This is a genomic window from Nocardia sp. CA-135953, assembly GCF_050955735.1.
Taxonomy (GTDB): domain Bacteria; phylum Actinomycetota; class Actinomycetes; order Mycobacteriales; family Mycobacteriaceae; genus Nocardia.
The window spans coordinates 4,059,997-4,173,983 of sequence record NZ_CP192082.1; the positions used below are offsets into that span (position 1 = coordinate 4,059,997).

Here is a 113,987-nt window from a genome sequence, read left to right on the forward strand (position 1 = left end):
GATTTCCGCGGCGTCGGCGGCCGAATGCGGACGGTACACGATGGCGATGCGCTTGCGCGGCACTTCGGGATTCGGCGCCAGCAGCCGCTGGAGCACTCGCTCGTCCACCGCGCCCTCGGGTGCCGCGTCCATCTCCCAGGTGACCGAACGGCCACCGTCGTGCACCAGATGATCCCACTTCTCGTCGTGCGAGACCGGTCCGGCATCGGCCCAATCCAGGCCGTGCCCTTCGGGTTCGCCCGCGGCGACCTCGAGATCGGCCTGCGAGGCAGGATCGTAGCTGCGCCGGATGAACGAAATGACCTCATCGGCCGACATCGGCTGAGCGCGCACACCCGCCTCGGCCAGCGCGGCACAGATTCCGGGGAGCCTGCGCCCGATCTCGACGGCCTCCTCGGCCGGATTCTTGCGGCGCTCGGCAGTGGTCGCCTTGAAGGTGATCGCAACGCGCGGCAGCAGCTGCACCCGCTCCTGCGGCAACTCGGTGGCAAGTTCGTACATCACCTGCTGCGCCAGCTCCGGCGCTTCCGGACGGGTGATGGTGGATACCTCGGTGAGCAGCCGGTTACCCGTCTCGGGCACGGTATCGATCACCGGGACGACGGCGACGATGTCACTGGTCTGGCCGACCGAGGCGAGAAACGTACCCCAGGCCGAGACCCAGCGATCGATGACCGGCTGGTCCACGGCCTCGTGCCCCTGCGGCCAAGCCCGCAAAACCACTGTGTACTGGGCGAATTGCGGTAGGTGGATCATGCCGAAGCTGTAGCCGCCCGCGTCGATGCCCTCGTAGAGCTTCGAGGGCGCGAGCAGACCGGGTAGCCGCGTGACACCGCCCGGAATCCGCGAGAACCGGCCGCCGCGATACACGTGCTCACCGCGGTTGCGGGAGCGCATCCAGTTGAACATCATCAATCCGTTCTCGTATCCGGAGCGGCCCCCTGTCCGCCACACCAGTGGAACCATCACGACAACGCCGGTGCCGCCCACGATCAGACCCCATTTGAAGCCACCGACCATGGCACAGATCAGGGCCGTGATCACGACGACGAAGCCGATGACGGTCTCTTCCCAGCGCAGACCGAAAAGGCCTGCGCTGCGCGGCTTCTGCCACAGTCCGTACGAGCGGCGCTCGTAGGTATCGCTCGTCGTCATCGTCATCGCGGAATGGTGCTCCTCCCGAGATCGGGCGAACGGTTCGCCCAGCGGTCGCCCGCCACATCACCCATGGCTTCATCGGCTCGGTTCAGCGGCGCGGTCGCCGCGCGGGCCACGCCGATCGCACCCGCCGCCCTCGACGCACCGGACGGTACTCCCGCCCCGCCCTGCGGGACGGAGGCGCGCGGAGGTGCTCCGCCGCCGCCACCACCACCGCGTGGCGGCGCCGGGCGCGGCGCGCCACCACCACCGCGCGGGCCGCCCGCACCACCCGGTGGACGCGGACCGGTGGAGGTACCGCTGACATAACCCGCCGAACCCGGTGCGGCGCTTTTCGTCGCGACGGCCTTGGTGCCCATCGCACCCAAAGCGCCCACCGCGAGCAAGGTTCCGCCGGTGGCGGTGAGACCGGAACCACCACTACCAACGATCGCGACAGCCGGCGTGACCAACCGCATCAGCGCGGGCAGCACGAACGCGACACTGCACAGCAGCACGATGGCGACCAACATCCGTTGTGCCTGTTCACCTTCGGGCAGCCCGCCGGTATCGGTCAGCGAATCCACATGGCCCGCGGTGGTGAACGCGATCATGTAGACGATGGCGGCCACCGGCTTCCAGAGCATGAACGCGATGATCCAGCCGATCAGCTTCTGATACGACTGTTTGCCGATATTCATCCCGGATGCGGCCGCGGCCAATGGCAGCACACCGGCCGCGATGATCAGCAGACCCTGACGCACGATGGCGAGCACGATCTGTGCCAGCGCGCCGAGCAGTCCGACGATCGCGATGATCAACACCAGACCCGGCGAAAATGCCTGCAGCTTACTGGTTTTCACCATCAGCTCGGCCAGGTCCTTGGCATTGCCATTGGTCGAATCATTGATGATCCACTCGGAGAAGCGATCCGAGGCCTGGGTGCCCGCGACGATGACGGCGCCGAGCATCCAGGAACTGAAAACCACCCGCGTGAACATGCGGAACGATTCGGCCGCCTCATTCATGACGGCGCCGCGTCTGGCCTCGGCCAATCTGGCGCCGGACAATATCACCGAGGCGATGAGCAGCAATATCTGCGCCTGATAGGTGTAGTCGTTGATCTTGACGAACAACGAACCCGAATCGCTGGCCGCCTCGTTGGGGACCTTCATCCAGAAGGTCAACGCGAGGATGATGGCCTCACCGAGACCGTTCATCAGCGAATCGACGACCTTGCCGAAGGTCGAATCCCACGCCTTGTCCTTGACCGCGTTCGCGGCGCTGCCCGGGTGCGAGGCGGCATTGCCCGCCTTGCACGCGGCCGACGCGGCGTCACCGAGGGAAACGCCCGGCAGCCCGACATTGTCGAGGGTGTCGTGCAGTTCGTTGCACGTATCGTCGAAGCCGTACGTCTGGCCGTAGGCCACCGTCGGCGTCGCGATCATCACCGTGAAGACGACCGCGAATATCGTGAGTACACGCCTCACCATTGTGTCCACCCCTCGATGCTTCGCAGGGAATCGATTTGGACTTGCTGCTGTCCGCTCAGCGCCGTGAGCTTCCAATCGCCGTCGCGCCATATGACTGCTAGGCGCATGCCGACCCATGTTGGTTGGCCATCAGCTGTTTCTCGGGCCTTTCTCGCAAACTGGATGATCGCGGAATCTTCGGTATAGCTTTCGATTCGGAACGCATCCGAAGCGAACAGCAAGGGTCTCAACTTGTCCGGCAGTCGATCCGAGACCTTGCCCTCGGCCACGAGCCGGTCGTAGTCGGCCAGGTATTGCGGAGTGACCTCGACCAGCCGCAGCAGCAGATCGCGATCACGCGGATTGGCGTTGGTGCGCCAGTAGATCTGTTCGGCAGCCAGGGCCGCGCCCTGCGGGGTGTGAGCGAATCCGACAGCTGCCTTACCGTCGATGCGCGCCGGGCCGTCGGACGTGGAGAACCGCACTACGGGTCCGCCGAATACCCGCTGCCACACGCCTTGTCCGCTCGCGGGATGCGGTGCGGCGGTCAGCCAAGTCGGTGCGCCCGGCTGCTGCGGCAAGGCCGGATTCTGTTCCAGCGCAACACCGATGCCGTTGTCGGGTACATCCACGCGGCGACCGAACATATCGACTTCCGGATTCCCGAACCCTGACGCTGCGGTGCCAGGCACATTCTCCGAGCTCGTTCCCGTCTTCGATACTTGGTCACCGCTGACGGCGTTGTCCCGCATGGCAGTCACGGTTACCAGCACCGCGACGACCACCGCGAGCAGCGCGCCGACACCGAGCATCGCCAGCGGCGAACGCTTCTGCGCCGGACCCGATCCGGGCCCCGAACTCACCATTTCGTCCACCCGTTCAGGGATTCGACGTACTCGGTCTGCGTGTTGCTCGTGGTGGCGGGCTTGAGCCGCCAGTCCCCGGCATCCCACACCATTACCAATCGCAGCGCCGCCCACAGCTGCTTGCCATCGACCACCTGGCCACGGGTGGCCAGCTGGATGATCGCCAGATCATCCGCATAGTTCTCGACCTTGAACGCGTCCGAGGCGACGAAATACTTGGTCACCTTCTCCGGCTGCTGCTGTGGGAGTTTGTCCTGGGACAGGGCCTTGTCGTAGGCGGCGATCTGCTGGGCCGAGACGCGGACCTGGCGGACGTAGAGGTCGCGGTCGGCGGGGCGGGCGTTGAGGCGGTAGGTGATCTGGGCGGCCGCGAGCACCGCTCCCTGCGGGGTGTGCGAATACCCGACGGCCAGACCGTCTTCGATGTGGGTCGGTCCATCCGAGGTGGAGAACGGGACCGATGCGCCGTAGACCCGCTGCCAACCGTGCGTTGCGGTGGTGCCCTCGGGTGCCGCGGTCAGCCAGTCCGCGTCCGACGACCTGCGCTGCCGGGTCGGATCCTGCGGAAGCGGTTGTCCGGCAGGGTTGTTCGGGATATCGACGCGCCTGCCGAGAATATCCACCTCGGGAGTCGCGAAGCCCTCACCGCCGAAATTGGCTGCGGTGGAGGCCTTGTCGCCACCGGAACCCGAATCGTCCCGGCTCACGTACACGAATACGCCGACGACCACGATGAGCACCAGCGCGGCGGCGGACGCGATGGCACCGAAGGAGACGCGATCGCGCGCGTACGACTCCTTCTCACTCACTTCGGCGCCTCCAATTTCACTATGTCCGTGGGCAATTCATCGACCGCCTCGATGGGCCGGGCGGTCGCGTCGAGATCCGGCAGTCGTAATCTCCAGTCGTTGCCGAACCATTCGACAGTGGTGTGGTTCACCGCCTTCGAGTTGTCCGAATATCGGGTGTAGACGTCGACCGCGGAAGCTGCATCGGTGTAGCCGGTGATCTTGTATCCGAGCACTCTCGGCGCATATTCGGGCGCGGCCGGACCGGTGATCGAGAGCTGCACCCGGTTGACCGCCCACTCGTCTCTGGCCTTGTTCGGTACCACCTCTTGGCGCACGATATCGGCCCATTGACTGTCGGCGGCCACCGACAATCGCACCGTGTGCATGATCGCCGCCAACGCGGCACCGGTCGGCGAATGCTCGAAACCCGTTGCGGCGCCTTCGGATATCTGTTCGGGCCCCTGGTCGGCACTCGGGAGTGCCACGCCTTGGAACGGCTGCCAACGCACCTGGGTCGGTGCGGCCGTCAGGTTCGGGCCGGCATCGCCGTCACCGCCACCGCAGCCGACCGCCGCAAGGAGCAGGGCAGCACCGAACGCACCTGCGGCCGGGTTGCGAATGCCGCGCCGCCACACGCCGGGTTGCTCCCGCACAACTGTGGAAATCATCCCAGGGCCGTCCCCATCCCGTTCACGTCGGCAGGAACGCCAACGCGATCCCCGAGGCCGTGCTCGCCACAGCCGCCCCGAGCAGACTCATCAATACGCCGTGCGAGGCGTCGTTCATCGCCAGGTCGCTCCGGAACGCGATCCACAGGCGACCGGCGGATACGATCATCCACGCCAGGCACACCAGCAGTACGAACCAGAGCAGCCAGTTCAGCAGCTGCATCAGCGGTTGCAGCACTTCGGCGGGCATCTGCTTGTAGGCAAGCAGTTCCGCCGCCGACATTCGCACGGTAGCCATCGCCGACATCAGGTTCCGATGACGGCGTTCATGATGGTGCCCGCGCTGGTCGCGACGACGCCGCCGATCATGGCTCCGGCCACCATCTTCGGCGATTCGAGCCCACCACCGGTCCACTTCTCCCACGCGAATTTGCCACCCGCGTAGGTGATTCCGCAAATACCGGAGAGCAACACGAACCAGGTGAGATAACGCACCAGCTGCAGGATCTTCTCCGAGCCAGGAGGCGCTTCCGGGGTCGGGTTACCGACCTGAGCCAGGACAGTGCCGTACGTGTCCTGCACGGCAAGGAGAATCATGCTCATCGGCTGCCTTTCTTGGTAGTGGCGGTCAACGGTGGCCCTCGTCGAAAGATGCACTGCTGTCCAGGTTTTCACGCACGACCGCAACGATATCGGCCCCGAGCTCCCGGATCTCGAGCGGAACTTCCTCGAGCGGGTCGATCCTTTTCTTCTTCTGCGGTATCTCGTCGCCCGGGGTCCAGATCGGCAGGCTCTCCGGTTCGACGAGGGTCCATTCCTCGTACCACGGGACCTGCCAGACCTGACCGGCCAGGGAGCCGACCACATCGCGGTAGCGGCGGATTTCGGCGGGCATGCGCCCGGGACGAGCCGCGACCGTGATCAGACCGAGGACCTCACAGGAGCCCGCGAAACCCGAATGATGTTGGCGCAGCAGATCATGCGCACGCGTGAGTCCGGCAATGGTCTCGCGAGCCACCAGGACGACGAAGGGCGATTCGCGGTCGAAGACGCCGGGCCAGCGGCGGCCCGAATCCGCCGCGGGCGCAAGCACTCGCGCGAGGCTACTGGCTCCGGCACCGCCGTGCACACCTAGCAGCCACCACAGCGGCGCCCGGCCGACGCCGGGTACGGGACGGTCCCAAATGGGCGCGCGACGGGACTCCGGTGGGGCGACCACACCGGCCTGGGCGGCTTCGGACTGGCGACGAAGTTTCATGGCGGCCGTCATGATGCCACTCCGGCGAGCAGCCGCCCATAAGCCCGGCGCGTCTCCGAAGCCAGCGATGCGTGGCGAACGAGTTCACCACGCGCCAGATGTGGATCGTAGGGAATCTCCCTGATATCACGAACCCAGCCGGAAAGGTGCTCGCGCAAATGGTCGGCAACATGCGAGTCCGCACCGGGGAGTTGGTGTGAGACAACGATTGTGGTGTCGCCGACGATGCCGCCGCCCTGCCCCTCGGCCGAAGCGCCGAACTGGTCATCGAGCCATTCCAAAGTCACCCGCAGCCGGTTCGCGGCATCTGCGCGCGCCGGAATGGCAAGTACCAGAGCAACATCCGCGTCATCCAGTAATGGCCGCAGCTGCCGTCCGGCAATCGGGTTGCCGCCGTCATAGACAGCGGTGTACCCGGCGTCATAGATCGCGCGCGCAACTGTGAGATATGTGGCACGCCGACGCAGTGGCGCGGCGTCGCGCCAGAGCAGTCCGATACCCGAACTCGCCTGCGACAGACACTCCTTCAACGGCGCGGGCTCATCGTTGCCGCGCCCGTACAACCACGATTGCAGGCTGATCGGATGCAGGTGCTCATCGGCGCCGCGCAGTGCCAGATCACTGCCCGCCGCCGTGGCGTCCACCGCTACCGTCGAGGTGCCCGTCGTGCCGAGTTCACCGGCCAAGCCCAAGGCCGTGGTCGTGGTTCCCGCACCACCACAGCCACCGACCACCAGAATCGAACGCGGCGCCGGTTCCGCGGATTCGTTGTCTCCGCCCTTACGCCGCAGACGCACCACCGGAGCCTTCGAAGGCGCATGCCGGTCCGACGGATCACCCGCATCGGGCGCCTCGTCGAGCCAGCGGCTCCAGTCGTCTCCCATCGCTATCAGCTCTCCCTAATTCATCCGGCCTCGACGCCCGTGATGAGCGTGCGGCCGTCGACCACCACCGTGGTGACGGTCTGCTTGTTGTACGTGGCGGGCGCGCCGCCGGGTCGGTACTCGGTGACCTCGACCGAATACCGGTCATCGGTAATCGTCTGGATCCGCACGCAATGCGTGGTGCCCAGCGGAATGGTGTCGATGCCGTGCTGGATCACCGTGGCCGAGGAGATATTCGAATCCGGGGCGACCACCGCCCGGACCCGCTCGCCGGAGCGTTCCACGTAGTAGGCGTATTGGAACGCCAGGATCGCATCCGGTCCGGAGTCGGTGCCGCCGGGTTCGGCACTGCGCACGATGCGGTCGCCGTGTTCGGTCGGACAGTCGGCGATACCACGGGATTCGACACTGCCCGCGGTGAATTGCATCGAAGGCACGACCGGCGCGGCGGCGCGATCGCCGGACGAGCGCACGAGCAATACCGCGCCCGCGGCGGCCGCGGCCAACAGCAGCACGGCCACGACGAGCACCGCGATCACCCGGGCCCGGCGCGTGGCCGGATGATCGCGCGCCTCCTGGCGCAGTGCGCGCGTCACGCGAGTCGACCGTTCGCGCGGAACGTGGTCGTCGTCGTCGTCCTCCGGCCACGGGAACTGTACAAGTTCGCCATCGCGCGGACCGACGTAGTCGTCGTCGGGACCGGGGGCGCGTCCGGCCACCCAATCCGACCACCCACCGGTGAATTCGCTGCGACTGGAGGCAAGATCGGCGGGCACCTCGTTGCGTGCGCGCACCTCGTCGGGATCCTCCTCGCGAATGTAGTGCGGAAACCGGGGCGCACCGTCCTCGTCACCGGGATCCCGCAATCCCGGCTCGTCGGGGTTCGGGACCGCTATCCCCGTCTCCGGCTCCAGCGCGCCGTACCAGCGCGACAGCTGTTTGTACGACTTCAACATTCCCCCATTCCCGCAGAGCGAGGCACATGCATAATCGGACCCTCTCTGCGATCAGTTCGTGGAGAACGGGTAGGTGTTGTCTACGGTGCCGGGTACTACGGTGGGCGGAGTCGACGTCGCGCCGCCGGATGAGGTGCCGTCGGCTCCTGTCCCGAACGGAAATTGTCCCGTACCGGACGAATTCGGCGTAGTCGACGCGCCGGAACTTTCCCCGAAGAATCCGGTCGTCGATTTCCTGCTGCCGCCGATAGGCACAGATCCGCTGCCATATTTATCGGCCAGATCATGTGCCGCTGCGGCGAACCAGTCCGCGACGAATCGGGTGGGCGCATCACCGGTCGCGGTGACCGCCGCCGTATTGTAGGCGCCGTGGCGCTGCACGGTATCCCAATAGCGCACCCAGGTGGTCACATTGAGCAGTTCGCTGTTATCGGTGATGTTCTGTACAACCGCGTCGAAGGCCTGAGTTACCAGTCGGGCACCGGTTGTCGGCGGCACCAACTGTGGAATCGCGCCCAGCAATTTCGTGCCGAACAGCAGGATTCCGGAGACCGGATCGGTCAGACCCGCGGTGGCCAGCTGCCTGATATCGGCCGAGTTGATGACCGACTTGACCACCGTCACGACCGCGTTCAGTCCGATCATGCCGACGTTCAGCAATGCCCGCAGCGCCGCAGGGATATTCAGCGGTGTGCGCGGATCGGCGGCATCGGCCAAGCGCTGCGAAATCGACTTCTGTGGTGAAATCGACAAATTCGCCAGCGAGTTGCCTTGGACATCCTCATTGAGGACTTTCGTGGCGGTTTTGATCGACGTGTATGCCAGCGCCTGGGAAATCGACACCAGTGATGCGATCGGGTCGCCACCACTCAACTCGGACTGGCCCGCAATAGACGCCACTGCCTTCAGAATCGGCGCGCCCTCCGGTGCGTCGCATGCGAGATCGCCTGCGGCACAGAAACTCGCGACACGTCCGGTGAGCGCGGCGAAATCGGGTGCCTTATCGCGCTCCGGCCCGATTCCGCCGCCACTGGCGGGCTCCTGCGACAGTGCCGCGATGGATGCGATGCGGTCCCCTGATGTGCCCGGTGCCGGATCCGGCGTCGCCTTGCCCGGTGAGCCGGGAAATAGCGGCGCACCGGGATTGCGGGTCGGATCGGCGAACAAGGCCACCGCAGCGACCTTCTCGGGCGGGATCACGCCATGGCTTTGGCCGACCTCCTTGGCGAACATCGAGGCCACGTGCGCGCCTTGCGAATAGCCCACGATCGCGAAGCGGGTCTCGGTGCAGCGGGCCGCGACATCCTGGGCCATCGAGCGCAGCCGGAGCAGTCCGCCGATCACCGACTCCGCATACGACACCGTGCCACCGGCGGTCGCGCCGCCGAAACCGGATTCGTATGGGACATAGGCACGGTCGACCAGACTGGGGTCGGCCTTGGCCAGCATCGGCAGGAAGACCGTGGAGAGCATGCCGGTATCGGTGGTCGGCGCGGCATCGGGTGACGATTCGCCTGTGCCCTGAATTCCCAAGGCGTACAGTGCCGGACACGTACCGATGGCGATGTTCGTCGACGGGCCCGCGGAATCGGACGGTTCCGCTACGGCGGTTCCTGCGGTCGCCACAGCAACGGCGAATGCGATCAGCATTCCCGAGATCCGTGCCGTGTAGTTCATCATAGCGATCCGCAATCAATTCGTGTTGCCGCAGCTAACCTAAACGCCATGAAACGCAATAGACCGTAACAGATTCCGGCTCTTGCTGCGGCTTCGACGAAAAGTTTGCGCGAACCGCCGAGTGCCGCACGGCAGTTCACGGCGTGCCACTCTGGATTATCCGACAAGTTTCCGAGGGCGGAGGCCGCCCCGCAACCGGTCGGCGACCCGCCGGGGATTCGAATCATCAACCTGGACTTCGCATTCCAGCGAACGCCGAACCACACCGGGAGGCAACCGCAACTTTCCATGCGGGTACGCCGGCTACGTCCAGCGAGGTTGACGGGTGGGCTCTAGGTGGCCGAGGTCACTCGGTAGACGTCGTAGACGCCCTCCACATTGCGAACCACATTCAGCAAGTGGCCGAGGTGTTTCGGATCGCCCATCTCGAAGGTGAACTTGCTGATCGCGACCCGGTCACCGTGTGTGGCGACCGATGCGGACAGGATGTTCACCTTCTCATCGGCGAGCACCTTGGTCACATCCGAGAGCAGTCGGGTGCGGTCGAGTGCCTCGATCTGGATGGCGACCAGGAAGACCGAGGACGGCGAAGGCGCCCACTCCACATCGATGATGCGCTCGGCCTGATCGCGCAGCGAACCGGCATTGGTGCAGTCGGTACGGTGCACGCTCACCGCGCCACCGCGGGTCACGAAGCCCATGATCTCGTCACCGGGGACCGGAGTGCAGCATTTGGCCAGCTTCGCCACCGTGCCCGACGCGCCGGGAATCAGCACCCCAGCGTCACCGGTCACGCGCTGTCGGCTCGGCGTCGTCGACGGAGTGGAGCGCTCGGCGAGCTCGTTCTCGACATCGCCGATACCACCGAGTTGCGCCATCAACCGCTGCACGACGTGGTGCGCGGACACCTGATGCTCACCGACGGCGGTGTAGAGGGTGGAGATGTCGGTGTAGTGCAGTTCGTGCGCGACGGCGGTCATCGCGTCCACGCTCATCAACCGCTGCAGCGGCAGCCCGACGCGGCGGACCTCCTTGGAGATCTGCTCTTTACCGCTTTCCAGAGCCTCTTCGCGGCGTTCCTTGGCGAACCACTGCCGGATCTTGGCCTTGGCGCGCGGAGAGACCACGAAGTTCTGCCAGTCGCGGCTGGGTCCTGCGTTCTGCGCCTTCGAGGTGAATACCTCGACGACCTCGCCATTTTCGAGCTGACGTTCCAGTGCGACCAACCGGCCGTTGACCCGCGCGCCGATGCAGCGGTGCCCGACCTCGGTATGCACGGCGTACGCGAAATCGACCGGAGTCGACTTCTGCGGCAACGTGATCACATCACCCTTCGGGGTGAACACGAAGATCTCGGGTGACTTCAGGTCGAAGCGCAACGACTCCAGGAATTCGGCCGGATCAGCGGCCTCTCGCTGCCAATCGAGCAGTTGACGCATCCACGCCATGTCGTCGACTTCGGTGGAGTCGTTGGAATGCTTGCCGCGGGTCTCTTTGTAGCGCCAGTGCGCGGCGATGCCGAATTCGGCGGTGCGGTGCATGTCCTGGGTGCGGATCTGCACTTCCAGTGGCTTACCGTCGGGACCGACGACCGTGGTGTGCAGCGACTGATAGACGCCATAGCGCGGCTGGGCGATGTAGTCCTTGAACCGGCCCGCCATCGGCTGCCACAGCGAATGCACGACACCGACCGCCGCATAGCAGTCGCGCACCTCGTCGCACAGGATGCGGATGCCGACCAGGTCGTGGATGTCGTCGAAGTCCTTACCCTTGACGATCATCTTCTGGTAGATCGACCAGTAGTGCTTGGGGCGACCCTCGACGATCGCGTTGATCCGCGATGCCGCAAGCGTATTCACGATTTCCGCGCGCACCCGCGCCAGGTAGGTATCGCGCGACGGCGCGCGATCGGCGACCAGGCGCACGATCTCGTCGTACTTCTTCGGGTGCAGAATCGCGAACGCGAGGTCCTCGAGCTCCCATTTGACCGTCGCCATACCGAGGCGGTGTGCCAGCGGGGCGATCACCTCGAGGGTCTCCTTGGCCTTCTTCGCCTGCTTCTCCGGCGGCAGGAAGCGCATGGTGCGCATGTTGTGCAGGCGGTCGGCCACCTTGATCACCAGCACGCGCGGGTCGCGCGCCATCGCGATGATCATCTTGCGGATCGTCTCGGCCTCGGCGGCGGCGCCCAGGTTGACCTTGTCGAGTTTGGTGACGCCGTCGACCAGATGGGCGACCTCTGCGCCGAAGTCCTCGGTCAGCTGCTCGAGCGAGTAGCCGGTGTCCTCCACGGTGTCGTGCAGCAGCGCCGCGACCAGCGTAGTGGTGTCCATGCCGAGTTCGGCGAGGATATTGGCGACCGCGAGCGGGTGGGTGATGTAGGGATCACCGGACTTGCGGAACTGGTGGGCGTGACGCTCGTCGGCGACGTCGAAGGCACGCTGCAGCAGCGTGAGATTCGCCTTCGGATACAGCTCGCGGTGCACGCTGGCCAGGGGTTCGAGCACCGGTTTGACCGCAGCGATACCGCGCTGGCCGGTCATGCGCCGGGCCAGTCGGGCGCGCACCCGCCGCGAGGCGGAGGTCGGGACCGCGGCCGTCGTACCGGGCTGACGCGCCGGTGCGGCACCGTCGCTCATCTGCGGTTTCGGCATGGTCACATCCGAGGCGGCCGCACCATTCGACTGCGGGGCACCTGCCGATTGCTCGACATTCGCCTCGCCCAGATGCTGAGTCATGCCACCACCTCTCCACGCCGCGATCGGACCACAGTATCCGACCGCTGCAACCGCCCAGACCACAACTTTAGTCCGCGCGCAGGTCACCTGCCCGATCCGAGGTTGCCGAGTCGGATATGCCCCGGTTATGCGGGTGAATTACGGCGCAGGCGATCGTATGCGGCGACAACGAACCGAGCGTGCGAAGGGTGCCCTATCGGCTGGTAAAAGGTTCAACGGGCTGGCGGATGCGCGATTGTCCGTCGAAGTCCGGGTCGAGCGGGGCGTGGAAAATGTCCAGCACGGTGGGCGTGATATCGACCAGCGAGAAGCTGGAACTGGTCGCACCGGCGAGGAAGTTCGGGCCGCGGGCGATGACGAAACTGCTTGTCTCGTCGGGAGTTTGGCCGCCGTGGCCGCCCTTGGGCCGGTGGCCGTGGTCGGTGGTGACCAGGACGGTCCAGCGTTCGGCGGGGTTGGCGCGAGCGCGAGTGTCCACGGCGGCGAGGATGCGGCCGACGAGGGCGTCGATGCGGGTGACGGCGTCGCGGTATTCGCTGGATGCGCCGCCGTGCTGGTGGCCGGCGCGGTCGACTTGGTCGAGGTGGGTGAAGAGGAAGTCGGGGGCGTATTTGGTGATGGCGGTGACGACGCTGTCGGTGGTGGCGGCGTCGGTGGCGCTTTCGTTGTCGTCGTCGGGGATGAGCGGGGTGGAGATGACGACGTCGGCGCGCGGATCGCCGCTGGCCGTCATCGTCGCGATCTGATCCCAGGTGGCGATGGACTGGGTTTTGAGGGTCGGATCGTGGCGTTCGAGGCGAGTGAAGATCGTCGGATATTTCGCGAACGGGGTGGCGTCGAAGTTGTTGTCGGTGATGCCGTGTTTGCTGCCCCAGACGCCGGTGAGCACGGTGGCCCAGGACGGGCCGGAGATGGAGATATGCGGGGCGATGGAGCCACGGCCGAGGGTGCCTTCGGCACTGAGCCGCAACAGGTTCGGCGCCCGCACCTCCTCGATCTTGCGGTACATCGTGCCGTCGAGTCCGATGAGGACGACCTTGTCGGCTCGGGGGGCGGCCTGCGCACGCCCAGCGGCGAAGACGGTGGAAACGGTCGCGACGGCAACGGCGCCGGAGAAAAGTCGCCTGCGTGCGAGGGACGTGGTGGCTACGGTTCGCGCGCTCATATCCCGAACGATCCGGTACGACAGTGCCTTTCGGTAGCGCACCGAGTGAGTGTTCATGGACGTTTCATCGGTCTCGCCATCGCCGGTCGCCTTGCTGAACAACCATTGAACTAGCGATAGCCAATAGCTATTCATGCTGCTCACGGGTGCGTATCGGTGAGGTGAACAGCAGAAGCCGGTTGACACGCTGGTGGGTGAACCGCCGAAGATCTACCCGGGGCTCGGCTGTCACGATCTAAGTGCGGCCGTGGACGCGGGCGGTGCGGTGCTGGCTATTCGTGGACACGCGCACGCAGGCACGGAATCCGGACGCACTGCGGGTGGGGTACCGGTGCGGAATGTGTCCTATCCGGTGCTCGGACGCACATACGCGGTTTACGAGGTGTAGAGCGCTCGCCGTGGACCCGGCTCGTCAAGAGCCCACCGACGATGACCAAGATCATCGATCCAGCGGGATCGGCTCAGGCGTCCTGCCACTCGCGCTTGCGCGCCTCACGCGCCAGTGCCCGGTCGCGCTGCTCCTCGAACTTGAGCACATCCTTGCCGAGCTGCTCGAGGAATACGCCGAGCTCCTCACGCGCCTGTTCGCCGCGGGGGCCGAAGTCGTTGCGCTCGAAGACATCCCACTTGCGCAGCACCGGCGTAACGACCTCCTCGAGGTGCTGGCGCAGATCGTAGATGCCATGTTTGGCCATCAGCACGCTGTTGCGACGCCAGTTCGGCATGCCGGCACCCGGCATCTGGAAGTTGCGGATGATCGCGGAGATCGCTACCAGCGCTTGGTCGGGAGCCAGATCTATGGCAGCACCGCAGAGATTGCGGTAGAAGACCATGTGCAGGTTCTCGTCGGTGGAAATGCGCTGCAGCATCCGGTCGGCGATCGCGTCGTTGCAGACCCGGCCGGTATTGCGATGACTGACTCTGGTCGCCAGTTCCTGGAAGGTCACGTAGGCGACGCCGGGTAGGAATCCGTTGTCGTCCACCCCGGTCGGGTGCTGCACCCCGGCTGTCATGCAGACCATCCGCGCATGTTCCAGCGCTACCGGGTCGACTCCGCGGGTGACGACGAGATAGTCACGCATGACGGTCCCGTGCCGGTTCTCCTCGGCGGTCCACCGCCCCACCCAGGTGCCCCAGGCGCCGTCCTGGGAGAAGGATTCGGCGATCAGTCGGTGATAGGACGGCAGATTGTCTTCGGTCAGCAGATTGGTGACCATCGCGGCTTTGGCCAGTTCACTCAACTGGGACTGCGCTGGTTCCCAATCGATTCCGCCCATCTCGGCGAAATTGCGGCCTTGGTCCCACGGCACGTAGTCGTGCGGGTGCCAGTTCTTGGCCATCGATAGATGACGGTTGAGATTTTGTTCGGCAACGGGTTCGAGTTCGGTCAGCAACTCCAGCTGTGTCAAGGTACGTGTCACGATCGGATTCCTGTCATCGGATCAGGGGCTCTCTTCCAGAGTGCCCCGATTACCGCGCCGCCGAAATCCCCTGCGGCGAATTCGTTTCGCCAGAGACACAAACGGCTCACTAATGGTTATCGCGAAGACCGTCCGACACGGTATCGCCACAGCGGCAAGTCGTCATCGCCCGTGACCTGACCCCTGCAGGCTGAACCTCGGCTTCCCAGCGTGGCGGCACCCGCAACCAGGTCGTATTCCCCACAGATTCGCGAGGAAGAACACGCCGACGACGGTATCGACGACAGTTGCCAAGGGAGCCTCCTGTTCGAGTCGGAAGGCCAGCATGCTCGACCGGCGCGGGCACCCGCTTCCACAAACGTGTGTTCAGTCACCGTTGTACTGCAGCGAGCGCCAGGCCTCGATCGCCCAATCCAGTTGCGTCCCGGGAACACTGATCGTGACAAGGAGCAATTCACCATTGCGACGACTGGCGATCCCTTGCACGCCGACCTCCGCACCGTCCTCCGAGGGCAACCACCATCCGTCACCGGGACCGCCACTGACCGGTTCGCCGCGATGGCCCGCGGTCGCGTTGGCACCGTATTGCAGCATCGCGGCCGGTGGCGGCCCGGTTTTCGGGTCGCCGACGCGCAGGATGGTGATCTCGATCTGGCGGGTGCCGTCCCAGGCCCACCACCGATCGCCATCCCAGCCGTAGGTGAAATCGCCGGGAATGCGCAGGCTCCACCCCGATACCGGTGTGGTGTGCACCGGGCGGCGACGGTAGCCGAGCGACACCTGGTCCGCAGCGGCGGCCCGTTCGGACAGATCGGCGGGCGCACCCGGCGCGGTGGCGGCCGAATCCCCGAGCAGCAGCCGTAATTCGTGCCACGCCGACCACGGTAGTTCCAGCGCCGCGTCGAGCCGGTGCGCCTCGGCGAGCAATGCATCGGCCTGGTGCAGTGCGGGCGTGTCATCGGCGTCCGATGGCGCCCGCCAACGCACGTCGTTCCACATGATGCCCATCGCGGTATTGCGAATCGTCGGCGCGGTCCAACCGTCCTCCCACCACGGGAAGAACGCGCGCGCGGCCACCTCGTCGCCGTCGCGGACGGCCTGGAACCAGTCGCGGTCGCGCGGCCCCAACCAGCTCGCGGCAAGCCCGTCGTAGTCGAAACGGTCACTGCCGAGCGACAATCCGATCGAAACCCAGGCGCCCTCGGCAGGCACTTCGGTCAGGACCGTATCCGCGAGACTGCGGATCCACACCAGATAGTCGCGTTCGACCTCGGCGCGGTCATCGCCCAATCCGAGCGGATCCTCGGTCCCCTCGTCCCACACGATGTCGAATCGCCGACCCATTTCGTGCAGCACCGCCGCGACGTGCCGGTGATAGCCCGGCCCGGCAGACGCACAACCCGCGCTCACCACGACCTGCCCGTGTGCCGCACGAAGATCGACCGGCTCGGCCGCCGGATGCAGCACTGCCAGCAGGCGATCTCCGGAGACGTCCACCGGTTTCCGCAGTGGCGCGGACGTGGCGGTCCAGCCGACCCGCGCTCCGGCGGGGCCGGTCAGCAGCCACTCCCCCACCCGATCGAGGAAGTCCGCGGTGGGCGCGCGGCATACCCCCGCCGCGTGCAACTCGATTCCCATGGATACATCCTCGTGTCCGCGTTCGGGCGGCGAAAGTCAGGACCCTACACCTGGTCTGTGGACGTGGGACCGAGCGGTTACTGCTCGACCAGCCGACGACAGCCGTCCCGCCCGCCGGGCAGGCCCGCGGTATCGAGCCAGCGTTCGAGTTGACCGAGCTGCCACAGATCATCGATCTCCACCAGTACCGCGAGGAACGACAGCTGGGCGGCGGACAGTTCCGATCCGCCGCGGACGGCATCCGGAAAGGCTCTGTGCAGGAAGGAAATACAGTCGGCGTGCACGGTGCTCGGATTCGCGGCCCAGGCCGCTTCGATCGCGGCAGGCAGCAGTGTCTCGAAATCATCGACCCGGCTGACGAGTTCGCGGATGACATCGTGGCGCAGCCAGCCGTCCTGTCCGGGCAGATGGCGATCGAACCACCGGTCGATGACCTCAGGATGCTCCAGCGCGGCAAGCAGTTCGTCGGTGGCACGCTGTTCGGCGGCGAATGCGGGCGCGAGGGCTGCGCAGGTGCGCACACCTGGATGGGCATCGGCGAGCAGTTGCTCAGGACGGCCGCCATTGAGGCCGGAAATCCGTGCGGCAGTGGCGCGTTCGACCGGGTCCGACATGGTCGGCCCGATTTCGTCCAGCCGCTGCAGCAGCGCGGCCCGCTTCTCGGCACATGCCGGATGCGCGGTGAGTTCGACCAGCGCCCGCAGCGCGGCCATGCGCACCGTCGGATCCGGATCGTCGACCAGGGGCTCGACCGCCGCGATCACGCCGGGAACAACTGCGCGACAAGCGATCTCGTCCCTGGCTCGCATCGCCGCGCGGAATTCGTGGTCATCGATGGCGGCCAGCAATCCCGGTGGCGTCGGAACATGTTCCACCAGAAGGGCATTGGCTGGGTCGGGCCCCAATTCGAGTAGCCCGGCGCGCCGATTCGCCTTGACGCGCTGCAGATCCTCTTCGGTACGGCCGGATGGATAGGCCTCGGCATACAGCTGGTCATCGGAGATCCCCGAACAACACCCCTGTGCGAAGACCTCGAGATACTCCAGTAGCGCGACGCGCAACGATCGCGGACCCGGATCCCACGGCAGTATGTCCTCGACCTTCATCTCGGTATGCGAGCGCGCCAGCAGTTCGGCCACGATCGCGACGAACGGCGCGGTCGCGGAGTACACACTGCCCTGATGCAGTAGCGCGGCGTCGAGATAGCCGACCGCGTCGACGCAGGACTCGGCATCACCGTCCATCAGGGCCCGTAGGTGGGCCGGAGCATCCGCTGCCGGGCCGTAAGCATGTTCCAGCTCGGCCCAATCGACATCGGCTATCGCCCGCAACACCGGATCCATCGGATTGATCATGCTGCAGCCGGGCACGTCGATCAACTCGAGCGAAACACTTGCGTTACCCGACGGACCTAGGGCGCCGGTTCGAGATGATCGCCGATCAGCATGGTTCCCGGTCCGCGCCGCGCGCCGGGACCATGCCGCCAGTCCACATTGTCGGCGGTGGGCGGCCCGCCGCACATCGGCGAGGGTGTGCGCCGGGTTCTGCTCGCCGAGGCCGCCGTCGGACCGTTCCGGATGACCGAGGCGATGATCCTCGAATTGGCCGCCGACGGCCGCATCCGCCGCCTCGAACCGCACCTGCGGCCCTGGCTCCCGCTGCCCCTGCTCGCGGTGAAGCTGGCGCCGCGCCTACTTCGTCATCCGGGCGTCATACGGCGCGCGCTATCACGTTTCGACCAGCCCCGCACCGGTTAGCTCGAGTCGTCTGGTCACTCCGATATCGTCGAGGAAACGGGGGTCGTGGCTGACGACGACCAGTGCGCCCTCGTAGTTGGCCAGGGCCTGGGTGAGATGGTCGAGGCTGGGCAGGTCGAGGTTATTGGTGGGCTCGTCGAGCAGCAGCAGCTTCGGGGCCGGATCGGCGAGCAGGAGCATGGCCAGGGCCGCGCGCAGGCGTTCACCGCCGGACAGGGCCGCCACCGCGACGTCGGCGTCGGCGCCGCGGAACAGGAAGCGGGCCAGTTGGGCTCGGATCTGTTCGGCGCCGGCATGCGGTGCGGTCGCGGCGATATTCTCGAAGACCGTCCGCTGTTCGTCGAAGATGTCGAGGCGCTGCGGCAGTATGCGCCACGGCACCTGCGGCGGTTCGGCGGCGATGCGGTGCAGCAGTGTGGTTTTGCCCGCGCCGTTGCGACCGGTCAGTGCGATCCGCTCCGGCCCGCAGATCCGCAGTGTCACGGTCGGACCGCATGCCAATTCCACCTCCTCGAGATCGATGATGTCCTGGCCCGGGTAGAGCTGAGTGCCCGGCAGGTCGATCCGGATCTGTCGGGCGTCGCGCAACAGGTCCTCGGCCTGCCGCAGCTGCTCCTTCGCGGTGTCCAGCTTTTCGATGTGGTTATTGCGCAGCTTGCCCGCCGACACCTGCGCTGCGCGTTTGCGTGCGCCCATGACGATCTTCGGCTCACGTTTGTTCTCGAACATCTTCTGCCCGTAGCGGGCTCGGCGATCGAGTTTGATCCGAGTTTCGACCAGTTCGCGTGCCTGTTTGCGAACATCGCCGCGTGCGTCACGGATTGTCGCGCGCGCCACCTCCTGCTCAGCTTCGACGATGCGCTCGTATTCGCTGAAATTGCCGCCGAACAAACGCAATTCACCTTGACGCAGTTCGGCGATGGTGGACATCCGCTCCAGCAGCTCGCGGTCGTGGCTGACCGTGAGGACGGTGCCCGAGAATTGGGCGACGACCTCGTAGAGACGTTGGCGGGCAACGTGATCCAGGTTGTTGGTCGGCTCGTCGAGCAACAGCACATCCGGATCGCGCAGCAGCTCGGCGACCATCCCGAGTAGCACCGTCTCGCCGCCGGAAAGGGTTTCGAGGCGGCGGTCCAGTTGTTCGGTCGAGTCGGCGAGATAGTGCAGGCCCAGTCGGCCGAGCAGCGCGACGGCGCTCTCCTCGACGTCCCACTGCGCACCGACGATATCGAAGTCGGACTCGTCGCCGATGCCGGATTCGATGCGGTGCAGTGCCTTTCGCGTCTCGGCGATGCCCAGTACCGCGTCGACGCGCTGACCGTCGCCGAGTCCGAGATCCTGGCGCAGGTAGCCAAGCCGCCCGGTGAGCGAGATCGAACCGCGCGCCGGGGCCAGCTCACCCGCGATCAGCCGCAGCAGAGTGGACTTGCCCGCACCGTTGCCGCCGACCAGGCCGAGGTGGCCCGGTCCGAGCACTGCGTCCAGACCGTCGAAGACGGGGGTGCCATCGGGCCAGGAGAAAGTGAGATCGGAAAGAGACAGATTGGTCATGTGGACCCCAGAGGTTGCGGCGGGAATGCGGCGCACAGGATGCGAGCCGCCCGAGTGGCTACCTCATGAGAGCAACGACATGACTCCGATCAACGGGGATAAGGCCCGTCTAGATTAAACACATCCGCGGATGTTGTGCCAGTGATATTCGGATCACATTCTGTGTTCAGAACGCCGCGGCGGCGAAATCGGCACCCGAGCCCTCAACGCCAGCCTCGTCGACGAAGTCGCCCTCGCCCTGGTCCCCGAGTTGTTCGGCGACATATCCCCTCCTCCCGGAAACCCCCGAATCGTCCAGGGCGACCGAGTAGCCCCACCTCGACTACCCGGTCCGCCCGCACTGAACGCCGAACTACCCGCCGGTGCCGATCACCGCCGAGATCTTCGCCGACAGCGGATACAGTCGCTCGACCGGAAGGGCATCACCAGCTGCGGACAACCGCCCGGCGATCGCCAGCTCGTGGATTTGCCGCGCCTGATCGGTTACCTAGACCCGAACCACCGAGGTCAACGGGTAATCGCCTTGGCGATCCCGGCCATTGAGGAAACTCAACTCCAGAACCACTGCGGCCGCGATGATTTCGGCACCGGCGGTCTGGAACAGATCCGCGGCGGCAGCCAATGTGCCACCCGTGGCCAGCACATCGTCGAGCAGCAGAATGCGCCGCCCCTTCAGCTCGACACCGTCGGCCGGAATCTCGAGCGATGCGGTGCCGTACTCGAGGCTGTACTCACGCGAGATGACCGGCGGCGGCAACTTACCGGCCTTTCGCACCGCCATGACACCGGTTCCCAGCGTCGCGGCAACGCCGGCACCGATGATGAATCCGCGCGCGTCTACGCCCGCAACCAGGTCGGCATCGGGCGCGCACGCCCCGAGGCAGTCGATGACGGCCCGGAAACCCTCCGGATCTGCAAAGACCGGCGTGAGATCGGCGAAGCGAATGCCGGGAGAGGGGAAATCGTCGCGCCAGCGGGTGAGGCGTTCGACGAGTTCGGCCGCCTTACCTGTCCGCTCGGCTAGGACGTCGTCCGATTCCACCGCCGCATGCTTGCTCATCGACACCTCTCCATGGTTACTCACCCACCAACACCTGTCACCGCTTCAGCACCCAGCGGTCCATATTCCAGCCGGTGCCCTCCTGGGTGGGTCCGGCTACGCCGTTCTGCAGACCGTTGCCGAACGCGATGGTGCGAGGCGTGACGAACAACGGAATGCTCGGCATCTCCGCCCACAGCAGGTTCTCGGCCTCGGTGCGCAGATTCAGCGTTGTGGTCGAGTTGTCGTCGCCCGCAAGCTGATCGGTGATCGAATCGTAGCGGCCGTTACCGAAGCGACCGAAATTGAGCCCGCTACCGGTGCGCAACGCGCTGGTAGCGGCCACACCCGCCTCGGATCCGGCCGGACCCGGGGCCGATGCGGTGCTGCCGAGGACGGCGTCGACTTTGCCCTCGGTGAGCTGAGACGGCGTGAAATCGGCGGATCCAGCATCCACCACATTGATACCGGCCGGTTTGCACGCGTCGGCGATCATCTGCACGGTCTGCGCGCGCCGATCGTCCGGCTTCACATATCCGATCCGGATGGTCGGTTTGGCCGCACCGGCGCTCGCGGCCGCCGCTGTCGCATCACCACCGCGGTACTTGTCGGCCGCGCCGATCACGTTCGGGTAATACAGCGAATCCTGCTGTGTGATACGAGAATTCAGCACCGCCGTGCCGAGTCCGGTCTTCGGCGCATCCTTGGCCTTGCCGAGCTTGTCGAACAGGTCCTGGCGCGGCACACAAAACGCGAAACCGCGCCGCGCGTCGGCCGAGGCGAACACTCCCGAAGTAGCGAGTACCAACTGCTCGGCGCCGCGCCCGGGCACGGTCCGTACCGAAAACCCGTCCAGATTGATGTCTTTCACCGATCCGGCGCCGATATCGATGACCCCGACCGCATTGTCGCCGACCTTCGCCTTCAGATCGGCGGTCTTCGGATACACCATGATCCGCCCGGTCTCGGGCTTATTGCCCCACCAGCGCTCGTTCGCGACCAGCACCAGACCGTCCTTGGCGGAGTAGGAATCGATCCGATACGGCCCCGACGACGGGAACCGCGACAGATCCACCTTGTCCGCGCCGATCGTCCACCCGTTGTTCCAGAAGTCGGCGATCCGCTGCAAGGCGGCCTGATCACCGGACTGCACGGCGATCACCACATTCGGCACATTCGCCACCCGAGCGGCAACATGCGCGGGCATCAACTCACCTGCGGTGAACAGGTTGCGCCACGGCAGGTAGTGGTGGTCGGCGCGGAACACGACGGTGGCGTCCTTGGATCCCGGCTGACATTCCACCCGTTCGATATCGGCGTATCCGGCAGTGCTCCCGGCATCGAAGAGCGGAACTTGGCCACGGTCACCGGGTTTGGTGTAGCGGCCGCTGCGCGCGGCCCAGGCGAGCACCAGATCGTCACATGACGTCGGCACCCCGTCGGAGTACACCCCGTCCGCATTGAGCCGATACTGCACCGTCTGCGCCTCGCCCGGCACCTCTTTCGCGGTGCCGACATCGGTGTCCGCGACCTGCTGACCGTCCGGTCCGGTGTAGAAGAACCCGGTCAGCACCCGCGCGAACACCGCATCCGAGCCGGTGCTCGCACCGAGCGCGGTACCGCCGTTGTAGGTGGCGATCACCGCGTCGACGGCATAGCCGATGGAGGGCACCTGATTCTGGCTGGAACACCCGGCCATCACCGTGGCTGCCACGGTGCCCGCAGCCACCGCTCCGATCAGACGTGCCCCTAGCGACTGCTTCATAAATGCAAACCCCTGCCGTCGGCTGTCAGTGCCTGCGCTTGCTCCGCTTTCCGCTCGGCCGTGCACCCGGACGCGGAGCCTGTCCGGGTTCCCGCACGGGACGCGCACCCAGCTCCCGGCCGGTCGCCGCGACAGCGCGCCGCTCCGCCTCGGCTCCGGCACGCGCCGATGCAAGTCCGGCCCGCTTGTTGAGCACCTTCTTGGTGTGCGCCGCGACCGGACCCCACCGCTCCTTGATCGACACCAGCAGCGGCACCGCGAAGAAGATCGACGAATACGCGCCGACGATCATGCCGACCAGCTGCACCAGCGCCAGATCCTTCAGCGTGCCGACACCGAGCAGCCACACCGCGATCACCAGCATGCCGACAATCGGCAGGATGCCGATGATCGTGGTGTTGATCGACCGCATCAAGGTCTGGTTCGCCGCGAGGTTCGCCTGCTCGGCATAGGTGCGCCGGGTCGTATTGACCACACCGCGGGTGTTCTCCTCGACCTTGTCGAAGACGACGACATTGTCGTAGAGCACGTAGCCCAGGATGGTCAACAGACCGATCACCGCGGCGGGTGTCACCTCGAAGCCGACCAGCGAGTAGATGCCCGCCGTGACGATCATGTTGAAGAACAGCGAGGCGATCGCCGCGATCGACATATCCCGTTCGAAGCGGATCGCGATATAGACCATGGTGAGCCCGATGAACACGACCAGCGCGATCAAGGCCTTCTTGGTGATCTGGCTACCCCAGGTCTCGCTGATCTCGGCGATGCTGATCGCATTGCGCGAAACGTTGCCGTCCTTGTCGACCGGCTGGAAGGCGTTGAACAGTGCGGTCTGCAGCGCGTCGGTCTGGGTGGCGCTCAACGTGTCCGAGCGGACCTGGATGGTCTCCGCCGAGCCGGATCCCACCTTCTGCACCGTCACCGGGGCGTGGCCGATGGTCTGGGAGTAGATATCCTCGACCTTCTGCGTGGTGGCCGTGCCCGCCGCAGGCAACTGGATGCGCGACCCGCCCGCGAAATCGATGCCGAGGGTGAATCCGCGAATTCCGATGCTCAGCAACGAGATCAGCACGAAGGCCGCGGTCAGCGCGTAGTAGAAACGCCGCCGACTGACGATCTTGAATCCGCCGGTACCCGTGTAGAGGCGCTCGAAGATGCTGTGCTTGGGCGCCTCGATATCGTTCACCTCGTCGGCGAACGGCTCCAGGGTCGAGTTCGTCATCGTGCCGTCTCCTTAACCAGCGCCTCGCCGGCCCTACGCTCCCTGGCCACTTCCTGAATCGCACCGAGCCCGTTGACCGACGGCCTCGCCCAGAACGACGAGCGCGAGGCAAGCATCATCAGCGGCGCGGTCACCAGGTACAGCACGATCACGTCGAGGACGGTGGTGATACCGAGGGTGAACGCGAAGCCCTTCACCTGACCCGCGGCCAGGATGTAGAGCACCACCGAGGCGATGAGGCTGACGGTCTTACCGGAGAGGTTGGTGCGCTGGGCCCGCTGCCAACCGCGCGGCACCGCCGAACGGAAGCTGCGACCCTCGCGCATTTCATCCTTGATGCGTTCGAAGAACACCACGAAGGAGTCGGCGGTCAGACCGATACCGATGATCAAACCGGCGATACCGGCCAGGTCCAGCGTGAATCCGATCCACCGGCCGAGCAGCACGATAATGCCGTATACCGCCACACCCGAGGCGATCAGCGAGAATCCGGCGAGGAAGCCGAGCATCCGGTAGTAGAGCAGGCAGTACAGCAGCACCACCGCGAGACCGATCGCACCCGCGAGCAGACCCGCGCGCAGCGAGGACAGACCCAGCGTCGCCGAAACCGTCTCGGCCTCGGAGGTCTGGAACGACAGCGGCAGCGAACCGTACTTCAGGGTGTTCGCGAGCTCCTTGGCACTGGCCGCGGTGAAGCTGCCGGAGATGGTGGTACGACCGCCCTGCTGCGGACCCGACTGCACGACCGGCGCGCTGACCACCTTCGAGTCGAGTACGAATGCGACACGCTTGTTGATGTATTCACCGGTCAACGCGGCCCACGCATCACTACCACCGGATTTGAATTCGAGGTTCACCTCGTGGCGCGCCTGCTGCTGGTTGAGTCCGGAAGTGGCGTCCTTGATCTCCTGGCCGTCGATGCGGCTCTTGTCCAGCAGCAAGATTTCCTTGCCGTCGGTGGAGCAGGCGACCAGCGGCAGATTCGGATCGTCGTTACCGGCCAGCGGGTCGGACTTGGTGCAATCCATCGCGGCCAGCGCGGCCTGCTGCACGGTGGGATCGGTGCTCTGCCTGGTCGCCTTGGCGTCCGCGATTTCCTTCTTCGCCTGCTCCTGCGGCGTCAGGCCGCCGGGCGGGGCCGGCGGCGAGGTCGGGGCCTGCGCGGGAAAGACGCGTGGCTGCGGGGTCGACTCCGCCGCGGGCGCGGACTCTGTGGTCGGCGCCGCCTCGGTGGTGGGTGCGGGCTGGGTCGGTACGGTGCCATCGGGGTTGAGCTGGGTGGTATCCGGCACAGTGCCCGGCGTTGCCGCCCCCGGCGTCCCAGCCGTACCCGCCGTACCCGTCTGCGGCGTGGCCTTGCCGCCGACCGCGGGCACCGCCGACAGCACCGGACGGATGTAGAGCTTGGCGGTCGTCGCCAGCGCCTTGGCCTGGCCACCATCGTCACCCGGAACCGTGATCACCAGGTTGTCGCCGTCGATGACGACCTCGGAGCCCGAAACACCGAGACCGTTGACGCGGTTCTCGATGATCGTCTGCGCCCGGCGCAGGCTGTCCTGGTTGGGCTTGCTGCCGTCGGGCGTGCGCGCGGTCAATGTGACGCGAGTACCGCCCTGCAGGTCGATGCCGAGCTTGGGGGTCGGGGAATGGTCACCGGCGAAAAACACCAGCGCATAGATCACGGCCAGCAGCACGGCGTAGACGCCGAGCAACCGGAGCGGATGCGCCGATCCCTGAGAAGGTGGCACAGTTCGTCATCTCCTAGGCGGAAGTCGAGGGTGGAACAGGCGGGCGCGCACGGCCGGGCACCCGGACGGATGGCCCGCGGCGATCTGCAGCACGCGGGCACATCAGCAAACCGATCAGTCCTTGGTCAGCCGGGTCTCGGTCTGCTCCGCGGACTCCTCGACGGGACCGGCCTCGGTCTCATCGGTCACGGTCTCATCCGTGGTCTCGTCCTCGGTGCGCACATCGCGGATGGCCTGACGCAACCACGTGGTGACGACGTCCTCGGCGATCTCGAGATCGACCGTGGTGTCGTCGAGATCGACCACGGTTCCGTACAGACCCGACGTGGTGGTGACCTGATCGCCGACCTTCAGGGTTTCCTGCATGGACGTGACCTTCTCGGCCTCGCGCTTCTGGCGGCGCACACCGAGGAACATGGGCACGAGCAGGGCTACCAGTAGGAGCGGAAACAGAAGTTCCATCGTCGAAGTCAGTCCCTAGTCTGTGGGTGGAAATGGGCTATTACCCCAACAGTCTGCCAGCTCATGTCCTCACCACCACACCGGCACACCCTCGAGCCCCGGAATCCGGATCTCGGGCCGCTCCGGGACAGCACGAGCCCGCGACCGAACGAAGGTCGCGGGGCTGCGCAACGGGGCGTTCTAGGCGGTCTTGCCGTAGGTGTAGTCGTCGAGCGGAAAGCTGACCGCCTCGCGGTGGGCATTGACCGTGCTGGTCGGACGCAGTAGCGCGGCCTCGCCGTGCTGGTTGAAGTAGTAGCTGCGCGCGGTCGCGCAGTCACCGCCGTAGAAGACCGAGGAACCCAACTTCTCGGTGACGCGGTCCAGGAACCGGGTGTTGGCCTGCTCGGTCACCTCGAAGGTGGTCTCCCCGCGCCGGAACATCTCACCGAGCAACCGGCCCATGTGCTTCATCTGGGCCTCGATGGTGGTGAAGTAGGACAGACCGCTGTAGGAGTACGGGCTGTTGAGGCTGAGGAAGTTCGGGAACTTCGGCACGGTGATGCCCTCATAGGCCTGGAAACGGTTGTCGCGCCAGAACTTTCCGAGGTCGGCGCCGTCGCGTCCGATGATCTCGATGGCCGGGAAATTAACATCCCACAGGTTGAAGCCGGTGGCCAGGATCAGGGTATCGATCTGGGTCTTGTGTCCGTCGGCGGTGACGATGCCGTCGGCCTCGATGTGATCGATCGAATTGGTCTCCAACCGCACATTGGGCTGGTTGAACGTCTTGAAGTACTGGTTGGAGAAGGTGGGGCGCTTGCAGCCGAAATCGTAGTGCGGGGTGAGCTGCTTGCGAATCTCCTTGTCGCGCACCTGGGCACGCAGATGCGCCTTGGCGAGTACGCCCGCGGCCATATTCAGCGGCTTGGCCTGCTTGAAGTGCAGGACGCCGACCACCATGAGCGCCTCGAGCATGCTGGTGTTGACCAGGCGCGCGGCCTTCTGAGTGGCGGGCACGCGCGCGAACAGCTTCTGCACCGGCGCGGGAATCGCGGTGTCGATCTTCGGCACGACCCAGATCGGGGTGCGCTGGAACACGGTGAGTTCCTCGGTCTTCTTCGCGGCCTCGGGAATCAGCTGCACGGCGGTGGCGCCGGTGCCGATAATGGCGGCCTTGCGACCCGAGAGGTCGAAATCGTCCTCCCACGCGGTGGTGTGGATGATCTTGCCCGCGAAGGAATCGATGCCGGGAAACGGCGGCGTGTAGGGCTGGGACAGGAAGCCGGTGGCGGTGAGAAGGTAACGGCCGGTGACGGTTTCACCGCCCGCGATGGACACGACCCAGTGCTGGTGGTCCTCGTCCCAGCGGGCGCCGTCCACCACGGTGCGGAAACGCATCTTGCGGCGCAGGCCGTACTTGTCGGCGACGTGCGCGGCGTACTTCTTGAGCTCCCCGCCCGGCGCGAACAAGCGCGTCCAATACGGGTTGGGCTCGAAGGAATACGAGTAGGTCACCGAGGCGATATCGACCGCGAGACCCGGGTAGTGATTGACATGCCAGGTGCCGCCGAGGTCGTCCTCCCGCTCCAGAATGACGAAATTGCTCAGACCCAGCCGGTCGAGTTCGATACCCGCTCCCATGCCGCCGAATCCCGCACCGATCACGACCGCGTCGTATTGAGGCGCCACGTCGAACCTCCTGCTTGAACATTCCATCGGGAATGTAGGAACCATTCCTCACGGAATGACACATCATTCCGTTTGTGAACACCGTATCATCGGACAGGTGACGAAGCCATCCACGCGTGCGCCCCGCCCAGCGGCCGGAAATGCGATCCAGCGACGCAAGGCCGAACTGCGGCAGGAGATCATCGACACCGCCTTCGTCTGCTTCGCCGAGAAGGGCTATCACGCCACCGGTATCGCCGATATCGCCAATGAATTGGGCATCGGCCACGGCACCTTCTACCGGTACTTCAGCAACAAGCGCGAGATCATCGACGTGGTCATCGACGATCTGGCCGCCCGGATCATCGAGGCGCTCGGCACCGACAACGCACCCGACGCCGCCACCTCCCTTGACGAATATCGCGCCCAGATCGACCGCATCGGCGCCGCGCTCACCCGGATCCTCGTGGACGACCGCCGCGTGGCCCAACTGCTGCTGTTCCATGCCACCGGCATCGATGACGAACTCACCGCCCGGCTCTACGGTCTGCTCGATATGGCCGACGCGCTCACCGCGGGCTACCTGTCGCACGGTGTCGAACTCGGTTATCTGCGTGCGGATCTCGACACCAAGTACACCGCGAAAGCGGTGACCGGCATGCTGCTCGCAGGCATCGTGCACGGGCTGCGCAATCCGGACGAGGCCGCGGTGCAGGAGTTGAACGAGGCGATCCGGCGGCTGCTGATCGACGGCGTGCGCAAGGACTGAAACCCGGCAAATCTCCAGCGGCTAGGTGAGCCGATTCCGGCTAGGGTGGACCCGGATCGACCGGCCAACAGGGGCAACACGTGTTCGGCAGAGACCGCCTGGTTCGAAAAAACCGCATTCGACGCGAGCAGGGCAGCGCCCCTGGAACAATGTCGCGGGTGACCCCCGACGACGTGAGCCGAATCCACTTCGCCATGCCACCATTGGGGCACCGCGGCTACCACGCCGATGAGGTCGACGCGTTCCTGGAACTGGTCTCGGCGACACTGGCCGGTCAAGGTGTGCTGACCGCTGACGATATCCGGCACGTCGCCTTCGACGCCCCCCGCTTGGGTGGCCGCGGCTATCAGGCCGATCAGGTCGACGAATTCCTGGACCGGGTCCGCATCGAACTGGAATTCCGGCAGCGCGGTTCCCGTCCGGTCCCCGCCGGAAGCAATGGTTCCGGCCCCGCCGCACTGCTCACCCCTGACGATGTGCACCGCATGCAGTTCACCCCGGCCGCGGTCGGCCGCCGTGGCTACGGCACCGAAGAAGTAGACGCCTTCATGGACCTCGTCGCCGCCACCCTCGCCCACGGCGGCCCCGGCAGCCTGACTGTCACCGACGTCCGTGCCGTCCGCTTCACCGAGGCCCGCCTGGGCACCCGCGGCTACGCCCGCGACGAGGTCGACGCCTTCCTCGATCTCGTCGTCACCGCCCTCGAAAACAACCACCGCTAGCTCCACAGCGCACGACGCGAGATCAGGTGGACTCCATGGCGGCACCGACCAAGCGAGTAGCCACGGTCGCCAGTTCCACCCGATCTCGAGCGAGTGCCCGCGGGTCAGTCGAAGAGGTCGAGGGTGGGGTGGGGTTCGCGACCGCGGACTTCGATGGAGCCGAAGACGAGATCGGGCGGTGGCACGAGGCCGAGATGTTCCCAGGCGGCGGCGGTGGCGACGCGGCCGCGCGGGGTGCGGGCCACCATGCCGGCCCGGACGAGGAACGGCTCGCAGACCTCTTCGACGGTCGCGGCCTCCTCTCCCACGGCGACCGCGAGGGTCGAAACACCAACGGGCCCACCGCCGAAGCTGCGGACCAGCGCGCCGAGAACGGCGCGGTCGAGGCGGTCGAGGCCGAGGACATCCACGTCGTAAACCTCGAGGGCGGCCTGCGCGATGGGACGTGTGATCACTCCGTCGGCGCGAACCTCGGCATAGTCGCGGACGCGGCGCAGCAGACGGTTTGCGATGCGGGGGGTGCCGCGGGAGCGGCCCGCGATCTCGGCGGCGGCATCGCGGTCGATGGTGACACCGAGAATATGGGCCGAGCGCTGCAGAATGCGCAGGAGTTCTTCGGGATCGTAGAAGTCCATATGGCCGGTGAAGCCGAAACGGTCGCGCAGCGGGCCGGTCAGCGCGCCGGAGCGGGTGGTCGCGCCGACCAGGGTGAACGGTGCGATATCCAGCGGAATCGATGTTGCCCCAGGACCTTTCCCGACGACCACGTCGACGCGGAAATCCTCCATGGCGAGGTAGAGCATCTCCTCGGCGGCCCGGGCGATCCGGTGGATCTCATCGATGAACAGCACATCGCCCTCGACCAGATTGCTCAGCATCGCGGCGAGATCGCCCGCGCGTTCCAGCGCCGGACCGGAGGTAATGCGCAGTGCCGTACCGAGTTCGGCGGCGATGATCATCGCCATGCTGGTCTTGCCGAGTCCGGGCGGACCGGACAGCAGCACGTGGTCCGGGGTGCCGCCGCGCTGTTTCGCGCCGCGCAGCACCAGCGCGAGCTGTTCACGGACGCGCGACTGGCCGATGAAATCGTCCAGGGAATTCGGGCGCAAACTGGCCTCGATATCACCATCGGACTTGAGATAGCTTGCGCTGACCTGGGATTCGGCGTCCGGTTCGGGATCGTGATCCATGACGACTTACCGATTCTTCCCCAGCGAGCCGAGCGCCGCCCGCAGCGCCTTCGACGTATCGGCGGTGGGATCTTCGGCGAGTACCGCATCGACCGCGGGTTCGGCCTGTTTGACCGGGAATCCGAGTCCGACCAGCGCCTCGACAACCTGCTCGCGCACCGGTGTGAGCACCGGCGTCGGCGTACTGCCGGGCGGACCCGCCTGCACCGGAACAAGATTCACCTTGTCGCGCAACTCGACAACCATTCGCTCCGCCCCGCGCTTACCGATGCCGGGCACCCGGGTCAGCGCCGCGACATTGCTCTCCGCCAGCGCCTTGCGCAGCGACTCGGGCTCGAGCACCGCGAGCACCGCCATGGCCAGCCGGGGTCCGACTCCGGAGACGGTCTGCAAAAGGCCGAACAGGTCACGGGATTCGGTATCGGCGAATCCGAACAGCGTCATCGAATCCTCGCGCACGATCATCGCCGTGAAAAGCCGGGATTCCTCGCCGCGGGTCAGGGTGGACAGCGTCACCGGGGTGACATTGAGCCGGTAGCCCACGCCCGCCGCCTCGATCACCACATGATCGAGCGCTATCTCGAGCACCTCACCGCGTACCGACGCGATCACCCGCGCACCACCTTCCGTTGTTCGGCAAGCCGCTGTGTATACCGCCGTTGTGCCTCGGCGGCGCGCGCCTCGGCCTCGGCCATCCGCGCCATCAGCGGCGCCCGCCAACAATGACAGATCGCCAGGGCCAGCGCATCGGCCGCATCTGCCGGTTTCGGCGCGACCCGGAGGCCGAGAATACGCGTCACCATCGCGGTCACCTGCGCCTTGTCCGCCGTGCCGTTGCCGGTGACGGCGGCCTTCACCTCACTCGGGGTATGGAAGGCCACGGGTATCCCCCGGCGCGCGGCGGCCAGTGCGATCACGCCGCCCGCCTGGGCGGTGCCCATCGCGGTGCGCACATTGTGCTGCGCGAAAACCCGCTCGATCGCGACCGCGTCGGGCTTGTGCGTATCCATCCAGTGTTCGGCGACGTCGGCGACGCCCATCAGCCGGTGTGCCAGGTCCATATCCGCGGGGGTGCGCACCACGTCGACATCGAGCGCCGTGACCTTCCGCCCCAGCCCGCCCTCGACGATGCTGAGGCCGCACCGGGTGAGTCCCGGGTCGACGCCCATCACCCGCACACGATCCCCTCTCGAAGGCACGAACAACTGTTCGAGAGTCTAGTGGACGGCGCGGGCGCCCTTCACCAACGACACGGCGCCCGTCCGGGATTCGGCTAGTCGAAGGAGTGGTAGCAGCTCACATACGCGTAGGTACCGGAGTCCGAATCCTCGACGACCACCTTGCCGTCCTGCAGGATGCGGCAGGTCACCGTGCCGCCGCTGGATCCGCTGACGGTCGCCGACACCCGGCCCGTGCGGACATATCCGGTCACGGTCACGGCCTTGGTCCACGGCAGCGGTGCATCATTGGCATTGGTGGTATCGAAATCGCCAGTGTTGTAGGAGATATCAGCGGTGCCCGAGCCCGAGACCTCGTAGGTGATCGAGGTTTCCTTCTTCGATTCCTTGTCGAGCCGATAGGCGATGGATCCGAATACCGCGACGCAGCCGCCGACGGTGAGCACGATCGCCAGGAAGACGCCGCCGAGTACCCACGGCCACACCGGCTTGCCCTTGGGCGGCTGCGGCGGATATCCCGGGTAGCCCGGATACCCCTGCCCTGGATAGCCCTGCCCCGGATAACCCGGGTACTGCGGCGGTGGTTGATAAGTCATGTGCACCCCTCCTGAATCCTGCACGACCAGCTACTGGACTTTACCGGACAAGAGGTTCGGAGCCCGGATTCACCTGTGCGGTTATCGACATGCGATCGACCGGCGTTTCAGGGTCGCCCAGGTTCATCGGAGCGAATTCACAGACTTTCTCGAGGAACGGTCTCGACAATGCCGTAGGTGCCCGTAGTCCGTGCCCCGCTCGCCGCACCCGCGACCCCCGTGACACCGCCGCCACCACCGCGGCTGCCTTCGGCGAATCTGAATCCGAACTATCAGAACGGCTTTCATCACGGCATATCGCTGCTGCACGGCTGGTTGCCGGTGACCGTCGAACTGGTCGCGGTGGCCGCGTTGATCCTGGCGATCGGCTGGCGGACCCGGCGCTGGCGGCTGGTGCTGCTGCCGGTCTGCGTGGTCCTCGGTGCGGCGGGCGCGGTGGGCGCGTGGGCGTATGTGAACGATCAGGGGCTGGCCTCGGACCCGGCACCGGTCGAGTTGTGGGCCTGTGTCGGCGTCGCGGTCGCCGCGATCGCGGTCGCCGCGCTCGGTTGGCGCAGTGCCAGGTGGTGGCGGCGTGGTGTCTCGGTGCTCGCCATACCGCTGGCAGTGTTGAGCACCGGCATCGTGCTCGATCAGTGGGTGGGCTACTACCCCACCGTGCAGTCCGCGTGGAGTGCGCTCACCGCGGGTCCGCTGCCGAATCAGACCGATATCGATGCGCTGCCCGGACTGCGCAATACCGATGTCAGCACCGGCAAGATCGTGCCGGTGCAGATTCCGGACGCGGGCAGCGGATTTCCGCATCGAACCGAATACGTGTACTTGCCACCGGCCTGGTTCGCCGGTCCGACGCCGCCGACACTGCCGGTCGTCATGATGATCGGCGGCGAATTCAATACGCCCGCCGATTGGATCCGCAGCGGTCAGATCATGCCCGAGGTGGACAAGTTCACCGCCGCCAACGGCGGCCGCGCCCCGATCCTCGTCTTCGTCGATTCCAGCGGCAGTTTCAACAATGACACCGAGTGCGTGAACGGTCCGCGCGGCGATGCCGCCGACCATCTGACCCGAGATGTGCCCAGCTATCTGGAATCTCGCTTCGGCGCTTCGGCGGATCCGGCGAACTGGGCGGTAGTCGGCTGGTCCATGGGCGGCACCTGTGCGGTCGATCTGACGGTCATGCACCCGGAATTGGTGCACACCTTCGTCGATATCGCGGGCGATCTCGGCCCGGCCTCGGGCAATAAGGAACAAACGATCCGACGGCTTTTCGGCGGCGACGCCGACCGCTGGGCCGCGTTCGATCCGCTCACCGTTATGGCCGCGCACGGTCCGTATACGGGTATGGCGGGTCTGTTCGACGATCTCACCCCGCCCAAATCCGGTCCGGGATCCCGTGGTGCACGTCAACAATCCGCAGCCGCCGACGACGACAACGTGGGTATGGGGGGTCATGACGGAGTCTTCGACACCGGTGAGGTCGGCGCCGCCGAAAAGCTGTGCGACGCAGGCCACGAGGTCGGCATCGATTGCACCATTCACACCACCCAGGGCGGCCACACCTGGCAATTCGCCTCGGCCGCGTTCACCTCGTCGTTTCCCTGGATCGTTGCCCGCGTCGGTCTCCCCGTACCCGACGCGACCTGAAACCGATTGCGCGGTAGATGAATCGAGCCGCGCTCAGCCCAGGACTTCCCGCGTCGCCGCCGACGGCAGGCTGAACGACACCACCATGCGCGCGATTAGCCAAGACCTGATCGGCGGCCCCGAGGTCCTGATCGAAGCGAACCGCCCGTCCCGACACCCGGCCCCGGCGAAATCCTGGTCCGGTCGAACTCCCTCGGGTGCGGCATCGAAATTCCCCCAGGACAACCTGCGCCCTTCGGCCGCGTTTATGGCATGCATCACATCCGAGACCTACCATCCGAAGGATGAGCAATGTTGTGAAGGCTGTCCTAGAAGGTGGGCCCAAAGACTTGCCCGCTCGCATCGTTCCGATCACACCGCCCGGCGTCGAACTCAAAGTCGAATACCGCGGCGGATACGAGCACTTCAAGGTCACCAATCGGGAGGCCGATACGCCCGAGGGGCGGCTGCGGGTCTACGAATGGTCCGATCGGACACGAATCGCGGAATAACCGGTCACGCCTGGCTCGAAACGCACTCGGGGCGGTCCCGCATATTTGCGAACCGCCCCGAGGCGCTCGTCGATGACGAGCCGTGTCAGTCCTGTTCCAACTGGGAGCCGACCTCGTCGGAGATGTCCACGTTCGTGTAAACGTTCTGTACGTCGTCGCTGTCCTCGAGCGCGTCGACCAACTTGAACACCTTGCGCGCGCCGTCGACGTCGACGCCGACCGACACCGACGGCTGGAAGCCGGATTCGGCGGAGTCGTAATCGATTCCGGCGTCCTGCAGCGCCTTGCGTACCGGGATCAGATCCGACGGTTCGCTGATGACCTCGAAGGAATCACCGAGGTCGTTGACTTCCTCAGCGCCTGCGTCGAGCACGGCGAGCAGTACATCGTCCTCGGACAGCCCGTTCTTCTCCAGGGTCACGATGCCCTTGCGGTGGAACAGGTAGGAAACCGAACCCGGATCGGCCATATTGCCGCCGTTGCGGGTCATCGCAACGCGGACCTCGCCCGCGGCGCGGTTGCGGTTGTCGGTGAGGCATTCGATCAGCACCGCGACACCATTGGGGCCGTAACCCTCGTACATGATGGTCTGCCAGTCGGCGCCGCCGGCCTCTTCACCGCCGCCGCGCTTGCGGGCACGCTCGATGTTGTCATTCGGAACCGACGACTTCTTCGCCTTCTGGATGGCGTCGTACAACGTCGGATTGCCCGTCGGGTCACTGCCACCAGTGCGGGCCGCCACCTCGATGTTCTTGATCAACTTGGCGAAGAGCTTGCCGCGCTTCGCGTCGATCCCCGCCTTCTTGTGCTTGGTGGTGGCCCATTTGGAGTGGCCGCTCATTCCCTACTTCCTCCAGTCGACAGCACGTCTGATCGTGCGCACGGTACCCGCACCGGCCGGGTAGACAACTCTCTCAGCCTACTCGTCCGGTGACGGCCAGTTCCTGTGGGCGACTACTCGGCGGCCCGAACCAGATCGACGAACATCCGATGCACCCGCAAATCGCCGGTGACCTCGGGATGGAACGACGTCGCGACCACCTTGCCCTGCCGCACCGCGACAATGCGCCCGGCGGCCGGGCCACTGGGAACCGTGGCCAGCACCTCGACCCCCGCGCCGACCCGCTCCACCCACGGCGCCCGGATGAACACCGCGCGCACCGGACCGTCGGTCAGGCCCGCGAAGTCCAGATCGGTCTCGAACGAATCGACCTGACGGCCGAAAGCATTGCGCCGCACCGTCATATCGATACCGGACAGATGCTCGGCGTCGGGGCGAGTGTCGAGCACCTCAGACGCGAGCAGGATCATTCCGGCGCAGGAACCGAAGGCGGGCATACCTTCCCGCAGCCGCGCGCGCACCGGATCGAGGAGTTCGAAGACCTCCAGCAGCTTGCTGATGGTGGTCGATTCACCGCCGGGCAGCACCAGCGCATCCACCGCGGCGAGTTCGGACGCGCGGCGCACCAGCACCGGTCGCGCACCGCATTCCGCGAGTGCCGCGACATGTTCGCGCACGTCACCCTGCAGGGCCAGCACACCGATGGTGGGCCGGTCGGGACTGCGCTGCGCGCCCGTTGCGGGCGAGGCGACCGATGCGTTCACGCCATGAGCTTACGAGGCGCCGAGCTGTGGCCCTGCTCACGGTGGCCGTCAACGTTGCCTCGAGACCGGGTTCATTCGCTCGAATGCGGTCGACACTCACAGATGTGATTACGGTGTTACCACGCAAGGCGCCCGGGCGCTGGCGGCTCGCGCTCAACGGCTTCGGCGCACTGCTCACCGGCGTCGCCGCCATCGTCACCACAGCGATGAAATTCACCGACGGTGCGTGGGTGATCATGCTGGTACTGCCCGCCCTGGTACTCGGTATGGAGCGGATTCGCGGCGCCTACACCAGAATCGGCGGCCGCCGCGGCAATGGCGTGATTCCGGACCAGCCACAAGCCACCGGCACGGCGATCGTGGTGCCGATCTCCGAGGTCTCCGAACTCGGCCGCGAAGCGCTCTCGGCCACCATGTCGATCGGTAAAGACGTTGTCGCGGTGCATGTTTGCCTGCCGGGTGAATCGGTCCAGGCGTTCACCAAGCCGGGGAGGCATGGCATCCCGAGGTCAGGCTGATTCTGCTGGAGGACAGCGACGCCACCGTCGGCGGGCCCGTCGCACGCTATGTCCGCGAGAACTTCGCCGGACGACGCAAGGTCGTCGTCGTCATCGCCGATATCGATCCGCCGACCGGCTGGGACCGGGTACTGCCAAGTCACCGCAGCGACGAACTCGAGCGCGAGCTACATCGGATGACCGACACGGTGGTGTGCCACCTGCGCGTCCAGTCATACGGTCAGCGTTTGGGCGCTCACTCCTCGCGTAGGGTGCGAATCAAGCCTTCTTGCACGACCGCCGCAACCAACTCGCCCGCAAGGTTGAAAATCTTGCCGCCGGTCAGTGCCCGACCGAAACCCGCAGACGGGGAGGACTGGTCGTAGAGCAGCCACTCGTCGGCACGGAACGGGCGCAGGAACCACATGGCGTGATCGAGCGAGGCGTTCTGTGTCGGCTCATCGGGGTGGGTGACCTTCGCAGAACCGAGCAGGGTGATATCGCTCATGTAGGCGAGGGTGCAGACGTGCACGACCGGGTCGTCGGGCAGCGGATGCCGGTAGCGGAACCACACCTGCTGTGGGGAGACGACGCCGTCGCGGCGGGCTACTACATCCTGCGGCACGGTGCGAATATCCCAGTGCTCCCATTCGCGCATGGCCCACAGGCGCTCGGGGCTCATCGTGGTGCTGGCGTCCGGCAGCTCATCCGGACCCTGCACCGGCGGTATCTCGTCCTGATGTTCCGGACCCGAGTCACCGACGTGGAACGACGCCGACATCGTGAATATCGCGGCGCCGTCCTGCACACCGGTGACCCTGCGGGTGCAGAAGGATCGGCCGTCACGGATGCGCTCCACGAGATACACGGTCCGCTCTTCCGGGTTGCCCGGCCGCAGGAAGTACCCGTGCAGCGAATGCACCTGGAACCGCGGCTCCACCGTCCGTACCGCCGATACCAGCGCCTGGCCGGCAACCTGTCCGCCGAATGTGCGCACGAGCTGGGTCTTGGTGGACGCGCCACGGAAGATGTTCTGCTCGAGCCGCTCGATCTCCAGCGCCTCTTCGATTGTCGCCATGAGGGCGAGATTATCCCGAACGCCACCGCGACTTCTCGGTGACCTCTGAGCAACGGCCACGTCCGCCGCCCAGAACAGGGTTCCGCGGCACGGTTTGATGGAATGGATCGGTGCCGCATTTCGATCCGATCACCCGGGACGGTCTCGTCGAACTCATCACCAACCGCATCCTCGAGTTCGACGGGCGGATGCTGACCGCCGTAGACGGAGCCGACGCGGCCGAGCCCGTTGCGATCGCCGACCGCGTCGCCACCGCACTGCGTGACACCGGACGCGCCGCCGAGGTCGTCTCTCTGCACGACTACATCCGCCCGGCATCGCTTCGCTTGGAATTCGGACGCACCGACGAAATGTCTTATCGCACCGCATGGTTCGACTTCGCCGCACTCGACCGTGAAGTCATCCGCGCACTACGCCACGACGCCCGCTGGCTCCCCGCGCTCTGGGACGAGGACCGCGACCGCTCGGCGCGATCCCCCATCCGCGCCGCCGCACCCGACACGGTCCTGCTCGTGGCGGGTCCCATGCTATTGGGCCGCGGTCTCGACTTCGATCTGACCGTCCACCTCGACATGTCCGAACGGGCCCTGCACCGCCGCACGCCACCCGACGACCAGTGGACCATCCCGGCCCTGCTCCGTCACGACCGCGACAACCCCAGCAACCCAGCCCTTTTCATCCGCTGGGATCACCCCGATCGTCCGGCGCTCCGCATCGACGACACCGCTCGACGGTAGCCGTACCCCGTCCGAGACACCGGCTGCCCATCCTTTGCAATTTATTGAGACACAGACAGTTCCGCACTCGAGCGCAAAGCGACAATTCATAGTTAAATGCGCATATCAGCGTATCATAATGCGTAATGAGTGCTCCGTTGGACACCGCAACTTCTCGTGATCCGTACGGCGGTACACAACGAACGCGACTCCCCAGGAAGGAAGTGCGGATATCCGCGATATGAGACGCAGCGGGGCGACGAGCACAATGCTCGCCGCCCCGAATCACCCACTCCCCCGGCCGAACCCACCGCGGCCGGGATCAAGGACTAGCCGCAGGCCGTTGACTGCTGACCGAGATTGGTCAACATGGTGCAGGCCCAACTCTTTTCGACCTTCCACTTGCCGTCCTCAGCGACGAAGGGCACATCGACGATGTTCTCTTGACTGTTGATGGTGAACTTCGCCTTGGCGTTGAGTGCGTCGCCGAAGGCACTCACCTCGGTGACCTCGGATTTGGCGCCCGCTTGCTGGTATGCCTGCGCGAGACGGTTCGGCAGTTCCTGATCGGCCTGCGCGCCTTGCACCAGGTCCAGCTTCTCCGAACTCGGCACCGACGGGTCCAGCGCGCGGAGCAACTGGGCGTTGAGGTCGGCGACACTCGGGGTCGGCGGCAGGCTCGCATTCGACTTCGTGACGCTGGTCGAGGTCTTGGTCGGTGTGGTCGCGGTCTTCGAGTCATCGCTGCCACATGCCGACAGGCTGAGGGCGGCCACGGCGGCCAGACCCGCGATCGCGACACGTCCGGTATTACGAAGCTTCAACTGATCATCCTTTGCCGTTCGGACAGGTCCGTGACCCCGACGGTGCCGCGCCAACTGCCCGCGCGGCCGCCGACGTGCACCGAATTCCGAAGCTAGCCACCAACTCTGTGGCAGACATAAGACGACTGTGAGGGCCGCGACAGCTTCTCCCGCGCACCCAGGACGAGCAACGCCCGCGGCAGTGGATCAAGCAATCCCGTGCCACGGGCGTCGATTCGATTCAGCGGTAGTGCCGAATCACCAACCGCGCTCGGCCAGCCGGTGATCGACCGGCAGCTCCTCGACATTGATGCCGACCATGGCCTCGCCCAGACCGCGCGAAACCTTGGCGAGCACATCCGGGTCGTCGTAGAACGTAGTCGCCTTGACGATGGCGGCGGCGCGCTCGGCCGGATTGCCGGATTTGAAGATGCCCGAACCGACGAAGACTCCCTCGGCGCCGAGCTGCATCATCATCGCTGCGTCGGCGGGGGTGGCGATACCGCCCGCGGTGAACAGCACGACCGGCAGCTTGCCGGTCTGCGCGACCTCGCGCACCAGCTCGTACGGCGCCTGCAATTCCTTGGCGGCGACGAACAGCTCGTCCTCGGGCAGCGACGACAGCTTGCGAATCTCGCCGCGAATCTTGCGCATGTGGGTGGTGGCGTTGGAGACGTCACCGGTGCCCGCCTCACCCTTGGAGCGAATCATGGCCGCCCCCTCGGTGATCCGGCGCAGCGCCTCGCCCAGGTTGGTGGCACCGCACACGAACGGCACGGTGAAGTTCCACTTGTCGATGTGGTTGGCGTAGTCGGCGGGGGTCAGCACCTCGGATTCATCGATGTAGTCGACGCCGAGGCTCTGCAGGATCTGCGCCTCCACGAAGTGGCCGATACGCGCCTTGGCCATTACCGGAATCGAGACGGCGGAGATGATGCCGTCGATCATGTCCGGATCGCTCATCCGGGAGACGCCGCCCTGTGCTCGGATATCGGCCGGAACACGCTCCAGGGCCATCACCGCGACCGCGCCGGCGTCCTCGGCGATCTTGGCCTGCTCGGGGGTGACGACATCCATGATCACCCCGCCCTTGAGCATCTCGGCCATCCCGCGCTTCACGCGGGCGGTGCCGATGGTGTTGGTGGTCTCGGGCGTGGTCACGGCAAACTCCTGAGTCATGTGCGCCAATCGGGTCGCTTGGAACTAACGCCACCGATTCTAGGCGGGCCGATCAGGCCACTTGATAGCCAGTTGGCCACCACTGGCCTTGCCCCGACCAGCGGGTCCGGGTCCGGGCGTAAACCACTGGACCGGTCGCGAGACGGATCCGTCGGGGCCGACGCAAGTCTCGCGCCGTCCCGACGAACACCCGACAGGAATTACAGCGGGCCGACTACCAGCAACTGGGCCCAATACCCTGCGGCATCGGAACCCAACAACGGCAATAGGAAATCGAACAACAGGTAGGACATGTACTGCTTACCTTCCACACGCCAACGGACCATCTCACTGCAGTGGAAGTACCACCAGAACTCCCGGTAGCGCTCCCCCACCAGCACTACCCAGGCGGCAGCAATCCAGTCGCGACGCTATCACGATCGTGAAACACATCACAGCCGAAAGATCCAGGCGCGCACGCTGTTCACGCTCGAGGCGATCCACCGATCACCGGATAGACCGCACCTCGGGATCGGCGTCACCCGACGCCGCTTTGGCAGCTTCGGGAAGCAGTTGGTCCAGGTGGTAGGGGTAAACAGCCTCGCCGGTGTGGTCCAGGGCGACGATGTCCGCCCCGGTGCACCACTTGTTGTCGGTGATGCTGCGGCGCTCGACCGCTGTGAGATTGCCCGGCTCGGGGTCGAAGGCCGGGACGCGCAGGGCGAAGAACAGCTCCTCGGCCCGGATGAGTTCACCGTCGAAGGGGAATACCGCGACCCGCCGCCAGATGGGACCACGCAGGGCAGTCGGATCCGCGGTGTGCCCCGTCTCCTCCCAGAGTTCCCGCACCGCCGCGCTGCGCAGGGTCTCCCCAGGTTCCACGCCGCCGCCGATGGTGAACCAGAAGGAGACGTCAGGGGTCTTGGGGTCATTGCCGCGCATGAGCAGCACGCGATCCTGTTCGTCGAGCAGCACCACGCGCGCCGAAGTGCGGACCGTATCGACGACCAGGCCGGTCGAGGCGGCCGGGGTGGCGCGCTCGCTGATCTCGAAATATGTCGGCAGCGGCGCGGTACCGCCCAGGTGCAGGATGCGGACCGGGCGGCGGGTACGCAGGGCGAGGGTGTCGCGCACCGCGTCGTTGTGGAAGCGACGCGCGATCAGCACTCGGGCCTCGGCATCGGCGAGTTCGGCGACCTGCTGCGGGCGCAACTGGGCGATATCGATCACGGAAAGCGCTGCGGAGAGCTGATTTTCGATGGTTTCACGGTCGGCGCGACCCGCCCGTTCGGCCCGATCGGCGAGCATGGTGAGCCGTTTGGCCTGCTCGACCAGCGCGGAATCGGCAGTCGGGCCCGCGATGGCCACAGCGACCGACCTGGCCACCACCGCCCGTCGTGCCAGCGCACCGTCGAGGGCCTGCCAGGACTGATCCGACCGCACATGCAATCGGTCGAGCCGGTTTGCCGTCGAAGCCGCCCACAGAGCGATCGCGACGACCACCGCGGCGATGAGCGCGAGTACGAGAACCGTTGTGGCGGAGAACGTAATCATCCAGCAGCCCTCATGGTGCCATCGATCATCCGGCGGCCCGCACGCGCGTATCCCCCACCGTGACGGTTTCGTAGACCCGCAGGATCTGTTCGGCGACCACCGGCCAGTCGTATTCGCCGACCACCTGATCGGCGATGTGGATCAGGGCTTCGCGGCGCACATCGTCGGTGAGCAGGGTGTCCAGCGCCGCGGCGAGTCGAACCGAATCACCCACCGGGACGAGCATTCCCGCCGTGCCATCGCGCAATACCCGACGGAATGCGTCCAATTCGCTTGCCACCACGGCGGTTCCAGCCGCCATCGCCTCGATCAGGATGATGCCGAAGCTCTCCCCACCGAGATTCGGCGCGACGTACACATCCGCGCTGCGCATCGCCGAGGCCTTCTCCTCGTCCGACACCTGACCGAGGAAACGCAGATGCCGGGCGAGCGGCCCGGCCTCGCGGCGCAGCCGCTCCTCGTCACCGCGACCGACGATGAGGATCTCGACATCGGGATGTCTGCGCACCAGTTCGGGCAGCGCACCGAGCAGGACTTCCATCCCCTTGCGCGGTTCGTCGTAGCGACCGAGGAACAGCACCGTGCCGCCCGCGCGCGGATATCCGGGCAGCATCGGGGCCCGCGCGAAGGCTGGCACGGCGACGCCGTTGGGGATCTCGACCGCGTCCGAACCGAGTGCCTCCACCTGCCAGCGCCGCGCCAATTCGGAGACCGCGATCCGGCCGCTGATCTTCTCGTGATAGGGCCGCAGCACACCCTGAAAGGTGCTCAGCACCAACGATTTCGTGGTCGAGGTGTGGAAGGTGGCCACGATCGGTCCCTCGGCGATCTTCAGCGCGAGCATGGACAGGCTCGGCGCATTCGGTTCGTGGATGTGCAGCACATCGAAGTCGTTGCCGTCGATCCAGCGCCGAATCCTGGTATATGCCATGGGTCCGAAGGACAATCGGGCGACCGAACCATTGTACGGAATCGCCACCGCGCGACCAGCCGAAACCACGAAATCCGGCAGCGGCGTGTCCTCCGATGCGGGCGCGAGCACGCTCACCTTGTGGCCGCGTTCGATGAATACCCGCGCCAATTCCACGACATGGGCCTGCACACCACCGGGGACATCGAACGAATAGGGGCAGACCATGCCGATTTTCATGGTGTCTTCTCCCCATTGGCGCTGTCCGACCCGGCCTGCGCCGCGGCGATCCTGGCTCGCCGCTCCGCCGAAAGGTCCTGCTCCCATTGTGGCTGCAACATATGCCAATCGGCGGGATGCTCGGCGATATTGGCCGCGAACCGGTCGGCCAGCGCCTGGGTGACCGCCGCGACACAGTTCGAAACATCCAGCGGCGCTTCGGTCTTCATCCCCCAACCCTCGCGACCATCGGCATCTACGGTGAACCAGACGTGCACCGGAATAAGAGCCGCACCGGTCTCGATGGCCAGCTTCGCCGCGCCAGCGGGCAGCCAGGTGCGCTCGCCGTACATGGTCACCGGGACACCTTTACCGGTCAGGTCCCGCTCGCCCATCAGGCATACGACATTGTTCGCGCGCAGGCGGGCGGCCAGCGCGGTGAACGGCGGCTGCTCACCACCGGTCAGCGGGAATACCTCGAAACCCAGGCTCTCCCGGTAGGCGACGAACCGCTCGAAGAGCGATTCCGGCTTCAACCGTTCGGCCACGGTCGCCAACGTGCCGCTGTGGCCGACCAACCAGACCCCGGCCGCATCCCAGTTCCCGGAATGCGGCAGCGCAAGCACCACACCGCGTCCCCGCGCCAGGGCGGCGTCCAGATTCTCCACGCCCTCCACGAGCGAACCGGTCAGCGCCGAGTGATCCATCGTCGGCAGTCGGAAAGCTTCGCGCCAGTAGCGGGCGTAGGAGCGCATGCTCGCGCGGATCAGTTGGTCGGGGACCTCGGCCGGAGTCACACCGAGCACGCGAGCGAGATTGCGCCGCAACTGATTCGGTTCCCCACCGGCACGGAAGGCGCGATTCGCCTTGTCCGCGACCTGGTTACCGCCCCAATCGAAGGCCCGCCGCGCCGTCGATTCGGGCAGCGCGCGCACAACCCGCCAACCCGCCGCATAGGCCCAATCCGTCAGTCCGGACTTGATCCGCGAGCCGACGGTTTCGGACTGGGAACTCACGACTGCGCCTCGCCGGCGCTCGGCTCCGTCGTGCGTTCCGCACGCTGGGACGTGGTTCCCTCGCTTCGCTCGCTCACGACCGCGCCTCGCTGGCGCTCGGCTCCGTCGTGCGCGAAGGCGCACTGCGCTGATGGTTCACTCGCTGACGCTCGCTCACGACCGCGCCTCGCTGACGCTCGGCTCCGTCGTGCGCGAAGGCGCACTGCGCTGATGGTTCACTCGCTGACGCTCGCTCACGACCGCGCCTCGCTGACGCTCGGCTCCGTCGTGCGCGAAGGCGCACTGCGCTGATGGTTCACTCGCTGACGCTCGCTCACGAGGGCAACTCCGTCGCGTCCGCGGGATTCTGCGGCGGCGCGGGCGGAATCACGTCCCGAGCGCCCGGTGAATTCCGGACCGCCAGCACCCGCTGGAACACCGTGATAATGCTCAACACCGCCAGAATCCACATCGCCACGTGCACGGCCCAGGTCAGCCATTCGATCCCCCAATACCCGCCGATACCGGTGAATCCGGCACCGACCAACACAATTATCAGCCGATCCGGCCGCTCGATGAGTCCACCGTCCGCGGAAAGGCCACTGGCCTCGGCGCGCGCCTTCGCATACGAAATCACCTGGGAGGTAATCAGAACCACCAGGGTTGCGAAGAACAGCAGCCTACTGTTCTCGTGATACACCGCCCACCAGGCCAACCCGCCGAAAATGGCGCCGTCGGCGACGCGGTCGCACGTGGCATCGAGCACCGCACCATACTTCGTGCCGCCGCCGCGCGCTCTCGCCATGGCGCCGTCGAGCATGTCGAACATGACGAACAGCCAGATCACCATGGTTCCCCAGAACAGATGTCCGGTGGGGAACAAGGTGACCGCGGCCGCGATCGAGGCGACGGTGCCGATCACCGTCACCGCGTTGGGGGTGAGTCCGGTACTGACGAGCGCTCTGCCCAGCGGCGCAGTCGCTTTGGAGAACGTCTCGCGGCCGAAGAAGCTGAGCACCCTACTCGACTTCCTTCCACGCCGCCGAAAGCAGCGCCCGAGTTTCCCGCAGCAACTGCGGCATGACCTTCACACCGCCGACGATGGTGATGAAGTTGGCATCCCCGCCCCAGCGCGGCACGATGTGCTGATGCAGGTGGTCGGCAAGTGAACCACCTGCCACTCCGCCGAGATTCAGGCCGACATTGAAACCGTGCGGCCGCGAGACCCGCTTCATCACCCGAATCGCCTGCTGGGTGAACGACATCAGTTCGGCGCTCTCCTCGAGCGTCAGATCCTCGAGGTTGGCCACCTTGCGGTAGGGCACCACCATCGTGTGCCCCGGGTTGTACGGATACAGATTCAGTACCGCGTAGACGTGCTCGCCACGGGCGATGACCAGCCCGTCCTCATCCGACATCTTGGGAATATCGGTAAACGGATGGCCCGTGGTGTCTTTCGGATCGGCGGTCGCGGCCTCAGCGATGTAGGACATCCGGTACGGAGTCCACAGCCGCTGCAACCGATCCGGCTCACCGGCACCGGTATCCACGATGCTCCCCTGTTCGTCCGAGTCCGCGTTCAACTCCACGAGCCCGTCCGGCACCGTGCGCTCAGTCATGGTCTATCCGATCTGGTATGTGCGGGGCCCTCCGTGGTACGCCCGCTGCCTCCTCCAGGCACTGACTGCTCATTCCGGGCCCTTCACCACAAAACCCTCGGCGGTCGGCGAGGCGTTCTCCCGGTTCGCGATCCACTCCACGATCGTGGCCACCGCGGCGGCGACCGGCACGCCGTTGACCTGGGTGCCGTCGCGGAAGCGGAAGCTGATCGCGCCCGCGTTCACATCACGCTCACCGGCGAGCAGCATGAACGGGATCTTCTGCGCGGTGTTGTTGAAGATCTTCTTCTGCATCCGGTCGTCACTGCGATCGACCTGCGCGCGGATACCCGCGTCCTGCAGCTGCTCGATGACCGAATCCAGATGCGGCGCAAAGGTTTCCGCGACCGGGATGCCGACGACCTGGACCGGCGAGAGCCAGGCCGGGAAAGCGCCTGCGTAATGTTCGGTGAGCACGCCGAAGAAGCGTTCGATGGAACCGAATAGTGCGCGGTGGATCATTACCGGCCGCTGCTTGGTGCCGTCGGAGGCGGTGTATTCCAGGTTGAAGCGCTCGGGCAGGTTGAAGTCGAGCTGGATGGTCGACATCTGCCAGGTGCGCCCGAGCGCATCCTTGGCCTGTACCGAGATCTTCGGGCCGTAGAAGGCGGCGCCGCCCGGATCCGGGACGAGCTCCAGTCCGGAGTCGGTGGCCACCTTGCGCAGAGTCTCGGTGGCCTCCTCCCACATCTCCTCGGAGCCGACGAACTTCTTCGGATCCTTGGTGGAAAGCTCGAGGTAGAAGTCGTCGAGGCCGTAGTCGGCGAGCAGCCCGAGCACGAATTGCAGCGTGCTGGTCAGCTCGGCGTGCATCTGCTCCTTCGTGCAGTAGATGTGCGCATCGTCCTGGGTCATGCCGCGCACCCTGGTCAGTCCGTGCACGACACCGGACTTCTCATAACGGTAGACCGAGCCGAATTCGAACATCCGCAGCGGCAGCTCCCGATAGGACCGGCCGCGCGAGCGGAAGATCAGGTTGTGCATCGGGCAGTTCATCGGCTTGACGTAGTAGTCCTGGCCGGGCTTGCGAACGGTGCCGTCCTCGTTGAGTTCGGCGTCCAGGTGCATGGCCGGGAACATGCCGTCCTTGTACCAGTCCAGGTGACCGGAGACCTCGAATAGATGCCCCTTGGTGATGTGCGGCGTATTGACGAACTCATAGCCCGCGGCGACGTGGCGGCGGCGCGAGTACTCCTCGAGCTCCTTGCGGATGATGCCGCCCTTGGGATGGAAGACCGGCAGACCGGAGCCGAGTTCGTCCGGGAAGCTGAACAGGTCCAGCTCCAGACCGAGTTTGCGGTGGTCGCGCCGCTCGGCCTCCTCGAGCAGGTGCAGATGCTCGTCCAGTGACTCCTGCGATTCCCAGGCTGTGCCGTAGACGCGCTGCAGATCCTCGCGGTTCTGGTCGCCGCGCCAGTAGGCGGCGGAGCTGCGGGTCAGCTTGAAAGCGGGGATGAATTTGGTGGTCGGGATGTGCGGACCGCGGCACAGATCGCCCCAGACCCTTTCACCGGTGCGCGGGTCCAGGTTGTCGTAGATGGTCAGCTCTTTGCCGCCGACCTCCATGACCTCCGGATCGTCGATACCGGACTTATCGCTGATCAGCTCGAGCTTGAACGGCTCCTTCGCCAGTTCGACACGCGCGTCGTCGACCTCGACCACTCGACGCGAAAACCGCTGCGCGCCTTTGACGATCTTCTTCATCCGAGATTCCAGCTTGGCCAGATCCTCTGGGGTGAACGGCCGGTCGACCTGGAAGTCGTAGTAGAAGCCGTCCTTGATGGGCGGGCCGATGCCGAGCTTGGCCTCCGGGAACTCCTGTTGCACGGCCTGGGCCAGCACATGCGCGGCCGAATGCCGGATCACGCTGCGGCCGTCCTCGGTATTGGCGGCGACCGGCTCGACCTCGACATCGGTGTCCGGGGTCCAGGACAGATCCTTGAGCCCCTCCGCATCGCGCACCACGACGATGGTGTCCGGCCCCTTCGTCGGCAGCCCCGCCTCGCGCACCGCGGCACCCGCCGTCGTCCCGGCCGGCACCCGAACGAGGGCGACTGGGCTGATTGGTGCTGAGGTGGTCACGGCGAGAGACTCCTTGGCGTTCGCTGGCGGGCGTGTTCCCGCGCTGGTGCGGGCGGTTGCCCACGGGTCATCGTCGGAGGCGAATTGCTCCGGCGCGACCATGCTATCGGCACCCGGGAGGCCCCGCGTCGATGGACTCGGATCGCCACGTCGCGGGTGGACCGGTGCCGTTGTGCGAGACCAGAACGTGACATCCGGCAGCCGGTTCGGTCATGCGACTGCCGCCGGTTCGATGCGGTGCGCCCGTCGGCGCCACGAACCGCCGCGTTGGGAACCGGCGTCGGGTTCGACGGATTGCGCCGAGTGTGCTCTGCTCGGGCGCGCACAGCCCAACGCGCACGTTCAGGTACCTCGCGTGGACGCCGAATACCTTGCGGGCGATCAGCTTTCGGCGGCGATCCGAGCCAGCAGCGCCGTGCGTTCGGCGGCCGGCCGCTTCGGGCAACTGGTGCACATTTCGCAGCCGGGCACCTCGAAGACCAGGCAGCACGAGATCCGGCGGACAAAGGTCCGCCCGCCGACATCCACGAACCGCGGAACCGGCAGCCTCCCACCGACCTCGCCCGCGAGCCGCGCCCCGGCCTCGGCATTCCCCGCATCGAGTGCCCGGTTCCCGATGGCATCGGCGGCAATCGCCCAGAGTGACGGTACTCCCGCACCGGAGACCGCCGCTACGGGGCCGATCACGGCCGCCAAAGTCTCCCGCAACGCCTTCGCGCAGGCGTGACCGAGCGCGGCGGACTCGTGCGGTGTACCGCTGTCACCGTCGAGACCATGTCCTGCGCCCGCACCCGCGACGGGGTGGATGTGGACTCGTTCTATGCCGCCGTCCGGGCGGACCTCGCAGTCGAGGTGGTCCAGGAATGGCTCCGGCGCGGGTTCCTCGTTCGCGTAGGCGCGTGCGAGTTGTTCGACCAGTGCCGATGCGACCATGCACCACCAGAGCGTGCCGGAGACGCGCGGTTCGGCGGTGCCCCAGGAGCGGCCCATTTCCGCGATGCGTGCCGACAGCCAGTCCGGTTCGGTCAGGGTGCGGCCGGGGACGATGTTCACCGTTCCAGCGGACTGTGCAACCACTGCCATTCGACTCCGATCCAGCCGCCGACCAACCCGAATGTTCCCAATACCCATAGTGTCGCGAGGACCAGCGCAAAGGTCGCCATCGCCGCGCACACCCGCATGGCCGGGCCTCGTGCGGAGTACCACGCCATACCCTGCCGGTACTTGTCACGCAGCCAGCCGAGCGCCCGGCGCGCCCAGGCGAATTCGGTGGCGAGGATGCCAAGTCCGGCGAATACGATCGCCCAGCCGGGTCCGGGATAGGGAATCGCCAGGATTCCGACGACCAGCACCGCGATGCCGATCACCGCGACCCCGATCCGGTAGGCGAGGTTCAGCGTAGGCCGCGCGGCCAGCCGGGCGCGGAAGGCGCGCCATCCGGTGCGCGTGGGTTCGGATTCCAACTCGACGGTCATCTCCATCAGCCTACGAGCGACGTGCGTGGACCCGCCCGAGCCAGGTCGGACGGGTCCAGCTGTCGTCGGCTCAGACGAGTTCCGGAGTGACCCGCGCGCCGGTGTCGTCGATATGGGCAAGGCCGTCCACGGTCACCTCGATGACGCGTGCGCTGGCGATATCGAAGAACAGCCCCGATACCGTCACGCCACGCTCGGCCGTCGCCGCACGCACCGCAGGATGCCGGTGCAGCGTTTCCAACTGCACGGCCACATTGACCATGCTCAGCTGGTCGATCTCACCGAATCCGGCGGACGCGGCCGCCTGCGCCACCGGGTGCCCGAGCCGGAACCGCTTCAGGCTCGGATGGGCATGGGCGAGCCACGGTCCGATTCCCGGTCCATCATCGGTGCCGGAATGCAGTGCCTTCATGGCGCCACAGGAGGAATGCCCGCACACCACGATGGATCGGACATTCAGCTCGTTGAGCGCGAAGACCAGCGCGGCCTCCACCGACGCGTCACCGCTGTCGGGCACCAAATTGCCCACATTGCGCACCGTGAACATGTCACCGGGACCGCTGTTGGTGATGACGTTCGGAACGACTCGGGAGTCCGCGCAGGTCAGGAAGAAGGTATCGGGATCCTGACGGTCACGCAGTTCGTCCAGGTGCGGCCGCACCACATGGGCGTGGCTGCGGTGGTAGGCGGCCACACCCGAGGTCACTCGGTCGGTATTCGCGTCGTCGCCGCGCCACGGGCCGAGAATCTCGTCGAGCACAGCGCGCCCGAATCCGCGGGCCGGCGGCCCCGCGGTCGCGTGCGCCATCCGCGCACTGCCGATTTCCACGAAATCAACTGCGCCGCCGCTGCTTTCGTGCTGCCGCACCCAATCCTCGATGGCTTCGAAGGCGGCATGGTCGAGAAAGTCGACCGTCATCTCGACGGTGACGTCGACGCCTGCCGGCACTTTCGCGAATTCCGCGGACAGCTTCGGTAGCGCGAGGAAAGTGCAGGAACCATCAATGGTGAGCAGCCAGCGCGGCGAACCGGGAATCTGCTGGGCCGCCACGGCAACTCGAACGACGCGCCACAGCAGCAGCCCGAAAGCCAGTGCCAGACCGATGATCACGCCTTCCAGCAAATTCAGGAAGACCACGCCGAGGATGGTAACGGCATAGATGAGCAGATCGCCGGTGCGCCTGGCCATCTTGATGTGGGCCAGCTTCACCAGCTGGATACCGATGACGATCAGCAGGCCGGCGAGCGCGGACTTCGGAATCTGTTGCACCACCCCGGCCAGGACGACCGAGAACAGCAGAATCCAGCAGCCGTGCAGCACGGCCGAAGCACGACTGCGCGCACCCGCCTGCACGTTGGTGGCGCTGCGCACGATCACGCCGGTGACCGGCAGGCCGCCCAGTAGACCCGAGAGCACATTGGCCGAGCCCTGACCGATCAGCTCGCGGTCGAAATTGGTGCGCTTACCGGTGTGCATCTTGTCCACGGCCACCGCAGATAGCAGACTCTCGACGCTGGCGATCAGCGCGACGGTCAGAATCATCAGCGCCACCGCGGACCAGTTGCCGCTGGGGATCTGCGGCAGTCCGATAGCGTCGAACAGCGAGCCGTTCAACACGATTCGCTCGGCCTCGAAGGGCAGCACCAGTGACAACACCGTGCCGACCAAGACCGCCACCAGCGGTCCCGGCACTACCCGCACTTTGGCGGGGACCCGGCGCCAGCCGAGCATGATCGCGATGACCACCGCGCCGATGATGGCGTCATCGCCGTGCAGCGACAGCAGTTGCGACGGCAACTGGGTGATGTTGTGCCAGGCGGAACTGTGCGAGGACCCACCGAGCAGCACGTGAACTTGTTGCAGCGCAATGGTTATGCCGATGCCCGCTAGCATCGCGTGCACCACCACTGGTGCGACGGCCAACGCGGCCCGCGCAATCCGGCTGAGCCCGAATAGGATTTGCAGCACACCGGCGGCGACGACAATGAACGTGGTTGTCCGCCAACCGAATTGGTTGATGGACTCGGCGACGACCACGGTCAGACCCGCAGCGGGCCCGCTGACCTGCAGTATCGAACCGCCGAGCGTGCCCGCGACAACGCCACCGATGACGGCGGCGATGAGTCCGGCGGCCACCGGCGCGCCGGAGGCGACCGCGATGCCGAGGGACAGCGGCAACGCGACCAGGAAGACCACGATAGAGGACGGCAGATCGTGGCGCAGGATCGATGTCAATCGATCGGATAGAGGTTCGGAACTGCGATGGCCCTCGCCCTGTTCAGCGGGCGGTAACGGTGGTGCGGCTACAGCGCTATCAATAGCCATTGACTTCTCCTTCGCCGACTCGGCGCGAACGCCGAGGTCGGTTGACGATCAAAATGTCCAGCAGGGCACAGACCGCGAACCGGCATCTCGCGGTGAAGCAGTTCCCGACACAGCGATGGGTCGAGATGTAAACCGCATCAAGGCTATTAGTAAAGACTTAGCAAAGCCTGAGAACTCGCCGCCAAGTGCTCGAATCCATACCTCCGAATCGGTGTGAAACGCAACACATACGTGCCGAGTTCGCCTGTCGGGCCGCATCATTCGACCCGATACTCGGCGACTAGACGGGTTCGGCCGCCACGCCGGGCACATCGGCCAACTCATCGAATGCTTCGACCGTCAACTCGTCGTCGAACTCGGCGATACCGTCCATGGTCACCTCGATCACCCGGGCGGTCGTGAGATCGAAGAACAGTCCGGATACCGCCACTCCCCGCTCCTGCATCCCGCGACGGACCACTGGATGGGCGTGCAACCGCTCCAGTTGCACTGCCACATTCACCATGCCGAGCTGGTCGACCGGGCCGAATCCGGCGAATGCCGCGGCAGCGGCGACCGGATGCCCGAGCCGGAACCGGTCCAGGCTTGGCCGCGCGTACTCGAGCCAGTCGCCCAGCCCCGGCCCCGCGCGAACCTCCCGATGCAGTGCGTCCATCGCCCCGCAACCAGAGTGCCCGCAGACCACCACCGCGCGCACGTCCAGCTTCTCCAGCGCATAGACCAGCGCGGCTTCCACCGACACATCGCTGCCACCGGACGGGACCAGATTGCCCACGTTGCGAACGGTGAACAGATCCCCCGGCCCGCTATTGGTGATGACATTCGGCACGATGCGGGCATCGGCACAGGTCAGGAAGAAAGTGTCGGCGTCGGGCCGGTTGCGCAATCCGTGGAGATGGGGGCGCATCAGATGGGCGTGGCCGCGATGATAGGCGGCGATGCCCGCGGCGATCGGATCCTCCCGATTACCCGTCCGCCGCCACGGCCCGATGACCTCATCGATGACCTGACGCGAGCGCCCACGTTCGGGCGGGCCCGCCACCGCGGTCGCCATCCGCGCGCTGCCGATTTCCACGAAATCGACTGTGCCACCGGCGGCCTCACGCAAACCGGCCCAGTCGGTGATCAGCTCATAGGAGGCGTGGTCGAGGAAGTCGACCGTCATCTCGATGGTCACGTCCACGGCGGCGGGTACCTTCGCCAGTTCCGCGGTCAGCTTGGGCAGCGCGAGGAAGGTGCAGGTGCCATCGATGGTGATCAGCCAGCGGCGAGCATCGGCCACCGGCTCGGCGTGGATACTCACCCGCACCACCCGCCACAGCAGCAGGGCAAAGGAGAGTACGAGCCCGATCACCATGCCTTGCAACAGGTTCAGGAATACCACGCCCAGTACCGTTGCCACGTAGACGAACAAATCGCCGTTGCGCCGAGCCAACCGGATATGGGCCAGCCTCACCAATTGTACGCCGACGAGGATGAGCAGCCCCGCTAGTGCCGCCTTCGGAATCTGCTGCACCAACCCGGCCAGCGCGACCGCGAACAGCAGGATCCACACGCCGTGCAGCACCGTCGCAACCCTGGTCCGCGCCCCAGCATGGGCATTGGTAACGCTTCGGACGATCACGGCCGCGATCGGCAGACCACCGAGCAGACCCGACACCACATTCGCCGAGCCCTGCCCGATCAGCTCGCGATCGAAATTGGTTCGATGGTCAGGGCGCGTCTTGTCCACGGCGACCGCCGAGAGCAGGCTCTCTATGCTGGCGATCAGCGCGATCGTCACCATGGCCGTCGCGACGGCGAACCAACTGCCGGACGGTATCGCGGGCAAACCGATCGAATCGAGTAGCGAACCGCTCAGCACGACGCGCTCGACATCGGTCGGCAGTATCAGCGACAGGATTGTCGCGACCACCACGGCAACGAGTGGCCCCGGCACGACGCGGATCGTGGGTGGGACGAATTTCCAGCCGATCAGAATGATGATCACCACCAGGCCGACGAACAGATCGCCACGGTGCACCGACATCAACTGATGCGGCAGTTGGGTGACGCTGGCGTACGACGAACTCAGCGAGTTGCCGCCGAGCAGAATATGGACCTGTTGCAGCGCGATGATGACGCCGATACCGGCGAGCATCGCATGGACCACCACCGGTGCGATGGCGAGCGCGCCGCGCGCAACGCGACTGAGCCCGAACATAATCTGCAATAGGCCCGCACCTACGGTGATGAAACAGGTAGCGGCCCAACCGAACTGGTGCACGCTCTCGGCAACGACAACGGTGAGACTGGCCGTCGGCCCGCTGACCTGCACGGCCGAGCCACCTAGTAGCCCGGCGACGACACCGCCGACGACAGCGGCGATCAGTCCAGCGGCAACCGGCGCGCCCGAGGCGACCGCGATGCCCAGTGAAAGTGGTAGTGCGACAAGGAAAACCACAACCGAAGCGGGGAGGTCATGGCGGCCGACGGCGGCGAGACTTGCTGGAAGAATTGCGGGAAGCGGCGACGTCCGGGGTACGGGATCGGTGTCGGTGGACATTATTCTCCTTCGCCGAAACGGCACGGAGCCGATCGGTTCATCGGTCGAACATGTACTGGCATCGAAAGCGAGCGGCGGGCGAGCTTTCCGAGAACGCTAGGTGCTACATCTGCTCTCCATGGAGTGGCTTCGTGAAGCAGTGACCCATGACGCGAAGGCCAGGCGCAATAGTAAAGACTTCGCAAAGCGCATGGAAAGGCCTGCGTTACAAATGGGGTTAACTGCTATCAAAATGTGACCTAAGTCACGGCACGAGTAGGGGTGTCCCGGTTCGGGATCGATCGGAGATGTGGCGGACACTGCGCCGATACGAAAGAAGGCCGGGCACTCGCAGTGCACCGACCTTGTTCAATGTGTGGTCCCAGCTGGTTTCGAACCAGCGACCTTCCGCGTGTGAGGCGGAAGTACTCGCGATTCAGGCACTGGTCACTCCCTTCATTTCCCCTGGTAGATAGGCTATTTAACGTCTGAATCAGTCTGGATCAATTGATTGCAGGCTACAGTTATAGGCCACACTTGGTCAAGACAAGTGGCATCGAGCCGAGGGATGGAAATGGAACTACGAGACGGCCAGTGGATCGCGTCGGTCGAGGTGACCGCCGAGACCAAAGCGGATCTCATCAAGCGCGTTGCTGCGGTCAAGCGCACCCTCAAACAGATCGACAAGGAACGCGACCGCGCACGCCGTGCGAAGGGCGAGGGCGGGCTGTATCAGCGCAAGGATGATCAGATGTGGACCGGGCGTGTCGAGCTTCCTCCCGGCCCGGACGGGAAACGCCGGCGGAGCAAGCCTGTCTACTCCAAGGATCACGCAACCGCAGTCAACAAGTTGAACAAGCTGCGCGAGGAGATCGCGAAGGGCATGGATCAGCTGGACAAGACGCTCACCGTGGAGGCGTGGTTGCTGCGGTGGATCGACGAGATCGCCAAGCCGCGGATGAAACCGCACGCGTGGAAGTCGTACAGGTCCGCGATCAACACCAGGATCATCCCCGCCATCGGGACACGTAAGCTCGCGCAGCTGAAGCCGGAGCATGTGCGCTTCCTCCACAAACACATCCTCGGATCCACCTACACAGGCCGCGATCCGGAGACCGGCGAGAAGAAGCAAATCCCGTACAGCACACGGTCGGTCGAGGAGGCGCACAACGTTCTCAGTGCCGCACTCAGCGACGCGGTTTCCGAAGGCATGATTCACCGCAACGTCGCCGAACTGGTGACGAAACCGCAGGTGCTTTCCGAGTCACACGGTGCCCTGACTTCCGCCGAAGCCCGCGCCGTACTGCTGGCAGCGATGCGCGACGGCGACAGCCTGGTCACACGATGGGCGGCAGGTCTGATGCTTGGGGGACGCCAAGGAGAGGTTCTAGGAATGCGTTGGAGTGCAGTCGATTTGGAGAATGGAACACTCGATTTGGCGTGGCAATTGGAGTGGTTGCCGCTCAAACCTGGCGCAGATTCCGACGATCCGGATCGGTTCGATGTGCGCGCAGGGTTCGAGCACATCCCGCTCTGGAAGGGCGCCGCGCTTACCCGCCCGAAGACAAGCACTTCTCGACGGCTCGTACCCCTGCCCGCTCCCCTGGCAGCAATCTTGAAGGTCTACCGAGACAAGTGGGTTCCGAACGCGCATGACTTAATCTGGGCATCCGATCGCGGCACGCCGATCTCGGATGCTGCCGACCGCAAAGGCTGGAAGGCAGCGCAGAAGGCGGCGAAGATCGCCAAACCTGTTGACGTCCACGCGATGCGCGGAACCACCGCGACGCTGCTACTGGAGGCAGGCGTCGACGCGAAGGTCATTCAGGCGATTTTGGGGCACGCGAGCGTGGTCACGACCCGCGGCTATCAACAAGTCGACCTCACTCTTGCGCGGCAGGCGCTCGGCAACTTGGACGCATTGCTGGCTATAGAAGATTGAAGGCAGACCGTTCTGGAACGAGGACCACACCACGGTCATGTACGCAGAGAAGAAGGTCGTGACGAGAAGGCGCTGAAGAAGAAGGCTTGCACCTTCTGCAAGCAGAACGGCTCGGAGAGTTCTGCCCGGAATTCTCCTGCAACCTGCACGAGCAGAACGCTGCCGCGCGCACGCGGTCTACGGAGTCAGGGTGCATGACCGAGGAGTTCAAGTATTGCAACAACCCCGACACGCTTCTACTTCCGTACCCCCAGCGACAACGTGAAGGTCAAGGACGCCGAATTCTCCCAGAGCCTGACAGCCCGATCAAGACGGTCGCCGAATTCGTCGCCTACAACGTGATCCCGGAAGATCGCGGCCCTACGACAGGCCAACGGTCTGATCATCCGCATGCCGTTACAAAACGAGGGGCGTGCTTGACACCGAGCTGCTGAAGGTGCACGTCAAGACGGTCGGCAAGCACAACGTCGTGATGCACCTGCGCCCCAGCCCTTATCGATGGCCGCCAACGCAGGCTACTACGACGATATCGTCGCAGAGAAGGCGATCCTCAAAGTCCATTCTCCCTGGCTAACTGCCGAAAGTACTCTCGGCTACGGCCAGTTCGACGCACCAGCTCAGCCTGTACGCCACGCTCGCCAGAGGCGAGCATCCGCAGGAAGACATCGCGAAGCTGCTTCTCGGCGCGGGTTAGTTCGGCTAACGCCTGGTCGAGCGCGTCGCCCCCCGCCGCCTGTTCTGTCACGCCACCATTGTAGGCCAAAACTCTTGGCCAAACCACTTGCGCTTATGCCAACTGTCTTGGCATACTTACGGCATCGGCACAGCAACCGATACGTCGAGGCCCTACACGAGAATCCGATCGCGTCGGTCCCTCGCACCATAATGAACAAGTCAGTACACGACAGTGGAGCGACGCCCCTCCCGCGAAGAAGAAAGCGTCGCCACCACTCCAACAACGCCCACTCTCCAGCAAAGGAGAACAAGACGCGCATGCGCAAGACTACCTTCCCTGCATCGGGGCCGACAGATGCCGGAGCGGATACGCAAGCAACGCTCCGCCCTCTCGCGTACACACCCGCACAGGCCACCCAGATCGTCCCGATCGCCGAGTCGTCCGTTCGACGCTTGGTTCGCGAAGGCAAATTGGCGGCCCGCTACTACGGGTCCGCCGTGCTGATCGACGCGGTCTCTTTGGAATCTTTCTGGCGCTCGCTGCCCAGCGAACGCCAGGTTGACCGTGAGTGCGCCGCGAATCGGCGTGCCGCGTGACAAAGCCACTGCCGTACACAGCATTTGACGCGCTGCAGTGGCTCGCGCACCGCACCCGGTCTCAAATCGAGTGGGCAACCGACTCGATCGGATGGTCCAGCGCATGCGATGACGGCGCGGAAGCCGACTACGAATCCGAACTCGACAGTCTCAGTGAACACCTTGAGGCGATGGACGCCGTCCTTGCCGGTCTGCCGGGGCAATGGGGCGTCTATTCGGATGGCCGTCCAGTCAGCACCAGCGTGGAGATCGAGCGCGGCGCGATCCTCGATTACCTGTGGTCGCCCGACCCTTCCGTCGATGTGCCCCACGTCATTTCGGGCCACCGTCCGGCTGACCCTGGTGTCGATGGTGGCACCTATCAGGTCACGGTGACACCACCGTCATCCCTGACGGTGCAACTTTTCCCGCCAGCCACCGACTGACATCCGAGCTGGTGGTGCCCAATACTCGAATTTGAATATTGAGCTTGACCAGCGCGTTTGCTATGTCGCCGAACCAGGCTTCTACCCCTTCACGCTGCCTGTCGGCTCGCCCCTCGGGCCGACATCGGCGGCGGCACAACTGGATTCGTGGGCCTGACGCAAGCCGCGGGTCCAGTCCCCTCACCCACCCGCACCCGTTGCGGGTTCGTCTCGCACCCCTCTGGAGAGCTTCAGTGACGATGAAGTCCATCAATGCAATGACCACTATCACCAGCCACGCCGTGAACCTTGGGATTAACGCTGAGGACGCGATCGTGATTTTCGGTATCGCTGTCGGGCACGCCAAAGGCAAGTCCGTCATCGTCGAATTCGACGGCGAGAATGAACGTTTGATCGGCCGCTACGAACGCGACGAAAAGGGACGCGTGACCGTGATTCCTGTCGAAGACGGAACCGCACAGGATTTGGAAACGCTACTCGCGCAGGCATGCGAAGACGTAGACGAAAACCCCAGCGAAACCGATACATCCGTAGGCGTTTGGCTGCCCGTCGAATCCGACTGACACAGGCAATAAAAGAGTTCGGCTCAGGCGTAGCAGCACCTGAGCCGAACTAAAGCAGTTTCCCCACCAAGGAAACCTGACCAACCCGCAGCCTTCAAACCAGGGGAAGTCTCATGAACGAGGATAAGTCTACCAGCGATACTGTTGCTGGTCAAAAGGTTTCGCCGAACTTCGATCGGTCCGGACACGTCGGTGACATCGTTGTTCCCGACGATGATCGACGCCCGTATGTCGTTTTGCATCCCAACTTCCGTCGCGAGCACGGTGAACCAAAAACGCCGCAGGAACATTCACTCAAGCGGGCATTCGTGCGCGGTCTCCAAAGCGGATTCGCTGACGAAGAAAGCGAATTCACGCAGCGCAGGTACGGGCGCGTTCGCAAATTCAACGCAGCCGCATAGCCAGCAGCGCAACCCCCATCGCAAATCGGACCAGCGACAAAAGGAGATTCGGCAGTGAGCGAGTCGCCGAACGTTCAGCAACACCTTGATGATTGGGCGCGTGGCTATCAGCCGACAGTCGCTTCGCGGCGTTACTTCCGGTCCGCTTATCGGACCATGTTCACCGCCGCAATCGAGCGCCTTATTGAGCGCAGCGAGGAAGCGGACGAACTCGAATTACTGGACCTGTACCAAGATCTCGGCGGCCACCTCGAACGACTCGACGCGAAACTCCGAACCGATCTCGCGGGTGACCGCTGGGTCGACACCGGAAAGGCGGCGGCGTGAGTTGGCAAGCAGTGGCATGGGCAATGGAACACGCAGTCATTCCGACACCGACCCCGAAAGGGATGCCTACGGGGCACGCCTTGGCGAGCGTGCTCCATGCGCTCGCCTACCACGCGAACAAGTCGACCGCTCTTGCGTGGCCCACTGTCGAAACACTGGCTGAAGAATCGAAGATGTCTGCGCGTCAAGTGCAACGCTGCCTCGCCGCTCTCATCGAACTGGGACTCATCGAAGAATCATCCGTGGTGCCAAAGAACGTTCGTGCCGACAAGCGCGCGAACACCTACCGACTGGTGATAACAGAGGGCGACAGCAAGTCGGAAATCGACGATTCTGATCCCGATGACGGGGTGACAAATGAGCGCGACGGGGTGACAAACCAGCATCACGGGGTGACAAATGAGCGCGACGGGGTGACAGATGAGTCGCACGGGGTGACTCCCGTGTCACCCGAACATAAAGAGAACAAACAAGAACCGACAGGGAACACACAAGAACGTCCGGCGGCCCTGTCAAGACTCAAGACCAAGCCTGCAAACAGGTTCGCCGAATGGTGGTCGATCTTCCCTAAGCACAAAGATCGAGACGCAGCCCAAGCCGCGTATGACGAAGTCGTGGACACCGGCCTAGTCGACGAGGACACCCTTATCGCCGCCGCCGACCGCTACCGCGACGACCCCGACCGTCGCGCAGCGGGTATCCGATTCACCACCAGGGCGGACAAATGGTTGCGCGATGAAGCCTGGCGAGACTATGCCCCTGGCGGCCGTGAGACCGACACCCTCGCCGATATCCGCGCCCAAGCCCTCAGAGAAGTCGCGTAGGAGACGCAATGAAAGCCACCCCCGAAATGACCAGCCTCGCAATGGATGTGCTGGAAGAAGCTCATGCACTCGAACGCGGGAACCTGAAGTTCGACGCCAAAACCGTTGGCGCATGGGCACGTTGCTTCACGGGCCAGCAGGTCTGGCCAGAAGAAGCGCTGGAGGCCGTGCGCGTCCACTACCAGCAGGCCAACGCCTACCCCATCAAGCCCGGTGACGTTATCGCCTACTGCGAAGCGCAGCCGGTTTGGTCTTCCCCCGAACACGTGAACCACTTTCTCGACACGTGGTCCCAATTCCCCTATGCCACGGTGATCGAGGAGCACAGCGGCATCCGGCCCCCCGAATTCGAGGTCCCCGACTCGGTGCCCCGCGAGGAGCGCCGACAGTACCTCGTCCGCGAACTCGCGCGCTGGATCAACGACAACCGGGACGCCCTCGTTGCCGCGATCCTCAAGCGTCGCCACAAGGCTGTCGAGCAGTGATCGCTTACGAACGCGTCGTCGACGCTTTCCGCGAGCAGGGCCTCCACGTCAAGGACAACGGGCACGGCAAGGCTTACGCCCAAGCGCCTGGGCACAGCAGCGCGGACCGCTCGGTGTCGATCATGTACGTCAGCGACGGCGCAGATGGCAAGGTCGTCCTGTACGGGTTCGCGGGCGAGACCGCCGAGGACATCTGCACCAGCGTCGGACTCAACTACCCCAGCGACTTGTACGACAACCGCCGTGACGTCACGTATCAGTACCCGGACGGCAAATACTCGCGCCGATCGGCGCATAAAAAGTTCTTCTCGCCGGGCGAGGTCAAGGGCGGCAAACTGTTCCAGCAAAATCTGATCACCGACGCCACCGATGAGGTGCATGTCTGCGAAGGCGAGCAGGACGCTATCGCACTGACGCAACACCTCGGGGTCGTCGCCGTGTCCGCCCGCAGTGGCGCAGGGTCGGCGCACCTGGCGGACTACTCGGCGTTGACCGGCAAGAACGTTGTCGTCTGGCAGGACAAGGACGAGGCGGGCCGCAAGCGCGGCAAAACGGTATCTCAGATCCTTGAGGGCGTCGCGGCATCGGTGAAGCTGGTGGAGGCTGGCGAAGGCTGCAAGGATGCCGCCGATCACGTCGCGGCCGGTCTCACGCTCAACGACATCAGCCAAGTGCACATATCCGAGAAAGCTCCGCTCGTCGTACTGCTCGAAAAGGCGCTGGCTGCCGCGCAGGAACTGCCCACCGAAGACGTCATTGCCGGGCTCTACAAACATCTCGGCGCCCTCAACGCCGGGCAAGCACAAGACTCCGGACTGCGCGACTTCAGCACCCTCATCCCGGAGTTCTTCGACTGGCTCAACGCGCCCCCCGAACAGGTCCGCACCATTGCCACGCCGTGGCCCGAACTCGACGACATCCTCTCCGGAGGGCTTCACCCCGGACGGTCCTACCTGTTCGCAGGCCGCCCCGGTGGCGGAAAGTCGCTGGCGCTGAGCAACATCGCCGCATACGCAGGCGTCCGTGGACACAAGGGCGCGTTGTTCTCCGTCGAAATGGGCACAATGGAAATCGTTGCCCGCATCATGGCCGCAGGTGGACAAGCCGAATACGGGCAGATCACCCGCCGCCAACTCGACGAACGCAACTGGGTGAAAGTCGTCAAGTATGCCGACGAAGCGCGGGACATGGAACTCAAGATCTGCGACAAATCGCCGATCACCATCGAGCAGATAACTGCGATGGCCCGAAAACTCAAGCACACCGAGGGCCTCGACTTCGTAGCAGTCGACTACGTGCAATTGCTGAAGGCGTCCGACACCAGGCTCTCGCGCGAACGGCAGATCGCCGACATCTCGTGGGGATTGAAGATGATGGCGAAAGAACTCGACGTCGCCGTAGTCAGCGCGTGCCAGCTGAACCGCGGCGCCACGAAAGAGAAGCGTCCACCGACGATCGCGGAACTACGCGAAAGCGGATCGCTGGAACAAGATAGCGACGTAGTCGTTCTGATCCACCACGAACTGAACGACAACCAGCCGACCGGCGAAGTCGAATTCATCGTCGGAAAGAACAGGACCGGTCCACTGACGACCATCACGCTCGATTGGCGCGGATACCAAGCCCGCATCGGGTGACTCAACTCTTCTAAAGCCAGAGGGGTACACAAAATTCGTGTACCCCTTGACCAGCACCAACCAGGAGAAACCCTATGGGAATTGCACCGTGCCGACACCCGGATTGCCGCGACATCGACGGCAACCCGCGGCTGACCCGCGACGGCATCTGCGAGCCCTGCCAGCGGCGCCTAGCCCGGCTGCTCGGTTGGCTGGTGGCCGACTGGGTCCATCTGCACACCGACATGCCCACACCACCGCGACGCGAGCGAGCTGAACGCACCACTCGTACACGGGAGTACGGCCAACACCCGGCCGAATGGTCAAGCGTTACCGCTGCGCAGATCGCCCGTGTATTGAACGAGATCCACGCCGACCTCGCAGCGCTCCGCGGCGAATCCCTCGCCCCTGACGCCTGGGTATCCGAACGCGTCCGCGTACGGGCCGCATGGAACTATCTGGAGCCCCGGATAACGGACCTCACAGTGTTGCCGGACATTCGGGACCGCATTACCGAAATGCGTGATCTGCACGGACAGATTCGCTCCCGGCTCGGCCTGACACGTCCGCGACAGATTCTTCCGACGCCGTGCCCGGCTTGCGACCTCCGCACATTGTTTCGGACGATAGCGCCCGGAAATGACGTAATTCAGTGCGGGAATTGCGGCAATGTCATCCCTGAAGAACATTACCCGTTCTATACGCGTGTGATTCTGGACACAATTCTGTATCGAAACGGCGAAACTGCCTGAATTTGGCAAACCGGTATGTTAAGATCAATTTCACACCTGAGCGTGTAGTTCAAGCTGCCCAAAAACAGCCAACACGCAATTTCAGGGCCGGACGTCCGCAGGAGCCACATGGACGCGATCCTCAGCACCGATGGAATTGACTCCCTACTCAACACCATCGAAGCCTCAACAATCTTCGGCGTACAAGCCGCCACTATCCGCAAATGGGCCAGCCTCGGCAAAATCGAAGCCCAAGGCCAAGACCCACAAGGCCGGAAACTCTACCGACTCATCGACCTCGCCCGCTACGAAAACCAAACCAGGAACGCAGCAGGGCGAGCCACATAACTCGAAGGGTCGCGTTTGAAACGCGACTTTCAAACCTCGTGGGACCGTGCTCCTGGTGTGTCCCACGACGCCCCCGCTAAACGCTGAAACCGGAAGCAGGCGGGCCGGAGCTGAGCCATCTCCGATACAAACTGGCTCATTCTCCTTTTTCATCGGCACTACAGGAGCCCGATGTCCTACCGCCAGCGCGATCAATGGTCTAACGCAACATGCCGGACTGAACCGCACCAAACCTGGGCGCGCGAAAACCACGGCTCACTGTGGGACGACAAAATCGACGGTGAACCCCCAAAGAACCGCCCGGAGCGGCACACAAAAGCCGCAGAACTCTGCGGCAGCTGCACCCTCCGCGCTCAATGCGAGCAGTACCACAGGCAGCTATCCCACGAAGCTGGACAGAACATCGTCGGCGTCTGGGCAGGGACCTTGTACACCGACAAACCAAACACCCACTCCAGCAACATCATTGCCGCATAGGCCCAGCGACTTACGGCAAAGCCACTACCCTCGCCGCAACCAAGATGCGGAGGAGGCACCAGGATGGAACCCGAGTGGCTCACACCTCGCCAAGTCGCTGACCTCACCGGGTACGCGCCAAAGACGTTGTCGAACTGGCGTCACATGACCCCGCAGAAGGGGCCGAAGTGCTTCAAGGTGAACGGCCAATACCGGTATCTGCGAGACGACGTCCGCGAATGGATGAAGCGGCAAGTCAAGGGTTGCCCCGCAACATGCCAGACATATTGCGGCAACTGCACTCAGTGAGCCTCACCCCAGAACGCGGAGAAGACCAATGAAAAAGCTGCGTAAATCCCTGGCCAACAAACTCATCGACCTCGCCACCCGAATCTACCCGTGGCACATGCGATTCGACGGCACAGATCCGCTAGAGCTGATCATCTTCTGATGCGCAGCCGGATACAAGACCTACTCGACGCAGTCACCCTGCGCATCGTCCAGGCGTTGATCCGCCTAACCCACATCTCCTAACCAGAGGAACACAGACATGAGTTTCGACCTCGACACCATCACCACAACCCTCCGCGCCATCCTGGCCATCCTCGAACTGTTCAGCTAATGACACGCGCCCGCCGAAACCAGGACCCCGAAGAGGCTGCCGCAGACGCAGACGCCGCAGCCCAGGACACAGACGTCGAGAAGCACGACCAAGCCGAAGCCGACCCCACCCCACTGCGGCCAACTATCTACGTCGCGTGACCAGACACCAGTAGGAACCGCCCAATGCCGGACATGCCCAAACTGGTCACAATCGACCTGCGCAGCAAGAAGCTCCTCGTCGACGGTGCCGAATTCCCCTGGTACATCAACGAAGACGGGCTGACCGTCAACAACCTCTTCACCTCAGTCATGGTGCCCTCCGTGACGGTGACCTTCTTCCCGAAGGACGTCGAGGTGGACTCGGCAAACAAGAAGCTGTTGGTCGACGGACAGGAATTCCCTTGGCTGATCAGCGAGAAAGGGCCGACCCTCAACAACCTCGACGCGCCTGATGCACTCACCGGCGTGACCCTCACCTTCTACGTGCGTGACATCGAGGTCATTCCAGAGAGCCCCTTCCCTGCGCCCACGGCGCTCTCCCTCAACGAGATGAGCGAACGACTCGGTTGGCCAGAGCTGCACCAACGCCGCATCCAAGGGCAGACCGCCGAAACAGATCCGTGGACTCAGCACTACCACCTCCCAGCAACACCCAACGAGAACCCGAAGGCCATGCGACTCCGCATACTTGAGCTACCCATGCGCCACCTCGGCCAGGCCAGCGAAACCCCATTCGCACTCATCATCGACCGCTGCAACGAAGACGAAGCCGAAGCACTCGCGAGCAACACCGGTTTCGCCCACAGCATCGGCGCAGTCGGCGCACTCGTCTTCGAACACGAAGTCACCTTGACCGAAGACGACCACACGCCCGACCTGACACCCGGCATCACCATCAACGTCCAGGACCACGACAACCCATGAGCCGCTGGGGATCCGGCCGCACCAGCACACCCGAACACCAGAGCTGGGCGCGCAGGGTGAAGGCCCGTGACGCGTATCGCTGCGTCCAGTGCGGCTATCAGGGAACCCCTAAGGCCGGCGATGTGGAAGCCGACCACATAATCCCGACATATCGAGGCGGAACAACCACACTCGACAACGGGCAAACACTCTGCAAGCCACACCACAAGGCCAAGAGCGAAGCTGAACGTCTTGAGGCCATTCGCGAACGCAACCAACGCGGACGACGACCAGCCGAGACGCACCCATCGGAGCAACCCCGCCGCAATACCCTGGGGGGATGACCCCCACCGGGGCCGCCGGGAGCCCCAGGGGCATAGCTGCTCCGCCTATGCGTGCGGACGCTTCGGCATTTGCCCAGGTCAGAGACTTGACCTCTTTGAACTGTCTCGTTCACCTAGCGGTTGCTCGGCATATGACCAGGTCAGTGGCGGTAATTCGTAACCCAGCCCACGACCCGCAACGGGTGTGGGCGATTCCCGAAACGGGGAGAGAACCCATGTCTGATTCCGAATCTACGTCTATGCCGATTCCGGCCCCCGATGGCCTTGGGTCCAGCGGAATGGCCTTGTGGTTCGGCGTGGCCAATGAGTTCGAGTTGCGGTCTGATGAGCTGCGCGTCCTCGAAGACGGTTGCCGTGAGGCTGACTTGATCGATGCCCTTGCGGCCCGCCTGGCGAACGAAGACTTGCTGATCACGGGTAGCCAAGGCCAGACCGTGATCAATCCTCTTGTGGCCGAATTGCGTATGCATCGCAACGTGCTCGCGTCGCTGTTGCAGAAGCTGAAGCTCGGCGATGGCGGCGAGGGTGATTCGCCCGAGCAGCGCTCGGCTCAGATGCGCGATCTTGCCAATAGGCGTTGGCACCCGGATGGCGCGTAGGCGTCGTGCTGCGGCGCCGGATTCGAGCCTTGAAGACCATTACGCGCAGATCGTTGCTTGGTACCGGACTGCGCTAGCGCACACCCGCCCTCCGACTGACTTGTTATGGGAGCCGATCAAAGTCGGTCCTACGTGGCAGTGGGATGAAGAATCCGGCTGGCTGCTGCCGAAGCACACGCTCGGCTGGCATGTGCTCGCCTGGTGTGGGCATTGGTTGCGCCACTCAGATGGCAAGCCGTGGCAATTCACGATGGAGCAAGCACGCTTTCTGCTCTGGTTCTACGCGGTCGACGAGGATGGCGACTTCCTCTATCCCTCAGCGGTTTTGCAGAGGGTCAAGGGTCACGGCAAGGATCCGCTCGCGGCATGTGTTGCTTTGGCGGCGTGCTTCGCCGATGTGACGTTCGATCACTGGGATGCCAGCGGCAACCCGGTCGGGCACGATGAGCCGGCGGCGTGGGTGCAAGTTGTCGCAGTTTCCCAGGAACAAACCGAGAATACGTTCGGGCTGTTCGGAAGTTTGGTCTCCGAGGAAGCCAGAGCGCGTTACGGCATTCAGATCAACGGTCTGGACGTTTACGGCATGGGCGGCAAGCGTCGCATCCAAGCGGTGACGAGTAACCCGTTCAGTATTGAGGGTGGCCGACCGACTCTGGTGATTCGTGGTGAAACTCAGAACTGGCAGAAACATAATCGCGGTTTCGCGATGGCTGGTGCGCTTGACGGCAATGTGTCGAAGTCGGCGACTGCGGCGCGGATTCTGGATGTTTGCAATGCCTATCGGACGAATGAAGATTCTGTCGGGCGGCAGATGCGGGAGGATTACGATAGCAGTGTCGCGAATCCTGATTTGGCTGTGGCTGATTTGGGTTTGTTGTACGACTCGCTTGAGGCTCCGCCTGATGCGCCGTTAACACCTCATGATGCGCCGGAGGTTGTGCGCGCTGTTCGTGGTGATTCTGTTTGGTTGAATGCGACGCCGAAGAGTTTGATCATCAAGTCGATTATGAAGCGCGGAAACTCCGTGTCCGAATCGCGGCGGAAATGGTACAACCAGATTGTCGCTGATGACGAAGACTGGATGCAGTATCCGGAGAATTGGGCGCGCATGGCTGCGCCTCAACCGATCGCAGCCGATGAGGAAGTCGTCATGTTCTTTGACGGCTCGAAGTCTGATGATGCGACAGCGCTGGTGGCGTGCCGTATCCGTGACGGATACGTGTTCGCGCTGGGTGTTTGGGAGCGTCCACCGAAGGCGCCGGCGGGTTGGAAGATCGACCGCGAGAGAATTGATCGCACCGTTCGGCAGGCGTTCGAGGATTACAACATCGTTGGATTCTGGGCGGACTTGTCGAATGCACGCGACGACGATACCGGCGAACGGTATTGGGAATTTTATGTCGACGCATGGGCCAAAGATTTCGCTCGCAAGCTGTCACATCTTCCTGCCGTCGCTACGGGCCATCGCCGCCATTTGGTCGAGTGGGACATGCGCGACCCAAACCACACACGCATATTCGTCGACGAGGCCGAACGATTCATTTCCGAAGTCTCCGAGGAAGCGTTCCGATGGGACGGCAACAAGTTGCTGAATCTCCACGTCGGCAATGCGAAACGCAATGTCGGCAAGTTCGGTGTCAGCTTGTCCAAAGAACACCGTGAAAGTCGCCGGAAAATCGACGCAGCCGTTTGTGCTGTCGGTGCGCGCCTCATGCGCCGCATGTGGCTTTCACGTCCCAAAACCAATAAACGCGCACCCGGCAAAGGCCGCGTGATCGTCCCGGATTAATGAGGAGGTGCACGCGTCTTGCCGATGAATATTTCTAATCTGCTGTCGCCTCTGCAACCCCTACCTGAGCCTGCCAGCGACTTCACGTTCCAAGTAAAAGACAGCCAATTCGCTCTATCGCCTGATGAAGCCGCGTTGGCTTCCTGGCTCGCGCGTCGACTGTTCGACCAGCGAGCAGACATGATGATGTCGGGCTTGTATTACGAAGGCTTGCAGCCGATCACGTCGCTGGGTATTTCGATCCCTCCGGAGTTGGAGGGCCTGCGCGCGATCCTCGGGTGGCCTGGTATCGGGGTCGATGCGATCGACGAACGCCTTGCCGTGCAGGGGTTCCGGATGCCGACGTCGACAGCCACTGTCGATGATTTGTGGGATATCTGGACCGCGAACAATCTCGTCGAAGAATCGCCGCTGGCGCACCTTGACGCCCTGATCTATGGGCGCTGCCCCATCGTTGTCGGTACCCGCGAGGGTGGCGGCCAGCCGGTCATCACGATCGAATCGCCGCTGGACATGATCGTGTACTGGGATCCACGGCGCCGCACCGCGACGGCGGCACTGCAAACGTATATGGATACGGACCCGACCAGCGAGTTCTATTTCCGTCAGCGAGCAACCCTGTACGTCATCGGGTCGACCATCCACTTGGTGCGCAGCGTGAGGGGTTGGCAGGTCATCGACCGCGACGACCACAAGTTGCCGATGCTGCCTGTGATCCAGATGGCGAACCGGCAGCGTGTTGGCCAGCGTAGCGGTTCTTCGGAAATCACCTATGCGTGGCGGAACACAGTCGACCGTGCCGCACGAACCATGGTCGCAATGGAAGTGGCTCGCGAGTTCACCGCGACCCCTCCGCGGTGGATCCTCGGCGCGGCTGAGGCTGCGTTCCAAAACGCTGATGGCACAGCGAAGACAGCGTGGCAAACCTACATGGGTCGGTTCCTCGCGCTGGAGGCCGACGAGAACGGCAACCTGCCGAGCGTCGGCACGTTCGAGGCTGGCAAGCCCGAAGCTTTCACCAAGCTCTATGACGTCGACGTTCGCATCATGTCTGGGCTCATGGGTCTGCCTCCGCAGTACTTGGGGATCTACAGCGATGGCAACCCCGCCTCCGCTGATGCGATCCGCATGAGCGACTTTCAACTGAAGACCTGCGCGGACAAGAAGGCGACAACCTTCGGTGGCCGGTGGGAAGACGTGCAACGTCTCGCGCTGTTCATTCGCGATGGCGAGGTTCCGCCTGATGCGCATCGGATGGAGACCGACTGGGCACCAACAGGCATCCCGACACCGGCCGCTGACACTGATGCGGTCATCAAGCAGATCGGTGCGGGAATGGTCCCGCCGGAATCGGATGTCGCGCTGGAGCGTGTCGGGTATTCGGCGCTGGAGCGGGAACGCATCAACGCCGATCGCCGCAACGGGCGCAGCCGCAAGGATCTGGCTGGGCTGATCGGCGCACTCGCGCCGACTCCGAAGCTTCCAGCTGACGAAGCACAGCAGGCGGCCTGATGCCGACGACAGCAGAGGTCGAAGAATATTCTGCTGCCACTCGCGCCGTCGTCGGTTTGGCTGCCGCACAGTTGGCGCCGCAGGTTCTGGCGGCACCCGCACCGGACCAGCTGGCGGAGTACTTCGCCGAGTTGGTTCGCGCAGCGGGTCGGGGTGCGGCCAGTATCGCCGCCGATTTCTACGACGACATGCGAGCCAACTCGCGAGCACGACGCGGTTTCCGGGCGACTGCGGCTGAGCCGATACCGGTCGAACAGGCGAGTCGAATCGTCACCTGGGCTACCAAGCCGCGCCCGAAGTTGTGGACGCCGAACGGTAGCGACTCAGACTCCTCAATGTCGCGTGACGCGACTGCAGGTGACGTCGAGTTCGACGCGTTCACCGATTCGGTACGTGAGTCGACTCGCGAGGAACCGCAGGTAAGTCCCGATTTTCCTGCGGATGTCCCCGAGTCGACCGACACCGCTGATGACGCCGTCGATACACCCGAGCTTGAGGAACCGACTCCTGAAGAGGTTCTGGCTCGACTCAGCCGCAAGACGCAACGGCTGATCATGCAACCCGCGAGGGACACGATCGTCGAATCGGCGGAACGAGATCCGGCCGACGCTCGCTGGGCGCGCGTGCCGAAAGGTGAAGTCACGTGCGCGTTCTGCCTCGTGATGGCCAGTCGCGGCGCGGTCTACACGTCCAGGGCTGCGGCTGTGTCGGTCATCGGCCGCCGTGGCAGGACACGCGGCAAGCGTGCGCTTGGCGAGGACTATCACGACTTTTGCGATTGCGAAGCCGTCCCGATGTGGGATGACGACGACTGGCCCGAGCATTACGACCCTGACGCCCTCTACGAGACGTATTTGGAAGCCAGGGACGCGGCTCATTCCGGTGACCTGAACAAGATTCTCGCCAAGTTGCGGGAACTTCACGGCCTCCACTGATTCTTCCCGCCACCGAAACGGTTGCGGACACACCCGAAACGGGAGCAGTACCAACATGTCTGAAGACAACAACACCCCCACCGCTGAAGCCGATCAGGCGAGTACCGCCCCCGTGGACGCTCCGCCTGCCGACACTCCTGGTGATGGCGTTCCGCAGCCGACCGAAACGGTCGAAGAGCTTCAAGCGAAGCTGGCGAAGTACAAGGAAATCGCCAGCACTCAGGAGAAGCGCGCCAAGGAGAACGCCGTCAAGGCCAAACAGTTCGATGAACTGACCACGGCCCAGATGTCGGAGTTGGAGCGTGCGCAGGATGAGGCGAAACGCTTCGCTGCCCAGGCCGAAAGCTTCCGCTCTCGCGCGGTTGTCGGCGAGGCGAAATCCCTTGCCTCGGAATTCGCTAACCCTGCCATCGCGGTCAAGTTGCTCGGCGACTTGACGGGCTACGTCGACGATCAGGGCGAGATCGACTCGGCTCGGCTGAAGACCGATCTCGACGAATTGCTGAAGCGTGAACCGTATCTCGCGCGTGTGCAGGGACCGGCCGGTATGCGACCGAATCCCGCGCAGGGCCAGTCCGGTAATCCGCCGCTGACCGCTTCGCAGCGCGCGAAGGAGAGCGAGCGGACCGGCGACTGGGCGCAGGCCAAGGCCGTCAAGGCAGACATGTTGCTGCAAATGAAATCCCAAACCAATCACTGAACTGGCAGGCAGCTTTGACCTGCCCATTCAACCCCACGCAAAGGAGTAGCTATCGTGGCTACCGTTTCCGGGCAGGGCACCGTTTTCAACCTGCCGAATTACACTGGCGAACTCTTCTCGGTGTCGCCTTCCGATACCCCGTTCCTGTCTGCGATCGGCGGCCTGACCGGTGGTGCAACCACCAGTTCGGTCGAATTCGAGTGGCAGACCGAGGATTTGGAATCGACCTCGGTCAACAACTCTCGTGTTGAGGGTGCCGCGGCGCCGACCGCTTCGGGTGTGTCCCGTTCGAATGTCTCCAACGTTGTGGAAATCCATCAGGAGGCCATCGAGGTCAGCTACACCAAGCAAGCTGCGGTCGGTTTGCACAATGGCATCAACTCCGAAGAGGCCAACCCTGTTCGCGATGAGCTGAGCCGACAGATTGATTTGAAGCTGCGCAAAGTCGCGGTCGATGTCGAGAAGTCGTTCCTCACCGGCGCGTACGCCAAGCCCGCCAACAACTCGACTGCGCGCACCACTCGCGGCATCATGACCGCGATCACCACCAACGTGTTCGCCAACGGTGGCACCCCACGCGCTATCTCGAAGGCGATCGTCGACAACGCGTTGTCGGCGATGTTCACCGCTGGCTCGATGCTGAATCAGGCGTCGACCGTGTTCATGGTCGGTTCGGCGCAGAAGATCGCGCTGTCGAACCTGTACGCGACTGCGACCCTGAACCAGCCGACTCAGACCCGCGACATCGGTGGTGTCGCCATCGACACGATCGTCACCGACTTCGGCACCTTCGGTGTGATGTTGAATCGCTGGTTCCCCACCGGCCAGATCGGCATCCTCGACCTGTCGGTATGCCGCCCAGTGTTCCTCGAAATCCCCGGCAAGGGGCACATGTTCGTTGAGCCACTGGCCAAGACCGGCGCTTCGGAGAAGTACCAGCTCTACGGCGAGATCGGCTTGCAGTACGGCCCCGAGGTTTACCACGGTGCCATCAAGGACCTCAGCTGACATGGCGGCAGTTGTATTCCACGCAACCCACGGCGTGGAGTTCTCCGAGGACGGCACGAACCCGTGGGCGAAGTTCGTGCTCGACAACGAATCCACTGGCCTGGTCGACGGTGTCACCAAACGCGTCTATCGGTTCGAGACGAGCGACACCAAGGTAATCGCACGTCTGCGGAAGGTCGACGACTACGGAATCACCGAGGTCAAGGCCGAAAAGGCTGCGGCCGACGCGGATACCTCGGGCAGCAAGTGACGGCAAGGGGGTGACCTGATGGCGGACTTCGCAACAACCGATGACCTCGCTGGCTTCTGGCGCCCCCTCGTCGGTGCCGAAGTGACTCGCGCTACCACTCTGCTCGGCTACGCCGCGGTGCTGATCCGAACAGAGTGGCCCGACATCGACGACCGCATCGCGCTCTACGACGAGAATCCGCGACCGGCAAACGCTCTCGATCCTGCTGTGCCCGAACTGGTTTCACTGTGCATGGTCAAACGGGCGATGATCGGCGGGACCGGCGGTGGTGAGGGTGTGTCGTCTGAAATGCAGGTCGGCGGCCCGTACACCCATCAGACGTCGTACTCGAATCCGATGGGGAACCTGTACCTGACCGCACAGGAACGCCGCCAGTTGTCCCCCACCGGGACACGGCGGCGGGCGTTCACCATCAACACGATCAGTGAAGACGCGGGTACGCGCCTGCCTTGGTGGGATCGGGAGCCGCAGTCGTGAGCTTCCTTCCCACGCCGTGGACAGTCGAATACCACGAGCGCGCACCAGGCGGGCCGGACCCGCACCGCAACCCTTCTACGTTCGCCCCGGCTGCCGACGAACCCGGAACCCCGATTTCGGTGTACGGCTGGTACACGCCCACTATCGACGATCCATTCATCGCCGGTCATCCCGACCGCGTCAACATCTCGATACTGCTGCTCACACCACCTGAGTTCCAGCCAACCGATGGCAGTCTCATCGACCTGCCTTCCGGTCCGGCTGGTCGGTTCGAGGTCGCGGGCGGGGTGCGTGACTACAACCACGGGCCGCACGGCTTCCGCCCTGGTGGGCTCGTTCCCTTGCGAAAGGTGGTGGGGTAGATGGCAGGTCACGACGAACCCCGCATCGTGTGGCGATACCCAGACGCGTTCCAAGAGATCCGCAATCTGGAGAAGCTGAAGGACGTCCTGCACGACTACGCGAAAGTCGGATCTGCCGCGGCGGGTGAGGGCTTCATCGCTCGCGCCGGCCATCAGACGACTCGTGCTCGTGCTGCGGTTATCGCCGCGCATCCGCACGCCCGTAATCGCGAGGCACGCGATCACATTCTGATGGGTCGTGCCCTCGACGCGATGCAGGCGTATCGGCCATGAACCCGGCAGTCATCTTCGGTGACATCGAGGTTGCGCTTGCCGACCATCTGGCGGCAGTTCTGGCCGCCCGCGGCGTATCCGTTCCCGTGGTGAATGCGGTTCCCGCTGAACGTCCTGCGCGCTTCGTGCGTGTGGCTCGCATCGGCGGGTTGACCGGCAATCTCGTCACTGATCGGCCGCGGGTTGTCGCCGAATGCAACGACCCTCTCGGTACTGGCGCCCACGATTTGGGGGCGCTGGTGCGGGCACTTATCGGTGCCGTCGCTCCGGGCTATGTGGGGTCGGTGTGGGTCGACAAGGTCAAAGACCTCGGACTCATCTCCAGCCCCGATCCCGACACCAATACACCGCGCTACGTCGTCACAGCTGAGCTGTTCACGACCGGCACGGCACTACCCGACTAGCTTCTTCAATTCCCCTGGGCCTGCGCAAATCCCTAGGGAGACAACAACAATGGCTGTTAATGACGTCACCAAGATTGGCGCGGGCACTCCGAATACCGTGACCGGTGGCATCCTCGTCGCGCCGACCGGCACCGCTCTGCCGACTTCCGTTGCGGCTACCCCGAACGTCGCGTTCAAGCCTCTCGGTTTCGTGTCCGAGGACGGCGTCGAACCGAAGGGTGAACGCACCGTCAACGTGATCAAAGATTGGAACGCGGATGACATCGCCCAGTTGCAGAACGGGCACAGCGTGCGATTCGGTTTCACGCTCTATGCGTACTGGGATGCCGACGTCCTGAAAGAGGTATTCGGGCCGGAGAACGTGACCGTTACCGCGGCAACCAGCTCGTCGGGCACCCTGATCACCGTCAACGAGACGGGCTCGGTCCTGCCGCTGCGGTCGTGGATCTTCGACATGGCGAACGGTCTGCGCAAGAAGCGGATCGTGCTGCCCAACGCCAAGATCACCGAGACCACTGAGCGGTCGTTCGTCGCTGGCGAGCTGACCGGTTTCAACGTCGTGGTCGACGCATTCAAGGACACCGCCGGCAAGAAGACCTACCGGTATTTCGACGACGGCGTGTTCTCCGCCTGATCCCCCTTCTCCGGCAGCGGCCGGTTTCCCCATGCGCAGGCCCCTGGCCGCTGCCGGGCTCGCTCAGCGTGCCCGAAACACCTGCGCTTCAACAACTTTGAAAGAGGTCTGCGCACATGGCTGCGAAGAAAGCAACCACCCCCGTCAAGGACGACTTCGTCGAGGAGATCGGCGGCGTCGAAGTGCGGCTTCCGTCGCTCACCTATCTGAAGCCCGGTTTGATTCGCAAGATACGGCGCCTCGGTGAAACCGATGCCGCCTACACCCTGCTCGAACTGTCGCTGTCGGAAGAGGGCCTGGCCGCCGTCGATGAGATGGACCCCGTCGAGTTCGACGAACTGATGGGTCGGTGGCGTGATCACTCCGGGGTGACGTTGGGGGAATCCTGAGCCTGGATGCCCTCATTGAGGAGCACCCCCAGGCGATCAAGGCCGACCTCATTGCCCGTGGCCTGCGACTGCGCCAGCTCGGCACTGATGCGCTGACCTGGGACGACTTCGCCGCAGTCGTATCCACTCTCAATACATCCGATTCCGCATTGTTTCGCGCCCTTCATCCGGAGGGCTGGATGTGGGGTCTCAACGAACAGTTGCTTGCCGCGAGCGTCGACACCCTCAATCTCCTGTTCTGGGCGAAGACCGAGGGCGCACGCAAGGGCACCGGCCGACCGAAACCTATTCCGCGGCCAGGCATCACACCACCAGAAGACGAAATCTTCGGCGAGTCCACATCCATGTCGATCGACGAAATGACGCGCTGGCTTGGATGGGAGGCGAAGAAGTAAATGACCGATCCCGGACCTGGACAAGCTGTCGAAGTCGGCGCTGCATATCTCTCCATCATCGGCGAGACTGACAAGCTCGGGCGCGCCATCAAAGACCAGCTCAAACAGTCGCAGGCGCACGCACGGGCGAATCCGATCAGCGTCAAGGCGACCGCCAATGTCGAGCTGAGAAGTACTGCCGCCGAACGCAATACGTTCGTCGCCGAACTCAACAGGCGGCTCAAGGACCGTCGCATCCTCGTCTATTTGACCCCGGTCATCGACGAGCAAGCGTTGCGGAACCGGCTCAACAACATGCCCGAGGGCCGCATCAAGCTGGGCCTCGACGTGTCGGCGGCGGAGATGAACCGTTTCATCACCGACTTGCGACGCCGGTTGCGCGATGCCGACTTCACCGTCCCGGTCCGTATGGACCTGTCCAACGAGGCGGCGTTCCGGGCGCGGATGGAAGACCTGACCCGTAGTCGGACAGTCGATGTCGACGTCAATGCCGACTCCAGGGGCCTGGACCGGCTCAAGTCGGCGGCATCCTTTGGTGGTCTCACCAAGGGTGCGCTTGGACTGTCTGCCGCGAGTGCTGGCATCGCTGCTATCGGTGGTGCCGCTGGTGCCGCGTTGGGTGCTATCAGCACCCTTGGTGTCGGCATCGCTGCTCTCGGTCCGGCTGCTGCGGCGGCTGGTGCGACGGCAGCGGTGGGTTTGCAGGGCATCGGTGATGCGTTCAAGGCGCTGTCAGCTGCCGAGGATTCCGCTGGTTCGGATGGTGCGGCCCAAGCGAAAGCTGTTGCGGCAGCGCAGGAACAGGTGCAGACCGCGCTTGAAGGCGTCGAGACGGCACAGCGCAATCTTGCTGACGCACAGAAGGATGCGCACGACGCACAGTCCAATCTCGCGCAGGCGTACAAGGACGCAGCCGACGAACTGGAGGACTACCAGTTCAAGCTGAAGGACGCCGCCCTCAGCGAGAAAGAGGCGGCACTAGCGGTCAAAGAAGCTCGCGACGAGCTGGCAAAGGCGAAGCCAGAGGACCGCGCGAAGGCGGCACTGCGGTTGGAGCGTGCCGAGTTGCGTTACGCCGAAGCGGTCGAGAAGAACAAAGACACGCAAGAGGCTGCGGCTGACGCACAAGCCAAGGGGATCGAGGGCAGCGACAAAGTTGTTGCAGCGAAAGACCGTGTCGCACAGGCGGATCAGAAGGTCGCTGACGCGCAGACTGCGGTGACCAAGGCCAATGAACAGGTCGCGAAGGCGCAGCAGGCGGTTGCCGATGCGGCGGACTCGTCGTCGTCTTCGCAGGACAAAGCTGCCCAAGCGCTAGCGAAACTCAGCCCGAACGCGCAGGCGTTCGTGTTGGCGACGCGTGATCTTGCCCCGGCGTGGAAAGACCTGCGCGGCGCTGTCCAGGACAGCCTGTTCGACGGTGCGGCGCAAGGGATTACCGAGCTTGCCACGGCGGCGCTGCCCACGCTGAAGGCGGGCATGGTCGATGTGGCTGGGTCCATGAACGGGCTGACCAAGCAGTTCGCCGCGTTCTGGGCCGCGCCACAGAATCTCGCTGGTATCCAAAGCATTTTCGCTGGCACGAAGTCGTTCATCGATGGTCTCGGCCCCGGCTTGCAGCAGGCGACCACCGGGTTCCTGTCTCTGGGGCAGGCGTTCGAACCGGTCGCGAACCAGGTTGGTGCTCAGTTCGCTGGGATGCTCGGCCAGATCGGTCAGTCGTTCACTGACGCATTTGCCAATGGCTCACTGACACAGCTGATTTCGACATTTGGCGACACCTTGCAGGGCTTGGGCGAGGGCCTGAACCCGTTGATTGATGGCCTGATTCAGATCGGCAATATCGTCGGTCCCACGCTCGGCCCGCTGTTTAAGGCACTGGGCGAATCGATCGGGGCGCTGGCCCCGTCGCTCGGTCAGATTGGCGCGACATTCGCAACGACCCTGACCGCGCTGATGCCGGATCTGACGAAGTTCATCGATGCCTTGCTGACCGGGCTCCAGCCGGTGTTGCCGGTGATCGGTGATCTTCTGCGCAGCGTTATGACGGCGCTGACTCCGCTGATCGGACCGATGAGCCAGATCGCGCAGGTCGTGGGAACTGCACTTGCACAGGCGATTACGGCGTTGGCTCCCGCGATCGGTCCTCTCGGTGATGCGTTCGCCAGCCTGGTGGCCGCGGTGGCTCCGATCCTGCCGGTGCTGGCTCAGGTCATCGCCGGACTCGTCCAGGCTTTGGCGCCCGCGCTGACCACTATCTTCAACGCGCTCGGCCCGGTGATCAAGCAGTGGGCAGACCTGATGCTGCCGGTGTTCGAACAACTGCAACCGATCCTGGCGGATGTCGCGAAGAAGATCGCCGATGCTCTGGTGTCGGCGTTGAATCAGCTGGCACCGTATCTGCCTGACATCGCGAAGAGCTTCGGCGACCTGATCACCGCGATTGCGCCTTTGCTGCCGCAGCTGATCGACATCGGCGTGAGCTTGCTCCCGCCGATGCTGGATCTGTTCATCGCGATCCTGCCGCAATTGCTCAAGCTCATCGACGCGTTTACGTGGCTGGTCAACAACGTCATTGAGCCGCTGGTCATTCCAGCGCTGAAGATGATGGCGGACAACTTCGGTAGTCAACTGCAGTTCGCTGCCGACGCTGTGACCACAGCCCGTGACGTCATCGGCGGTGCGGTCGACAAGATCGGCGAATTCTTCACTGATGTCGGCGCGACCATCGGGGCGGCATGGGACGGCGTCGTTCATGGTATCGCGGTCGCGGTCAAGAAGATCGGTGAACTGCTCCAACAGGTCAAGATCCCCGACTGGGTGCCCGGCGTAGGCGGCAAGGGCGCCGGTTCCCTCGGCGATTCGCTGGTCAAGTGGGCAGATGCACACATGGCCACTGGCGGTCTGCTGCGCGGAAAGGGTACCGGCACAAGCGATTCCATGCTGATCGCCGCGTCGACCGGCGAGTTCGTTGTGAACGCAGCCGCTACCTCGAAGACGCTGCCTCTGCTGCAGGCGATCAACAGCGGTTGGGTGCCGAGTGCGGACTTCTTGCACGGGATGGTTCCTGGCTTCCGGGACGGCGGACCCGTGCCCGGCAAGGACTTCGCGGTGTCGATGGACTCGGCCACCTATCTCATGGGTGGTTTCAATCGGTCCCAAATCGATTGCAGCGGAATAGTTTCCGCTGTCGTCAATGACGCGCTCGGCTTGGATCCGTTCGCCGGTCGCATGTCCACGGTCAACGAGGGCAAATGGTTGGCGGACAAGGGCGCGCTGCCCGGCCTGGGTGGGCCTGGCGATATCTCGATCTCCTGGTTCGACCGCGGCGGCGGTGCCAATGGGCATACCGCACTGACGCTGGGTGACGGCACGAACGTCGAGAGCAACGGCTCTGAAGGCGTTGTCATCGGCGGCAAGGTCGGTGCTGGGGACGCTATGTTCGACCAGCACGCCCACATCCCCGCATCACTGCTACGTGGCGGGGACCTCGGCGGACCCGCCACCGGGGCGGGGGCTGGCTCGACCGGCCGCCCCGGCAAGCTCGGGGGAAGCACAGGTGGTGCCGGCGGATCCGGTACCTCTGGCGGCAGCGGCGGATCAAGCAGCGGTGGTAGCGGCGGTTCGGCGGCTGCGACGAATGTGTTCGTCACCAACTGGCCTACTTCGCTGGGTGTCAGCTCGTCCGGCACAGGCAATTCGATTACTTCTGCCACCCCAGAAGCGTTGTCTTCCAACGAGTTCGGGTCTACCCCCACTCCGTTGGCGGCGTCTTCTGGCGCAGATCAAAGCACACACCCGCTCGCGAATCTGCCTATCCCTGGAGCGTCGGAACTGTTCAACGGTCCAGCGCCCTGGTACATGGCGGCTACCCCTGAGCAGGCGCTGAGCAATCTCGGTACTCAGGCCGCGAGCTTGGCGCAGTCCGGCGCAGATGACGTCACCAAATTCTTCCAGAACAACTGGAAAGAACTCCTGAACAGCGGCTTAGCGGTCGCTGGTATCGGCGCGACCGGTGGCGGTGGCACCACGGTCAACAACGAATGGAACATCTCGGGCACTGACCCGATGGTTGCCGCGATTGCGGTTGAGCGACAGCAACGACGACGCACGTTGGCGACACAACGGTCAGGGGGTTTCGGTCGATGAATCCACTCCTGCAGATCGAAACCACCAAGATTGTTGTCTGGGATATCCACGGCCGCGTCTGGCATCTGCATGGTGTCGGCGCGGGCAAGGAAGGGGTCCGCCTCACCCGCCAATCCGGCTACATGTTCGCACCAGTTCAACTGCTGGTGTCCGAGGGCGCACGCCAAGACGGCGCCACGTTCCTGCGGTCGGTGCGTTCGAAAAAGGAATGGGACTTCGTTGTCCTGCTCCGTGCTGATTCCGTTCGCGGGTTCCATGCCGTACACGACGCGTGGCATCGCGGTTGGTCGACCGACATCCCTTGCAAGGTCGGGTATTTCACGCGGCATCAGGGCTGGCGGTACCAGTTGGTGCAGCTCGATACCGCACCGGAACCACTCGGCGACATCGACCCGACCCGCAACCGGGCAATCGAATACCAGATGTCCGCAGCGGCAATGGATCCGCTGGAACGGCACCTGATCGAGACCGACGTTTGGGTCAACGCCGATGGCCTCGGTGAAGGAATTGTGCGCGGGCGCAACGCCGCCGATCAACCTGCCTGGCCGCGCTACACCATGAACGGCCCCGGTAGGTACGCGATTCAGGATCCGAACTTCGGCGACACCTTGCGGATCGTGGAAACCCCGTTACTCGCGTCGGGTGAAGAGCTACGCATCGACACCCATCCCCGGCATCGCACCGCCCGCGTGTACTCCGATGCCAACCCTGACGGAGACAACGTGTGGGGGAAGTTGGCTGGGCGCCGTTGGTTCCAGTCGCTTCCGGCGTGGTCATCCACAGAGATCATCGTGCGGGTCACCGAGGGCGCGACCCTGGAGTCGACCGTACGTATTGATGTCACCCCGCGATCGTCGAGGCCGTTCTGATGGCGTGGGATCACAAAGCCGCGGCACGGCGGCTGGACCTGTTGGAGCGCGCCGACCAGGCATACGCAGCCGATCAGACTGTGCTGGTTCGGTATTGGGACAAGTTCTTGCAAGAGGTCGGCGAGGAAGGCGCCTATTCCTCGCTGCAGTTCACCCGCACCAAGAACACCGCGGGCGGCTTGAAGATGAGCATCCCCCGCGAAGACATGGTGCATTACGCGCACATCTTCCAGAACCCGGACGGCGCGGACGCGACTATCCCGATCACGGTCAACACGCGGGCGTACCGGTGGGATGGGTACATCACGAAAGCATCGGTTGTCCGCGACGAAAACGGCACCGAGACAGTGGATATCGAAGCGATCCACTGCTGGCACCACATCGCCACAACCGCCTGCTGGGCCTCGCCGTTCGCGCCGATCTTGGCACAATTTCCGCGCCACATGATCTTGTTCGGGCCTGCCTGCACTATCTCCCTTCTCTATCTCGCCGTTAATCTGATCCGGCTGCAAGCCGCGTTCTGGACCATCCCTGACAGGTGGCTCGACGCACCGGACTGGGCGCAGGTCGGCAACGCGTTGTGGCCGATTGCTGTTGTGCCGGTTGATGTTCTGCGCGACACCTCCCCGTGGCGTGCGGCATCGGCCCGCTTCGACACCGCAGATCAGCTGATCTTGCCGATGCTCGAAGACACCGGCGTCATGCTCGACGCCTTCTTCTACCTGCCCGACGAGGATGAGCAACCAGCCCCGGAATGGTATTACCTGGACCGCCCGACCGTGGTCATCAAGGCAGTCGACAAATCCGGAGTGACCGGCCCCACCGGAACCCTGCTCGATGGTCTGGTGCGAATGGTCGAGGAATGGGTTGATGACACGACCCCGGTCCGCTACCCGGCGTTCAACGCCCAATCCGAATACGAAGCCGTCTATTCCAGCACCGGCCCACTCGGGACGGTCCGCACCTTCCCGTGGGTCTGGTATCTCGAAGGCGAGTACTCCGGGATCGGCGCGTCCGAAGTCGCGTTGCACAAACCACTCGCCACCTCGGTGATCGTCGGCGGCAAGAGCCCCGGATGGGTCAACGCCGCCATCGAAATCGCCATGAAAAATCTGCTGGCATGGATCGGCCTGCTGATCGGGCTGCCCGGTCTGGACTCGCTGTATCAGGGCCAACTCGACGATGTGTTCCTGGCGTGGATGAACTACGAAGACGCCGGCCGCACCCAACGCGCCGGACCATTCGCGTTCCGCGAGCACGTTGTCACCAACTCCAGCAAGGCATTCACCCTCGACGGAGTCATGACCGGGCGACGTGGTCTGCACCAGACCCGCGGATACACCAGCAAGAAAGCCTCCGTTGGAGACGGCGCCCCATACCTGGTCGGCAAGGACTTCGACCTCGGTGACCAGATCGGTTTCGCGTTGGGCGACCAGGCATTCACCGACTACGTGACCGAGCTGACCTTTACCGACGACCGAAAGACCCCGGCCCGCTGGGACATCAAGGTCGGCGACGGCTCCGACGAAGAGGACTCGCTAGTCAAGGCGTGGGGACGTCTCGGGCAAATGGCGCAAGCCGTCCGCACCTTGTTCACCGATGTCGGGGCTGACCTCGATTTGATCATTTTCTAGGGGGCCTTTCGCTGTGGACATTTCGTTCTCCGCCCACATGTCCGTCGATGAAGAAGCTGATGTCGATGGTCTGCCGGTTCTGACCGCTGAGGTCACTCCCGCCAGCGAAGCGGCTGCCCTGCCGCTCCCGGAGGGACCCCGCGGTCCGGCTGGTCCAACGGGCGCACCACGGACCACGTTCCGGAAGATGGGGACCATCGCCAACGTTGGTGCACGCCCCACCGGGCTCACCGCTGACGATCGCGGCAAATGGTGGCATCGGCTGGACAGTGACGGCATGGACTGCTGGACCGGCGCGACCTGGGTCCACTCTCCCGGTCCCGGCGCGGTCGGGGCTCAGGGTCCGGCTGCACCCGCGACGACGATCACTGCGACCACCACTCACGACCCAGCCTTGACCGTCCCCGCGGTCCGGTTCACCGGTACCGGTCCCGCGCTTGGGCTGGCGGTCACGGTTCCTGCCGGACTGCAAGGAGCCCCAGGCCCCGCCGGGGATTCGGGATCCATCTCCACCGCAACGGATTTCGATTCCACGATCGGCCCGGCGCAGCGTGGCATATTCGCTTGGGCTGCTGGTGCCCGTAAGTGGAAGGTGCAGCCCGCGCCGAACGGCTTCGGCTGCTGGAGCTGGTGGTACACCGACTTCTCGGCCGACACACAGACCGCGGTCGAACGCCTCACCGCTGGCACGTTCGCGCTACCGGCATTGCCGTTCGCGTACCGGCCGATGTGCTGGGGCCGGCTGTCGATCTACTGCCAGGACGGGCAGAACGCCGACGCTGAGATCCGGGTTCGACTCGGGTCCGAGACCGGTGCGATGGTCGGTGCCGGTGCGGGTGTGCGCTATGACGGCGCCTACCTGCTGACCGCGTTCTCACCCGCTATCGGTGACTCCACCACCAAACCCATTTCGCCGACTTCCACGTTGGCGACCGTGCCCGCTTACACCGCAACCAACCTCGTCGTGAACGTCGAACGCATCGGCCAGACCACCACGGGAGAGATCGGGTTTCAGCGTTCCCGCGCGTCGCTGACTGTGTGGGCTCAGCCGATCTGAGAGACGACATGGCAACTGTTGCAGAGTATTTCGCGTCCACGCTGATGCGTGGAATCAACGAAGGTATCGGCGTCCCCGGTATCGTGCAATCCTTCGCGGGTGTTCCCGCAGACGGAACACTGGAGCTACCTGTTGGAGCCACCGGCCCAACAGGTGATCAAGGCCCGCCCGCACCACCGTTTCGTTGGGAAGGCGACATCGCCGACCCCACCGCTCTGGCTGCGCTCTCCCCCGATCTCGGCGCCGCGCAGGCGGGTAAGGCGTGGCGCGTCAAATCAACCAACACGCTGATGTACTGGAACGGCTCATCGTTCGAACCGTTCCCGGATGCATTCGGCGCTGCCGGACCAGACGGTCCCGCGAATACGTTGAGCATCGGCACCGTCACCACAGGCACCGCCGGATCCGATCTCGGTATCACCGTGACCGGTACCCCACCCACGCAGGCAATCAACCTCACCATCCCCCGCGGTGTGCAAGGGGTCAAAGGCGCCACCGGCGGACCCGGCCCGATCCGGGAAGCCGCCGACTATCAGGAGTCCGCCACCCCCGTTGATGGCGCGGTGCCGATGTGGTCGGCTTCGGCGGGCAAGTGGCAGCCCACCCCTGCTCCCGGCTGGCGCGGTCCGTGGACGATCACCGAAACCACCGCATGGGATGGCGGTTCCGGGTTCGCCGCCAGCGTCACCAACGTATCCACCAACCCGAACACCATCGCGATCGTCAACGTCCCCGCCCAGGATGTGGCGTGGCGCCCGATGGTCCTCGGCGGCGCACAGGTCCGTTCCGCCTCCGCGGGTATCCGCTACGACCTGGAGGCGTGCATCGGCTCGGCCGCCGGGCAGGTCGTCGCCGTCGGCAACGGCCTTCCCGATGTCGGATGGAACTACAACCAGCTGCTTCCGCAGTATCAAACCTCGGCGCTGACCCCCGCCAGTTCGACCGGCACTATCGCCGCAGGTGTCGCGGGCGCGATCTATCTGGTGTTGCGCCGCAACCTGGGCTCCGGAAACTACAGCTACACCCGGCAATACGCGCACGTTGCGGTGTGGGCGGTGCCAGTGACAGGAGCGCCGTGATGAGCACCGTTTATGACGCCGATGTCACCATCACCATGCGTGGTGTCAGCGACCCTGTAGGGCTGCCCTACACCGTGAATCCGCTCGAACTCACCGACCGTGAAGCCGTTATCGAGATCCGCGAAGGCGACCAAGGCGAACCCGGTATACAGGGAGAGCCCGCATGGCCGTGGGTCTGGCTGGGCGATGCAGCGAGTTTCGCTGTCCTGGAAGGGTTTTCCCTCACAACTGCTGACGCCCGCAAGGCGTGGCGGGTGGTGGATGAGAGCGCTATCTATTTGTGGACTGGCGTGGACTGGGTACGTTTCGCCGACGCGTTCGGCGCACCGGGCAAGCAAGGTCCCGCGAATGTCTTGTCCGGTGTGGGTGTGGCCGGCGCTGTCGGGTCTTCTGCCGCAGCGGCGTTGACCGGGACCGCACCGAACCAGCAGTTGCAGATCACTTTTCCGCGAGGCACGACCGGTGTTACCGGTGATGCGGGGACGGCAGGCGCGATAGCTGATGCCGAAGACGTCGCAGATCTCACAGACGCCCGTGACGGGTCGGTTCTGACATGGGATTCGAGCGATGCTGTGTGGCGAGCCGCACCGAATCCGAAACTCGGTGGGCCGTGGGCGATTGCGGGTTCCCAGTTCGCTGCCGCATCCAACGTCAGTGCCGAATCACGGACCGTCGCGACGATGACGATCCCCGCGCAGCCTGTCGCGTGGCGCCCGATCGTCATCTCCGGGCAGATCAACGTCAAAGTCCAGGTCGTCAGCGCAGTCGATGACACCCGCATCATCGCCGAGATCCGGTTGGGTTCGGCTACAGGCCCTGTCGTCGGATTCGGGATGCCTCTGGGTGCAACCAACAACAGCAACATCCTGCTCTGCCCGCGGTGGGAACAGGCGATCACCCCGGATTCCACACACGCCACCGTCGCCCAGAACCAGACCGCAACTTTATATGTCGTGCTGACCCGCGTCGCTGGTGTCGGCACCTACACCGTCATCAACCAGGGCGCGCAGCTGCTCGTGATGGCCCAAGCACTCAAGGAGCAGCCGTGAGCGACGGCCCCGAAATCGTCGAGCAGATAGTCACCCGCGCAGGCCGCGAACTCGAAGAGCAGCAGTACCAGCCCAGCGGCGTTGAAGGTGTTGAGGTCACCGAGAAGTGGGGCCAGTTCATGCAGATGGCCCTGAATGGTCGTCTGCCCGATCTCGGTGACGTACCCGAAGTCGATCCGCAGGTGCGGGCGCTGGCTGAAGACTTGGCGGTGATCCACCTCCCCGATTGGCTGAATCCGGCTGGACGCAAACTGGCCGAGCCGACGACCGTGCAAACCCAGCAGGCCCCGCGTATCGCGCAATACCTCATCGACCGCGGGTGGCGGCATCACCCCGAACTCGAAACCGTGCGGTGGCGCCCCACTCCCGGCGGGCCACCCGGTGTCTATGACCAGGGACTGCACATCCACCCGGACGAGGACGGCAACTGGCCGGACCCCGACCCCGAAGAGTTCTACGACATCAGCGACATCCAAGTCACCCAACTGGAGGACGGCACGTGGGCCGCACGCCATCCGCGTGACCTCGCGTTCCAGGCGTCCACGAAATCCGAAGCGTACGCGGGACTTGTCGAACGGATCCGCGCGAAGATCGAGGAGGCCACCAATGGCTGATCCCGTATGGCTACCCGACGTTCTTCGGGCCAAGGGCCTGGTCGTCCACGAATACCCCGGTTGGCGCGAGCGCGGACACGGCGACTTCGGAAACATCTGGGGCGTTGTCTGCCACCACACCGGCTCATTCGGCGAGACCGCCCACGGCATCGCCGAACACCCCGACCTCGGGTTGGCATCGCAGCTGTTCTTGAGCCCCGACGGTGAGTTCACCATCTGCGGCGCCGGCATCGCCTGGCACGCGGGCGCAGGCTCATACCCCGGCATCTCCCGCGACGCCGCGAACAACTGCACCATCGGCATCGAAGCGGCGAACGACGGAGGCGGGACGCCCGGCAAGCCGCATCGGACGGGCTGGTCCGACAAGCAATACAACGCCTACACGCTCGGGGTCGCCGCGATCCTTGAGCACCTGGGCGAAGACTCCTCGCACGCCATCGGTCACAAGGAATGGGCTGGCGCTGCGCAAGGCAAGTGGGATCCGGGCGCCATCGACATGGACATCTTCCGGTCCGACGTGCAATCCATTCTCGACAACGGAGGCAGCGAAATGCCCGCTCTGCAAGAGACTTTCAAAAACTACAAAGGTGACACCGTCACGGTCGGCACGGCTCTGTTCTACCTGGATCAGTACGTGAACGAGATCCGCGAACAGCTCGGCGGCCCCGTCCCGTTCACGGGATGGAAGCAACTCGGCGACAAGACCGTCGTCGATTCCCTGGCTGACGCGCACCGCAAGATCGACGCCCTGACCGACTTGCTCAGCAAGCTCGTCGCAGCGAAGGGGCAGTGATGGACCTGAGCCCTGAAGTCATCCAGGCGATCAGTGCTGGTCTCGTCGCCATCATCGCCGCACTCACTGCCTGGCAGCAGAAGAAGGTCAAGGAGTTGACCGCGCGTGTTGTCGAGCTTGAGAAGCAGATGGCTGAGGAGCGCGGCAAGTTCAAGGCGGCTGTGCGGGTGATTCGCGGACTCCAGCGCTACATCGACGACCTATGCGCCGCGATGCGCCGCGCAGGGCAGGACCCGCCACCGAACCCTGTGGTGATTCCTGCCGAGTTGGAGGAGGAAATCTAGATGGCTGATCTAGCTCCATTGAAGTACGGGCGCGTGGTCGGCCGGTTCCTCGCCAATGTCGCTGACGGTCCCGACATCAACGACAGCCCAGAGTTTCCGCCGCTGACTGGTTCGGTCACCTTCACCGCTGAGGCTCCGAAGATTTTGGTTGCCGAGGCAGTGCCTGACCCCGCGACCTACGTTCAGCTGCCGAAGTATTACAAGGTCTCCCTGGATGAGTTCGGGTATCTGACGTGGCGCGGCGGGCGGGGCGTCCGCCTGGTCGCACCCAATGCCGACACCAACCCCAACGAGTGGACATGGCGGGTGAGCTTCGACCTCTCCTATGAGGGCGATCCCGTCCCGATCTCCCCGTTCTCGTTCGTCGTACCGGAGTACACGCCCGGACCAGACGAGGAGAATCCCGACGCTGGATCGTCCGGCCTGGTGGATTTGACGCTTGTCTCGCCTGTCCCCGCATCGGAAGGCAACGCCGTGGTGCGTGGCCTATCGGTGGTGTCGGTGTCCATCGACGGCAATGATCTGATCTTCGAGTTGGACAACGGCGAAGAGCTGGACCCGGTGACTGTGCCAGCAATCGCGGCGGCCAACGCTGCGGCTGCTGCTGCAGCTTCAAGCCAGTCCGCTGCGGCTGCCTCAGCAACTGCTGCACTGAACGCGGTCAACAGCTTCGACCTCGACATCGGTACCGTAACCACCGGTGCCGCAGGTTCATCCGCCTCGGCCAGCGTCCATGGCGGACCGCCCGCCTGGACAGTGGATCTCACAATCCCGCGTGGCGACACAGGCGCTACCGGTCCTGCCGCACCGGACGCCACGAGCAGCGTGAAGGGCATCCTGCAGCTGACCGGCGATCTGGGTGGTACTGCGGCGAGCCCGACCGTGCCTGGTCTGGCTTCGAAGGTGCCGACGTCGCGCACGATCAGCACGACCGCCCCGTTGACCGGCGGTGGGGATCTGTCTGCGGACCGGACCTTGGCCGTTTCGGACTCCACGACCAGCGCGAAAGGTGTTGTGCAGCTCGCGGGAATCCTCGCCGGCACCGCTGCGTCTCCCGCGTTCAACGCCGCGGCGTTCGGCACCTCCAGTTCGACCGCCTGTGTCGGCAACGACTCTCGTCTATCCGATGCCCGCACTCCTACCGCAGCCGGTCAGGTGTACGACATCGCCTACGTCGCGCAAACCGGTACACGCGCAACCGGTGCGGGCAACGTCCTCCCGCACGGCATCAAACTCCGGCGAGCAGTGCGGTTCACCGAGGTCACCTATCGCGGCAACACCGCCGACGCCTCCGGCAACCTCGTGGTCGAGCTGCGCAAGAACGGTTCTCAGGTCTCCGGCACGCCGAAAACCATCGCCGCGGCTGACCAGACTGCGGGCGGTGCGAACGCCACCAACACCGGAACCTGGGACTTCGCGGTCGGAGACGTCTTGTCCGTCCAAGTCACAGGCGTAGGCACCACTCCCGGTACCTACCTCGAAGCCGACATCAAAGGCGTGACGCTGTAATGCCTCTCATGTTTGCGATGGGAGGCAACCCATTCACGCCTTCGGGTGCCACCAATCCCGGCGGGCAGTCCTGGGCCACCAGCAGTACCTATATCGCGGTCACCGGAATGGTCGCCGACACGAGCACCTATCCCGGATCGACCGTGACCAGCAACAAACTGAATGTCCAAGGCAGTAAAACCAACGCGACAATCGCGGCGAGCATCCCGTTCGGCAGCTCCTTCGGCGGCGCGACCCACACGATCCGATTGGTTGATCAGTCCGGCACCGTCATCGGCTCACCAGGATCAGCTGTAGGCGGCATCTCGGGCACCTGCACGGTTACCGCAAGCGGTGTCGACCTATCGGCGATCACCAGCGTCGGCGTCGAGATGGCCGCGAGCGGTGCAGGCTCCGGCAACACCGCCGCGACGGGCACTCTCACCATCACGTGATACCTGGATACGCCGACCAAAACGCGCCCCGACCGGAAAGGTCGGGGCGCGTTTTGTCGTTCGGCAGTCGTCATCGCCCCCACGGCCGAATTACGTCATCGCCTCGGTCTTCGCGGGGGTCTTGATTCCAGTTGTCGTGGTTGTTGCCATCGGGTCCTGGGTCCTCCACTCGTGCCGCCATCTTGTTGGTCACCTCCTTCGAGCGTCGTTGCTTTCAGCGGGGCTATGCGCGGTCCACGTCGACAAACCGAAACGGGGCATGAGGTGCGTAGGTCTCTGTAGGGTTGACCGTGTTCAGCTCGCACTGCTGCACAAGTCGTTTCGGTACTTGGCCGCCGAAGTGTTCGAGGCTCGGCGCGATCACCGCGTCGACATCGAGGGCCTGGACCACGTTCACTAGCCGTCCCTCTGGGTCGACGGTCCTGGCGTCGAATGTCACGGTCTTGGCGAGGTCATAGCCGAGACGTTTTGCGCGGCTGCGGATTTGGATCTCATCCCAGTCTTGAGAGACACCTGAGATGTCCTTGCGCAGGTAACCGATCGCGGTAGGTGTCGCCCTCACCGGCTTGCCCCGTTCGTGTTCACGGTGGCAGCGCCGTTGTCCGGCAGGAATTCCCGGTACGGACGCTCATTGATCAGTGACCGTCCGCGATCGGTGATCCGCCACCCGACCGGGACTCTGCGGGAACCATGGGCGAGACCGGAATCGGCGAGCCCCTGCAACGCTGCCCGCGTGGCAGCCTCGGCGCGACCAGAGTGACCGCACAGTTCGCGCACGGTTAGCGCTTGCGCAGGTTCCAGAATTGCGAGTGCGGCAAGGACTTTGGCCTGTGGTTCAGTGAGCGCCATCTCACCCTCCGTCGTCGATGGTGAGGCAGCCCGCGGCCAGAGACGACTGGCACCGGCCGCGGGCGCCACCTCGGACGTTAGAAGTCGGCCCGGTCCGCAAGCAATGAAAGTGCCAAGAAGTGCCGGAATCAACTGCACTACCGGCGTTTAAGTGCGACGATTAGCATGTCAATCGACACCACTTGTCACGAAAGTTGTTAACCATGGAGATTCGACTTCTGGGTGGTCCGACCGGCGAGGGTGGTTCGCCCCGACTCTGGGCAACCGACCGCGGCAGCATCCTCGTCCAAGGCTGGCGAACGAGCGAAGCCAACAGAATCGAGATACCTCATCGCCTGCTGCAATGGACCGAGGCAGGAACCTGCCTGTCCGGACTCGTCGATACAGGGCGAGGTACTTTCTTTTTGCAGGGCGACCTGATCACCGACCCTCAAGTACTGGCGAAGATGGCGATTCCCGGTCACGAAACCGCCGTCGAGATCCCCACTCGCGAGGAGGTGTACCCGGATGCGGCTGATCCCAGGTAACGCTGCCTTCCCGGATCTTTTTGCCACCGTGAAGTCTCGGGCATTCCACCTGGAGACCCGCGACGACTACGCCTCGGCAAGCGAGACCGAATCACTGAGTCGCTTCCGTGCCGATGAAACAACCGACGTCGGCGGGGAATGGTTCGCCAACTGGTCGAACCTCATTCGCACCACGACGAGCCGCGGCGTCGCAGTCCAGCGCGTACGCATCGTGAGCGAACCGCACACCCTGTACACCAGGTACTTGCTGGCGCTGGCGAAACACAGCACTGCCGCCGGTGAGGACATCCGCTACCTCGCGCGACATCACGCGGACACCGAAGCCGCAAACTCCGAGGACTTTTGGGTACTCGATGATGATCGGGTGGCATTCAGTCTGTTCGATGACAACGACTACTGGGTCGGATCGGCAGTCACCGATGCCCCAGTGATCGTCGCTCACGCACGGTCGATTCGCGACCGGGTGTGGACAGCGGCAACCCGCTATGAGGAGTACGTGAGGCAGTGACTTCGGTCGACCGAGCCCGGCAAGCTCTCGGCGCCCGTCTCCGCGAACTGCGCAAGGACGCCGGGCTCAATGGTCGGCAATTCTCCGACGCCGCAGGTTGGCACTGGTCCAAGACGAGCCGCCTAGAGCGCGGCGAACGCCAACCGTCCGAAGCCGACCTCGTCGTATGGTGTCGACTTTGCGATGCCGACTTAGCTCTGCCAGATCTCATCGCGTCCCTGCGCAACGTGCAGGCACAGTGGGCCGAGTGGAAGCGGATAGCCGCGGCCGGTCACGCGCGCCGCCAACGCCGCGGTGTAGAGCTTGACGCCCGCGCCCGCTCAGTTCGCATCTACTCCCCGGTCGTTCTATCTGGGCTGGTCCAGACCGAGGCATACGCCCGTGCCATCTTGTCGACCTGCATCGAGTTCCTCGGCACCCGTGACGATCTCGACGATGCAGTTGCCGCGCGGCTGCAACGCCAGCAGGCACTACGCACGGGCAACACAACGTTCTCGATGCTGATCCATGAGCCGGTCTTGTACATGCAGGCAGGCGACGAGGACGTGCAGACCAACCAGTTGCGGCACCTGCTCGACGTGGGATTCGGCAACCCTCACCTGATACTCGGCGTCGTGCCGACAAGGTACAGATTCCTGTACACCACTACCGGTTTCGTCATCTACGACACACGCATGGCACTCGTCGAAACGATCAGTGCGGAACTGACCGTCACGACACCATCAGAACTCTCGTACTACGAAAAGGCGTGGGCCGGACTCCACCGGCAGGCGGTCTACGGCGACCAGGCCCGTGCCCTGATCACTGCCGCACTGGATCGCCCGCGCAGTTGATGCGAGTACGCGAGAGGGGTACTCAGAAAATGAGTACCCCTCTGCCCTTTTCGCTGGTCAAAGGGTACGCAAATTTGCGTACCCCCTCCGACCAGGGCGTTTGGCACCCGACCGCAAACGGACGAGGCCCGATCTGGAAGGGGACCGGATCGGGCTCTCAGCTGGAGGCTACTCGGCTTAGATCGTGCCGCTGCAGTTGACGACCGCGTACTTGCCGGTAGAGGTTTTCTCGTCTTTCACCTTGCCGTCCACGATGATCCGACACGTCACGCTGGTCCCCTTCGTTTGGGCACCCAGACCGATTACCGCGTAGGTCGAGTTGTTGATGACGGTCTTCGACCACGGCGCGGATGCGCTGTTCTCCTGCTGTAGTTCGGAGTTCTCGTCGAAGTAGGTGACGGAGTTGAGTCCGTCCGAGTCCGAGACGATCTCGTACACCACCGTCTTGCCCTTGCCGGCCGGTGGTTTCGCGCTCAACGGCGGTATCGAGGTGGGGATGTCGGCGGCGGCCGACTGGATGGATGAGTTCGCGGCATCAACAGCTTTGCTCACCTCATGCCCCGCGGTGCCGAGGATGGCGACGCAACCGCCGAACATCAGCAGGAAGACGCCGAGCAGCACCCACGGCCATACCTTGCGCTTTCGAGGCGGTTGCGGGTAGTGCCCGTACGGTGGTGGCTGCTGCCCGTAGGGCGGCGGCTGGGGAGGGTAGGGCTGGTTCGGTCCGGTCATGTTGTCCCCCTTGAGGGTTGGGTAAGCGAGGGTGGGTGATCCCCCGCGACTGGCAGCCCGGTTGCGGGCTGTTGGCTGCACATCAACGAGCAGCCACGTCCTGTTACGCGGATCACGGCATGTCCGAGCGGACACGCCCCGCATTTCACTAAATGTCGACGGACTTGCCGTCGACGAGTTGCTGAAGGTGACCACCGTTGCGGGCCAACCACTTCCGCAGGGGCTCCATCGCATCCAATGCAAGCCCGATCTCATGGTCGACGATGTGGCGCTGATCGTCGGGCACATCGAACCGAAGCGTGAACGTGGTCATCGCGCCACCCGCAACGGCTTGTCCCCCAACGCGATCCCGTCCAACCATTCCAGGACACCGGCCCAGCCCTCCGCGCGGATCCGTGCATCGATCGCACGGCACACCGCCAGGTCCACACCGCCACGCGTCATCGACAGCACAGCTTCACCGCGACGGCTCCAGCGTTCGCCGCCCTGGTCCGGGTAGCTGACATGGTCGCGGGCAAACTCCGGCCACACTCCTGGAAACAGGTCGGCACGTTCGATGTCCTCGTTCAGCCACACCAGAACCGCGACAGCTTCACCGAGCGCGGTGTGCGACCGGGCAAGCCGGACCCGCGCGATATCAATGCTCGGGACGTCCTCGGTAAGTGACGCCGCGAGAGTCAGCATCTGATGCCGCGTCGGTCCATCAGTCCAATGGATATGCCACGCCCGCCCGCTACCGGCGATGCTGTCGTGATATTCGAGACGCACGGTGGTCCGGGTGCGCTCGGACAGCTGGGCCGCGAGTTGGCGCGCACGACGCGACACATTGGCAGTCACGGGACCACCTTCAATCGACGATCACCCGACACGAGCCCATCCAGCCAAGCCAGCGCGTTGCCCCATCCGACCCCCGCGTGACGACGCAGCACATCGACTGCCGAAGCGCCGACCGTCCCGGCTGGCGACAGAGCCAGCAAGGCTCGCCCGCGCGCCTGCCACACCTCGTCGGCGTCCTCGGGATACCCACACTCGGCGAGCGCTTCGCGGGCGGTCCACACCGACAGAAACGGAATCTCGTGCGGGTTGGCGTCCAGCCACAGCAGCAGTGCGACCGCCTCATCGAGGTCGGTGTAGCCGCGCACATACTCCAGATGCGCGGCGGCAATCAACGGGTACCGGGCGGCGAGGGCAGCGACGTGGCCGCGCATGTCGGATGCGACTGGCCCGCCGCACCATTGGATGTGCCATCCACCATAGGAGTCTCGGCGGGCACCGTGGTATTCGATCCGGACATCGACGTTGGCGCGCTCGGTGAGGGCGCGCGACAACTGCCAAGCCTGACGAGAACGGTTGCCGCTCATCGGAGAACCACCAACCCCAGAATGTGACTAACATCACATCGAATGGAGCGAGACGGAGGGTCGGTAACGATCGACGTTGCACCCACAAAGGCGGCAGCTGCATCAAAGAATGGGCGATAGGCTACAGTTTCGGCCACACCCGTTGGACACAAGAAAGGCTCCAACCAAGCGGAGTGCTGGTCAGAGCCTATTTCTTCGGTGGTCCCAGCTGGTTTCGAACCAGCGACCTTCCGCGTGTGAGGCGGACGCTCTCCCACTGAGCTATGGGACCGAACTTGGCGTTCGATCGGCGACAGAGCAGCCGTTCGAACGAGATGGAACCTTAGCACGCACTACCGCCGTCCCACCAAATCGCCACCTCGACACGGGCGATCGGCTGTCGAGCTTTGCCGCCGGCGCTGCTGCGAGTTCATGAATTACAAAGTGGCGCAGCAGGTCCCGGAGGAGCCGTCCACGTACAGCCGCGGGATAACCCATCGGGCTTCGCGGGCTTTGCCATCCGAGCGCGCGAGGTTCGGCTTCGATACCGCCCGGCGGCATGGTCGGTCAGCACCCACCGTGATACCGCCTCCCGACGTTCCCAGCCTTACGGCGGGATTCGGATGTGGCGCAAGCGAAAGCGCGGCTCGGCCGATCCGAGCACGTTTGCCCGCGAGCGCCCCCTACCCAACCTCGCGAACAACACCTATGTAATTCGTCTTCAGGCCCTTCTACCAGCGGATTTGTAGGTTGCGCCGAACGTCGGCTAATGTTCTGTCTCGCACCACGGAGGGCCGCAAGGCTCCCGGAGATGCAAATGCGGATGTAGCGCAGCTGGTAGCGCATCACCTTGCCAAGGTGAGGGTCGCGGGTTCGAATCCCGTCATCCGCTCGAGGAGTAGGGCCAGGCAATAGTAGAGCCTTCCCCCTTCGCACGGTGGAGTGGCCGAGTGGTGAGGCAACGGCCTGCAAAGCCGTGCACACGGGTTCGATTCCCGTCTCCACCTCGCGCGATTAGCTCAGCGGGAGAGCGCTTCCCTGACACGGAAGAGGTCACTGGTTCAATCCCAGTATCGCGCACCACCGTCTCCGCAGTTCAGAGGCACTTTCTGAGGAAACTCAGAAGGTGCCTCTTCTGCTTTCAGCCTCCGAACACACACTCAGCACACACACGGTCGAGTAACTCCGGCTAGCGGGAACAACTCCGAGCTTGTCGGTGGTCGGCGTTAGGCTACGGCGCACATATCGAGGCGCACATATCGAGTGGAGTCGAGTCGTGGTCAGGGGTGCAGGTGGCGGCAAGTGAGGCCGATCGGCGGGAGCGGGCTGCCGACTATGCCGATCCCGACGTGCTGGACGATATCGCCGGGGATGTGTCGTTCGATCTCGAGGAGATCAACGAGCTATTGGGGGAATTGATCGAGATGCGGGGGGATCGCAAGCGGCGTGATGCCGACATCGTGGGGTTTCGGCTCGGGGTAAGCGGGGAGGCGCCGGAGACGTTGGCGCGGATCGGGGCTCGATTCGATCTGTCGCGAGATCGGGTTCGACAGTTGCATACCCGGGCGGTGGCGCAGATTCTGCGGGAAGCGCAGCTGAGTGGACATCGGGCTGCCGAGGTCTTCGGGACGCGATACCCGGTGGAGGCACGAGATCAGCAGTTGGTGCGGGCGCTGTTGGTGGAAACCTATGCGACGGATACCGATCTGGCCGCCAACGAGTTGGCTTATCTGAAGCTGCGGCTGGCAGGGCACGCGGGCGAGGATGCCAAGCGGGTCGCCGGATATGTCATGCAGCGGATCATGGGATGGCAGAAGAAGACGAACCGGCGGTTGGCGAAACTGCATGAGCCGCTGGCGACGAGTGAGCTGAATTCATGGCTGGGACAGGTCGATTGGCCCGCGTCCGCGCCAGCACCCGCTCCCCTGCCGATCGCCTCGGCACGCATAGTCGACGGCGACGACGAAAGGCGCGGGCGGTTTTATCTCGACAAGGTCGGACGCGATGTCGGGTTCGATTCCGGCTTGGAGGCTCGGCTGCTTCAGACGGTGAACGCGAGCGACCTGGTCGAGACATTCCAGGAGCAACCGAGTGCGGTCACCTTCGAAATAGACGGCACGGAACGAAGCTACTACCCCACCATCGCCGCACGACTGGCCGATGGCCGCGTCGTCCTGATCGATGTCGAACCGGTGGGACATGTCGGCTTCCACATCAATCGGATCAAGTCGGCGGCAGGTCGCACCCATGCGCATGCCAACGGCTGGGGCTGGCTGGTGTGGACCGGCAGCAAGATCGGAATCCCAGATCTATTGCGGCGCAAGGTAGCCGCGGAGGCCGAGGGTCGACTGTGGGAGTTGGTCGAGCGCGGACCGGTGTACTGGTCCGCGCTGCGACAGTTGCGTGCGGAGGTCGAGCTGGATCTGCTCGACCTGATCGCTCTGGTGCTGCGCAACGAATGGCGTTGGGACCGTGCGCCGTTCCGGTTGACCGGCAACCACCCAGCCGACCACTTCAGCGCACGAACATCGCTCCCGCGATGAAGGTCACGATCAGCATCATCGCGCAATAAGTGATCAGCTGCCAGTGGCCGATCGCCTTCTGCAGACTCAGGATGGTGGCACGCAGGCTGGCGTCGACGCGGTGGTGGTTGTCGAGCTTGCGCTTGACCTCGGCCAGCGAGTCCGCGCGCTCCTGTGCGGACTCCTCGGCACGTTCCAGCCGGGTGGTGAGCTTCATGATCTGTTTCTGCTTGTCCCGCACGGATTTTCGAGACAGGGCCAGGGTGGTGCGTTGGTTGACCAACTCCTGGCGCTGCCGAGCGATGACGCTGGCCTGTGTCCTCGTGTGGTGTTCCCAGTCGGTCACGGTGGCCCATCCTCCTGTCATCACATCGCGGTAGCCCCACGCGATTTCGCCTCGCACCCAGCCGCCCAGGAAATCGCGCAGTTCAAAGGGTTCACGGCGCGGCAGGACGACCGCGCTGTTCGCCGCATCCAGCATGCCCTCTTCGGCCCGGTAATCGCAGGCGGGCGGCGCGAAGTCGGCGAGGCCGAGCGCGGGCAGGTGTCCGACCCAATAGCCCGGCGGGCACAGCCAAAGCACCCCGTCACATCCGGCGGCGCGCAGCCGCGTCGTGTGGTGCTGCGCCGATTCCCGATCGAGCGGGCCGGTACGGACCTCGATGGCGTACTGCCGATCACCGCTGCGCCAGAGCACGTCCACCGGGACGTCACCCACCCGGCGGTCCACCTCGGCCACCTCGGCACCGTAGGACGCGAGCCGACCGCACAGCCAATACTTCAGCCGCTGGATATCCCATTGCGCGGCGGCACATTCCGGGCATGTGCAGCCGTATCCCCCTGCCCCGACCGCTCCGCCGACGGGTGCGCGACCATCCGGCACCCGGTTGTCCGCGACGCGACCGTCCGACAACCCCAATTCGGCGAGCATCGCCCGACGCCCGCACGCCCGCTCGACGCGCTGCTTCGTTCTCACGCGACCTCACCCCTGCCCAAAACCACCGCAGGTCAGGTACGACCTACGCCATAGATCAAGAGTGCGTCAGCTTTGGCCCGCCCGCCAGCCCCCTTTACCCCGCGCTCGGGTGCGCCACAACCCGCGAATACGCTCCGACCAGCCGATGTGGGCTGCCTCACAAGCGATTTCATTGCGACACGCGAGAGCATTGCCACAGTTATTCCGGCAATTGATAGTTGCGGCCATTCCTTGGACACGGCCGATGCCGCCGAACGAGCGCCGCCGCGTAACCGGACGAAAGGTGCAGAGCGTGGCCACCGCCGGTCCTCGAACCGCGTCGGTACCGATCGACAGATAGAATCGGCCGGCCACGAGCGGAGTTTCGGGCGATACGGGGAAGAAGGTATGGGATGGACCACGACGAGCGGAGTGGCGAATCGATCGGCGCACTCTTGTCGAGTCTCGCGACGACCCTGCGCGAGGTGAGCAATAAACTCGACGCGGTCGCCGCCCACGTGGATGACGAACGTAACCTGGCCGGTCGTCTGGCCAAGTTGGAGGCGTGGGCTTTCCGTACCGGGGAGGATGTTTCGAAGATCGGGTCGCGGTTGGAACAGGTCGTCACCGTCGAGCCCAGTGACGAACCGGCCGAACCCGCACTGCGGATCCGCCCGGAACCCGCGCCCGCGCCCGCGCCTGCGCCTGCGACCAGGGAACGACGCGAACCGATTCCGTCACGTCGCGACCGCCTCGATGCCGTCAACGGGCGAGCCGATACCACGAGCGCGCACACCGAGACCGGCCGCAACAGCCTCCCGGATATCACCACCGTGCTCAGCCAAACGCCGACCGGACAGAACAACCGCCCCGACACCACCGGAACCAACGGGCGCCTCGAGCCCAACACCGGCCGCGACGACCTGGTCATGCCGACGACCGGAGCCAACGGGCGCCTAGCGACCCCGACCGGACCCATGGACGCCACGACTGGGCGCAACGAGCGGCTGAAAGCGCCCGAAGACATCGCGCCCCGCCCCGCACGGACCGAATTCACCGCGCCGATCACTCGCACCGAACACCTCGAACCCTTCGGCCCCGCAACGCCCAACGACTCCCTGCCCCTCCCCTCGCGAACACCGCAACCCGTGCCGCCCGCAGTTCCCCCGACCTACCGCAGCGAGCCGCTCTCCGCACCCACCTCGCGCCCCGAATGGCTCGACTCGGCCACACCCGCCGGCACCGAACCTTCCGCGCCGACCTACACCAACTCCCAACCCGCGACCACCGGCGACCGGCTCGACTACGGCTCGATCGGCTCGAGTAACGGCCGTCTGGAGCCGCTCACCTCCCCGCCCCGCAAAGGCTACGAATCCCCAACGCCCACAACCCGTCCCGACACCGGCATGACCGCACCACGCACCGAGGGCAACGGCGCACTGACCCCAGGCGCGCACCGGGCGGGCACCGGCGAGGACACCTCGCACGTCGACAAGCTGCAGGCCATGCTCGACGAACTCAAGCGCAACCCGCACGGCCCCTTCGGGCGCCCGGAACCCTCCGCGCCGAACGAACTACCCGGCGTGGATCCGAACTTCGCGATCCGCACCGAGGGCTGAGCAACTCACCGGCCGGACGAGTCCAGCCTGGTAAGGGTGCCGCGGATCAATTCGCGTAGCCATCGGTGGGCGTTGTCGGCGGTATTACGGGGGTGCCACGCCATGGCGATGGCGATTTCGGGGAGGGGCAGGGGAATTTCGAACGCGCACAAGCCGAGTGCGGTGCGCGTTGTCGCGGTGAGGGCGGCGGGGACGGGGCAGATCAGATCGCCGGAGCGGACCGCTAGCAGGGCGCTGGTGAGGTCGGGGACGGTGGCCACGACGCGGCGAGTGCGGCCGTGCAGGGCCAGCCGGTCATCGATGGGGCCGCGGGCGCGACCCCGGCGGGAGATGCCGAGGTGGGCGGCAGCGGCGAACCGCGCCACCGTCACACGGTCGGTGATCAGCGGATGTTCCGGTGCGGCAACGCCGATCACGCGGTCGCGCAGTACCCGCTGCACGGTGGTCTCCGGATCGGTGTGCTCGATGACGCCGACCTCGATATCGACGCGGCCGTCGCGCAGTGCGGCGGTGCCCTCGTCGCGATCCGGGAGCAGGTGCAGTGTCACGCCGGGCGCCTGTGCGCGGACGGCGGCCAGCAGCGGCGTCGTCAATTCCCCGAGGACCATATCGCCCGCCTGCACGGCGAAGTCGCGCTTCAGCGTGGTCGGGTCGAGTGCGCCGCGCGGAGTGAGCAGCGTTCGTCCCCGCTCCACCAGAACGCTTACCTCGTAACGCAATTCGAGTGCGCGCGGCGTCGGCACCAGATTGCGGCCCGCGCGCACCAGCAGCGGATCGCCGAGCACGTGCCGCAGCCGGGCCAGCGTTCGGCTCATCGCGGGCGCCGAAGTGTGCAGCCGCTCGGCGGCCTGGGTGACGCTGTTGGTCTCCAGCAGCGCATCCAGAGCAACCAGCAGATTCATGTCGAGGGCGTCCACTCCTGGATTATCCAGAACGGAAAGACTGGTAACCAACATTGCATCGGCGATAATCCGCCGTGCCGACCTCGACAGCGCTGTCCGGCCCGATTGTCGACTCCGGCGGCAATTACTGCGCGTCTATGCGACGCCGGTCACACATTGAACTTCTTCTACTCGAAACCCACAGTCGCACTGGGTAAATCGATGTGCTCCGCAGAGGGAACGGACTCTGTTCCGATCCCGTATCCGCCGGCGACAACCAGCGCCGGGGCCATTGGCCGGCGAGAGCCGAGAGATCCCCCACCCACTGATCCTCGACGTCGATCGAACCGGTACGCCTCCATACGCAACACCGTCTCCGACCTACCACACGTTAGCGCGGAGGAGAACGCCGGCAATCCCCAGGCGCACTCCGGGCAATCGGGCTACGGCGTGCGCTGTTCGGTGGGAACCCGAGACGCCATTTCCGGCGCCGCTGTCACCACCGGCCCCTTCGACCGCTCGGCGAGGCCACGATACGAAGACGGCTTGATCATCCGGAACCATTGTGCCGCACGGGTTCTGCGCGGCAGCCGGAATTTCAGGTCGGCGAGCATCTCGTCGAGATTGTGGATCGAGAACGGGGTGATGGCGCCGCCGTGCGCATGGTGGCCACCCGTGCGTTCGGCCATCCAGCTCAGCCGCTCATCGACATGCGCGGTCATCTCTTCCTGCGTCGGCAGCGCGAGGCGGCCGCGGAGCAGGGCGGCGGTCCAATGTGCGCCGACCTCGGCGCTCAGCGTGCTGATGACCGACGAGTTGTATCCGACGAAGCTCAGATTCGGTACGCCGATCGGCAGGATCTGCCGGTACAGGCGGAAATTGCCCTCGTCGTCGGTGAGCTGACGCTGCACGTACGGGGTCAGGAAAGGCACCCGCTGGTGGAATCCGGTGGCGCAGATGACGATATCGGCTTGCAGGGTCGTGCCGTTGGACAGTCGCACCTGGTTCGCGGCCATCTCGGTGATGGTGCTGTCGCGGTGCACCGCGATCAGTCCCATTCCCACCCGCTCGAAGAAATCCTCGGTGACCAGGCTGACCGTGCTCTGCGCGATGTCCTCGAAGCGCCCCTGCGGCACCAGCCCCAGCTCGCGCAGATGCGACTTCTTGGTGGCGAGTTCCTGGATCACATCGAGGTTGCTGTCGCGGAAGCTGTGCCCCGAACCATGCAGGAATCGTTCGATCCGCCCGAGCTCCTGATAGCGGAAGTGCGCCTCCCCGAGTCTGGTCAGCATCAACCGTTCGTAGTCGACCAGTCCCCGCGCCAGCTTGCGCGGCATCTTCCACATCAGTCGGCGGGCGACCACATTCGTCGAGGCCGCGACGTGACTGACCGCCTCGGCCATATCGCAGGCCGACTTGCCATAGCCGACCACCACGACCGATTTGCCGCGCGCCCACTCGACATCCAGGAACTCCGAGGCGTGCCCGATCTGCCCGCCCGCCTGCCGGAACCGCTCGACGCCCGGAAAGTCGGGCATCGCCGGTTCACTGAATATTCCGTTGGCGATGACCAGATGGTCGCACGAAGTGCGGTGGACACCGAGGTGGTCGCGGATCTCCAGCAACCAACCACTGTCGACCGGATCGGCCGCGACCACCTCGGTGCCGAGGCGCAGGCTCTCGCCGAAGCCGAAGTGCCGCACATACCCGTCGAGGTACTGCTGCATCTGCTGCCCATCGGGCACGCGCGGATAGTCGTCGGGCATCGGGAAGTCGGAAAAGTGATATGTGTGTTTGCTGTTCTGTGCGCGCAGGCCGGGATACCGGCGCGTCGCACTCCACACTCCGCCGACGTCCGAGGTCCGATCGAATACCTCGACCGGAAAACCCTCTTGGCGCAACACCTTCGCGCAGGCGAGGCCTGCGATGCCCGCACCTACGATTGCGATGCGGTTCCCGCTCGTCATGGCACGGAGATTACGTCGCTCGCGCGCATGCGGCAAAGCCTCGGTGCGATTTCACGAGGTTGAACGGGGAGTGACTACAATCCTGGCCTTGTCGCGCGGCACGGTGGTGATATTGCGCACCCGTCCGCGCTCGCGTTTCGCCCCCTCGGGCGGGGCGAGGGTGTAACGGGCAAGGATCTCGCGGAGCACCGTGGTGCCCTCCATCAGCGAGAATCCGGCGCCGATGCAGCGGCGCACGCCGCCGCCGAAGGGTAGCCAGGTATTCGGTTCGACCTCGCCCTCGAGGAAGCGCGACGGACGGAACGCCCAGGTGTCGGGATAGTTGGCCGGGCTGCGGTGCGCCAGCAGGATCGAACAGCTGACCACAGTGCCCGCGGGCAGCTCCCAGCCGCCGATGGTCATATCCCTGGTGAGTTTGCGGACCGCGCCGGGGATGACGGTACGCATCCGCATCGCCTCCTTCATGACCGCCTCGAGCGCCTTGTCGTCATCGATGCGGACCGCTTCGTGAGCGTCGCCTTGTACCTGCGGGTTGACCGAGAGTTCGTGCAGCGCCCAGGACAGCGCAGCCGCGGTGGTTTCGTGACCGGCGAGCAGCAAGGTGATGAGTTGATCGCGCAGTTCGGGGTCGGTGAGCGGCGGATCGGACTCCGTATCGCCGCCCGCCTGCAATAGCCGGGACAGGACGTCGGTGCGTTCGTCCAGGTCGGGGGCGGTGCGCCGGGCTGTGATCTCGGCGTACAGCAGATCATCGATAGCGGCCATATTGCCGTGGAAGGACTTCCACGGCGGATACTTCTGCAGCACCGGTTTCATCAGGCCGATGTACTGCAGCGGCCCGATATCGACGATGCGCCCCAGGCGCGGCGCGAGCGCGGCCCGAGTGCGCTCATCGGTGACGCCGAATACCACCCGCGTGATCACCTCGAGGGTGAGCGCGTTCATCCGGTCGAGGGTGACGACCATCGAACCGGGCCGCCAGCGTTCGACCTCCGCGGCCGCGATCTCGGCGACCAGATCCCGATAGCCGCGCAGGGCCGCGCCGTTGAATGCGGGCATGAGCAATCGGCGGGTCCTCGCGTGTTCGGCCTCGTCGGTCATCAGCACCGAATGCTCGCCCATCACCGGGCCGAGGATCTGATTGCCTTCGCCCGCGTGCAGGTCGCGTGGGTCGCCCGCGAAGATCTCCTTGATGTGTTCGGGGCGGGTGAACACCACGAGGTTCTGCGCGAACGGCGGCACATGCAGCGAGAAGACATCGCCGTAGCGCCGCCGCAGCGGCGGCAGCACCTGGGCGCGGTTACGGATGTACAGCAGGCCCTGCAGAAATGCGGGTATCGGCGGACCGGGTGGATACGCCGCAGTCATCGCTTCCCTCCGCGTCCGGCGCCGGACGCATCGTTACGCCCGGTTCTCTGCACTGTCGCACAGTTGTCCGGTGTGGCGGAAGACCCTGGGGCACAACGCCTGATCAGCGGCGCAGTCCGCCGTTCTGCGCACCATCCCGGACGCCGGACTCAACGCAGGGCGGGCGCCCCTGCCAATTCGACCGGCAGATCCTGTAGCCCTCGGATGAGCATGCTCTCCCGCCAGCGCAATTCCCCATCGGCCGCCGCCAAGCGCAGGTCCGGATACTGCTCGACCAACCTCGTGATCGCGATGCGCGCCTCGAGCCGAGCCAGGCCGGCGCCGAGGCAGTAGTGGATGCCGTGGCCGAACGCCAAGTGGCCCGATTCGGAGCGCTGCGGGTCGAACTCCGCGGCGTCGCCGAAGTGCCGTTCGTCGTGGTTGGCCGAACCCAATGCGACGAGCACCATCTCGCCTGCGGGAATCTGGGTTCCGCGCAGCGTGATCGGTTCGGTGGTGTAGCGCAAGGTCGCGACATTCACCGGACCGTCGTAGCGCAGCATCTCCTCGATCAGGGCAGGCACCGCCTGCGTATTCCCGTGCAGCGCGCGGTAGCGCGCCGGATCCGACAACAGGGTGAGCACGGTATTGCCGATCAGATTGACCGTGGTCTCGTGGCCCGCGACCAGGATGAGGAACACCATGGAGATCAGCTCGTCGTCGGTGAGACGGTCGCCGTCGGCACTGGCCGTGATCAGGTCCGATACGAGATCCTCCCCCAACCCCTCGGCCCGCCGCCGCGTGATCAGCTGCTCGAAGTAGTCGGCAATCGCGTCGGTCGCGTGCCGGACCTCCTCGGGAGTCGCGGTCGATACTTCGACGATGATGCGCGACCACTCCCGGAAATCCGCGCGATCGGCCACCGGCACACCGAGTAGTTCACAGATGACGGTGATGGGCAGCGGAAACGCATACTCCGACAACAGATCCACCGGGCCCGCGCCGTCTACAGCGATCCGGTCCAGGAGCTCATCGGCGATCGCCAGCACGCGCGGGGCCAGCGCCTCGATCCGAGCGGGTGCGAATGCGGGGGCGACCAGTCGGCGCAGTCGGGTGTGCCCCGGCGGATCGGTATTCAGCAGGTGGTAGCTGATCCGGGCATTTACCGCCCCGACGCCGGTGTCACCGGTGGGCAGACCACGCGCCTTGCGGCCTGCGTCGGTGCGCGGGTCCTTGCGGATGGCCGGATGACGCAGCACCTCGCGCGCAACGTCCAGATCCACCACCAGCCAAGCGCGCACGCCGCTGTTCAACTCGATCGGGTGCACGGGGCCTTCGGCGCGCAACTCCGCGTAGAAGGCATACGGTGTACTAAAGAAATCCTGCGGCAGCTTTCTCATTCGAGGGCCTTCCCCGTTCGCGAGTTGTCTTGCGCCCCTTCGATAGTGACACGCGAAAGCGAGCTCGACCACCCGCGCGTCGACCTCAGCGACCGAATCTGACCAAAAACGATGACCGTCGCGCGCCGCATCCACCAAAAGGATGACCGCGACCGTCTGCCGGGGCACGGCCACGGCCGGGCCGATACTCTCCGCAGATGGGATCGATTTCTCCCGTCCTGCGCGGAGCCCGGATCGCGAATTCGTTCGCCTTCGGGTTGCAGGGCTTTTTCTTCGCGGTGGTGCTCACCGAACTGCCCCAGCAGAAGGATCGCTTCAGCCTGTCCGATGGCCTGATCGTCGGTGCGGTGGTGCTGGTTTCGATCCTCGCCGGCGTCGGCAGCGTGGCGGCCGAGCAGGTGGCAACGCGGTGGTCCAGCCGGGTCACGGTGCGGATCGGACTGCTGGGCATCACGGTCACCGGATGCGCCATCGCGCTGGCCCCGAATATCCCTGTGCTGGCGATGGCCCTCGGGTGCTACGGAATCGCGGTCGGCATTGTCGATGCGAGCACGAATATGCAGGGTGTATTCATTCAGCACGGGTACGGGAAATTCATCTTGTCCTCGTTTTACGGGGCGTGGAGTGCCGGATCGATCCTCGGTGCGCTGTTCGTATCCGCCTGCGAGGCATTGGACGTCACGCTGCGCGAATCGCTGTTGGCGGCAGCGGGCGTAGTTCTCATGGTCGGGTTGGTGACCGGCGAACGCCTGCTCGGCGCCGCGGAGGCCGAGGCCGGACCAGCGGAGGTGGCCGACAGCGAATCCTCAGTATCCGGGATGGTTCCGCTGCGCATGTACCTCGCCTTCGGCATCGCGGCATCGCTCGTTTTCGCGATCGATCTCGCGGTCAGCAACTGGTCGGCGTTGTACCTGAAGGAGGATCTGCTCGCCAGTTCGTCCACCGCGGCCTTGGCGTTGGCGGTCTATCAGTGCGCGTCGCTGGCCGCCAGGCTGAGCGGGGATCTGTGGGTGCGGCGCCTCGGCGGACGCCAGGTGGTGCGCATCGCGGGCGCGATCGGCGTGCTCGGACTGGCCGTCGCGGTCGTCGCGCCCGGGCCCGTGGTCGCGATTATCGGCTTCCTGACAGGCGGTTTCGGTACCGGCGTCGTCGCACCGCTGTGCTTCAGCGAGGCCGGGCTACTGACCAGCGGACGGCAACTCGACGCACTGATCGCGCGCCTGAATCTCTTCAACTACGTTGGCACACTCGTCGGCGGCGGGCTGGTCGGCGTGATCGCCGCCGGGTTCGGCCATCGGATCGGTTTCGTGATCCCCGTCCTGTTCATGGCAATCGTTATCGGACTCGCACGTGTATTCCATTCCCGTTCCGAACCGGACGAGCTTTCACCTTCCAACGGAGGCCGTGCTGTACTGGACACATGAGCAACATCCCAGTCACCGTCGACCGGGCCGGATTATGGGACGCCGAGGCCCTCAGTGACGTTGCGGCCGCGACCTTTCCACTCGCCTGTCCACCGCACGCCACCGCGGACGATATCGAGATCTTCATAGCCGAGGTGCTCTCCGGTGCACGCTTCGGCGAGTATCTGACCGACCCCGCCCGGATCGTGCTCAAGGCGGTAGCGGGCGGCGATATCGTCGGTTACGCGATGTTGCACTACGGTGACCCGGCCGATCCCGACGTCGCAAAGGCCGTCGATCTGCGGCCGGCCGCCGAGATCAGCAAGATGTATGTACTGCCCGGTCACCATGGCGCCGGTGTCTCGAAAGCACTGATGAACGCATCGCTGGAGCAGGCTCGCGAGGAGGCGGTGGCCGGGGTGTGGCTCGGGGTCAACGAGGAGAATGAACGCGCCCAGCGGTTCTATGTCAAGCACGGGTTCGAGTGGGTCGGCACCAAGACCTTCACCGTGGGTAGCCAGGTGCATCACGATTTCGTAATGCGCCGAGTTTTCTGACCGGCTCAGGCCACGAACTCGACCAACGCCGCATGGAAGCTCGGATACACGACGGCCATCAGGTGATCGCCGGGCACGATCCGCAATGTCGCGTCAGGCAGTGCAGACCTTCGGCCAGATCGCGGATGCGCTGCAGACGTCCAAAGGTTCCATCTCGTCGGTATTGAAGACGCTTGTCACTATGCGGTGGGTGGACAAGGTCTCCAAGCCTGGCGATCGCAAGGACTACGCCTCGATCCGGCCCGGAATTCCGCCGGAGCTGACCCGTCGGCAGAGCGGCATGTACACCGACCTCACCAATATGACCGCGCGGGCTCGCACTAATCGACGACCCGAATGGTGCTGACGCCGAACGGGTTCGGGATATGCACGAATTCTTGATGCGGATGGGCAAGGAACTGCCCGCGCTGATCGATCGGTGGTATACCGAACATCGCTCCTGAATCAGGCCAGCAGTTTCGCCTTCAGTGCTGCGACGTCGGTGGCCGACAGCTGCAATCCCGCACGGACATAATTGTCGAAACTGCCGTAGCTCTGGTTCGCTTGGTCGAACGCGGCATCCAGCCATGCGGCGGAGACGCCGTTGAGCGGATCGTTCGCGCTGGCATTGCGGTACTGATTCGACAGCAGGTAATCCTGCGTGACGGTGTCGCGGTCCACGCCGAGGATGGTCAGCAGGACCGCGGAGGTCCAGCCGGTGCGGTCCTTGCCCGCGGTGCAGTGGAAGAGCACGGCGCCGTCGGTGTCGATGATGTCGCGCAGCACCGAGGCGAAGGCTTCGTTCGCGCCCGGCGCGGCGATGAATGCGCGGTACAGGTCGTTGCCGCCGGTGAGGGTGGTGACCAGGGTTTGCGGCGGCGCCTGACCGATGACGTCGTTCCAGTTCGCGACCACACCAGCGGGCAGGCGGTCGGCCGCGATGGTCCGCTCGTAAACGGTGCGCAGATCGTCGACCACGCGCACCTGACGGTCGGTCAGCACGGCCAGATCGGCCGGAGTCGCATTGTTGAGCTGGCCGGTGCGGTAGACCAGCCCGGTGCGCACCCAGTGTCCGTCGGTGGTGCGGTAGCCGCCCGCGTCACGGCTGTTCTGCACGCCCTGCAGATTCAGTGCGCGGTCGACGGCGACCGGATCGGCGACGCTGACCGGATCGGCCGGTGCGAGGCCTGCCACCGGCCCGAAGGCGACGGTCAGACCGGCAGCCAGTGCGACCGGGACCCGAACGGAACGACGGACCACGACTGCTCCGATCACGCGGCGACTTCGAAGCGCGAAAGCGCCAGCAGACGCGAAATCGCACGCAGGTACTTCTTGCGGTAACCACCATCGAGCATCTCTTTGGAGAAGATCTCGTCCAGCTTCGCGCCCGAAACCGTCACCGCCACGCTCGCGTCGTACAGCCGGTCGGCCAGTACGACGATCCGCAGCGCGACCGCCTGATCGGTCACCGGATGCACATTCGAAATGAATACCGACGACACCCCGGAGATCAGCGCACCGTACTTCGACGGGTGCAGTGTGCTCAGATGCTTCAGTAGCGCGTCGAATTCATCGAGCGTGGAACCTGTTGTGGCACAAGCGTGCTCGGTGAGCAGTTCTGGTGAGGTGGGTTCGGGAGCGGGCGGCAGATCGCGGTGCCGGTAGTCCGGACCGTCGACGCGCACGGGCTCGAAGATCGAACCGAGCTTCTTGATCTCGCGCAGGAAGTCCTGGGCGGCGAAGCGGCCCTCCCCCAGCTGGCCGGGCAGGGTATTGGAGGTGGCGGCGATGGAGACGCCGCGCGCCGACAGCTCGGTCAGCAGCCGCGAGACGAGCATGGTGTCGCCGGGATCGTCGAGTTCGAATTCGTCGATGCACAGCACGCTGTTCGCCGCGAGCCGCTCGACGGCATTGTTGAAGCCGAGTGCGCCAACGAGATTGGTGAGTTCACCGAAGGTGCCGAAGGATTTCGGTGCGGGCGCGCTGTGGAAGATGGAGGCCAGCAGGTGGGTCTTGCCGACGCCGAAGCCGCCGTCGAGGTAGAGCCCGGCGCCGCTGATCGGTTTCCTCTTCCCGAACAGGCTCTTCTTGTTCGCCGCCCGATGGATCTTGGCGACCTGAACGGCGAAATCCTCGGCCTTGTGGACCGCGGCCGCCTGGGTCGGCTCCTTGGGATCGGGAATGTAGGAGGCGAAACTGACCTCGTCGAACATGGGCGGTGGCACCATCTGGGCGACCAACTGGTCCGCCGGAACCTCCGGATGGCGATCGACAAGGCGCTCTTGCATGCTGGAAGCCTAATGACGTGGTGTGATCTTTCTTCATGCAGCGTATCCACAATGCGATCCAGCTCACAGGACTGAGCCGGGACGAGCTCGCCGATCTGTACGCCTACCCCACCGAACTCGAGGCTCCTTGGGTCCGCGCCAATTTCGTCTCCAGCATCGACGGCTCCGCCACCAGCGGCAATGTCTCCGAAGGCCTCGGCACCCCGGCCGACAAAACCGTCTTCATGCTGTTGCGCCAATTGGCCGATGTGATCGTGGTCGGCGCGGGCACCGCACGGGCGGAGAACTACGGCGGCGCCGGGACCGACCCGGTCTTCCGGCGCGCGCTGTACGACCGCGGCATCGGCGGACACCGCGACGGGGCGCCGCCACCGATCGCGGTTGTCACCGCCAGCGCTTCGCTGGAGCCGGGCGCGCGGCTGTTCACCGAGACCAAAGTTCCGACGCTGATCATTACCACCAGCACTGCGCCGGAGGATCGCAAACAGCAACTCGCCGATGCGGGCGCGCACGTCATCGAGGCGGGCGGTGTCGCGATCGCCCCGCAGGGCCTGCTCAACACACTCGCCGACCTCGGGCTGCGGCGCGTGCTGTGCGAGGGCGGTCCGCATCTGTTCGGTGAGTTGCTGGAGGCGGATGCGGTCGATGAACTGTGCGTCACCACCGCACCGATCCTGGTGGGTGGTACCGCGCGCCGAATCTCGCTGTCGGCACACGAGTTCCGGGTGCCGATGGCGCGCAGGCATATCCTGCTCGACGACGACGGCACCGTGCTGACCCGCTGGACCCGTTCATGAACAAACCGCACGAACCTGGCAGGCTGTAGCGCATGCGCTGGACTCGGGCCGTCGTGCTGGCATCGACACTCTCGATCATGATCGCCGGATGCGGTGCGGGACCTTCCGATCGCCCCGGCGTCGCCGTCGAGCGCGCGCCGCAGGCCGGGGCGGGGCCGCAGCCGACCACGGTCATCGCGCCGCCGCCGGATGCCGGTGTCCCCAAAACCGATTTGACCTGGCGCGATTGCACCACGCCCACACTCGACCTACTCGGCCTCGGCCCCGCGCCATCCGGCCTGGTCCTGGACTGTGCCGAATACACCACCCCGATCGATTCGACCGGCGGCGTGCTCGGCAACTTCCGCACCGGTGCCATGCGGGCCCGGCTGCCGCAGACCCCGACCGATGTCGCGCCGCTGGTCATCACCTCCGGCGCGGACCGCTCCTCCACGGCGACACTGGCCGGGCTCGCCGTCGGCGCCGGCAACGGGCTGCTGGCCAGCCGCCCGATCGTCGCCGTGGACCGGCGCGGTCTCGGGACCTCGCAACCGATCGACTGCATGACCGCCGAGTCCCGCCGCGGCCTGGCCGACAACGGGCAATTCGGGCCGGGCGCAAACGATCCCGTCGAAGCGGTCACCGGATTCAGCCAGGACGCCACCATCGCCTGCCGCGACTTCCTGCAGCCCTATGAGGGCACCTTCGACGCACCGCATGCCGCCGACGACATCGAGCAGCTGCGCAAGCAGTGGCAGGTCGACCGGATCGACCTGCTCGGTTCGGGCAATGGCGCGAAGGTCGCGCTCAGCTACGCACGCAAATTCGGCGACCACCTGGCGCGCCTGGTGCTGGACTCACCGGAGGCCGTCGGCGCCGATGCCGTCACCCGCACCGAACAGCGCGTCCAGGGCGCGGAAGCGGCGGTGACCGCATTCGCCCAGCGTTGTACCGGCGTCGGCTGCTCACTCGGTGCCGACCCACGCGCGGCGATCATCGATCTGGTGCGCAAGGCGAGCAGTGGCGGACTCGGCGATATCTCCGCGAATGCGCTGCTGACCGGGTTGTCGGGCTTCCTGGCCGCTCCGCGCGACCAAGCCGCGCATATCGCCGAACTCGCCGACGCGCTCTCGGTCGCCGGGCGCGGCGATCGCGGCCCGCTCGGGACGCTGATCCAGCGCGAAACCGCCGCCACCGCGGCCGACGGCCAGTTCGTCAACCGCTGCACCGACAACCAGCTGCCGCCGAGCCCCACCAAGGCCAAGGAGCTCGCGGACACCTGGGGCACCAAATATCCGGTCTTCGGCAGGTCTGCCGCGATCGGGATGATGGAATGCGTCGCCTGGCCGGTCAGCGCCGCACCGCCGCTGCCGGAGAAGCTGGATCTGTCGGTTCTCGTGCTCGGCGGAATCGCGGATCCGCTGGTCGGCGACGGCGGTCAAGCCTCGGTGACCGGCGCGCTCGGCGCCGCCGGCGCGCGCAAGGCCGCGATCACCTGGCAGGGTTGGGGACATCCGGTTTTCGCTCATTCCGGTTGTGCGCAGCGGGCTCTGATCGACTACCTGAAAGACGCCAAGCTGCCTGCTGATGGCACCGCTTGCCCCGCATAAGCGCATCAAAGGCACAGCCCCTTTAGGGGATATGACGGAGCCGAGCGCCAGCGAGGCGCAGTCATTTCCCCTAACCTCGGCACGCCAGGTAGGTCCAGGCAACCGTCGTGTGTGGATCCGGTGTACCGTGCCCCAGTGTTACTTCGACAGCTCGAGCCTCGCACCGCTCGCACCACCGCCGAGGTGATCAAGTTCGCACTCTGGCCGCTCGCGGTCATGACTGTGCTCAACCGGGTCTTCATCAAGGCAGTCAACGGCTTCATCACCGATGATTTCAGACCGGTCTACAACGCGTCGCTGGCGTTCCTCAACCACCGACCGGTGTATACCGCGAATTACAATCTGGTGGATCCGCACTACTTGTATCCCCCGAGCGGCACGCTGCTGATCGCGCCTCTGGCGCTGATCGATCCGGAGAAGTCGCGCTGGTGCTTCATCCTGTTGAATGCCGCCGCCATCATCCTGGCCTGGTATCTGCTGCTCAAGCTGTTCAAGTTCACGGTGTCGTCGGTGGCGGCGCCGGCCCTGCTGCTGGCCATGTTCAGCTCCGAAACCGTCATCAACACACTGGTTTTCACCAATGTGAACGGATGCGTGCTGCTGGCCGAGGTGGGCTTTATCATGCTGCTGCTCGCCCGGCGGGATCTGTGGGCCGGCGCGATATTGGGTTTGAGTATCGCGGTGAAACCGACGCTCGCACCGCTGGTGCTGATCGCGGCGGCGCGCGGGCAGTGGAAGGTGTTCTACACCGCTATCGGTGTCCCGGTCGCGCTCACGGCGCTCGCCTGGCCGCTGTCGAAGGACGCGGACAAATTCTTCACCCGGACGTTGCGCTACATTTTCGAATCCCGGGACTACTTCAACAGCGCGATCGTCGGCAATGCGGCGTATTACGGCCTGCCGCTGTGGCTGACCTGGGGTATTCGCATCGTGATGGGCGTAGTGGTGGCCATCTCGCTGTGGCTGCTGTATCGCTACTACCGCGACGACGAACTGTTCTTCGTGACGACCTCGTCCGGTGTGCTGATGACCGCGTCGTTCCTGCTGTCCTCCCTGGGGCAGATGTACTACTCGATGATGCTGTTCCCGTTGCTGATGTCGGTGGTACTGCGCAATTCGGTGCTGCGGAACTGGCCGGCGTGGCTGGCGGTATTCGGATTCATGTCCTACGACAAGTGGCTCTCCGACCGCTGGCAGGGCCTCGGGCGCAATCTGGAGTATCTGCGCATCACCTTCGGCTGGGGTCTGCTGCTGATCGTCATCACATGTGTGCTCGGCGATCGGTATCTGGCGGCGCGACGGGAAGGTCGGCTGCAGTTCGGAATCGATCCGGAGTGGATGCGCTCGGCGCCGGATTCGCGGGCCGCCGCCGAGGACGCGCCGCTGGTGGTCGAGCCGGAGACGGCATACGACAGCACTCCTCGCGACGCGACGAACGGCAGCGAATTGCTCGATGACCCGCGGGCGAGTGCACTCAAGTAGCGACGGGACAGGCGGCGCAGGCGGCGAACACCTATTAGCGTGGAGCAATGAGTTCTGACGCCGACACGTCCCAACCCGTACCCCGGATCCAGCTGACCCCACAGGAGTGGAAGGCCAAGCTGAATCCGGAGGAATACGCGGTGCTGCGACAGGCCGCGACCGAACGCCCGTTCACCGGCGAGTACACCGACACCAAGACCGAGGGTGTCTATGTGTGCCGGGCGTGCGGGGCCGAATTGTTCCGCAGTGCCGAGAAATTCGATTCGCATTGCGGTTGGCCGTCGTTCTTCGACCCGGCGAAGTCGGAGGCGGTCATTCTGCGCTCCGACGACACACTGGGCATGCACCGGGTCGAAGTGCTGTGCGCGAACTGCCACAGCCACCTCGGCCACGTTTTCGAGGGCGAGGGATACAACACGCCCACCGATAAGCGCTATTGCATCAACTCCATCGCCCTGCAACTGCACCCCTCGGGCAGTGCAGCGGAGTAAAACGACTGCGGCGCTGAGCGAAAGATACAGACCGACCGGCTTGTTGAGCATGCCCCAAAAAACTGGGGCATGCTCAATCGGTCTTCAGCTCATGGCAAGGCGGCGATGAGCTTTTCGATTTCGACGCGAGGGCCGGTGAAGAATGGCACCTCTTCGCGCACGTGCAGGCGGGCTTCGGTGGCGCGCAGATCACGCATGAGGTCGACGATGCGGTGCAGTTCCGGTGCCTCGAAGGCGAGGATCCACTCGTAGTCGCCGAGAGCGAAGGAGCTGACGGTGTTGGCGCGCACATCCGGGTAGCCGCGTGCGGCCTTGCCGTGGTCGGCGAGCATCTTGCGGCGCTCGTCGTCGGGCAGCAGATACCACTCGTAGGAGCGCACGAACGGGTAGACGCAGATGTAGTTGCCCGGATCCTCACCGGCCAGGAACGCCGGAATGTGGCTCTTGTTGAATTCGGCGGGCCGATGCAGCGCCACATTGCTCCAGACCGGCGCGCTGGCCCGGCCCAGTTCGGTGGTGCGCCGGAAATCCGCGTACGCCGACTGCAGATCCTCGACCCGCTCGGCATGCGACCAGATCATGAAGTCGGCATCGGCGCGCATCCCCGCGACGTCATAGATGCCGCGAACCACGACGTCGCGCTCGGCGAGCCCATCGAAGAACGCCCGCGCCTCCTTGACGGCGGCCTCACGGTCATCCCCCAACACCCCCGGCTGCACCTGGAACACCGAGAACATCAGGTATCGGATGGTGGAATTGAGTGCTTGATAGTCGAGTCGCGCCATGATTCCTATCGTGCCATTGCGCCGAATCGGTGCATCCGTGCGGGCCGTTCCCGACGCGGATGCGCGCGCCGTATCTCAACCATCGCACTGCGGTGGGCAGCGCGACGCGGTGCCGATCAGGTCGACGCGGCTCAGGTCATGGCACTACAACCCGGTCGCGGCACCACGCATCTGGACGCCGCAGGTGTGGCCCTGACCACCCGGAAGTCGCAGGGCGCGACGCGGCTCCGATCACGATGCCGGGGCTCAGATCTGCCGCTGGCCACCCCATATAGTCGCGGTCCGAGGCACAGCTTCCGCGGCTGAGGCCATGGCGCTGCCCATCCGGTGGTCGCATTGCACAGCGCAGCGCCATCAAAACACCGCAGCTCGAGGTGCTACCTACCCGGCAGCCGACTGTGTGGGGCTGCGCGGATCAGGCGGCGGTGCGGGTCAGGGTGGTGGCTATGCGGTGGGCGGCAGCGGAGGCGGAGGCTACGCAGGCGGGGACGCCGACGCCGTGGAGGTAGGCGCCTGCTATCGCGAGGCCCTCGAAATCGGCTGTGGTGGACTCGATTTCGGCTATGCGGTCGAGGTGGCCGGGAGCGTATTGGGCGAGACCGCCGGGCCAGCGCTGAACAACGGCCGAGATCGGTTCGAT

Annotated in this window: 116 protein-coding genes and 4 tRNA genes (2 of these 120 only partly in view); 61 read left to right on the forward strand and 59 right to left on the reverse strand. The window is 64.7% G+C overall.

What is annotated here, in order from left to right; all coding sequences use genetic code 11:
* From ACQPXH_RS18845 to ACQPXH_RS18920, 16 genes are all read right to left on the reverse strand, one after another.
* Window positions 1-1,155, reverse strand: the 5' portion of a protein-coding gene (locus ACQPXH_RS18845; RefSeq protein WP_063825095.1) for an SCO6880 family protein. Its footprint begins 336 nt before the window's first position; the window shows 1,155 of its 1,491 coding nt (coding positions 1-1,155); its start codon is at window positions 1,153-1,155; its stop codon lies off the left edge, out of view.
* Between the two features lie 2 nt (window positions 1,156-1,157).
* Window positions 1,158-2,630: a hypothetical protein gene (locus ACQPXH_RS18850; protein WP_433597859.1), complete on the reverse strand. Its 1,473-nt coding sequence runs from the start codon at window positions 2,628-2,630 to the stop codon at window positions 1,158-1,160.
* Window positions 2,624-3,475 carry a hypothetical protein gene (locus tag ACQPXH_RS18855; protein WP_433597860.1) on the reverse strand — a complete coding sequence of 284 codons (852 nt, stop codon included), beginning with the start codon at window positions 3,473-3,475 and terminating at the stop codon, window positions 2,624-2,626. Before ACQPXH_RS18855 ends, ACQPXH_RS18850 begins: the two co-directional genes overlap by 7 nt.
* Window positions 3,469-4,284, reverse strand: a complete 816-nt coding sequence (locus ACQPXH_RS18860; protein ID WP_433597861.1) for a hypothetical protein — start codon at window positions 4,282-4,284, stop codon at window positions 3,469-3,471. Before ACQPXH_RS18860 ends, ACQPXH_RS18855 begins: the two co-directional genes overlap by 7 nt.
* Entirely contained in the window at window positions 4,281-4,934 is a 654-nt protein-coding gene (locus tag ACQPXH_RS18865; RefSeq protein ID WP_433597862.1) for a hypothetical protein, read from the reverse strand. The genes ACQPXH_RS18860 and ACQPXH_RS18865 overlap by 4 nt, the downstream gene beginning before the upstream one ends.
* Window positions 4,935-4,956: 22 nt before the next feature.
* A complete protein-coding gene (locus ACQPXH_RS18870) occupies window positions 4,957-5,232 on the reverse strand; it encodes a hypothetical protein (protein ID WP_245567243.1) in 276 nt (91 codons plus the stop codon).
* An 8-nt stretch (window positions 5,233-5,240) separates the two neighbouring features.
* Window positions 5,241-5,537 (reverse strand): hypothetical protein, encoded by a 297-nt coding sequence (locus tag ACQPXH_RS18875; protein WP_040692318.1) that lies wholly within the window; start codon window positions 5,535-5,537, stop codon window positions 5,241-5,243.
* Window positions 5,538-5,562: 25 nt separating this feature from the next.
* Window positions 5,563-6,204, reverse strand: coding sequence for a hypothetical protein (locus tag ACQPXH_RS18880; RefSeq protein ID WP_063043703.1), 642 nt, complete (start codon window positions 6,202-6,204; stop codon window positions 5,563-5,565).
* Entirely contained in the window at window positions 6,201-7,076 is an 876-nt protein-coding gene (locus ACQPXH_RS18885; protein WP_433597863.1) for a MinD/ParA family ATP-binding protein, read from the reverse strand. The genes ACQPXH_RS18880 and ACQPXH_RS18885 overlap by 4 nt, the downstream gene beginning before the upstream one ends.
* Window positions 7,077-7,096: 20 nt before the next feature.
* Entirely contained in the window at window positions 7,097-8,032 is a 936-nt protein-coding gene (locus tag ACQPXH_RS18890) for a hypothetical protein (protein ID WP_433597864.1), read from the reverse strand.
* Window positions 8,033-8,083: 51 nt separating this feature from the next.
* On the reverse strand, window positions 8,084-9,709 hold the full coding sequence (locus ACQPXH_RS18895) for a cutinase family protein (RefSeq protein WP_433597865.1): 1,626 nt from the start codon (window positions 9,707-9,709) through the stop codon (window positions 8,084-8,086).
* A gap of 332 nt (window positions 9,710-10,041) precedes the next feature.
* The gene (locus ACQPXH_RS18900) at window positions 10,042-12,348 is read right to left on the reverse strand and encodes a RelA/SpoT family protein (RefSeq protein ID WP_433603505.1); all 2,307 of its coding nucleotides are present in this window, start codon (window positions 12,346-12,348) and stop codon (window positions 10,042-10,044) included.
* Window positions 12,349-12,640: 292 nt separating this feature from the next.
* Window positions 12,641-13,669: an alkaline phosphatase family protein gene (locus tag ACQPXH_RS18905; RefSeq protein ID WP_433597866.1), complete on the reverse strand. Its 1,029-nt coding sequence runs from the start codon at window positions 13,667-13,669 to the stop codon at window positions 12,641-12,643.
* 404 nt (window positions 13,670-14,073) lie between these two features.
* Window positions 14,074-15,033, reverse strand: coding sequence for an acyl-ACP desaturase (locus ACQPXH_RS18910; protein WP_433597867.1), 960 nt, complete (start codon window positions 15,031-15,033; stop codon window positions 14,074-14,076).
* A 366-nt stretch (window positions 15,034-15,399) separates the two neighbouring features.
* Complete coding sequence (locus ACQPXH_RS18915; protein ID WP_433597868.1) at window positions 15,400-16,671, reverse strand: hypothetical protein; 1,272 nt, start codon at window positions 16,669-16,671, stop codon at window positions 15,400-15,402.
* Between the two features lie 77 nt (window positions 16,672-16,748).
* Entirely contained in the window at window positions 16,749-18,026 is a 1,278-nt protein-coding gene (locus ACQPXH_RS18920) for a hypothetical protein (protein ID WP_433597869.1), read from the reverse strand.
* Between the two features lie 90 nt (window positions 18,027-18,116).
* Between ACQPXH_RS18920 and ACQPXH_RS18925 the strand changes: the two genes are divergently transcribed.
* Window positions 18,117-18,428: a hypothetical protein gene (locus ACQPXH_RS18925; RefSeq protein WP_433597870.1), complete on the forward strand. Its 312-nt coding sequence runs from the start codon at window positions 18,117-18,119 to the stop codon at window positions 18,426-18,428.
* Here ACQPXH_RS18925 and ACQPXH_RS18930 read toward each other — a convergent pair.
* From ACQPXH_RS18930 to ACQPXH_RS18960, 7 genes are all read right to left on the reverse strand, one after another.
* Window positions 18,399-19,979 carry an ABC-F family ATP-binding cassette domain-containing protein gene (locus tag ACQPXH_RS18930; protein ID WP_433597871.1) on the reverse strand — a complete coding sequence of 527 codons (1,581 nt, stop codon included), beginning with the start codon at window positions 19,977-19,979 and terminating at the stop codon, window positions 18,399-18,401. The two genes, ACQPXH_RS18925 and ACQPXH_RS18930, sit on opposite strands and share 30 nt — an antisense overlap.
* A gap of 487 nt (window positions 19,980-20,466) precedes the next feature.
* Entirely contained in the window at window positions 20,467-21,039 is a 573-nt protein-coding gene (locus tag ACQPXH_RS18935; protein WP_433603506.1) for an adenine phosphoribosyltransferase, read from the reverse strand.
* A 37-nt stretch (window positions 21,040-21,076) separates the two neighbouring features.
* Window positions 21,077-22,783 (reverse strand): ABC transporter substrate-binding protein, encoded by a 1,707-nt coding sequence (locus tag ACQPXH_RS18940; protein WP_433597872.1) that lies wholly within the window; start codon window positions 22,781-22,783, stop codon window positions 21,077-21,079.
* Between the two features lie 25 nt (window positions 22,784-22,808).
* Window positions 22,809-24,005: a protein translocase subunit SecF gene (gene secF, locus ACQPXH_RS18945; protein ID WP_433597873.1), complete on the reverse strand. Its 1,197-nt coding sequence runs from the start codon at window positions 24,003-24,005 to the stop codon at window positions 22,809-22,811.
* Window positions 24,002-25,753: a protein translocase subunit SecD gene (secD, locus tag ACQPXH_RS18950; protein WP_433597874.1), complete on the reverse strand. Its 1,752-nt coding sequence runs from the start codon at window positions 25,751-25,753 to the stop codon at window positions 24,002-24,004. The genes secF and secD overlap by 4 nt, the downstream gene beginning before the upstream one ends.
* A 114-nt stretch (window positions 25,754-25,867) precedes the next feature.
* A complete protein-coding gene (gene yajC / locus ACQPXH_RS18955) occupies window positions 25,868-26,215 on the reverse strand; it encodes a preprotein translocase subunit YajC (RefSeq protein ID WP_433597875.1) in 348 nt (115 codons plus the stop codon).
* 180 nt (window positions 26,216-26,395) lie between these two features.
* Window positions 26,396-27,886, reverse strand: coding sequence for a flavin-containing monooxygenase (locus ACQPXH_RS18960; protein WP_433597876.1), 1,491 nt, complete (start codon window positions 27,884-27,886; stop codon window positions 26,396-26,398).
* A 97-nt stretch (window positions 27,887-27,983) separates the two neighbouring features.
* Between ACQPXH_RS18960 and ACQPXH_RS18965 the strand changes: the two genes are divergently transcribed.
* Window positions 27,984-28,634, forward strand: coding sequence for a TetR/AcrR family transcriptional regulator (locus tag ACQPXH_RS18965; protein ID WP_245721073.1), 651 nt, complete (start codon window positions 27,984-27,986; stop codon window positions 28,632-28,634).
* A 149-nt stretch (window positions 28,635-28,783) separates the two neighbouring features.
* Window positions 28,784-29,356, forward strand: a complete 573-nt coding sequence (locus tag ACQPXH_RS18970) for a DivIVA domain-containing protein (RefSeq protein WP_433597877.1) — start codon at window positions 28,784-28,786, stop codon at window positions 29,354-29,356.
* 104 nt (window positions 29,357-29,460) lie between these two features.
* On the opposite strand, the gene ruvB is transcribed toward ACQPXH_RS18970, so the two are convergent.
* The 4 genes from ruvB to ACQPXH_RS18990 form a co-directional block, all read right to left on the reverse strand.
* On the reverse strand, window positions 29,461-30,546 hold the full coding sequence (gene ruvB / locus ACQPXH_RS18975; protein ID WP_433597878.1) for a Holliday junction branch migration DNA helicase RuvB: 1,086 nt from the start codon (window positions 30,544-30,546) through the stop codon (window positions 29,461-29,463).
* 6 nt (window positions 30,547-30,552) lie between these two features.
* Entirely contained in the window at window positions 30,553-31,158 is a 606-nt protein-coding gene (ruvA, locus tag ACQPXH_RS18980) for a Holliday junction branch migration protein RuvA (RefSeq protein WP_433597879.1), read from the reverse strand.
* Complete coding sequence (ruvC, locus tag ACQPXH_RS18985) at window positions 31,155-31,724, reverse strand: crossover junction endodeoxyribonuclease RuvC (protein ID WP_433597880.1); 570 nt, start codon at window positions 31,722-31,724, stop codon at window positions 31,155-31,157. The genes ruvA and ruvC overlap by 4 nt, the downstream gene beginning before the upstream one ends.
* Before the next feature lie 95 nt (window positions 31,725-31,819).
* A complete protein-coding gene (locus ACQPXH_RS18990; protein WP_433597881.1) occupies window positions 31,820-32,320 on the reverse strand; it encodes an MmpS family transport accessory protein in 501 nt (166 codons plus the stop codon).
* A 177-nt stretch (window positions 32,321-32,497) separates the two neighbouring features.
* Here ACQPXH_RS18990 and ACQPXH_RS18995 point away from each other — a divergent pair, with 177 nt between their 5' ends.
* Together ACQPXH_RS18995 and ACQPXH_RS19000 are read left to right on the forward strand one after the other, a co-directional pair.
* On the forward strand, window positions 32,498-33,967 hold the full coding sequence (locus tag ACQPXH_RS18995) for an alpha/beta hydrolase (protein ID WP_433597882.1): 1,470 nt from the start codon (window positions 32,498-32,500) through the stop codon (window positions 33,965-33,967).
* Window positions 33,968-34,251: 284 nt separating this feature from the next.
* Window positions 34,252-34,458: a DUF5988 family protein gene (locus tag ACQPXH_RS19000; RefSeq protein ID WP_040692396.1), complete on the forward strand. Its 207-nt coding sequence runs from the start codon at window positions 34,252-34,254 to the stop codon at window positions 34,456-34,458.
* Between the two features lie 85 nt (window positions 34,459-34,543).
* On the opposite strand, the gene ACQPXH_RS19005 is transcribed toward ACQPXH_RS19000, so the two are convergent.
* A complete protein-coding gene (locus ACQPXH_RS19005) occupies window positions 34,544-35,299 on the reverse strand; it encodes a YebC/PmpR family DNA-binding transcriptional regulator (protein ID WP_433597883.1) in 756 nt (251 codons plus the stop codon).
* A gap of 113 nt (window positions 35,300-35,412) precedes the next feature.
* On the reverse strand, window positions 35,413-36,063 hold the full coding sequence (gene pdxT, locus ACQPXH_RS19010; RefSeq protein WP_433597884.1) for a pyridoxal 5'-phosphate synthase glutaminase subunit PdxT: 651 nt from the start codon (window positions 36,061-36,063) through the stop codon (window positions 35,413-35,415).
* 104 nt (window positions 36,064-36,167) lie between these two features.
* Here pdxT and ACQPXH_RS19015 point away from each other — a divergent pair, with 104 nt between their 5' ends.
* Window positions 36,168-36,581 carry a hypothetical protein gene (locus ACQPXH_RS19015; RefSeq protein ID WP_433597885.1) on the forward strand — a complete coding sequence of 138 codons (414 nt, stop codon included), beginning with the start codon at window positions 36,168-36,170 and terminating at the stop codon, window positions 36,579-36,581.
* 235 nt (window positions 36,582-36,816) lie between these two features.
* Here the strand turns inward: ACQPXH_RS19015 and ACQPXH_RS19020 are convergent, their stop codons facing one another.
* A complete protein-coding gene (locus ACQPXH_RS19020; RefSeq protein WP_433597886.1) occupies window positions 36,817-37,638 on the reverse strand; it encodes an acyl-CoA thioesterase in 822 nt (273 codons plus the stop codon).
* A gap of 110 nt (window positions 37,639-37,748) precedes the next feature.
* Here ACQPXH_RS19020 and ACQPXH_RS19025 point away from each other — a divergent pair, with 110 nt between their 5' ends.
* Window positions 37,749-38,375 carry a hypothetical protein gene (locus ACQPXH_RS19025; RefSeq protein ID WP_433597887.1) on the forward strand — a complete coding sequence of 209 codons (627 nt, stop codon included), beginning with the start codon at window positions 37,749-37,751 and terminating at the stop codon, window positions 38,373-38,375.
* Between the two features lie 308 nt (window positions 38,376-38,683).
* Here the strand turns inward: ACQPXH_RS19025 and ACQPXH_RS19030 are convergent, their stop codons facing one another.
* The 13 genes from ACQPXH_RS19030 to ACQPXH_RS19090 all read right to left on the reverse strand — a co-directional run bounded on the left by ACQPXH_RS19030 (window position 38,684) and on the right by ACQPXH_RS19090 (window position 54,079).
* Window positions 38,684-39,178 carry a hypothetical protein gene (locus ACQPXH_RS19030; RefSeq protein WP_433597888.1) on the reverse strand — a complete coding sequence of 165 codons (495 nt, stop codon included), beginning with the start codon at window positions 39,176-39,178 and terminating at the stop codon, window positions 38,684-38,686.
* A gap of 237 nt (window positions 39,179-39,415) precedes the next feature.
* Window positions 39,416-40,336 (reverse strand): pyridoxal 5'-phosphate synthase lyase subunit PdxS, encoded by a 921-nt coding sequence (gene pdxS / locus ACQPXH_RS19035; RefSeq protein WP_433597889.1) that lies wholly within the window; start codon window positions 40,334-40,336, stop codon window positions 39,416-39,418.
* Window positions 40,337-40,536: 200 nt separating this feature from the next.
* The gene (locus ACQPXH_RS19040; RefSeq protein ID WP_157124470.1) at window positions 40,537-40,710 is read right to left on the reverse strand and encodes a hypothetical protein; all 174 of its coding nucleotides are present in this window, start codon (window positions 40,708-40,710) and stop codon (window positions 40,537-40,539) included.
* Between the two features lie 112 nt (window positions 40,711-40,822).
* Window positions 40,823-41,866, reverse strand: a complete 1,044-nt coding sequence (locus ACQPXH_RS19045; RefSeq protein ID WP_433603507.1) for an NUDIX hydrolase — start codon at window positions 41,864-41,866, stop codon at window positions 40,823-40,825.
* A 28-nt stretch (window positions 41,867-41,894) separates the two neighbouring features.
* Window positions 41,895-43,019, reverse strand: coding sequence for a glycosyltransferase family 4 protein (locus ACQPXH_RS19050; protein WP_433597890.1), 1,125 nt, complete (start codon window positions 43,017-43,019; stop codon window positions 41,895-41,897).
* Window positions 43,016-44,014, reverse strand: a complete 999-nt coding sequence (locus ACQPXH_RS19055) for a phosphatidylinositol mannoside acyltransferase (RefSeq protein ID WP_433597891.1) — start codon at window positions 44,012-44,014, stop codon at window positions 43,016-43,018. The genes ACQPXH_RS19050 and ACQPXH_RS19055 overlap by 4 nt, the downstream gene beginning before the upstream one ends.
* A 313-nt stretch (window positions 44,015-44,327) precedes the next feature.
* Window positions 44,328-45,011, reverse strand: a complete 684-nt coding sequence (gene pgsA / locus ACQPXH_RS19060) for a phosphatidylinositol phosphate synthase (protein WP_433597892.1) — start codon at window positions 45,009-45,011, stop codon at window positions 44,328-44,330.
* A gap of 1 nt (window position 45,012) precedes the next feature.
* Complete coding sequence (locus tag ACQPXH_RS19065) at window positions 45,013-45,612, reverse strand: HIT family protein (RefSeq protein WP_433597893.1); 600 nt, start codon at window positions 45,610-45,612, stop codon at window positions 45,013-45,015.
* 69 nt (window positions 45,613-45,681) lie between these two features.
* The gene (gene thrS, locus ACQPXH_RS19070; RefSeq protein ID WP_433597894.1) at window positions 45,682-47,733 is read right to left on the reverse strand and encodes a threonine--tRNA ligase; all 2,052 of its coding nucleotides are present in this window, start codon (window positions 47,731-47,733) and stop codon (window positions 45,682-45,684) included.
* Between the two features lie 381 nt (window positions 47,734-48,114).
* A complete protein-coding gene (locus ACQPXH_RS19075) occupies window positions 48,115-48,816 on the reverse strand; it encodes a (2Fe-2S)-binding protein (protein WP_433597895.1) in 702 nt (233 codons plus the stop codon).
* Entirely contained in the window at window positions 48,783-49,208 is a 426-nt protein-coding gene (locus tag ACQPXH_RS19080) for a TIGR02611 family protein (RefSeq protein ID WP_433597896.1), read from the reverse strand. Before ACQPXH_RS19080 ends, ACQPXH_RS19075 begins: the two co-directional genes overlap by 34 nt.
* A 70-nt stretch (window positions 49,209-49,278) precedes the next feature.
* Window positions 49,279-51,534, reverse strand: coding sequence for a solute carrier family 23 protein (locus tag ACQPXH_RS19085; RefSeq protein WP_433597897.1), 2,256 nt, complete (start codon window positions 51,532-51,534; stop codon window positions 49,279-49,281).
* Window positions 51,535-51,814: 280 nt separating this feature from the next.
* A complete protein-coding gene (locus tag ACQPXH_RS19090; RefSeq protein WP_433597898.1) occupies window positions 51,815-54,079 on the reverse strand; it encodes a SulP family inorganic anion transporter in 2,265 nt (754 codons plus the stop codon).
* 547 nt (window positions 54,080-54,626) lie between these two features.
* Here ACQPXH_RS19090 and ACQPXH_RS19095 point away from each other — a divergent pair.
* The 39 genes from ACQPXH_RS19095 (at window position 54,627) to ACQPXH_RS19285 (ending at window position 88,496) form a co-directional block, all read left to right on the forward strand.
* A complete protein-coding gene (locus ACQPXH_RS19095) occupies window positions 54,627-56,000 on the forward strand; it encodes a tyrosine-type recombinase/integrase (RefSeq protein ID WP_433597899.1) in 1,374 nt (457 codons plus the stop codon).
* 993 nt (window positions 56,001-56,993) lie between these two features.
* Window positions 56,994-57,272 (forward strand): helix-turn-helix domain-containing protein, encoded by a 279-nt coding sequence (locus ACQPXH_RS19100; protein WP_433597900.1) that lies wholly within the window; start codon window positions 56,994-56,996, stop codon window positions 57,270-57,272.
* A complete protein-coding gene (locus ACQPXH_RS19105) occupies window positions 57,245-57,697 on the forward strand; it encodes a hypothetical protein (protein WP_433597901.1) in 453 nt (150 codons plus the stop codon). Before ACQPXH_RS19100 ends, ACQPXH_RS19105 begins: the two co-directional genes overlap by 28 nt.
* A gap of 239 nt (window positions 57,698-57,936) precedes the next feature.
* Window positions 57,937-58,260 carry a hypothetical protein gene (locus tag ACQPXH_RS19110; RefSeq protein WP_433597902.1) on the forward strand — a complete coding sequence of 108 codons (324 nt, stop codon included), beginning with the start codon at window positions 57,937-57,939 and terminating at the stop codon, window positions 58,258-58,260.
* A 113-nt stretch (window positions 58,261-58,373) separates the two neighbouring features.
* The gene (locus ACQPXH_RS19115; RefSeq protein ID WP_433597903.1) at window positions 58,374-58,661 is read left to right on the forward strand and encodes a hypothetical protein; all 288 of its coding nucleotides are present in this window, start codon (window positions 58,374-58,376) and stop codon (window positions 58,659-58,661) included.
* Window positions 58,662-58,715: 54 nt separating this feature from the next.
* Window positions 58,716-58,988, forward strand: a complete 273-nt coding sequence (locus tag ACQPXH_RS19120; RefSeq protein WP_433597904.1) for a hypothetical protein — start codon at window positions 58,716-58,718, stop codon at window positions 58,986-58,988.
* 89 nt (window positions 58,989-59,077) lie between these two features.
* Window positions 59,078-59,812 (forward strand): helix-turn-helix domain-containing protein, encoded by a 735-nt coding sequence (locus tag ACQPXH_RS19125; RefSeq protein WP_433603508.1) that lies wholly within the window; start codon window positions 59,078-59,080, stop codon window positions 59,810-59,812.
* A gap of 8 nt (window positions 59,813-59,820) precedes the next feature.
* A complete protein-coding gene (locus ACQPXH_RS19130) occupies window positions 59,821-60,297 on the forward strand; it encodes a hypothetical protein (RefSeq protein WP_433597905.1) in 477 nt (158 codons plus the stop codon).
* On the forward strand, window positions 60,294-61,934 hold the full coding sequence (locus ACQPXH_RS19135; RefSeq protein ID WP_433597906.1) for a DnaB-like helicase C-terminal domain-containing protein: 1,641 nt from the start codon (window positions 60,294-60,296) through the stop codon (window positions 61,932-61,934). The genes ACQPXH_RS19130 and ACQPXH_RS19135 overlap by 4 nt, the downstream gene beginning before the upstream one ends.
* A gap of 194 nt (window positions 61,935-62,128) precedes the next feature.
* Window positions 62,129-62,665 carry a hypothetical protein gene (locus ACQPXH_RS19140; protein ID WP_433597907.1) on the forward strand — a complete coding sequence of 179 codons (537 nt, stop codon included), beginning with the start codon at window positions 62,129-62,131 and terminating at the stop codon, window positions 62,663-62,665.
* A gap of 108 nt (window positions 62,666-62,773) precedes the next feature.
* On the forward strand, window positions 62,774-62,992 hold the full coding sequence (locus ACQPXH_RS19145; RefSeq protein WP_433597908.1) for a hypothetical protein: 219 nt from the start codon (window positions 62,774-62,776) through the stop codon (window positions 62,990-62,992).
* A 540-nt stretch (window positions 62,993-63,532) separates the two neighbouring features.
* The gene (locus ACQPXH_RS19150) at window positions 63,533-63,757 is read left to right on the forward strand and encodes a helix-turn-helix domain-containing protein (protein ID WP_433597909.1); all 225 of its coding nucleotides are present in this window, start codon (window positions 63,533-63,535) and stop codon (window positions 63,755-63,757) included.
* Between the two features lie 477 nt (window positions 63,758-64,234).
* The gene (locus tag ACQPXH_RS19155; protein ID WP_433597910.1) at window positions 64,235-64,975 is read left to right on the forward strand and encodes a hypothetical protein; all 741 of its coding nucleotides are present in this window, start codon (window positions 64,235-64,237) and stop codon (window positions 64,973-64,975) included.
* Complete coding sequence (locus ACQPXH_RS19160) at window positions 64,972-65,298, forward strand: HNH endonuclease (protein WP_433597911.1); 327 nt, start codon at window positions 64,972-64,974, stop codon at window positions 65,296-65,298. Before ACQPXH_RS19155 ends, ACQPXH_RS19160 begins: the two co-directional genes overlap by 4 nt.
* Before the next feature lie 215 nt (window positions 65,299-65,513).
* On the forward strand, window positions 65,514-65,897 hold the full coding sequence (locus tag ACQPXH_RS19165) for a hypothetical protein (protein ID WP_433597912.1): 384 nt from the start codon (window positions 65,514-65,516) through the stop codon (window positions 65,895-65,897).
* Entirely contained in the window at window positions 65,887-67,686 is a 1,800-nt protein-coding gene (locus ACQPXH_RS19170) for a hypothetical protein (protein ID WP_433597913.1), read from the forward strand. Before ACQPXH_RS19165 ends, ACQPXH_RS19170 begins: the two co-directional genes overlap by 11 nt.
* A 24-nt stretch (window positions 67,687-67,710) precedes the next feature.
* Window positions 67,711-69,198, forward strand: coding sequence for a phage portal protein (locus ACQPXH_RS19175; protein ID WP_433597914.1), 1,488 nt, complete (start codon window positions 67,711-67,713; stop codon window positions 69,196-69,198).
* A 335-nt stretch (window positions 69,199-69,533) separates the two neighbouring features.
* Window positions 69,534-70,133, forward strand: a complete 600-nt coding sequence (locus ACQPXH_RS19180) for a hypothetical protein (RefSeq protein WP_433597915.1) — start codon at window positions 69,534-69,536, stop codon at window positions 70,131-70,133.
* A 55-nt stretch (window positions 70,134-70,188) separates the two neighbouring features.
* On the forward strand, window positions 70,189-70,833 hold the full coding sequence (locus tag ACQPXH_RS19185) for a hypothetical protein (RefSeq protein ID WP_433597916.1): 645 nt from the start codon (window positions 70,189-70,191) through the stop codon (window positions 70,831-70,833).
* A gap of 54 nt (window positions 70,834-70,887) precedes the next feature.
* Window positions 70,888-71,841, forward strand: coding sequence for an SU10 major capsid protein (locus ACQPXH_RS19190; RefSeq protein WP_433597917.1), 954 nt, complete (start codon window positions 70,888-70,890; stop codon window positions 71,839-71,841).
* A gap of 1 nt (window position 71,842) precedes the next feature.
* Window positions 71,843-72,091, forward strand: coding sequence for a hypothetical protein (locus ACQPXH_RS19195; RefSeq protein ID WP_433597918.1), 249 nt, complete (start codon window positions 71,843-71,845; stop codon window positions 72,089-72,091).
* 18 nt (window positions 72,092-72,109) lie between these two features.
* Complete coding sequence (locus ACQPXH_RS19200) at window positions 72,110-72,568, forward strand: hypothetical protein (protein WP_433597919.1); 459 nt, start codon at window positions 72,110-72,112, stop codon at window positions 72,566-72,568.
* Window positions 72,565-72,930: a hypothetical protein gene (locus ACQPXH_RS19205; RefSeq protein WP_433597920.1), complete on the forward strand. Its 366-nt coding sequence runs from the start codon at window positions 72,565-72,567 to the stop codon at window positions 72,928-72,930. The genes ACQPXH_RS19200 and ACQPXH_RS19205 overlap by 4 nt, the downstream gene beginning before the upstream one ends.
* Window positions 72,931-73,203, forward strand: coding sequence for a hypothetical protein (locus tag ACQPXH_RS19210; protein ID WP_433597921.1), 273 nt, complete (start codon window positions 72,931-72,933; stop codon window positions 73,201-73,203).
* The gene (locus ACQPXH_RS19215) at window positions 73,200-73,607 is read left to right on the forward strand and encodes a hypothetical protein (RefSeq protein ID WP_433597922.1); all 408 of its coding nucleotides are present in this window, start codon (window positions 73,200-73,202) and stop codon (window positions 73,605-73,607) included. The genes ACQPXH_RS19210 and ACQPXH_RS19215 overlap by 4 nt, the downstream gene beginning before the upstream one ends.
* A gap of 49 nt (window positions 73,608-73,656) precedes the next feature.
* Window positions 73,657-74,241 carry a hypothetical protein gene (locus ACQPXH_RS19220; protein ID WP_433597923.1) on the forward strand — a complete coding sequence of 195 codons (585 nt, stop codon included), beginning with the start codon at window positions 73,657-73,659 and terminating at the stop codon, window positions 74,239-74,241.
* Between the two features lie 116 nt (window positions 74,242-74,357).
* Window positions 74,358-74,630, forward strand: a complete 273-nt coding sequence (locus tag ACQPXH_RS19225) for a hypothetical protein (RefSeq protein ID WP_433597924.1) — start codon at window positions 74,358-74,360, stop codon at window positions 74,628-74,630.
* 149 nt (window positions 74,631-74,779) lie between these two features.
* Window positions 74,780-75,025: a DUF5361 domain-containing protein gene (locus ACQPXH_RS19230; protein WP_433597925.1), complete on the forward strand. Its 246-nt coding sequence runs from the start codon at window positions 74,780-74,782 to the stop codon at window positions 75,023-75,025.
* Window positions 75,026-79,174: a hypothetical protein gene (locus tag ACQPXH_RS19235; protein WP_433597926.1), complete on the forward strand. Its 4,149-nt coding sequence runs from the start codon at window positions 75,026-75,028 to the stop codon at window positions 79,172-79,174.
* Window positions 79,171-80,043, forward strand: a complete 873-nt coding sequence (locus tag ACQPXH_RS19240; RefSeq protein ID WP_433597927.1) for a phage tail protein — start codon at window positions 79,171-79,173, stop codon at window positions 80,041-80,043. The genes ACQPXH_RS19235 and ACQPXH_RS19240 overlap by 4 nt, the downstream gene beginning before the upstream one ends.
* Entirely contained in the window at window positions 80,043-81,677 is a 1,635-nt protein-coding gene (locus ACQPXH_RS19245) for a phage tail protein (RefSeq protein ID WP_433597928.1), read from the forward strand. The genes ACQPXH_RS19240 and ACQPXH_RS19245 overlap by 1 nt, the downstream gene beginning before the upstream one ends.
* 187 nt (window positions 81,678-81,864) lie before the next feature.
* A complete protein-coding gene (locus ACQPXH_RS19250; protein WP_433597929.1) occupies window positions 81,865-82,734 on the forward strand; it encodes a hypothetical protein in 870 nt (289 codons plus the stop codon).
* A gap of 8 nt (window positions 82,735-82,742) precedes the next feature.
* Window positions 82,743-83,813 (forward strand): hypothetical protein, encoded by a 1,071-nt coding sequence (locus ACQPXH_RS19255; protein ID WP_433597930.1) that lies wholly within the window; start codon window positions 82,743-82,745, stop codon window positions 83,811-83,813.
* Window positions 83,813-84,862 carry a hypothetical protein gene (locus tag ACQPXH_RS19260; protein WP_433597931.1) on the forward strand — a complete coding sequence of 350 codons (1,050 nt, stop codon included), beginning with the start codon at window positions 83,813-83,815 and terminating at the stop codon, window positions 84,860-84,862. The genes ACQPXH_RS19255 and ACQPXH_RS19260 overlap by 1 nt, the downstream gene beginning before the upstream one ends.
* Window positions 84,859-85,476 (forward strand): hypothetical protein, encoded by a 618-nt coding sequence (locus tag ACQPXH_RS19265; RefSeq protein WP_433597932.1) that lies wholly within the window; start codon window positions 84,859-84,861, stop codon window positions 85,474-85,476. The genes ACQPXH_RS19260 and ACQPXH_RS19265 overlap by 4 nt, the downstream gene beginning before the upstream one ends.
* The gene (locus tag ACQPXH_RS19270; protein WP_433597933.1) at window positions 85,469-86,269 is read left to right on the forward strand and encodes an N-acetylmuramoyl-L-alanine amidase; all 801 of its coding nucleotides are present in this window, start codon (window positions 85,469-85,471) and stop codon (window positions 86,267-86,269) included. The genes ACQPXH_RS19265 and ACQPXH_RS19270 overlap by 8 nt, the downstream gene beginning before the upstream one ends.
* The gene (locus tag ACQPXH_RS19275; RefSeq protein WP_433597934.1) at window positions 86,269-86,553 is read left to right on the forward strand and encodes a hypothetical protein; all 285 of its coding nucleotides are present in this window, start codon (window positions 86,269-86,271) and stop codon (window positions 86,551-86,553) included. The genes ACQPXH_RS19270 and ACQPXH_RS19275 overlap by 1 nt, the downstream gene beginning before the upstream one ends.
* Window positions 86,554-88,062 (forward strand): hypothetical protein, encoded by a 1,509-nt coding sequence (locus tag ACQPXH_RS19280; RefSeq protein WP_433597935.1) that lies wholly within the window; start codon window positions 86,554-86,556, stop codon window positions 88,060-88,062.
* A gap of 17 nt (window positions 88,063-88,079) precedes the next feature.
* Window positions 88,080-88,496 (forward strand): hypothetical protein, encoded by a 417-nt coding sequence (locus tag ACQPXH_RS19285; RefSeq protein ID WP_433597936.1) that lies wholly within the window; start codon window positions 88,080-88,082, stop codon window positions 88,494-88,496.
* A 223-nt stretch (window positions 88,497-88,719) separates the two neighbouring features.
* Here the strand turns inward: ACQPXH_RS19285 and ACQPXH_RS19290 are convergent, their stop codons facing one another.
* A complete protein-coding gene (locus ACQPXH_RS19290) occupies window positions 88,720-89,058 on the reverse strand; it encodes a hypothetical protein (RefSeq protein ID WP_433597937.1) in 339 nt (112 codons plus the stop codon).
* Window positions 89,055-89,345: a hypothetical protein gene (locus ACQPXH_RS19295; protein WP_433597938.1), complete on the reverse strand. Its 291-nt coding sequence runs from the start codon at window positions 89,343-89,345 to the stop codon at window positions 89,055-89,057. Before ACQPXH_RS19295 ends, ACQPXH_RS19290 begins: the two co-directional genes overlap by 4 nt.
* Before the next feature lie 203 nt (window positions 89,346-89,548).
* Here ACQPXH_RS19295 and ACQPXH_RS19300 point away from each other — a divergent pair, with 203 nt between their 5' ends.
* Genes ACQPXH_RS19300 through ACQPXH_RS19310 form a run of 3 tightly spaced genes read left to right on the forward strand, consistent with a single transcriptional unit; the run spans window position 89,549 to window position 91,213 of the window.
* Window positions 89,549-89,872 carry a hypothetical protein gene (locus ACQPXH_RS19300; RefSeq protein ID WP_433597939.1) on the forward strand — a complete coding sequence of 108 codons (324 nt, stop codon included), beginning with the start codon at window positions 89,549-89,551 and terminating at the stop codon, window positions 89,870-89,872.
* Complete coding sequence (locus ACQPXH_RS19305; protein WP_433597940.1) at window positions 89,853-90,380, forward strand: DUF6879 family protein; 528 nt, start codon at window positions 89,853-89,855, stop codon at window positions 90,378-90,380. The genes ACQPXH_RS19300 and ACQPXH_RS19305 overlap by 20 nt, the downstream gene beginning before the upstream one ends.
* Window positions 90,377-91,213: a helix-turn-helix domain-containing protein gene (locus ACQPXH_RS19310; protein WP_433597941.1), complete on the forward strand. Its 837-nt coding sequence runs from the start codon at window positions 90,377-90,379 to the stop codon at window positions 91,211-91,213. The genes ACQPXH_RS19305 and ACQPXH_RS19310 overlap by 4 nt, the downstream gene beginning before the upstream one ends.
* Before the next feature lie 177 nt (window positions 91,214-91,390).
* Here ACQPXH_RS19310 and ACQPXH_RS19315 read toward each other — a convergent pair whose 3' ends face one another.
* The 5 genes from ACQPXH_RS19315 to ACQPXH_RS19335 all read right to left on the reverse strand — a co-directional run bounded on the left by ACQPXH_RS19315 (window position 91,391) and on the right by ACQPXH_RS19335 (window position 93,577).
* Window positions 91,391-91,945, reverse strand: coding sequence for an MmpS family transport accessory protein (locus tag ACQPXH_RS19315; protein WP_433597942.1), 555 nt, complete (start codon window positions 91,943-91,945; stop codon window positions 91,391-91,393).
* 148 nt (window positions 91,946-92,093) lie between these two features.
* A complete protein-coding gene (locus ACQPXH_RS19320; RefSeq protein WP_433597943.1) occupies window positions 92,094-92,258 on the reverse strand; it encodes a hypothetical protein in 165 nt (54 codons plus the stop codon).
* Entirely contained in the window at window positions 92,255-92,782 is a 528-nt protein-coding gene (locus ACQPXH_RS19325; protein ID WP_433597944.1) for a hypothetical protein, read from the reverse strand. Before ACQPXH_RS19325 ends, ACQPXH_RS19320 begins: the two co-directional genes overlap by 4 nt.
* Window positions 92,779-93,306 carry a hypothetical protein gene (locus tag ACQPXH_RS19330; protein WP_433597945.1) on the reverse strand — a complete coding sequence of 176 codons (528 nt, stop codon included), beginning with the start codon at window positions 93,304-93,306 and terminating at the stop codon, window positions 92,779-92,781. Before ACQPXH_RS19330 ends, ACQPXH_RS19325 begins: the two co-directional genes overlap by 4 nt.
* Window positions 93,307-93,505: 199 nt before the next feature.
* A tRNA-Val gene (locus ACQPXH_RS19335) sits at window positions 93,506-93,577 on the reverse strand.
* Window positions 93,578-94,104: 527 nt separating this feature from the next.
* Here ACQPXH_RS19335 and ACQPXH_RS19340 point away from each other — a divergent pair.
* The 4 genes from ACQPXH_RS19340 (at window position 94,105) to ACQPXH_RS19355 (ending at window position 95,828) form a co-directional block, all read left to right on the forward strand.
* Window positions 94,105-94,177, forward strand: a tRNA-Gly gene (locus ACQPXH_RS19340).
* A gap of 44 nt (window positions 94,178-94,221) precedes the next feature.
* Window positions 94,222-94,292: transfer RNA gene (locus ACQPXH_RS19345), tRNA-Cys, on the forward strand.
* A gap of 1 nt (window position 94,293) precedes the next feature.
* A tRNA-Val gene (locus ACQPXH_RS19350) sits at window positions 94,294-94,368 on the forward strand.
* Window positions 94,369-94,577: 209 nt separating this feature from the next.
* Window positions 94,578-95,828 carry a sigma factor-like helix-turn-helix DNA-binding protein gene (locus ACQPXH_RS19355; RefSeq protein ID WP_433597946.1) on the forward strand — a complete coding sequence of 417 codons (1,251 nt, stop codon included), beginning with the start codon at window positions 94,578-94,580 and terminating at the stop codon, window positions 95,826-95,828.
* On the opposite strand, the gene ACQPXH_RS19360 is transcribed toward ACQPXH_RS19355, so the two are convergent.
* Complete coding sequence (locus tag ACQPXH_RS19360) at window positions 95,800-96,783, reverse strand: hypothetical protein (protein ID WP_433597947.1); 984 nt, start codon at window positions 96,781-96,783, stop codon at window positions 95,800-95,802. The two genes, ACQPXH_RS19355 and ACQPXH_RS19360, sit on opposite strands and share 29 nt — an antisense overlap.
* Before the next feature lie 392 nt (window positions 96,784-97,175).
* Here ACQPXH_RS19360 and ACQPXH_RS19365 point away from each other — a divergent pair, with 392 nt between their 5' ends.
* A complete protein-coding gene (locus ACQPXH_RS19365) occupies window positions 97,176-98,381 on the forward strand; it encodes a hypothetical protein (RefSeq protein ID WP_433597948.1) in 1,206 nt (401 codons plus the stop codon).
* A 5-nt stretch (window positions 98,382-98,386) separates the two neighbouring features.
* Here ACQPXH_RS19365 and ACQPXH_RS19370 read toward each other — a convergent pair whose 3' ends face one another.
* The 4 genes from ACQPXH_RS19370 to ACQPXH_RS19385 all read right to left on the reverse strand — a co-directional run bounded on the left by ACQPXH_RS19370 (window position 98,387) and on the right by ACQPXH_RS19385 (window position 103,976).
* On the reverse strand, window positions 98,387-99,298 hold the full coding sequence (locus ACQPXH_RS19370) for a LysR family transcriptional regulator (RefSeq protein WP_433597949.1): 912 nt from the start codon (window positions 99,296-99,298) through the stop codon (window positions 98,387-98,389).
* A gap of 407 nt (window positions 99,299-99,705) precedes the next feature.
* Window positions 99,706-101,229: a flavin-containing monooxygenase gene (locus ACQPXH_RS19375; RefSeq protein WP_433597950.1), complete on the reverse strand. Its 1,524-nt coding sequence runs from the start codon at window positions 101,227-101,229 to the stop codon at window positions 99,706-99,708.
* Window positions 101,230-101,280: 51 nt separating this feature from the next.
* Window positions 101,281-102,597 carry a cytochrome P450 gene (locus tag ACQPXH_RS19380; RefSeq protein ID WP_433597951.1) on the reverse strand — a complete coding sequence of 439 codons (1,317 nt, stop codon included), beginning with the start codon at window positions 102,595-102,597 and terminating at the stop codon, window positions 101,281-101,283.
* Between the two features lie 149 nt (window positions 102,598-102,746).
* A complete protein-coding gene (locus ACQPXH_RS19385; RefSeq protein ID WP_433597952.1) occupies window positions 102,747-103,976 on the reverse strand; it encodes a cytochrome P450 family protein in 1,230 nt (409 codons plus the stop codon).
* Between the two features lie 197 nt (window positions 103,977-104,173).
* On the opposite strand from ACQPXH_RS19385, the gene ACQPXH_RS19390 reads away from it, so the two are divergent.
* From ACQPXH_RS19390 to ACQPXH_RS19400, 3 genes are all read left to right on the forward strand, one after another.
* On the forward strand, window positions 104,174-105,400 hold the full coding sequence (locus ACQPXH_RS19390; RefSeq protein WP_433597953.1) for an MFS transporter: 1,227 nt from the start codon (window positions 104,174-104,176) through the stop codon (window positions 105,398-105,400).
* Window positions 105,397-105,936: a GNAT family N-acetyltransferase gene (locus ACQPXH_RS19395; RefSeq protein WP_433597954.1), complete on the forward strand. Its 540-nt coding sequence runs from the start codon at window positions 105,397-105,399 to the stop codon at window positions 105,934-105,936. The genes ACQPXH_RS19390 and ACQPXH_RS19395 overlap by 4 nt, the downstream gene beginning before the upstream one ends.
* Before the next feature lie 85 nt (window positions 105,937-106,021).
* Complete coding sequence (locus ACQPXH_RS19400) at window positions 106,022-106,282, forward strand: MarR family transcriptional regulator (protein WP_433597955.1); 261 nt, start codon at window positions 106,022-106,024, stop codon at window positions 106,280-106,282.
* 98 nt (window positions 106,283-106,380) lie between these two features.
* Here ACQPXH_RS19400 and ACQPXH_RS19405 read toward each other — a convergent pair whose 3' ends face one another.
* Window positions 106,381-107,190 (reverse strand): tyrosine-protein phosphatase, encoded by an 810-nt coding sequence (locus ACQPXH_RS19405; protein ID WP_433597956.1) that lies wholly within the window; start codon window positions 107,188-107,190, stop codon window positions 106,381-106,383.
* The gene (zapE, locus tag ACQPXH_RS19410; protein WP_433597957.1) at window positions 107,187-108,203 is read right to left on the reverse strand and encodes a cell division protein ZapE; all 1,017 of its coding nucleotides are present in this window, start codon (window positions 108,201-108,203) and stop codon (window positions 107,187-107,189) included. Before zapE ends, ACQPXH_RS19405 begins: the two co-directional genes overlap by 4 nt.
* Before the next feature lie 35 nt (window positions 108,204-108,238).
* On the opposite strand from zapE, the gene ACQPXH_RS19415 reads away from it, so the two are divergent.
* From ACQPXH_RS19415 to msrB, 4 genes are all read left to right on the forward strand, one after another.
* Complete coding sequence (locus ACQPXH_RS19415; RefSeq protein WP_433597958.1) at window positions 108,239-109,000, forward strand: pyrimidine reductase family protein; 762 nt, start codon at window positions 108,239-108,241, stop codon at window positions 108,998-109,000.
* A gap of 32 nt (window positions 109,001-109,032) precedes the next feature.
* Complete coding sequence (locus ACQPXH_RS19420) at window positions 109,033-110,589, forward strand: alpha/beta hydrolase (RefSeq protein WP_433597959.1); 1,557 nt, start codon at window positions 109,033-109,035, stop codon at window positions 110,587-110,589.
* A 135-nt stretch (window positions 110,590-110,724) separates the two neighbouring features.
* The gene (locus ACQPXH_RS19425; protein ID WP_433597960.1) at window positions 110,725-112,071 is read left to right on the forward strand and encodes a glycosyltransferase family 87 protein; all 1,347 of its coding nucleotides are present in this window, start codon (window positions 110,725-110,727) and stop codon (window positions 112,069-112,071) included.
* A gap of 47 nt (window positions 112,072-112,118) precedes the next feature.
* Entirely contained in the window at window positions 112,119-112,562 is a 444-nt protein-coding gene (gene msrB / locus ACQPXH_RS19430; RefSeq protein WP_433597961.1) for a peptide-methionine (R)-S-oxide reductase MsrB, read from the forward strand.
* An 89-nt stretch (window positions 112,563-112,651) separates the two neighbouring features.
* On the opposite strand, the gene hemQ is transcribed toward msrB, so the two are convergent.
* Together hemQ and ACQPXH_RS19440 are read right to left on the reverse strand one after the other, a co-directional pair.
* Window positions 112,652-113,347 (reverse strand): hydrogen peroxide-dependent heme synthase, encoded by a 696-nt coding sequence (gene hemQ / locus ACQPXH_RS19435; RefSeq protein ID WP_433597962.1) that lies wholly within the window; start codon window positions 113,345-113,347, stop codon window positions 112,652-112,654.
* Between the two features lie 415 nt (window positions 113,348-113,762).
* A protein-coding gene (locus tag ACQPXH_RS19440; RefSeq protein WP_433597963.1) for a protoporphyrinogen oxidase crosses the window boundary here: on the reverse strand, window positions 113,763-113,987 show its 3' end. It continues 1,134 nt past the right edge of the window; 225 of the gene's 1,359 nt are visible here — the last part of the coding sequence; its start codon lies off the right edge, out of view; the stop codon is at window positions 113,763-113,765.

Excerpts from the sequence above, each read along its gene's own strand:
- ACQPXH_RS19270 (WP_433597933.1), top strand. The coding sequence starts at position 85,469 with ATGGCTGATCCCGTATGGCTACCCGACGTTCTTCGGGCCAAGGGCCTG.
- ACQPXH_RS19380 (WP_433597951.1), bottom strand. The coding sequence starts at position 102,597 with ATGACTGCGGCGTATCCACCCGGTCCGCCGATACCCGCATTTCTGCAG.
- ACQPXH_RS18875 (WP_040692318.1), bottom strand. The coding sequence starts at position 5,537 with ATGAGCATGATTCTCCTTGCCGTGCAGGACACGTACGGCACTGTCCTG.
- msrB (WP_433597961.1), top strand. The coding sequence starts at position 112,119 with ATGAGTTCTGACGCCGACACGTCCCAACCCGTACCCCGGATCCAGCTG.
- ACQPXH_RS19065 (WP_433597893.1), bottom strand. The coding sequence starts at position 45,612 with ATGACTGAGCGCACGGTGCCGGACGGGCTCGTGGAGTTGAACGCGGAC.
- ACQPXH_RS18970 (WP_433597877.1), top strand. The coding sequence starts at position 28,784 with ATGTCGCGGGTGACCCCCGACGACGTGAGCCGAATCCACTTCGCCATG.
- ACQPXH_RS18940 (WP_433597872.1), bottom strand. The coding sequence starts at position 22,783 with ATGAAGCAGTCGCTAGGGGCACGTCTGATCGGAGCGGTGGCTGCGGGC.
- ACQPXH_RS19305 (WP_433597940.1), top strand. The coding sequence starts at position 89,853 with ATGCGGCTGATCCCAGGTAACGCTGCCTTCCCGGATCTTTTTGCCACC.
- ACQPXH_RS19330 (WP_433597945.1), bottom strand. The coding sequence starts at position 93,306 with ATGAGCGGCAACCGTTCTCGTCAGGCTTGGCAGTTGTCGCGCGCCCTC.
- ACQPXH_RS19085 (WP_433597897.1), bottom strand. The coding sequence starts at position 51,534 with ATGGCTATTGATAGCGCTGTAGCCGCACCACCGTTACCGCCCGCTGAA.
- ACQPXH_RS18935 (WP_433603506.1), bottom strand. The coding sequence starts at position 21,039 with ATGAGCAAGCATGCGGCGGTGGAATCGGACGACGTCCTAGCCGAGCGG.
- ACQPXH_RS19185 (WP_433597916.1), top strand. The coding sequence starts at position 70,189 with ATGTCTGAAGACAACAACACCCCCACCGCTGAAGCCGATCAGGCGAGT.
- ACQPXH_RS19365 (WP_433597948.1), top strand. The coding sequence starts at position 97,176 with ATGGACCACGACGAGCGGAGTGGCGAATCGATCGGCGCACTCTTGTCG.
- ACQPXH_RS18855 (WP_433597860.1), bottom strand. The coding sequence starts at position 3,475 with ATGGTGAGTTCGGGGCCCGGATCGGGTCCGGCGCAGAAGCGTTCGCCG.
- ACQPXH_RS19165 (WP_433597912.1), top strand. The coding sequence starts at position 65,514 with ATGTCTGATTCCGAATCTACGTCTATGCCGATTCCGGCCCCCGATGGC.
- ACQPXH_RS19005 (WP_433597883.1), bottom strand. The coding sequence starts at position 35,299 with ATGAGCGGCCACTCCAAATGGGCCACCACCAAGCACAAGAAGGCGGGG.
- ACQPXH_RS19385 (WP_433597952.1), bottom strand. The coding sequence starts at position 103,976 with ATGAGAAAGCTGCCGCAGGATTTCTTTAGTACACCGTATGCCTTCTAC.
- ACQPXH_RS18880 (WP_063043703.1), bottom strand. The coding sequence starts at position 6,204 with ATGACGGCCGCCATGAAACTTCGTCGCCAGTCCGAAGCCGCCCAGGCC.
- ACQPXH_RS19275 (WP_433597934.1), top strand. The coding sequence starts at position 86,269 with ATGGACCTGAGCCCTGAAGTCATCCAGGCGATCAGTGCTGGTCTCGTC.
- ACQPXH_RS19210 (WP_433597921.1), top strand. The coding sequence starts at position 72,931 with ATGGCAGGTCACGACGAACCCCGCATCGTGTGGCGATACCCAGACGCG.
- ACQPXH_RS19195 (WP_433597918.1), top strand. The coding sequence starts at position 71,843 with ATGGCGGCAGTTGTATTCCACGCAACCCACGGCGTGGAGTTCTCCGAG.
- ACQPXH_RS18930 (WP_433597871.1), bottom strand. The coding sequence starts at position 19,979 with ATGACCAATCTGTCTCTTTCCGATCTCACTTTCTCCTGGCCCGATGGC.
- ACQPXH_RS19100 (WP_433597900.1), top strand. The coding sequence starts at position 56,994 with ATGCGCAAGACTACCTTCCCTGCATCGGGGCCGACAGATGCCGGAGCG.
- ACQPXH_RS18890 (WP_433597864.1), bottom strand. The coding sequence starts at position 8,032 with ATGTTGAAGTCGTACAAACAGCTGTCGCGCTGGTACGGCGCGCTGGAG.
- ACQPXH_RS19200 (WP_433597919.1), top strand. The coding sequence starts at position 72,110 with ATGGCGGACTTCGCAACAACCGATGACCTCGCTGGCTTCTGGCGCCCC.
- ruvB (WP_433597878.1), bottom strand. The coding sequence starts at position 30,546 with ATGGATCACGATCCCGAACCGGACGCCGAATCCCAGGTCAGCGCAAGC.
- ACQPXH_RS18870 (WP_245567243.1), bottom strand. The coding sequence starts at position 5,232 with ATGGCTACCGTGCGAATGTCGGCGGCGGAACTGCTTGCCTACAAGCAG.
- ACQPXH_RS19235 (WP_433597926.1), top strand. The coding sequence starts at position 75,026 with ATGACCGATCCCGGACCTGGACAAGCTGTCGAAGTCGGCGCTGCATAT.
- ACQPXH_RS19260 (WP_433597931.1), top strand. The coding sequence starts at position 83,813 with ATGAGCACCGTTTATGACGCCGATGTCACCATCACCATGCGTGGTGTC.
- ACQPXH_RS19400 (WP_433597955.1), top strand. The coding sequence starts at position 106,022 with ATGTCGCGTCAGGCAGTGCAGACCTTCGGCCAGATCGCGGATGCGCTG.
- secF (WP_433597873.1), bottom strand. The coding sequence starts at position 24,005 with ATGACGAACTCGACCCTGGAGCCGTTCGCCGACGAGGTGAACGATATC.
- ACQPXH_RS18900 (WP_433603505.1), bottom strand. The coding sequence starts at position 12,348 with ATGAGCGACGGTGCCGCACCGGCGCGTCAGCCCGGTACGACGGCCGCG.
- ACQPXH_RS19110 (WP_433597902.1), top strand. The coding sequence starts at position 57,937 with ATGAAGTCCATCAATGCAATGACCACTATCACCAGCCACGCCGTGAAC.
- yajC (WP_433597875.1), bottom strand. The coding sequence starts at position 26,215 with ATGGAACTTCTGTTTCCGCTCCTACTGGTAGCCCTGCTCGTGCCCATG.
- ACQPXH_RS19240 (WP_433597927.1), top strand. The coding sequence starts at position 79,171 with ATGAATCCACTCCTGCAGATCGAAACCACCAAGATTGTTGTCTGGGAT.
- ACQPXH_RS19300 (WP_433597939.1), top strand. The coding sequence starts at position 89,549 with ATGGAGATTCGACTTCTGGGTGGTCCGACCGGCGAGGGTGGTTCGCCC.
- ACQPXH_RS19180 (WP_433597915.1), top strand. The coding sequence starts at position 69,534 with ATGTCGCGTGACGCGACTGCAGGTGACGTCGAGTTCGACGCGTTCACC.
- ACQPXH_RS19090 (WP_433597898.1), bottom strand. The coding sequence starts at position 54,079 with ATGTCCACCGACACCGATCCCGTACCCCGGACGTCGCCGCTTCCCGCA.
- ACQPXH_RS19375 (WP_433597950.1), bottom strand. The coding sequence starts at position 101,229 with ATGACGAGCGGGAACCGCATCGCAATCGTAGGTGCGGGCATCGCAGGC.
- ACQPXH_RS19080 (WP_433597896.1), bottom strand. The coding sequence starts at position 49,208 with ATGACCGTCGAGTTGGAATCCGAACCCACGCGCACCGGATGGCGCGCC.
- ACQPXH_RS19095 (WP_433597899.1), top strand. The coding sequence starts at position 54,627 with ATGGAAATGGAACTACGAGACGGCCAGTGGATCGCGTCGGTCGAGGTG.
- ACQPXH_RS19295 (WP_433597938.1), bottom strand. The coding sequence starts at position 89,345 with ATGGCGCTCACTGAACCACAGGCCAAAGTCCTTGCCGCACTCGCAATT.
- ACQPXH_RS19115 (WP_433597903.1), top strand. The coding sequence starts at position 58,374 with ATGAACGAGGATAAGTCTACCAGCGATACTGTTGCTGGTCAAAAGGTT.
- ACQPXH_RS18885 (WP_433597863.1), bottom strand. The coding sequence starts at position 7,076 with ATGGGAGACGACTGGAGCCGCTGGCTCGACGAGGCGCCCGATGCGGGT.
- ACQPXH_RS19020 (WP_433597886.1), bottom strand. The coding sequence starts at position 37,638 with ATGGCGACAATCGAAGAGGCGCTGGAGATCGAGCGGCTCGAGCAGAAC.
- ACQPXH_RS18925 (WP_433597870.1), top strand. The coding sequence starts at position 18,117 with ATGGTTCCCGGTCCGCGCCGCGCGCCGGGACCATGCCGCCAGTCCACA.
- ACQPXH_RS19145 (WP_433597908.1), top strand. The coding sequence starts at position 62,774 with ATGGACGCGATCCTCAGCACCGATGGAATTGACTCCCTACTCAACACC.
- ACQPXH_RS19215 (WP_433597922.1), top strand. The coding sequence starts at position 73,200 with ATGAACCCGGCAGTCATCTTCGGTGACATCGAGGTTGCGCTTGCCGAC.
- ACQPXH_RS19000 (WP_040692396.1), top strand. The coding sequence starts at position 34,252 with ATGAGCAATGTTGTGAAGGCTGTCCTAGAAGGTGGGCCCAAAGACTTG.
- ACQPXH_RS19415 (WP_433597958.1), top strand. The coding sequence starts at position 108,239 with ATGCAGCGTATCCACAATGCGATCCAGCTCACAGGACTGAGCCGGGAC.
- ACQPXH_RS19420 (WP_433597959.1), top strand. The coding sequence starts at position 109,033 with ATGCGCTGGACTCGGGCCGTCGTGCTGGCATCGACACTCTCGATCATG.
- ACQPXH_RS19225 (WP_433597924.1), top strand. The coding sequence starts at position 74,358 with ATGGCTGCGAAGAAAGCAACCACCCCCGTCAAGGACGACTTCGTCGAG.
- ACQPXH_RS19050 (WP_433597890.1), bottom strand. The coding sequence starts at position 43,019 with ATGAAAATCGGCATGGTCTGCCCCTATTCGTTCGATGTCCCCGGTGGT.
- ACQPXH_RS19160 (WP_433597911.1), top strand. The coding sequence starts at position 64,972 with ATGAGCCGCTGGGGATCCGGCCGCACCAGCACACCCGAACACCAGAGC.
- ACQPXH_RS19170 (WP_433597913.1), top strand. The coding sequence starts at position 65,887 with ATGGCGCGTAGGCGTCGTGCTGCGGCGCCGGATTCGAGCCTTGAAGAC.
- ACQPXH_RS19155 (WP_433597910.1), top strand. The coding sequence starts at position 64,235 with ATGCCGGACATGCCCAAACTGGTCACAATCGACCTGCGCAGCAAGAAG.
- pdxS (WP_433597889.1), bottom strand. The coding sequence starts at position 40,336 with ATGACTCAGGAGTTTGCCGTGACCACGCCCGAGACCACCAACACCATC.
- ACQPXH_RS19315 (WP_433597942.1), bottom strand. The coding sequence starts at position 91,945 with ATGACCGGACCGAACCAGCCCTACCCTCCCCAGCCGCCGCCCTACGGG.
- ACQPXH_RS18915 (WP_433597868.1), bottom strand. The coding sequence starts at position 16,671 with ATGGGAATCGAGTTGCACGCGGCGGGGGTATGCCGCGCGCCCACCGCG.
- ACQPXH_RS19280 (WP_433597935.1), top strand. The coding sequence starts at position 86,554 with ATGGCTGATCTAGCTCCATTGAAGTACGGGCGCGTGGTCGGCCGGTTC.
- ACQPXH_RS18865 (WP_433597862.1), bottom strand. The coding sequence starts at position 4,934 with ATGATTTCCACAGTTGTGCGGGAGCAACCCGGCGTGTGGCGGCGCGGC.
- ACQPXH_RS18905 (WP_433597866.1), bottom strand. The coding sequence starts at position 13,669 with ATGAACACTCACTCGGTGCGCTACCGAAAGGCACTGTCGTACCGGATC.
- ACQPXH_RS19255 (WP_433597930.1), top strand. The coding sequence starts at position 82,743 with ATGGCAACTGTTGCAGAGTATTTCGCGTCCACGCTGATGCGTGGAATC.
- ACQPXH_RS19395 (WP_433597954.1), top strand. The coding sequence starts at position 105,397 with ATGAGCAACATCCCAGTCACCGTCGACCGGGCCGGATTATGGGACGCC.
- ACQPXH_RS19150 (WP_433597909.1), top strand. The coding sequence starts at position 63,533 with ATGGAACCCGAGTGGCTCACACCTCGCCAAGTCGCTGACCTCACCGGG.
- ACQPXH_RS19320 (WP_433597943.1), bottom strand. The coding sequence starts at position 92,258 with ATGACCACGTTCACGCTTCGGTTCGATGTGCCCGACGATCAGCGCCAC.
- ACQPXH_RS18850 (WP_433597859.1), bottom strand. The coding sequence starts at position 2,630 with ATGGTGAGGCGTGTACTCACGATATTCGCGGTCGTCTTCACGGTGATG.
- hemQ (WP_433597962.1), bottom strand. The coding sequence starts at position 113,347 with ATGGCGCGACTCGACTATCAAGCACTCAATTCCACCATCCGATACCTG.
- ACQPXH_RS19390 (WP_433597953.1), top strand. The coding sequence starts at position 104,174 with ATGGGATCGATTTCTCCCGTCCTGCGCGGAGCCCGGATCGCGAATTCG.
- ACQPXH_RS19250 (WP_433597929.1), top strand. The coding sequence starts at position 81,865 with ATGGGGACCATCGCCAACGTTGGTGCACGCCCCACCGGGCTCACCGCT.
- ACQPXH_RS19220 (WP_433597923.1), top strand. The coding sequence starts at position 73,657 with ATGGCTGTTAATGACGTCACCAAGATTGGCGCGGGCACTCCGAATACC.
- ACQPXH_RS19075 (WP_433597895.1), bottom strand. The coding sequence starts at position 48,816 with ATGGCAGTGGTTGCACAGTCCGCTGGAACGGTGAACATCGTCCCCGGC.
- ACQPXH_RS18895 (WP_433597865.1), bottom strand. The coding sequence starts at position 9,709 with ATGAACTACACGGCACGGATCTCGGGAATGCTGATCGCATTCGCCGTT.
- ACQPXH_RS19245 (WP_433597928.1), top strand. The coding sequence starts at position 80,043 with ATGGCGTGGGATCACAAAGCCGCGGCACGGCGGCTGGACCTGTTGGAG.
- ACQPXH_RS18920 (WP_433597869.1), bottom strand. The coding sequence starts at position 18,026 with ATGATCAATCCGATGGATCCGGTGTTGCGGGCGATAGCCGATGTCGAT.
- ACQPXH_RS18990 (WP_433597881.1), bottom strand. The coding sequence starts at position 32,320 with ATGACTTATCAACCACCGCCGCAGTACCCGGGTTATCCGGGGCAGGGC.
- ACQPXH_RS19285 (WP_433597936.1), top strand. The coding sequence starts at position 88,080 with ATGGGAGGCAACCCATTCACGCCTTCGGGTGCCACCAATCCCGGCGGG.
- zapE (WP_433597957.1), bottom strand. The coding sequence starts at position 108,203 with ATGCAAGAGCGCCTTGTCGATCGCCATCCGGAGGTTCCGGCGGACCAG.
- ACQPXH_RS19130 (WP_433597905.1), top strand. The coding sequence starts at position 59,821 with ATGAAAGCCACCCCCGAAATGACCAGCCTCGCAATGGATGTGCTGGAA.
- ACQPXH_RS19175 (WP_433597914.1), top strand. The coding sequence starts at position 67,711 with ATGAATATTTCTAATCTGCTGTCGCCTCTGCAACCCCTACCTGAGCCT.